Source organism: Marimonas arenosa, assembly GCF_030848945.1.
Lineage (GTDB): Bacteria > Pseudomonadota > Alphaproteobacteria > Rhodobacterales > Rhodobacteraceae > Marimonas > Marimonas arenosa.
In genome coordinates, this window is sequence record NZ_JANHAX010000002.1 from 622,242 (window position 1) to 731,997 (window position 109,756).

The 109,756-nt window shown below is 64.0% G+C and carries 111 protein-coding genes, 2 tRNA genes and 1 pseudogene (2 of these 114 only partly in view); 55 read left to right on the forward strand and 59 right to left on the reverse strand.

Annotation, left to right across the window (positions count from 1 at the left end):
• On the reverse strand, nt 1-498 hold the beginning of the coding sequence (locus tag NO357_RS09225; RefSeq protein ID WP_306735347.1) for an acetyl-CoA hydrolase/transferase C-terminal domain-containing protein. The gene continues 1,512 nt to the left of window position 1, outside the view; 498 of the gene's 2,010 nt are visible here — the first part of the coding sequence; its start codon is at nt 496-498; its stop codon lies beyond the left edge, outside the window.
• 134 nt (nt 499-632) lie between these two features.
• Here NO357_RS09225 and NO357_RS09230 point away from each other — a divergent pair, with 134 nt between their 5' ends.
• A complete protein-coding gene (locus NO357_RS09230) occupies nt 633-1,067 on the forward strand; it encodes a hypothetical protein (RefSeq protein WP_306735348.1) in 435 nt (144 codons plus the stop codon).
• 95 nt (nt 1,068-1,162) lie between these two features.
• Here NO357_RS09230 and NO357_RS09235 read toward each other — a convergent pair whose 3' ends face one another.
• From NO357_RS09235 to NO357_RS09275, 9 genes are all read right to left on the reverse strand, one after another.
• Nucleotides 1,163-2,077 (reverse strand): FAD:protein FMN transferase, encoded by a 915-nt coding sequence (locus tag NO357_RS09235; RefSeq protein ID WP_512699422.1) that lies wholly within the window; start codon nt 2,075-2,077, stop codon nt 1,163-1,165.
• Nucleotides 2,074-2,589: a nitrous oxide reductase accessory protein NosL gene (locus NO357_RS09240; protein WP_306735350.1), complete on the reverse strand. Its 516-nt coding sequence runs from the start codon at nt 2,587-2,589 to the stop codon at nt 2,074-2,076. Before NO357_RS09240 ends, NO357_RS09235 begins: the two co-directional genes overlap by 4 nt.
• Nucleotides 2,586-3,407 (reverse strand): ABC transporter permease, encoded by an 822-nt coding sequence (locus NO357_RS09245; RefSeq protein ID WP_306735351.1) that lies wholly within the window; start codon nt 3,405-3,407, stop codon nt 2,586-2,588. The genes NO357_RS09240 and NO357_RS09245 overlap by 4 nt, the downstream gene beginning before the upstream one ends.
• A complete protein-coding gene (locus NO357_RS09250; protein ID WP_306735352.1) occupies nt 3,404-4,297 on the reverse strand; it encodes an ABC transporter ATP-binding protein in 894 nt (297 codons plus the stop codon). The genes NO357_RS09245 and NO357_RS09250 overlap by 4 nt, the downstream gene beginning before the upstream one ends.
• Nucleotides 4,290-5,555 (reverse strand): nitrous oxide reductase family maturation protein NosD, encoded by a 1,266-nt coding sequence (locus tag NO357_RS09255; protein ID WP_306735353.1) that lies wholly within the window; start codon nt 5,553-5,555, stop codon nt 4,290-4,292. The genes NO357_RS09250 and NO357_RS09255 overlap by 8 nt, the downstream gene beginning before the upstream one ends.
• A gap of 3 nt (nt 5,556-5,558) precedes the next feature.
• A complete protein-coding gene (nosZ, locus tag NO357_RS09260) occupies nt 5,559-7,466 on the reverse strand; it encodes a TAT-dependent nitrous-oxide reductase (RefSeq protein ID WP_306735354.1) in 1,908 nt (635 codons plus the stop codon).
• An 11-nt stretch (nt 7,467-7,477) separates the two neighbouring features.
• On the reverse strand, nt 7,478-9,613 hold the full coding sequence (locus NO357_RS09265) for a 4Fe-4S binding protein (protein ID WP_376744367.1): 2,136 nt from the start codon (nt 9,611-9,613) through the stop codon (nt 7,478-7,480).
• Nucleotides 9,614-9,657: 44 nt separating this feature from the next.
• Complete coding sequence (locus tag NO357_RS09270) at nt 9,658-10,128, reverse strand: DUF2946 family protein (protein WP_376744363.1); 471 nt, start codon at nt 10,126-10,128, stop codon at nt 9,658-9,660.
• A 379-nt stretch (nt 10,129-10,507) separates the two neighbouring features.
• Nucleotides 10,508-10,597 (reverse strand) — tRNA-Ser (locus NO357_RS09275).
• 147 nt (nt 10,598-10,744) lie between these two features.
• Between NO357_RS09275 and NO357_RS09280 the strand changes: the two genes are divergently transcribed.
• From NO357_RS09280 to NO357_RS09335, 12 genes are all read left to right on the forward strand, one after another.
• Nucleotides 10,745-11,188 carry a DUF309 domain-containing protein gene (locus NO357_RS09280; protein WP_306735356.1) on the forward strand — a complete coding sequence of 148 codons (444 nt, stop codon included), beginning with the start codon at nt 10,745-10,747 and terminating at the stop codon, nt 11,186-11,188.
• 51 nt (nt 11,189-11,239) lie between these two features.
• On the forward strand, nt 11,240-11,686 hold the full coding sequence (locus NO357_RS09285; protein ID WP_306735357.1) for an acyl-CoA thioesterase: 447 nt from the start codon (nt 11,240-11,242) through the stop codon (nt 11,684-11,686).
• A gap of 200 nt (nt 11,687-11,886) precedes the next feature.
• A complete protein-coding gene (locus NO357_RS09290; protein ID WP_306735358.1) occupies nt 11,887-12,786 on the forward strand; it encodes an SPOR domain-containing protein in 900 nt (299 codons plus the stop codon).
• A 12-nt stretch (nt 12,787-12,798) separates the two neighbouring features.
• Nucleotides 12,799-13,968 carry a D-alanyl-D-alanine carboxypeptidase family protein gene (locus NO357_RS09295; RefSeq protein ID WP_306735359.1) on the forward strand — a complete coding sequence of 390 codons (1,170 nt, stop codon included), beginning with the start codon at nt 12,799-12,801 and terminating at the stop codon, nt 13,966-13,968.
• Nucleotides 13,965-14,591 carry a dTMP kinase gene (gene tmk / locus NO357_RS09300; protein WP_306735360.1) on the forward strand — a complete coding sequence of 209 codons (627 nt, stop codon included), beginning with the start codon at nt 13,965-13,967 and terminating at the stop codon, nt 14,589-14,591. The genes NO357_RS09295 and tmk overlap by 4 nt, the downstream gene beginning before the upstream one ends.
• Nucleotides 14,588-15,715: a DNA polymerase III subunit delta' gene (locus tag NO357_RS09305; RefSeq protein ID WP_306735361.1), complete on the forward strand. Its 1,128-nt coding sequence runs from the start codon at nt 14,588-14,590 to the stop codon at nt 15,713-15,715. Before tmk ends, NO357_RS09305 begins: the two co-directional genes overlap by 4 nt.
• Nucleotides 15,716-15,731: 16 nt before the next feature.
• Nucleotides 15,732-16,538 (forward strand): TatD family hydrolase, encoded by an 807-nt coding sequence (locus NO357_RS09310; RefSeq protein WP_306735362.1) that lies wholly within the window; start codon nt 15,732-15,734, stop codon nt 16,536-16,538.
• Complete coding sequence (locus NO357_RS09315) at nt 16,538-17,335, forward strand: MBL fold metallo-hydrolase (RefSeq protein WP_306735363.1); 798 nt, start codon at nt 16,538-16,540, stop codon at nt 17,333-17,335. The genes NO357_RS09310 and NO357_RS09315 overlap by 1 nt, the downstream gene beginning before the upstream one ends.
• A gap of 112 nt (nt 17,336-17,447) precedes the next feature.
• Nucleotides 17,448-18,377, forward strand: a complete 930-nt coding sequence (locus NO357_RS09320; protein WP_306735364.1) for an AEC family transporter — start codon at nt 17,448-17,450, stop codon at nt 18,375-18,377.
• Between the two features lie 85 nt (nt 18,378-18,462).
• On the forward strand, nt 18,463-19,188 hold the full coding sequence (locus NO357_RS09325) for an ABC transporter ATP-binding protein (protein WP_306735366.1): 726 nt from the start codon (nt 18,463-18,465) through the stop codon (nt 19,186-19,188).
• Nucleotides 19,185-21,548, forward strand: coding sequence for an ABC transporter permease (locus NO357_RS09330; RefSeq protein WP_306735368.1), 2,364 nt, complete (start codon nt 19,185-19,187; stop codon nt 21,546-21,548). The genes NO357_RS09325 and NO357_RS09330 overlap by 4 nt, the downstream gene beginning before the upstream one ends.
• Nucleotides 21,549-21,567: 19 nt before the next feature.
• A complete protein-coding gene (locus tag NO357_RS09335) occupies nt 21,568-22,806 on the forward strand; it encodes an efflux RND transporter periplasmic adaptor subunit (protein ID WP_306735370.1) in 1,239 nt (412 codons plus the stop codon).
• Nucleotides 22,807-22,809: 3 nt separating this feature from the next.
• Here NO357_RS09335 and NO357_RS09340 read toward each other — a convergent pair whose 3' ends face one another.
• The 5 genes from NO357_RS09340 to lgt all read right to left on the reverse strand — a co-directional run bounded on the left by NO357_RS09340 (nt 22,810) and on the right by lgt (nt 27,058).
• On the reverse strand, nt 22,810-23,616 hold the full coding sequence (locus NO357_RS09340) for a Hint domain-containing protein (RefSeq protein WP_306735371.1): 807 nt from the start codon (nt 23,614-23,616) through the stop codon (nt 22,810-22,812).
• Between the two features lie 307 nt (nt 23,617-23,923).
• Nucleotides 23,924-24,067, reverse strand: a complete 144-nt coding sequence (locus tag NO357_RS09345; protein ID WP_306735372.1) for a hypothetical protein — start codon at nt 24,065-24,067, stop codon at nt 23,924-23,926.
• Between the two features lie 290 nt (nt 24,068-24,357).
• A complete protein-coding gene (gene pgeF, locus NO357_RS09350; protein ID WP_306735374.1) occupies nt 24,358-25,113 on the reverse strand; it encodes a peptidoglycan editing factor PgeF in 756 nt (251 codons plus the stop codon).
• Nucleotides 25,110-26,171, reverse strand: a complete 1,062-nt coding sequence (locus tag NO357_RS09355) for a class I SAM-dependent methyltransferase (protein WP_306735375.1) — start codon at nt 26,169-26,171, stop codon at nt 25,110-25,112. Before NO357_RS09355 ends, pgeF begins: the two co-directional genes overlap by 4 nt.
• Nucleotides 26,168-27,058 carry a prolipoprotein diacylglyceryl transferase gene (lgt, locus tag NO357_RS09360; RefSeq protein WP_306735376.1) on the reverse strand — a complete coding sequence of 297 codons (891 nt, stop codon included), beginning with the start codon at nt 27,056-27,058 and terminating at the stop codon, nt 26,168-26,170. Before lgt ends, NO357_RS09355 begins: the two co-directional genes overlap by 4 nt.
• Before the next feature lie 106 nt (nt 27,059-27,164).
• Between lgt and NO357_RS09365 the strand changes: the two genes are divergently transcribed.
• Entirely contained in the window at nt 27,165-27,413 is a 249-nt protein-coding gene (locus NO357_RS09365) for an accessory factor UbiK family protein (RefSeq protein WP_306735377.1), read from the forward strand.
• A 314-nt stretch (nt 27,414-27,727) separates the two neighbouring features.
• Here the strand turns inward: NO357_RS09365 and carB are convergent, their stop codons facing one another.
• From carB to NO357_RS09385, 4 genes are all read right to left on the reverse strand, one after another.
• Nucleotides 27,728-31,057 carry a carbamoyl-phosphate synthase large subunit gene (carB, locus tag NO357_RS09370; RefSeq protein WP_306735378.1) on the reverse strand — a complete coding sequence of 1,110 codons (3,330 nt, stop codon included), beginning with the start codon at nt 31,055-31,057 and terminating at the stop codon, nt 27,728-27,730.
• 129 nt (nt 31,058-31,186) lie between these two features.
• Complete coding sequence (locus NO357_RS09375) at nt 31,187-31,807, reverse strand: hypothetical protein (protein ID WP_306735379.1); 621 nt, start codon at nt 31,805-31,807, stop codon at nt 31,187-31,189.
• A 116-nt stretch (nt 31,808-31,923) separates the two neighbouring features.
• Nucleotides 31,924-33,207, reverse strand: a complete 1,284-nt coding sequence (locus NO357_RS09380) for a glycosyltransferase family 87 protein (RefSeq protein WP_306735380.1) — start codon at nt 33,205-33,207, stop codon at nt 31,924-31,926.
• A gap of 132 nt (nt 33,208-33,339) precedes the next feature.
• Nucleotides 33,340-34,572 (reverse strand): SAM-dependent methyltransferase, encoded by a 1,233-nt coding sequence (locus NO357_RS09385; protein WP_306735381.1) that lies wholly within the window; start codon nt 34,570-34,572, stop codon nt 33,340-33,342.
• Between the two features lie 215 nt (nt 34,573-34,787).
• Here NO357_RS09385 and aspS point away from each other — a divergent pair, with 215 nt between their 5' ends.
• Nucleotides 34,788-36,638 carry an aspartate--tRNA ligase gene (gene aspS / locus NO357_RS09390; RefSeq protein ID WP_306735383.1) on the forward strand — a complete coding sequence of 617 codons (1,851 nt, stop codon included), beginning with the start codon at nt 34,788-34,790 and terminating at the stop codon, nt 36,636-36,638.
• A 146-nt stretch (nt 36,639-36,784) separates the two neighbouring features.
• On the opposite strand, the gene NO357_RS09395 is transcribed toward aspS, so the two are convergent.
• Both NO357_RS09395 and NO357_RS09400 read right to left on the reverse strand, forming a co-directional pair.
• Nucleotides 36,785-36,970 carry a Flp family type IVb pilin gene (locus NO357_RS09395; RefSeq protein WP_306735384.1) on the reverse strand — a complete coding sequence of 62 codons (186 nt, stop codon included), beginning with the start codon at nt 36,968-36,970 and terminating at the stop codon, nt 36,785-36,787.
• A gap of 112 nt (nt 36,971-37,082) precedes the next feature.
• The gene (locus NO357_RS09400; RefSeq protein WP_306735385.1) at nt 37,083-37,799 is read right to left on the reverse strand and encodes a response regulator; all 717 of its coding nucleotides are present in this window, start codon (nt 37,797-37,799) and stop codon (nt 37,083-37,085) included.
• Nucleotides 37,800-37,977: 178 nt separating this feature from the next.
• On the opposite strand from NO357_RS09400, the gene mce reads away from it, so the two are divergent.
• Together mce and NO357_RS09410 are read left to right on the forward strand one after the other, a co-directional pair.
• Nucleotides 37,978-38,382: a methylmalonyl-CoA epimerase gene (gene mce / locus NO357_RS09405; protein ID WP_306735386.1), complete on the forward strand. Its 405-nt coding sequence runs from the start codon at nt 37,978-37,980 to the stop codon at nt 38,380-38,382.
• Complete coding sequence (locus NO357_RS09410; protein ID WP_306735387.1) at nt 38,382-38,657, forward strand: DUF1467 family protein; 276 nt, start codon at nt 38,382-38,384, stop codon at nt 38,655-38,657. The genes mce and NO357_RS09410 overlap by 1 nt, the downstream gene beginning before the upstream one ends.
• 342 nt (nt 38,658-38,999) lie before the next feature.
• Here NO357_RS09410 and NO357_RS09415 read toward each other — a convergent pair whose 3' ends face one another.
• The 3 genes from NO357_RS09415 to NO357_RS09425 form a co-directional block, all read right to left on the reverse strand.
• Complete coding sequence (locus tag NO357_RS09415) at nt 39,000-39,701, reverse strand: EI24 domain-containing protein (protein ID WP_306735388.1); 702 nt, start codon at nt 39,699-39,701, stop codon at nt 39,000-39,002.
• Nucleotides 39,686-40,264, reverse strand: a complete 579-nt coding sequence (locus NO357_RS09420) for a nitroreductase family protein (protein ID WP_306735389.1) — start codon at nt 40,262-40,264, stop codon at nt 39,686-39,688. The genes NO357_RS09415 and NO357_RS09420 overlap by 16 nt, the downstream gene beginning before the upstream one ends.
• A 122-nt stretch (nt 40,265-40,386) precedes the next feature.
• A complete protein-coding gene (locus NO357_RS09425) occupies nt 40,387-41,493 on the reverse strand; it encodes a histone deacetylase-like amidohydrolase (RefSeq protein WP_306735390.1) in 1,107 nt (368 codons plus the stop codon).
• An 86-nt stretch (nt 41,494-41,579) separates the two neighbouring features.
• On the opposite strand from NO357_RS09425, the gene NO357_RS09430 reads away from it, so the two are divergent.
• Nucleotides 41,580-41,834 (forward strand): DUF167 domain-containing protein, encoded by a 255-nt coding sequence (locus NO357_RS09430; RefSeq protein WP_306735392.1) that lies wholly within the window; start codon nt 41,580-41,582, stop codon nt 41,832-41,834.
• 43 nt (nt 41,835-41,877) lie between these two features.
• Here NO357_RS09430 and NO357_RS09435 read toward each other — a convergent pair whose 3' ends face one another.
• Nucleotides 41,878-42,114, reverse strand: a complete 237-nt coding sequence (locus NO357_RS09435) for a DUF8831 family protein (protein ID WP_306735393.1) — start codon at nt 42,112-42,114, stop codon at nt 41,878-41,880.
• A 113-nt stretch (nt 42,115-42,227) separates the two neighbouring features.
• Between NO357_RS09435 and NO357_RS09440 the strand changes: the two genes are divergently transcribed.
• The gene (locus NO357_RS09440) at nt 42,228-42,938 is read left to right on the forward strand and encodes a M48 family metallopeptidase (RefSeq protein ID WP_306735551.1); all 711 of its coding nucleotides are present in this window, start codon (nt 42,228-42,230) and stop codon (nt 42,936-42,938) included.
• Nucleotides 42,939-42,949: 11 nt separating this feature from the next.
• Here the strand turns inward: NO357_RS09440 and NO357_RS09445 are convergent, their stop codons facing one another.
• Nucleotides 42,950-43,210: a CBU_0592 family membrane protein gene (locus tag NO357_RS09445; RefSeq protein WP_306735394.1), complete on the reverse strand. Its 261-nt coding sequence runs from the start codon at nt 43,208-43,210 to the stop codon at nt 42,950-42,952.
• Nucleotides 43,211-43,304: 94 nt separating this feature from the next.
• Here NO357_RS09445 and NO357_RS09450 point away from each other — a divergent pair, with 94 nt between their 5' ends.
• From NO357_RS09450 to NO357_RS09465, 4 genes are all read left to right on the forward strand, one after another.
• Nucleotides 43,305-43,670 carry a YigZ family protein gene (locus NO357_RS09450; protein ID WP_306735395.1) on the forward strand — a complete coding sequence of 122 codons (366 nt, stop codon included), beginning with the start codon at nt 43,305-43,307 and terminating at the stop codon, nt 43,668-43,670.
• Between the two features lie 63 nt (nt 43,671-43,733).
• Nucleotides 43,734-44,030: a DUF6455 family protein gene (locus NO357_RS09455; protein WP_306735396.1), complete on the forward strand. Its 297-nt coding sequence runs from the start codon at nt 43,734-43,736 to the stop codon at nt 44,028-44,030.
• On the forward strand, nt 44,017-44,280 hold the full coding sequence (locus tag NO357_RS09460; RefSeq protein WP_306735397.1) for a DUF6455 family protein: 264 nt from the start codon (nt 44,017-44,019) through the stop codon (nt 44,278-44,280). The genes NO357_RS09455 and NO357_RS09460 overlap by 14 nt, the downstream gene beginning before the upstream one ends.
• A gap of 66 nt (nt 44,281-44,346) precedes the next feature.
• Nucleotides 44,347-44,709, forward strand: coding sequence for a diacylglycerol kinase (locus NO357_RS09465; RefSeq protein WP_306735399.1), 363 nt, complete (start codon nt 44,347-44,349; stop codon nt 44,707-44,709).
• A gap of 183 nt (nt 44,710-44,892) precedes the next feature.
• On the opposite strand, the gene NO357_RS09470 is transcribed toward NO357_RS09465, so the two are convergent.
• Both NO357_RS09470 and NO357_RS09475 read right to left on the reverse strand, forming a co-directional pair.
• Nucleotides 44,893-45,135 (reverse strand): CDGSH iron-sulfur domain-containing protein, encoded by a 243-nt coding sequence (locus tag NO357_RS09470; protein WP_306735400.1) that lies wholly within the window; start codon nt 45,133-45,135, stop codon nt 44,893-44,895.
• Between the two features lie 101 nt (nt 45,136-45,236).
• A pseudogene (locus tag NO357_RS09475) lies at nt 45,237-45,557 on the reverse strand (DUF1330 domain-containing protein).
• A 57-nt stretch (nt 45,558-45,614) separates the two neighbouring features.
• On the opposite strand from NO357_RS09475, the gene lfb1 reads away from it, so the two are divergent.
• Nucleotides 45,615-45,959: an LIC10280 family protein gene (lfb1, locus tag NO357_RS09480; protein WP_306735401.1), complete on the forward strand. Its 345-nt coding sequence runs from the start codon at nt 45,615-45,617 to the stop codon at nt 45,957-45,959.
• 199 nt (nt 45,960-46,158) lie between these two features.
• On the opposite strand, the gene rimO is transcribed toward lfb1, so the two are convergent.
• Nucleotides 46,159-47,529, reverse strand: a complete 1,371-nt coding sequence (rimO, locus tag NO357_RS09485; protein WP_306735402.1) for a 30S ribosomal protein S12 methylthiotransferase RimO — start codon at nt 47,527-47,529, stop codon at nt 46,159-46,161.
• Nucleotides 47,530-47,855: 326 nt separating this feature from the next.
• Between rimO and NO357_RS09490 the strand changes: the two genes are divergently transcribed.
• A complete protein-coding gene (locus NO357_RS09490) occupies nt 47,856-49,790 on the forward strand; it encodes an AsmA family protein (RefSeq protein WP_306735403.1) in 1,935 nt (644 codons plus the stop codon).
• Here NO357_RS09490 and NO357_RS09495 read toward each other — a convergent pair.
• Together NO357_RS09495 and NO357_RS09500 are read right to left on the reverse strand one after the other, a co-directional pair.
• Entirely contained in the window at nt 49,772-50,119 is a 348-nt protein-coding gene (locus tag NO357_RS09495) for a ZIP family metal transporter (RefSeq protein ID WP_306735404.1), read from the reverse strand. The genes NO357_RS09490 and NO357_RS09495 overlap by 19 nt on opposite strands.
• Nucleotides 50,120-50,460: 341 nt before the next feature.
• A complete protein-coding gene (locus tag NO357_RS09500; RefSeq protein ID WP_306735405.1) occupies nt 50,461-50,682 on the reverse strand; it encodes a hypothetical protein in 222 nt (73 codons plus the stop codon).
• A 281-nt stretch (nt 50,683-50,963) separates the two neighbouring features.
• Here NO357_RS09500 and NO357_RS09505 point away from each other — a divergent pair, with 281 nt between their 5' ends.
• Entirely contained in the window at nt 50,964-51,542 is a 579-nt protein-coding gene (locus tag NO357_RS09505) for a hypothetical protein (protein ID WP_306735406.1), read from the forward strand.
• 217 nt (nt 51,543-51,759) lie between these two features.
• Here the strand turns inward: NO357_RS09505 and NO357_RS09510 are convergent, their stop codons facing one another.
• The 3 genes from NO357_RS09510 to NO357_RS09520 are packed head-to-tail and all read right to left on the reverse strand — an operon-like array spanning nt 51,760 to nt 53,643.
• On the reverse strand, nt 51,760-52,227 hold the full coding sequence (locus NO357_RS09510) for a DUF2948 family protein (RefSeq protein ID WP_306735407.1): 468 nt from the start codon (nt 52,225-52,227) through the stop codon (nt 51,760-51,762).
• Nucleotides 52,224-53,492, reverse strand: a complete 1,269-nt coding sequence (gene murA / locus NO357_RS09515) for a UDP-N-acetylglucosamine 1-carboxyvinyltransferase (protein ID WP_306735408.1) — start codon at nt 53,490-53,492, stop codon at nt 52,224-52,226. The genes NO357_RS09510 and murA overlap by 4 nt, the downstream gene beginning before the upstream one ends.
• 4 nt (nt 53,493-53,496) lie before the next feature.
• Entirely contained in the window at nt 53,497-53,643 is a 147-nt protein-coding gene (locus NO357_RS09520) for a hypothetical protein (protein ID WP_306735409.1), read from the reverse strand.
• Nucleotides 53,644-53,740: 97 nt separating this feature from the next.
• On the opposite strand from NO357_RS09520, the gene NO357_RS09525 reads away from it, so the two are divergent.
• Nucleotides 53,741-53,815: transfer RNA gene (locus NO357_RS09525), tRNA-Thr, on the forward strand.
• Nucleotides 53,816-53,862: 47 nt separating this feature from the next.
• Here the strand turns inward: NO357_RS09525 and NO357_RS09530 are convergent.
• The 5 genes from NO357_RS09530 to NO357_RS09550 form a co-directional block, all read right to left on the reverse strand.
• A complete protein-coding gene (locus NO357_RS09530) occupies nt 53,863-54,948 on the reverse strand; it encodes a hypothetical protein (protein ID WP_306735410.1) in 1,086 nt (361 codons plus the stop codon).
• A 113-nt stretch (nt 54,949-55,061) separates the two neighbouring features.
• Complete coding sequence (locus tag NO357_RS09535; RefSeq protein WP_306735411.1) at nt 55,062-56,216, reverse strand: NADH:flavin oxidoreductase/NADH oxidase; 1,155 nt, start codon at nt 56,214-56,216, stop codon at nt 55,062-55,064.
• 20 nt (nt 56,217-56,236) lie between these two features.
• Nucleotides 56,237-57,802: an AMP-binding protein gene (locus tag NO357_RS09540; protein ID WP_306735412.1), complete on the reverse strand. Its 1,566-nt coding sequence runs from the start codon at nt 57,800-57,802 to the stop codon at nt 56,237-56,239.
• A gap of 377 nt (nt 57,803-58,179) precedes the next feature.
• Nucleotides 58,180-61,413 (reverse strand): efflux RND transporter permease subunit, encoded by a 3,234-nt coding sequence (locus NO357_RS09545; protein WP_306735413.1) that lies wholly within the window; start codon nt 61,411-61,413, stop codon nt 58,180-58,182.
• A 1-nt stretch (nt 61,414) separates the two neighbouring features.
• The gene (locus tag NO357_RS09550; RefSeq protein ID WP_306735414.1) at nt 61,415-62,425 is read right to left on the reverse strand and encodes an efflux RND transporter periplasmic adaptor subunit; all 1,011 of its coding nucleotides are present in this window, start codon (nt 62,423-62,425) and stop codon (nt 61,415-61,417) included.
• Nucleotides 62,426-62,722: 297 nt separating this feature from the next.
• Between NO357_RS09550 and maiA the strand changes: the two genes are divergently transcribed.
• The 13 genes from maiA to NO357_RS09615 all read left to right on the forward strand — a co-directional run bounded on the left by maiA (nt 62,723) and on the right by NO357_RS09615 (nt 75,445).
• Nucleotides 62,723-63,370: a maleylacetoacetate isomerase gene (maiA, locus tag NO357_RS09555; RefSeq protein ID WP_306735415.1), complete on the forward strand. Its 648-nt coding sequence runs from the start codon at nt 62,723-62,725 to the stop codon at nt 63,368-63,370.
• A gap of 56 nt (nt 63,371-63,426) precedes the next feature.
• Nucleotides 63,427-64,461, forward strand: a complete 1,035-nt coding sequence (locus NO357_RS09560; protein WP_306735416.1) for a TRAP transporter substrate-binding protein — start codon at nt 63,427-63,429, stop codon at nt 64,459-64,461.
• Between the two features lie 110 nt (nt 64,462-64,571).
• Nucleotides 64,572-65,153 carry a TRAP transporter small permease gene (locus tag NO357_RS09565; RefSeq protein WP_306735552.1) on the forward strand — a complete coding sequence of 194 codons (582 nt, stop codon included), beginning with the start codon at nt 64,572-64,574 and terminating at the stop codon, nt 65,151-65,153.
• Entirely contained in the window at nt 65,150-66,472 is a 1,323-nt protein-coding gene (locus tag NO357_RS09570; protein WP_306735417.1) for a TRAP transporter large permease, read from the forward strand. The genes NO357_RS09565 and NO357_RS09570 overlap by 4 nt, the downstream gene beginning before the upstream one ends.
• Nucleotides 66,473-66,618: 146 nt before the next feature.
• Nucleotides 66,619-67,596 carry an SLAC1 anion channel family protein gene (locus tag NO357_RS09575; protein ID WP_306735418.1) on the forward strand — a complete coding sequence of 326 codons (978 nt, stop codon included), beginning with the start codon at nt 66,619-66,621 and terminating at the stop codon, nt 67,594-67,596.
• Between the two features lie 142 nt (nt 67,597-67,738).
• Nucleotides 67,739-68,800 (forward strand): dipeptidase, encoded by a 1,062-nt coding sequence (locus tag NO357_RS09580; RefSeq protein ID WP_306735419.1) that lies wholly within the window; start codon nt 67,739-67,741, stop codon nt 68,798-68,800.
• Between the two features lie 46 nt (nt 68,801-68,846).
• The gene (locus tag NO357_RS09585) at nt 68,847-70,445 is read left to right on the forward strand and encodes an ABC transporter substrate-binding protein (RefSeq protein WP_306735420.1); all 1,599 of its coding nucleotides are present in this window, start codon (nt 68,847-68,849) and stop codon (nt 70,443-70,445) included.
• Complete coding sequence (locus tag NO357_RS09590; protein ID WP_306735421.1) at nt 70,446-71,507, forward strand: ABC transporter permease; 1,062 nt, start codon at nt 70,446-70,448, stop codon at nt 71,505-71,507.
• On the forward strand, nt 71,504-72,433 hold the full coding sequence (gene nikC / locus NO357_RS09595; protein WP_306735422.1) for a nickel transporter permease: 930 nt from the start codon (nt 71,504-71,506) through the stop codon (nt 72,431-72,433). Before NO357_RS09590 ends, nikC begins: the two co-directional genes overlap by 4 nt.
• Complete coding sequence (locus tag NO357_RS09600; RefSeq protein ID WP_306735424.1) at nt 72,433-72,603, forward strand: hypothetical protein; 171 nt, start codon at nt 72,433-72,435, stop codon at nt 72,601-72,603. Before nikC ends, NO357_RS09600 begins: the two co-directional genes overlap by 1 nt.
• On the forward strand, nt 72,600-73,454 hold the full coding sequence (locus NO357_RS09605; protein WP_306735425.1) for an ABC transporter ATP-binding protein: 855 nt from the start codon (nt 72,600-72,602) through the stop codon (nt 73,452-73,454). Before NO357_RS09600 ends, NO357_RS09605 begins: the two co-directional genes overlap by 4 nt.
• Nucleotides 73,451-74,215 carry an ABC transporter ATP-binding protein gene (locus NO357_RS09610; RefSeq protein WP_306735426.1) on the forward strand — a complete coding sequence of 255 codons (765 nt, stop codon included), beginning with the start codon at nt 73,451-73,453 and terminating at the stop codon, nt 74,213-74,215. Before NO357_RS09605 ends, NO357_RS09610 begins: the two co-directional genes overlap by 4 nt.
• 51 nt (nt 74,216-74,266) lie before the next feature.
• Entirely contained in the window at nt 74,267-75,445 is a 1,179-nt protein-coding gene (locus NO357_RS09615) for an amidohydrolase family protein (RefSeq protein ID WP_306735427.1), read from the forward strand.
• Between the two features lie 130 nt (nt 75,446-75,575).
• Here NO357_RS09615 and NO357_RS09620 read toward each other — a convergent pair whose 3' ends face one another.
• The 5 genes from NO357_RS09620 to NO357_RS09640 form a co-directional block, all read right to left on the reverse strand.
• Nucleotides 75,576-76,874, reverse strand: coding sequence for a TRAP transporter large permease (locus NO357_RS09620; RefSeq protein ID WP_306735428.1), 1,299 nt, complete (start codon nt 76,872-76,874; stop codon nt 75,576-75,578).
• Nucleotides 76,875-76,878: 4 nt separating this feature from the next.
• Nucleotides 76,879-77,412, reverse strand: coding sequence for a TRAP transporter small permease (locus NO357_RS09625; RefSeq protein WP_306735429.1), 534 nt, complete (start codon nt 77,410-77,412; stop codon nt 76,879-76,881).
• Between the two features lie 75 nt (nt 77,413-77,487).
• Nucleotides 77,488-78,465, reverse strand: a complete 978-nt coding sequence (locus NO357_RS09630) for a TRAP transporter substrate-binding protein (protein WP_306735430.1) — start codon at nt 78,463-78,465, stop codon at nt 77,488-77,490.
• Nucleotides 78,466-78,519: 54 nt separating this feature from the next.
• Nucleotides 78,520-79,776, reverse strand: coding sequence for an NAD(P)/FAD-dependent oxidoreductase (locus NO357_RS09635; RefSeq protein WP_306735431.1), 1,257 nt, complete (start codon nt 79,774-79,776; stop codon nt 78,520-78,522).
• Nucleotides 79,773-80,903: an enolase C-terminal domain-like protein gene (locus NO357_RS09640; protein ID WP_306735432.1), complete on the reverse strand. Its 1,131-nt coding sequence runs from the start codon at nt 80,901-80,903 to the stop codon at nt 79,773-79,775. Before NO357_RS09640 ends, NO357_RS09635 begins: the two co-directional genes overlap by 4 nt.
• Nucleotides 80,904-81,000: 97 nt before the next feature.
• Here NO357_RS09640 and NO357_RS09645 point away from each other — a divergent pair, with 97 nt between their 5' ends.
• From NO357_RS09645 to NO357_RS09670, 6 genes are all read left to right on the forward strand, one after another.
• Nucleotides 81,001-81,894, forward strand: coding sequence for a LysR substrate-binding domain-containing protein (locus tag NO357_RS09645; RefSeq protein ID WP_306735433.1), 894 nt, complete (start codon nt 81,001-81,003; stop codon nt 81,892-81,894).
• Nucleotides 81,895-82,036: 142 nt separating this feature from the next.
• Nucleotides 82,037-82,549, forward strand: coding sequence for a peptidoglycan-associated lipoprotein Pal (gene pal / locus NO357_RS09650; protein ID WP_306735553.1), 513 nt, complete (start codon nt 82,037-82,039; stop codon nt 82,547-82,549).
• A gap of 22 nt (nt 82,550-82,571) precedes the next feature.
• Entirely contained in the window at nt 82,572-83,411 is an 840-nt protein-coding gene (ybgF, locus tag NO357_RS09655; RefSeq protein WP_306735434.1) for a tol-pal system protein YbgF, read from the forward strand.
• Nucleotides 83,408-84,667: a tRNA lysidine(34) synthetase TilS gene (gene tilS / locus NO357_RS09660; protein ID WP_306735435.1), complete on the forward strand. Its 1,260-nt coding sequence runs from the start codon at nt 83,408-83,410 to the stop codon at nt 84,665-84,667. The genes ybgF and tilS overlap by 4 nt, the downstream gene beginning before the upstream one ends.
• A gap of 89 nt (nt 84,668-84,756) precedes the next feature.
• Nucleotides 84,757-86,676, forward strand: a complete 1,920-nt coding sequence (gene ftsH / locus NO357_RS09665; protein WP_306735437.1) for an ATP-dependent zinc metalloprotease FtsH — start codon at nt 84,757-84,759, stop codon at nt 86,674-86,676.
• A complete protein-coding gene (locus NO357_RS09670; protein WP_306735438.1) occupies nt 86,673-87,452 on the forward strand; it encodes a methyltransferase domain-containing protein in 780 nt (259 codons plus the stop codon). Before ftsH ends, NO357_RS09670 begins: the two co-directional genes overlap by 4 nt.
• A 162-nt stretch (nt 87,453-87,614) precedes the next feature.
• Here the strand turns inward: NO357_RS09670 and NO357_RS09675 are convergent, their stop codons facing one another.
• The 6 genes from NO357_RS09675 to gloB form a co-directional block, all read right to left on the reverse strand.
• Complete coding sequence (locus NO357_RS09675; RefSeq protein WP_306735439.1) at nt 87,615-88,577, reverse strand: M23 family metallopeptidase; 963 nt, start codon at nt 88,575-88,577, stop codon at nt 87,615-87,617.
• Nucleotides 88,577-90,895 (reverse strand): ATP-dependent Clp protease ATP-binding subunit ClpA, encoded by a 2,319-nt coding sequence (gene clpA / locus NO357_RS09680; protein ID WP_306735440.1) that lies wholly within the window; start codon nt 90,893-90,895, stop codon nt 88,577-88,579. Before clpA ends, NO357_RS09675 begins: the two co-directional genes overlap by 1 nt.
• Nucleotides 90,896-91,152: 257 nt before the next feature.
• Nucleotides 91,153-91,758 (reverse strand): DNA-3-methyladenine glycosylase I, encoded by a 606-nt coding sequence (locus NO357_RS09685; RefSeq protein ID WP_306735441.1) that lies wholly within the window; start codon nt 91,756-91,758, stop codon nt 91,153-91,155.
• 15 nt (nt 91,759-91,773) lie between these two features.
• Entirely contained in the window at nt 91,774-92,058 is a 285-nt protein-coding gene (locus NO357_RS09690; protein WP_306735443.1) for a YciI family protein, read from the reverse strand.
• The gene (locus NO357_RS09695; protein ID WP_306735444.1) at nt 92,049-92,636 is read right to left on the reverse strand and encodes a TetR/AcrR family transcriptional regulator; all 588 of its coding nucleotides are present in this window, start codon (nt 92,634-92,636) and stop codon (nt 92,049-92,051) included. The genes NO357_RS09690 and NO357_RS09695 overlap by 10 nt, the downstream gene beginning before the upstream one ends.
• A gap of 112 nt (nt 92,637-92,748) precedes the next feature.
• Nucleotides 92,749-93,519, reverse strand: coding sequence for a hydroxyacylglutathione hydrolase (gloB, locus tag NO357_RS09700; protein WP_306735445.1), 771 nt, complete (start codon nt 93,517-93,519; stop codon nt 92,749-92,751).
• A 64-nt stretch (nt 93,520-93,583) separates the two neighbouring features.
• On the opposite strand from gloB, the gene NO357_RS09705 reads away from it, so the two are divergent.
• On the forward strand, nt 93,584-94,363 hold the full coding sequence (locus tag NO357_RS09705; protein ID WP_306735446.1) for a class I SAM-dependent methyltransferase: 780 nt from the start codon (nt 93,584-93,586) through the stop codon (nt 94,361-94,363).
• 43 nt (nt 94,364-94,406) lie between these two features.
• Here the strand turns inward: NO357_RS09705 and NO357_RS09710 are convergent, their stop codons facing one another.
• Nucleotides 94,407-95,204, reverse strand: a complete 798-nt coding sequence (locus tag NO357_RS09710) for a hypothetical protein (protein ID WP_306735448.1) — start codon at nt 95,202-95,204, stop codon at nt 94,407-94,409.
• A 494-nt stretch (nt 95,205-95,698) separates the two neighbouring features.
• On the opposite strand from NO357_RS09710, the gene NO357_RS09715 reads away from it, so the two are divergent.
• The 6 genes from NO357_RS09715 (at nt 95,699) to NO357_RS09740 (ending at nt 101,075) form a co-directional block, all read left to right on the forward strand.
• Nucleotides 95,699-96,259, forward strand: coding sequence for a F0F1 ATP synthase subunit delta (locus tag NO357_RS09715; RefSeq protein ID WP_306735449.1), 561 nt, complete (start codon nt 95,699-95,701; stop codon nt 96,257-96,259).
• Complete coding sequence (gene atpA / locus NO357_RS09720; protein ID WP_306735450.1) at nt 96,260-97,798, forward strand: F0F1 ATP synthase subunit alpha; 1,539 nt, start codon at nt 96,260-96,262, stop codon at nt 97,796-97,798. It abuts the gene before it with no gap.
• 29 nt (nt 97,799-97,827) lie between these two features.
• Nucleotides 97,828-98,697 (forward strand): F0F1 ATP synthase subunit gamma, encoded by an 870-nt coding sequence (locus NO357_RS09725; RefSeq protein ID WP_306735451.1) that lies wholly within the window; start codon nt 97,828-97,830, stop codon nt 98,695-98,697.
• A gap of 20 nt (nt 98,698-98,717) precedes the next feature.
• Nucleotides 98,718-100,142: a F0F1 ATP synthase subunit beta gene (gene atpD / locus NO357_RS09730; RefSeq protein ID WP_306735452.1), complete on the forward strand. Its 1,425-nt coding sequence runs from the start codon at nt 98,718-98,720 to the stop codon at nt 100,140-100,142.
• A gap of 65 nt (nt 100,143-100,207) precedes the next feature.
• Entirely contained in the window at nt 100,208-100,603 is a 396-nt protein-coding gene (locus NO357_RS09735) for a F0F1 ATP synthase subunit epsilon (RefSeq protein WP_306735454.1), read from the forward strand.
• Between the two features lie 121 nt (nt 100,604-100,724).
• Complete coding sequence (locus NO357_RS09740; protein ID WP_306735455.1) at nt 100,725-101,075, forward strand: H-type lectin domain-containing protein; 351 nt, start codon at nt 100,725-100,727, stop codon at nt 101,073-101,075.
• 31 nt (nt 101,076-101,106) lie between these two features.
• Here the strand turns inward: NO357_RS09740 and NO357_RS09745 are convergent, their stop codons facing one another.
• Complete coding sequence (locus tag NO357_RS09745; RefSeq protein ID WP_306735554.1) at nt 101,107-102,117, reverse strand: ribose-phosphate pyrophosphokinase; 1,011 nt, start codon at nt 102,115-102,117, stop codon at nt 101,107-101,109.
• Between the two features lie 131 nt (nt 102,118-102,248).
• Between NO357_RS09745 and NO357_RS09750 the strand changes: the two genes are divergently transcribed.
• Both NO357_RS09750 and NO357_RS09755 read left to right on the forward strand, forming a co-directional pair.
• Nucleotides 102,249-102,848, forward strand: coding sequence for a 2-hydroxychromene-2-carboxylate isomerase (locus NO357_RS09750; RefSeq protein ID WP_306735456.1), 600 nt, complete (start codon nt 102,249-102,251; stop codon nt 102,846-102,848).
• Between the two features lies 1 nt (nt 102,849).
• Nucleotides 102,850-103,671, forward strand: a complete 822-nt coding sequence (locus tag NO357_RS09755) for an alpha/beta fold hydrolase (RefSeq protein WP_306735457.1) — start codon at nt 102,850-102,852, stop codon at nt 103,669-103,671.
• 104 nt (nt 103,672-103,775) lie between these two features.
• Here NO357_RS09755 and NO357_RS09760 read toward each other — a convergent pair whose 3' ends face one another.
• The 7 genes from NO357_RS09760 to NO357_RS09790 form a co-directional block, all read right to left on the reverse strand.
• Entirely contained in the window at nt 103,776-104,822 is a 1,047-nt protein-coding gene (locus tag NO357_RS09760) for a threonine aldolase family protein (protein WP_306735458.1), read from the reverse strand.
• A gap of 55 nt (nt 104,823-104,877) precedes the next feature.
• Nucleotides 104,878-105,351, reverse strand: a complete 474-nt coding sequence (locus tag NO357_RS09765; RefSeq protein WP_306735459.1) for a YcgN family cysteine cluster protein — start codon at nt 105,349-105,351, stop codon at nt 104,878-104,880.
• A complete protein-coding gene (locus tag NO357_RS09770) occupies nt 105,348-106,286 on the reverse strand; it encodes a bifunctional riboflavin kinase/FAD synthetase (RefSeq protein WP_306735460.1) in 939 nt (312 codons plus the stop codon). Before NO357_RS09770 ends, NO357_RS09765 begins: the two co-directional genes overlap by 4 nt.
• A 107-nt stretch (nt 106,287-106,393) precedes the next feature.
• The gene (locus NO357_RS09775; protein ID WP_306735461.1) at nt 106,394-106,837 is read right to left on the reverse strand and encodes a MaoC family dehydratase; all 444 of its coding nucleotides are present in this window, start codon (nt 106,835-106,837) and stop codon (nt 106,394-106,396) included.
• A gap of 104 nt (nt 106,838-106,941) precedes the next feature.
• Nucleotides 106,942-107,817: a TIGR01459 family HAD-type hydrolase gene (locus NO357_RS09780; RefSeq protein ID WP_306735462.1), complete on the reverse strand. Its 876-nt coding sequence runs from the start codon at nt 107,815-107,817 to the stop codon at nt 106,942-106,944.
• A gap of 97 nt (nt 107,818-107,914) precedes the next feature.
• Entirely contained in the window at nt 107,915-108,607 is a 693-nt protein-coding gene (locus tag NO357_RS09785; RefSeq protein WP_306735463.1) for an SGNH/GDSL hydrolase family protein, read from the reverse strand.
• 283 nt (nt 108,608-108,890) lie between these two features.
• Nucleotides 108,891-109,756: the 3' portion of a manganese-dependent inorganic pyrophosphatase gene (locus tag NO357_RS09790; RefSeq protein ID WP_306735464.1), read on the reverse strand. 55 nt of this gene lie beyond the right edge of the window; only the last 866 of its 921 coding nucleotides appear in the window; the start codon falls outside the window, past its right edge; it ends in the stop codon at nt 108,891-108,893.

Below are 109,756 nucleotides of genomic sequence, written 5' to 3' on the forward strand. Positions count from 1 at the left end.
CGTGTAGTTGGTGCTGGTGTAATGCTGTTGCGCCTGCGGCGAGGCCAGCCGTGTTCCCGCCGAAAAATAGAACTCGTGAACGGTTATGTTCGACGGTAGGGTCCCTTCTTGCAGTGGCAGGTTGTAGGCCAGTTCCGGGTAATTTCCTGCAAGCCTTTCAAACAGCGGATCGACGAAGCGGCGCTCCAAATCCGCTTCGCGCCGCGGCCGTGCGAGTGTCAATGCGGTGCAGATTTCCAGTTTGATGGAAGGGTCCTGTTCAGCCCGCCGATAAAGGGCGTTCAGAAGCGTATTGGCCTTACCGAGGCCGAGCGGCAGGCCAAGGACAATCCGTTTCCCCACCTTCGACAGGATCTGCTCTACGCAAACCTCCGGATCGTTCAGCCATTCTGTCGTCATCGCTCGCTCCTCCAAATGCTTTGGTAACCCCAAACGCGGAGTCGTTGTCGAGTTTCTTTTCACCAGTCCAAACGAACCGTCGTTGATCTGATCGGACATGCCGTTTGGGGATCATAGCCGCTCGCATAGTGCACCGTAAGGTGACCCTTGGCGACCGCTCCGTGCCAATTGTGTTGAAGACAGCCTTGTGAAGTGGCCCGGTCGCTGATTCAAATCTGCCGAGGCTGGAGAGAATGGGCGATGATGCGGGCTTCGATGTGGCCGGCGAGATCAAGGCGACGTTCACACGTTTTTCCAACCAGGCCAGCCAATGGACCAGCGCAACCAACGAGTCCACGTTTTTTACCAACTCTGACAACGATCTGACCGACAACGAGAATACGGTGATCCTTGGCGTGGCGGCCACACGGGCGATCCGCCAGGCCAAGGTCGGTGCGACCCGGACGATGATCGACCGAACCCGTGACCAGGTCTGCCTCGTGCCTTCGCGGTTGGCCGTGGACAAGACATTTGGCTCGGGCAAGCTGAGCCGGCTCGTTGGCAAACGGATCGAGTCGCACATCCCGGTCATCGAAAAGTCGAAGCGCCCGGAAGGCACGTTCTCGAATGCCGGGCTGCGTTACGACCTGGAGACTGATGAATGCACATGCTCGGGTGCCAACCTGTGATAGCCCAAGGCGGTCTCATCGTTGACCAGGACGGCGCTGAATCTGAGGCTTAAGCTCAATCGTTGGCCCCAATCGCCGCCATGGTCCGCGCCCTGTCAGGCGTGCTGCAATTCCAGTCGCGTGCCGGGAAACTTCGACAGAAGTCCATCGACAGAGTGCTCGGGAGCAGCACACAAGGCGGTTGATAATCCGTCGGCCATGGCCGCATGCGGCGCCGAGACGGAAATCGTGAACTCGGCGGTTTCGCCTGGGATCTTGGGGTTGATGATATGGCTTTGCAAAGAGCCCAGCGTTTCGCTGCGGGTGGAGGACGTCGCGATGGCCCGGTCTGAAAGTGTCACTTTCTTCAGGACGGCGCCCCCGGGTTCGGCGATCCCCACGCGCCACGGCGCCCCGCCCGGACGGTGTCCCAGCGCCGCGATTTCGCCGATGTCGATCAAGGCGTTTTTCAAACCCCGCGCGCGCAGCAGACCGGCAATGCGATCAGTAATGGCCCCCTGGGCGATTCCGTTGAGCGTCAGTGCCGGTGGAACAGGCGCGTCGCGGGTTTCGAACGACACTCGCTCTGGCCCGAACCTGAGCCGGTCGAAGCCGACAGCGCCGCGTGCGCGGGCTGTTTCGGTTGCACCGGCGCCGTTGGCCAGCGCCAGCCACAGGGGTTGCACCGTCGGATCGAAAGCGCCTTCGGAGGCTTGGTAAATCGATTTGCACAAGCTGAGCACGTTCAGCAGGTCAGGGGACGGGTGATCCAGAAACCCGTCAAGGTTGAGACGCGCGATTTCGGAATTGGGGCGGTAAAGGCTGAAGATATTCTCGAGCCGAGACAACTCGGCTTCGATCTCCGCGAAAAGCCCGGAGGCTTCGGCGGCGCTCTGCCCGTGAATTTGCATCGACGCAGACGCGCCCAAGGCGACGCCGCGCCAAGTGGCGGAAGCGGCGGACGCCACCGACGGCACGGCGGAAGCTGCTGCTGTGATTGTCAGAAACCGGCGACGGGTTAGATGGCTCATAATGGCGTTTCCAGTGGCTGATCCAGATCGACGGCCCCGATCGCGGCCTCGTCGGGGATGTCTTCAAGGCGCACGGGGTGGCCGCCAAAACGTTCGGCGAAATCGGTTGCGTCCTGAAGCCGGGCGAAAGGAACGATCTCCGGTGCACCCATTCCCCCGGCCACCCCGGCGCCGACGACAAATGTCGCGGTGTCGGCCGCGATCCAGTTGGATATTCCGGGGCTGTCCCAACTGGGGGCCACCCCCATGTCGCTGACATAGATGGCGGTGATGTCGGCGTCGCGCTCGGGGCTTTTAAGATAGGCGACCATGTCGCGCACCTGGGCGAAAAACAGCGGTTGAGGATGCCCTTCAAGGTGTATCTGCCCCTTGGGTCCGCCGTGTTCGGCGACGTTCATCTGGCAGAAATAGCTCAGCGCCATGTCGGTCAGGTCCGCGGGCGGCGGGGCCTCGGCTTTCTCTTCCTGACAGGCGGCCAACAGCACCGCGGCGACAAGGATCAGACGTTTCATGGCTCGACCCTCCGGAACACAAACCGCGCCGCGGCAAAGCCGATCACGGGCCAGATCATCAGCGACAGCGGCGCGGCCCATGCCGGCAGGGCCTGCGCCGCGCCGGTCATCCCCGAAGTCAGCGCCACGCTTTCCGAGGCCGCGATATTCCACAGCCGGAACGCGTCGGCCGGATTGGCCACCATCACCCAGGGAAAGACCTTTTGCGTGAAGGTCCCGCCGGCATCGAACACCACCGCGCCCAGCAGTCCAAGATCATAAAGCACCACGAAGACCAGCCACAGCCCGGCCGCCATGCCGGCGGCGGCGGTGACGCTTTTGGCCAGCGCCGACAGCAGATAGCCCAGCACCAGGAACGCCGCGCCCAGCAGCATCGAAGTGCCGATCAGACGGCCCAGCGCGACCAGGCTCTCGGCTCCCGCGCCTCCGAACCAGGCCGCCACCGCGCCGGCCGAGCCAAAGCCGATGGCCATGGCAAAGCCCAGCGCCGACAGGTGTGCGGCGAACTTGCCCATCAGGATCTCGCCGCGCCCGGCGGGATAGGACAACAACAGCCCCAGGCTGCCGCGCTCGGCCTCGCCGGCGATGGCGTCGAACGAAATCATCAGCGCCAGCAGCGGCGCCAGATAAACACTCAGCGTGGTCATCGACGCCACCGACACGGTCAGCATGTCGACCCCCAGCGTGCCGGTGGGTGCGCTGCCGGCGAAGGTCAGCGCCAGCGCGAACAACACCATGATCAGGGTGACCATGACCAGCCAGCGGTTGCGCCGCAGGATCGCAAGTTCGGTGCTGGCAATGGCCAGGAAGCGGGTCATTGGACAGTCTCCTTCGCATAGTGGCGATACAGGTCTTCCAGCCGCGGCGGGGTCATGTCGACATCGGCGACGGCGTCGCCCATGGCGGCAATGCGGCGCAGCGCGTCCATCTTTTGCGCCGGGCTGCACAAGATTTCGACCGAGGCGCCGTTGATCCGGCGACCGCCGGTCTGCTGGGCCAGCGCGTCGGCATCGCCCGAGGCACGGACCCGCAGCCGGATCGGCAGCCCGGCGGCTTGCGACAGGTTGGCCAGGGTGTCATCGGCCACCTTGATCCCCTGGCGCAGAATCGCGATCCGGTCGGTGCGCGCCTCGACCTCGGTCAACGCGTGGCTGGCGATCAGCACGGCGGTGCCCTGTGCCGCCAGTTCGTCGATGATGGCGTAAAGGTCCTGCCGCGACACCGGATCGAGCCCCGAGGTCGGCTCGTCCAGAAGCGCCACGACGGGTCGGCCCAACAGCACCTGCGCCAGCCCCAGCCGCTGCCGCATGCCCTTGGAATAGGTGCCGATCCGGCGGTCCATCGCCTCGCTCAGCCCGACCCGGTCGAGCAACCCCGCGACATCCGCCGCCGCGCCGTCGAGACGGGCAAACAGCGTCAGCTGCTCGCGCCCGGTCAGGGCGGGGTGGAAACTCACCGATTCGGGCAGGAACGCGGTCGCCCTGCGCGCCGCCGCGCTGCCGGGCTGCGCCCCGCCTACCCGGATGGCGCCGCCGCTCAGCGGCGTCAGGCCCAGCACGGTCTTGATCAGCGTCGATTTGCCGGCGCCGTTGTGGCCCAGCAGGGCCACGCGTTCGCCGGCGGCGACCGTCAGGTCGACATCGCTCAGCACCCGCAGCTTGCCGCGGTCCTTGCTGGCCTTCTCGATGGTCAGGGTTGGCTCAGTCATGAGACACCTTTTGCATGGCTTCGGGGGGATCCGGCTGCATCAGCGCGTGGCTGTCGACCACCCCGCCCGGCAGCAGCGCCGGGAACGCCGATTGCGACCAGCGCACCAGCTGCACCGCCGGCGAACCCAGCAGCAGCTTGGCCGAGGGCTGGGTCCACAGCACGTGGTCGATGCTGTCATTGGGCCGGTAGGGCACGTCGGCCAAGCCGTTGCCGTCGACGTCATAGGCGGCGAAATCCGACCAGTAATTCCCGCGCCCGTCCTCGGACCATTCATCCCAGCGGGTCGAGACATATTTGACCTGCGTGCGGTTGCCGATGAAGCTGTTGTTGACGATCCTGTTGTCGGCCGATCCGGCCGTGAAATGGATGCCGATACCGCAGCCTTCGAACCAGTTGCCGGAAAACTCGTTCTTGTTGGCATTGTAAAGGAACGTGCATTTCTCCCGCGCGTTCTTGACGAAATTGCCGCGGATCACCGACTGGTTGGCATAATTCAGCATGACGCCATGTTCACGGTCGTCGATCGACACGTTGTCGATTACCCGCACCCGCTTTGAAAACATCACCGCATAGCCCAAGTGATTGCCGATCGAAACGTTGCCCGACACCTCGCTGTCATTGGCGTACATGTAGTGCACGGCAAAGCGCAGATCGCGGAAGGTATTGTCACGAAAAACGTTCTTTTTCGATGAATTGACGAAGATGCCGTCGCGACCAAAGCGGATATCGTTGCCTTCAACGACGGCCCCTGGTGCGTTCCAGACGTAAACGCCATTGCCGCGTGAGTTCATGTGACGGTCAAGGCGACCCTCGATCCGGTTGCCCTTCACCAGGCTGTCCTTCGCCCCGTGTATGTCGATGCCGTAGAGATTGCCCAGAAGTGTGTTGTTCAAGACCTGCGGCGCCTTTGCCTTCTTGGTCAGTTTGATGCCGCTGTCGATGGTCTCGTGGCTGGAGCCCGAACCCACCACGGTCAGCCCCTGCACGATCACGCCCGGCCCGGTGACGGTGATCACGCTGCCCTCGCTGCCGCCATCGAGGGTGGCATGGCCCTGCCCATCCAGGGTGACCGGCCGGTCCAGCACAACGGCTTCGCCGTATGTGCCGGGACGCAGGCGAAGGACGTCACCATCCGCCGCCTGCGCCAGTGTTTCAGCGATGGCCCCCGCCCGGACGGGCACGTCCCAATCCGCCGCCCGGCCCGGCAGGCCGAGGGTGACCAAAAGGCCAAGCGTTATGGGCAGGAGCCAGCGCATCGCTTACGACGCCCGCGGTTCGACGAACATCCGGCCGCGCATCTCCATGTGCAGCGCGTGGCAGAACCACTGGCAATAGAACCAGTGCACGCCCGGACGGTCGGCGATGAACGTGACCGAGGCGGTCGCCTGCGGCGCGATTTCCATCGCGATGCCGAAATTGGCCATGCACAGCCCGTGCGTCACGTCGTCGACATCGTCGAGGTTGGTGACATAGATCGTCACCTCGTCGCCCTGTTTGACCGTGAACTTCTCAAGGCTGAAGGTCGGCGCCACCGAGGTCATGTAGACCCGCACCTTGTTGCCGTCGCGGATCGGCTCGTCGGCGCCGTCTTCCAGCGCCACGCCGTCGGCGGCCGCCTGCTGGCGGGCGTCTTCCCACATCGGGTCGTCGCGGTTCCAGACGTTGACCGGGTTCACCTTGGACCGGTGCACGACGATCGAATCGTGCGGCTCGGCAAAGGTCGGCCCGTCATGCACCACCTTCATCTTGTCGCCCGAAATGTCGATCAGCTGCTCGTTTTCCGGCTTCAGCGGCCCCACGTTCAGGAACCGGTCTTTCGAGAACTTGTTCATCGAAATCAACCACTTGCCGTCGGCCTCGGCGGTTTCCCCCATCGAGGTCGAGTTGTGGCCCGGCTGATAGTGGACATCGACCTTGTCCTTGATCGGGTCGACATCGGCCCCGCCAAAGGCGGCGATGGCGTCCGCGATGTTCCACTTCACCACCTGGCTGTCCAGGAACAGCGTGGTAAAAGCGTTGCCCTTGCCGTCGAAGGCGGTGTGAAGCGGCCCAAGCCCCAGTTCCGGCTCGGCCACGATGCAGGACCGTTCGTCGGCGTTTTCGGCAAACAGCGCATCCAGCTTGGTCACGTCGATCACCGACACGGTCGGGCTGAGCTTGCCGTTGATCATGATGTGCTGCTTGTCCGGTGCCGCGTTGCAGCCGTGCGGGCTGTTCGGGATCGGGATGTAGCGGGTATAGTTCTTGTTCTGACCCTTGCGCCCGTCGACCACCTTGACGCCGTTCAGCTCCTGGAAATCGCCCGCCGCGATGCCGGCCTCGATTTCCTTGAGGTTGAAGACCACGACATGGTCCATCTCGGCCTCGGTCATCTCGGCCAGGTTCATACCCATTTCCGAGTTGTACGAGGTCGAGAAGGCGTATTTGCCCTGGTAGTCGCAGTCGGTGTTGTCGAGGTTGCCCGACACGATCACCTGCCAGGCGATTTCCATCGTGTCGCCGTCGATCGCTGTGAAGATATTCACGTATTTGTCGGGCTCATCCAGGATCTGGCCGTCATTGACCAGCGGCGCCTCGTGTTCGCCATTGGCGAAGACATAGCCGGTGCGCGGGAACTTTTGCGGCCGCAGCCCGTGGATGTCATGCGCATTGGGGATCTCGATGATCTTGTCGCATTTCATCACGTCGCAGCGCACCCGCGCCACCCTTGTGTTGGCCTTGTCGTTCATGAACAGGAAGCGCCCGTCATAGGTGCCGTCGGTGAACGACATGTGCGGGTGGTGCAAATCGCCGTTGTCATAGGTGACCTTGCCGTTGGCGGCGAGATAGGCCTTGGTTTCCGGCAACAGCCCCTCGGTCAGCACTTTCAGGGACTCGTTGGTCTGGCCCCATCCCGTTGCCGAGCAGCGGTTGAACACCGGCACCCGCATCAGTTCGCGCATCGACGGCACGCCCAGGATTCTCAATTCGCCCGTCTGGCCCGAGGACCAGAAGCCGTAATACTCGTCCAGCTCACCCGGCTCGAGATTGGCCTTGGCAGCGGCACTTGCCTCTTTCGCAGTCATCAGCGTGGCGCCAATGCCGGTTCCGGCCAGAACGGCACCGGTTGCCGTTGCGCCCAGCACGCCGCGGCGCGTGACCTTGGGGGTTTTGATTTCTTCCGTCATGGTTTCCTCCTTTAGGAAGCGGTTTTGCCGGTGGCGTTTGGATGATCCGCCGGCGGTGGTCCGAGTTTGGCTTGGAGATTTGCTTCGCCGACTTTGGCGCGCCGTTTCAGAACGCGCATGACGACGGGGCATTTTTCCTCGGATTGATAGAGAACCTGGCAATGCAGGCAGTTCACACATTCGTTCGGATTGATCTCGCCCGTGGGGTGGATCGCCTGAACCGGGCATTCGTTGCCGCAAGTCTGGCACGGGCTGCCGCATTCTTTGTAGCGGCGCAGCCAGTCGAACATGCGGATCCGTGCCGGGATCGCCAACGCCGCGCCCAGCGGGCAGAGATAGCGGCAATAGAACCGCTCGACGAACAGCCCGGCAACCAGAAGGGCCACCGCAAAGACCACGAACGGCCAGTCGCGGACGAATTTCAGGATGATCGCGGTCTTGAACGGCTCGATCTCGGCATAGGTTTCGGCCATCGGGACCGACACCATCGAAAGCCCGAAAAGGCCGAGGAAGATCATGTATTTCACCGGCCACAGCCGTTCGTGCAGCCCCCATGGCAGGGTCCATTGCGGGATTCTGAACAGCCGGCGCGAGATCCGGTTGGTCAGCTCCTGCAAGGCTCCGAACGGGCACAGCCAGCCGCAATAGGCGCCGCGCCCCCAGAACAGCAGCGCCGCGGCAATGGCAAACCACTGGATGAACACCAGCGGGTCCATCAGGAACGCGTCCCAGGTAAAGCCCGAGCGCAGGCTGCCCGCCAGCGCCATAAGGTTCACCACGCTCAGCTGCGCGTTGGTGTACCAGCCCAGAAACACCAGCGAAAACGCCAGAAAGATCATCCGGAAGCGCATGAAGGCCGCGGGCCGCACAGTGGCCTGGAACTGGAAGAAGAACACGCCGGTCAACAACAGCAGCATGCCAACCAGAATGCCGATCTCGACGGTCCGGTCCTTCCAGATACGTTGCCACAGCGCCGCCTTGGCGGCGGCTTCGTCGGCGGCGCTGTCGAGCACTGCCGGCGCCGAAACCGGCACCAGATAGTGTTCGGGCAGGCTGTAGCCCAGATCGAAGGTCAGAAAGGTCTTTTCCACCGCGCCCACGGCGCGCTGCGCCAGAAGCTGCAGTCGGAACGGAGCGGCCGGGTCGAATTCGGCATCCGCGGGGATCTTGAACAGATCGAGTTCCACGAAACTCGGGCTGTCCGGGGTCGCCAGCGCCCCCAACCGCCGCTGTTGCCGGTCGAAGAACCGCACCGAACGGTCGCCCTGGATCAGTTGGATGCGATCGAAGATGCCGCCGCGGACATAGCCCGACCCTTTGAACGAATAGGCTCCGCGCCCCAGCACCAGGATCGCCTGCTCGCCGGGCTCCAGCCAGTTGACGAGATTGGCGTATTCGGCCTCGCCCAGCAGCGACCTGCCGATGGACGGCACCGAAACCAACGCCAGGTGCATGTCGATGAACGTGTCCCCGGGATCGCCCGTCTCAGGTCGTTTGATCGCGCGCGCGTCGCCGGTTGCTTCGAACGCGGCATTGATCTGGCCGATATCCAGCGTCAGGCGCCGCACCGAACCGTCACCCGACAGTGTCGCCCAGTCCGCGACGCGGTCGCGGGTCATGTCGATTTCCCGCTTCGGTCCCGCCGCCTGTTGCGGCGCAAGCCCGCCCAGCCCCAGGGCCCGGGCCACCTTGATGCCGCCGCGAACCAGGCTGTCGTCGATCACCATGATGGTGACGGTGGCACCTGATATGATATCCAGGTCATGCGCATCGCCGCCAGCCGCCGCCTCGGCCTTGAGATCGAGCCCGGCATAGCCCTCTGTCAGCTTGACCATTTTCGAGTTCGGTATGCCGATCAGGACAATGGGCTCGGAATGCTTGACCAATTTCACGCCGGTCAGAACCGCGTCGTTGTCGATCGCGGCGACCACATGGATCGGCTTGCCGGAATACCCCGTCGTGCCGACGAAATCCGAGGTCAGGAAGGCCCAGGCGATGGTGTCGCCACCACGGCGCACCGCCGCCACCTTGATGTCGTCGCGCACCGGGCCAAACCCGTCTGCGCCGGGGGCAAGGTCGGAGGGCGAAAGGTCTTGGAGAAAACTGGCCAGGGTGTCGGCTCTGGCTGGCTGCATGGTCGATACCATCAGCACAAGCCCGGCCAGGATGAGCCATGCACGTATCAGACGCTTCATGTCCAAGGTCCCCCTGCGAAATAGAAAACAGGAGCCTTGGCAACGTCATGCATGCCGTGTCGTTGCATGGGTTGCGCGAAAGGCGGGCCGCGGTTGTCGGGCCAGAATTGCGCCGGGTTCGCAATCAGCGTCTGGGCACCGTGGACCGCGCGCTCTCGCGCGGCCTGAGCGCGCGTCGGTGACGCCTCAGCAGCCGTGAAGGCTTCAATTTCGGGAAGGGCACAGAACGGGCAAGTGGCGCAGGCCGGACACTCGCCCTCGTCGGCATCCTCGTCGCCCGACAGGTCGACCTTTTTCATGACCGGGCCGAATTCGGAACAGATTTCAATCCATACGCCGCTGTTCCGCTCTTGCGCCGCCAACGGCACGGACTGCGAGATAACAAGCGCCAGCATGGCAAGAACCGCAGCAAACCGGCATTGCCAATCTCTGGTTTTGAAAAACGTGTTCGTGCTGCGGGACCGCATTTCTTGTGCCTATGCCGACTGGAACAGCCTCTGCATAGTCTGCCGATTCCTGCGCCGCCTTGACTTTAAGCAAGGCACGCGGCGCTTCCGCGTTCTTTGCTTTCGGCCCGCCGTTTTCAGGTGGTCCGGGCTCTGGCGGTGACACAGTCGAATGTCAAGCTACGTGCGGCATGGACAGCGCGTTTGACGAAAGCAGGAAGCGTGGGCGCCGCGCTGCTGTCCTACCAGTGAGGCTGCTTTTTCGTAAGCTGCACCAGTGCCTCCGCGTCGCAGCATCTGGCCCAGCCCCGCCGAGACAGATGAACATCAGCGCCTTCGCCGCCACCGCGTTGCGGCTCCGCAGATTGGCATAGAAGACCGGCAAGTCACGCAAGTCCATTGGCGGAGGAGGTGGGATTCGAACCCACGGAAGGCGTGAACCTTCGCCGGTTTTCAAGACCGGTGCATTCGACCACTCTGCCACTCCTCCGGCCAGACCGTGGGTAAACAAGCCGGCGCGATTCTGAAAGATGCAGTTTCGAGCCATAGCGCGAATTGACATGCGGTGCGTACGCTGTAGGGACAAGGCCATGGAAATCGTGCGTAACGGCAACGTGGGTGGGGGGGCGGAAGGCTGATGCCACGGTCGGCCGTCCCCCTACCGGATCACGCCTACGTGCCGGGCCGGACCCCGCGCCACTCGTCGGGTCGCTTCGCGGCGATCTGTGCCACGGTGGACCGCGGCGGCGACCCGGCCCGGCTGGTAGATTGCGAGGCGTGGACGCTGGGCTGTGCCTGGCTCGATGCCGGCTATTTCTGGGAGGCACACGAACTGCTGGAAGCCGTCTGGGCGGTGCTGCCGCAGAATTCGCCCGAGCGGCGCCTTGTACAGGCGCTCATTCAGATCGCCAATGCCGGGCTCAAGGCGCGGATGGGGCGGCCCGGCGCGGTGGCGCGGCTGGCCGAGATCGTGCGTGATCTGCTTGCAGAGTGCGGCAGCGGCGGGCGGGAGGACATCATGGGACTGCGGCTCGAGGACTTGGCGCGCCGGATCGACGAGATCGAAGCCGGATGGACTTGACGGGGCGGGCGGCGGCCGCCATACGCGCCGGCGCAGCAGAAGGGTGGAGCGATGCAGACGAAATCCGGGCGGCCGGCCTTTGAGCATGAAGTCCGCGTGAGCTGGGGCGATTGCGATCCTGCCAAGATTGCCTATACAGCGCGAATCCCATGGTGGGCACTTGATGCCATCAATGCGTGGTGGGAGGCGCACCTGGGCGGCGACGGCTGGTACCAGATGGAGCTGGACCGCAACGTCGGCACGCCGTTCGTTCACATGAGCCTTGATTTCCGCGCCCCGATCACACCGCGCCACCGGCTGATCTGCAAGGTCGGTCCAACCCGGCTGGGCAACTCCTCCATCACCTTCCGGGTCGAGGGCTGGCAGGATGGCACGCAGTGCTTCGAGGGCAGTTTCGTCTGCGTCTTCATCGTCGCCGATGCGTTCCGCCCGCAGCCGGCCCCACCCGATATCCGTGCCGTGGTCGAGGCGCAGATCGTGGAAGTTCCTGCCGAATAAGCGAAAACCTGTCGTCCGGCGGGAAGATCGGCGCGGTATTTCGTCGAAAATTCGCCGACGGCGCGACGCGGACTTTCCATGAAAGGGAAGCGGCGCTAAACTGCGCCTGTGGTCGGGCCGATTTTGTCGGGTCGAAGGCATGAGGTCAGGCGCAATCAACATCCGGGAGAACCGGGGCGCAAAAGGGCAGAGGATCGGGCATGGGTTTCGTGGGCAGCAACAGGATAACCTTGGAAAGGGTCGGACGGGGTGTGCTCGCTTTCGGTCTGGTGGCATCGCTTGCCGCCTGCGAGGATGGCGTGAACTTCGATCTGTTCCAGACGAAGCCGGATGCTGAAAGCGAGCAGGGCGAGGCCAGCTCGGCGCGGTCGGGCAAGACGACCGAGCGCGATGTCGAGGCGCCGGAGGTCTTCCAGGTGACCGAAGCCGGCCTGTGGGACGGCCGGCCGTCGCTGGGCGGCGTCTGGGTCGCGCATCCCGACGTCAAGGACCCCGAGCGGGTGCTTATCCGGAACGAGGCCAACAACAAGTTCGTGGTCGGCGCACTGTTCCGGCGCGAACGGGAAAACCCGGGGCCGCGTCTGCAGGTATCGTCGGATGCCGCAGAGGCGCTCGGCATGCTGGCTGGCCAACCGATGAAGCTCAACGTCACCGCGCTGCGGCGCGAAGAAGTGGTCGAGGAACCGCCGCAAGACGAGGTCATGACTGAAACCGCGCTGGACGTGCCGTCCGAGGTTGCAGCGACGCCGTTGGATCCGATTGCCGGCGCGGCGGCGGCGATCGAAAGTGCCGAAGGCGCAGTCAAACCGGTTGAGGCGGCGGCAGCACCCGCGCCGAAACCCAAGCCGAAGCCGAAGAAATCGGGGCTGGAGAAGCCTTACATCCAGATCGGTATCTTCAGTGTCGAGAAGAATGCCAACAACACGGCCACGGCGATGCGTCAGGCCGGCATGATCCCAACGGTCAAGAAGCAGTCGATCAAGGACAAACCGTTCTGGCGTGTGCTGGTCGGTCCGGCGAATACCAGCGCGGAACGGGCCGAACTGTTGAAAAAGATCAAAGCATCGGGCTTTACTGACGCATATTTCGTAACAAACTGAACCTGAGTCGAGATGCCAAACCTGCTCGCCCGGATGATCACCGGCCTTGTTGCCGCAGTTTTTCTGTCACTGCCAGCCCATGCCTTCGAAACCCAGGCCCGCGCGGCTTATGTGGTGGATTACAACACCGGCACGGTGCTGCTGGCCAAGAATGCCGACACGCCGCTGCCGCCGGCTTCGATGTCAAAGCTCATGACGCTCTATGTCGCCTTCGAAGCGATCCGCGATGGGCGGCTGTCGGTGTCAGAGAAGCTGCCGGTGTCGCAGCACGCGATGAATTACGGCGGTTCGACCCTGTTTCTGAAGGCCGGAGAGCGGGTCAGCGTCGAGGACCTGTTGCGCGGCATCATCGTGCTTTCGGGCAATGATGCCTGCGCCGTGATCGCCGAAGCGCTCAGCCCGGACGGTACCGAGTTGGGGTTTGCCCGGTTCATGACCCAGCGGGCACGGCAACTGGGCATGACCAACTCGACCTTCGTCAATTCCAACGGCTGGCCCGCCGATGGCCACCGGATGAGCATGCGCGATCTGGCGCTTCTGGCCAACCGCATCATCACCGATTTCCCGGACTTCTATCCGATGTTCGCCGAGAAGGAGTTCCTGTTCGACGAAAACGAGTCGCAGAACCGCTATAACCGTAACCCGCTCCTGGGGCTGGCGATCGGCGCCGACGGGCTCAAGACCGGCCACACCCAAGAGGCCGGTTACGGCCTCGTCGGCTCGGCGGTCCAGAACGGGCGGCGGGTGATCTTCGTGGTCTCCGGCTTGTCGACAGCACAGGCGAGGGCTCGCGAGGCCGAGGCGATCGTCAACTGGGCCTTTCGCCAGTTCGCGCAGAAAACCGTGATCGAGAAAGGCAAGGTACTGGCCGAGGCCGATGTCTGGATGGGCGATGCCCCTACGGTTGGGCTGGTGACCGCCGAGGACGTCAGCACGCTGGTACCGCTGACCGCCGGCGGCAAGGTCGAGGCCGAGCTGATCTATGACAACCCGGTCAATGCCCCGATTCGCCAGGGGGCGCCGCTGGCCGAGTTGATCCTCAAACCCGACGGCCTGGAGGAGCTGCGCGTGCCGCTGGTGGCAGCATCCGATGTCGGTCGTGGCGGTTTCATGGTGAGAATGAAGACCGTGTCGGGCATCCTGCTGAAACGTCTGAACGAAGGCCCCGAGGGCGCGTCTTGAGCCACGGTGGGCGATTTATCACGCTGGAGGGTATCGACGGGTCCGGCAAATCCACACAGGCCCGGTTGTTGGCCGGGGCGCTTGAGGCGCACGGGCATGACGTGACGCTGACGCGCGAGCCCGGCGGCTCGCCCGGGGCCGAGGAAATCCGCGCGCTGGTGCTGGAGGGCGACCCCGACCGCTGGTCGGCCGAGACCGAGCTGCTGTTGTTCACTGCCGCGCGGCGCGATCACCTGGAACGCACGATCCGCCCGGCGCTTGACGCGGGCAAGGTGGTGATCTGCGACCGCTTCGTGGACAGCACCAGGATGTACCAAGGCCTGTCGCGCGGCGATCTGCGCGCAAAGGTCGATGCCTTGCACAGGCTGATGATCGGGATCGAGGCGGACTTGACGCTGCTCTTTGACATGGATCCGGATCTGGGTCATGCCCGGGCCAAGGGCCGCGGGACCGCCGAAGAACGGTTCGAGGATTTCGGCGCCGGGATGCAGGCGAAGATGCGGCAGGGTTTTCTTGATCTGGCCGCGGAGTTTTCCGACCGCTTCCGCGTCATAGATGCCGGCCGCGCGATCGAGGCGGTGGCCGAGGATGTCGCCGCGTTGGTACTGGAGCACCTGGCATGAACGGGGAGGCTCCTCCCGAGCCCGACAGGATCGAGGGGGCGCCGCATCCGCGCGAAACCCGGCGGCTGATCGGGCAGGGGGCCGCGCGGGCGGCGTTCCTCGAGGCTTACAAGTCCGGGAGATTGCACCATGCCTGGCTCCTGACCGGCCCGCGCGGTGTCGGCAAGGCGACGCTAGCCTGGGAAATCGCCCGTTTTCTGCTGGCCACGCCCGAGGGCGAAGAGGGCGGGCTGTTCGAAGACACGCCGCCGGTGCCGAGTTCGCTGGAAATTGATCCAGACCACCCGGTCGCGCGGCGGATCATGGCCGGCTCGGAGCCCGGGCTGAAACTGATCAGGCGCACGCCCAATCCCAATACGGGGCGACTGCGTGACGTTATTTCGGTCGATGATATCCGCCAGTTGACGCCGTTTCTCAGCCTCTCGGCGGCCGAGGGCGGGTGGAGGGTGGTGATCGTCGATGCCGCCGACGAGATGAACCCGCAGGCTTCCAACGCGCTGTTGAAGATGCTCGAGGAACCGCCCGCAAAGACCACGATGCTACTGGTTTCGCATCAGCCCTCCCGGTTGCTGCCAACGATCCGTTCGCGCTGCCGGGTGCTGCGGCTGACGCCTCTTGCACCAACCGACATGGCCGAAGCGCTGGCTCAGGTCGGGATCGTCCCCGAGCCGGGCCAGGAGGAGGCGCTGGCGGCGCTCTCGGGCGGGTCGGTTGGTGAGGCGGTGCGGCTGATCAATCTCGGTGGGCTGGAGATCTATGCCGAACTGGTGGGTCTGTTCGGCGACCTGCCCAGGATGGACCGGAGCCGCGCTTTGAAACTGGCCGAGGCGGCGGCGACGCGGGGGGCCGAAGCCAAGCTCGACTTGTTGATCGCACTTATCGAGCTGTTCCTGGCGCGGCTGGCGCGCAGCGGAGCGGCCGGCCACAACGACCCGCGCGAGGGGGCCCCGGGCGAGGCGGCACTGTTTGCCCGACTGGCGCCCGATGCGCGAGCGTCGCAGGTCTGGGCCGAGCTGGCCGAAGCGCTGGGTCAGCGGATGCGGCATGGACGGGCGGTCAACCTTGACCCTGCCGCGCTGATCCTTGATACGCTGTTGAAGATCCGAGACTGCGCCGCGGGCTGAGGCCCGAGAAGGACCAATGACCGAAACGCCGCACATCACTGACAGCCATTGCCATCTCGATTTCCCAGACTTCGGGGATGAGCTTGACGAGGTCGTGGCGCGGGCGCAGCGGGCCGGTGTTGGCCGGATGGTGACGATCTGCACGCGGCTGAAAAACGAACCCGATGTGCGGGCGATCGCCGAGTCGCATGAGGCGGTGTTCTATGCCGCCGGCACCCATCCGATGAGTGCCGCCGAGGAGCCGCTGGCAACAGTTGACGAACTGGTCGGCCTGGCTGCGCACCCGAAATTTGTCGGTATCGGCGAGACCGGGCTCGACTATCACTACACCGCCGACAGCGCCGAAGTGCAACAAGAGTCATTGCGTATCCATATCGCGGCAGCGCAGGACACCGGTCTGCCGCTGATCATCCATGCCCGCGCGGCGGACGAGGACATGGCGTGGATCCTCAGCGAAGAGCATCGCAACGGCGTTTTTTCCTGCGTGATGCATTGTTATTCTTCGGGGCCAGAGCTGGCGCGGGTTGCGCTCGATCTGGGGTTTTACCTGTCGATGTCTGGCATTGCGGCTTTCCCCAAGAGCCAGGAGGTGCGCGACATCTTTGCCTCGGCCCCGGTCGAACGCGTGCTTGTCGAAACCGACAGCCCCTACCTCGCCCCGCCGCCACATCGCGGCAAGCGCAACGAGCCGGCCTACACGGTGCATACCGCCCGGGTCGGGGCCGAGGTTTTCGGTATGGACTATGCAGCCTTCGCTGCGCAGACAGAGGCAAATTTCGAACGGCTTTTCTGGAAAGTGGCACGTTACGAGGCGGCGGCGTGATGGCGGAGTTGCGCTTTACCATCCTTGGCTGCGGCTCGTCCGGGGGGGTGCCGCGTCTCGGTGGGCATTGGGGGCAATGCGACCCGGAGAACCCGCGCAATCGTCGCCAGCGCTGTTCATTGCTGGTCGAACGGATTGACGGTGGCAACGTCACCCGGGTGCTGATCGACACGTCACCCGACCTGCGCCAGCAGCTGCTTGACGCCGGTGTGGGCGAACTGGACGGCGTGGTCTGGACCCATAGCCATGCCGATCACGTGCACGGACTCGACGATCTTCGGATGATCGTCTTCAACATGCGCCGGCGGCTTGATGTCTGGGCCGATGGTGACACCCAGAACGATCTCTATTCCCGCTTCGGTTATGCCTTCGTCCAGCCCGAGGACAGCCCCTATCCGCCGATCCTCGACATGCACACGATCCGCGACGACGTGGCTATCGCGGGCGCCGGCGGCACTGTTACGCTGTCGCCCTTCAAGGTCAACCATGGCTCGATCGACGCGCTGGGGTTCCGGATCGGCGGGCTCGCCTATCTGCCGGATGTCGCCAAGATGACCGACGAGGCCTGGGCTGCGGTGACGGGCTGCGACTGCTGGGTGCTGGATGCGCTGCGGCGCGATCCGCACCCGACGCATTCGCACCTGGCACAGTCGCTGGAGTGGATCGAACGGGCCGCGCCGAAACGCGCGGTGCTTACCAACATGCATATCGATCTCGATTACGAGACGGTCAACCGCGAAACCCCCGATCACGTCACCCCGGCCCATGACGGGATGGTGCTGAGTTTCCCGGCATGAACCTGTCCGGATCGTCTTCGTCCGGCTCTCTCCCGGCAGATTGCCCTTGGAAATCCCCTGCCGGTGCTGCGCCTGACATGCCGGACCCGGATAGCTGCGGGCGCGTGGCCTGATGCAGGCGCTTCTCGATGTCATCCTGCCGGTTTTTCTGGTGATTGGCTTCGGCTATGCCGCGGTCTGGAAAGGCTATCTCAGCCACGACAACATCGACGGGATGATGAGGTTCAGCCAGAATTTCGTGTTTCCCGCGCTGCTGTTCCGCGCCATCGCCCTTCTCGACGTGGGCGATGCGTTCAACGCGCCCTTGCTGATCAGCTTCTATACCGGTTCGACCGTCAGCTTCTTTTTCGGGCTGTTCGGGGCGCGGGTCCTGTTTCAACGGGATTGGGAAGACGCGGTGGCGATCGGCTTCGGCTGCCTGTTCGCCAACTCGCTGATGCTGGGTCTACCGCTGACCGAGCGGGCGTTCGGGGCCGACGCGCTGGAGCCCAACTATGCCATCGTCACGGTACATGCGCCATTCTGTTATGGCCTCGGGATCACGGCGATGGAGATCGTGCGGGCGCGGGGGCAGTCGCTTGGGCGGCTGCCGGGGACGGTGTTACGCGCAATGTTCCGCAACGCGCTGGTGATCGGGATCGGGCTCGGGTTTCTGGTCAATTTCCTGTCGGTGCCGGTGCCTTTGGCGGTCATGGATGCGGTCGAGCTGCTGACTCGGGCGGCGTTGCCGGTGGCGCTCTTTGGCATGGGCGGCGTTCTGGTACGGTATCGTCCGCGGGGTGACATGAAGGTGATCGCCTATGTCTGTTTCTCGGCGCTGGCCTTGCACCCGGCGGTGGTGTTCGTGATGGGCAAGTCCCTTGGCATCAGCCAGGGCGAGTTCCGCTCGGCGGTGTTGACCGCAGCGATGCCGCCAGGGATCAACATCTATGTCTTCGCGTCGCTGTATCAGCGGGCGCAGAAGGTTGCCGCCTCGGCGGTGCTGCTCGGAACGGCGCTGTCTGTCTTCTCCGTTTGGATGTGGTTGCACGTCATACCTTGATCCGGCGCAAGGACAGTGGCGCGCTTGCAGGGTAGGCACGGTGTGCCCATACTCGGGAAGAAGCGAGCGGGCCAGGATTGGAGTGATGGCAGAGAAAGACCCCACCGACCGCAATGCCTTTTCCGTGCGCGGTTTAACCAAGACCTATGGCGAGGGTCATTCGGCGGTGCATGCGCTGCGCGGGGTGGATCTAGACCTGCCCAAGGGCGAGATCGTGGTGCTGTTGGGGCCGTCCGGGTCGGGCAAGTCGACGCTTTTGAATATCCTTGGCGGGCTCGACCGCGCAACCAGCGGTACTGCGTCTTTCGAGGGGCGTGAGTTGACCACCATGAGTGATCCCGAGCTGACCCGCTATCGCCGCGACCATGTCGGCTTTGTCTTCCAATTCTACAACCTGATGCCCAGTCTGACGGCTTTCGAAAACGTCGAACTGGTGACCGAGATCTCGGAAAACCCGATGGAGCCGGGCGAAGCGTTGCGCCTTGTCGGGCTGGCAGAGCGGCAGCAGCATTTCCCGGCGCAGCTTTCGGGCGGCGAGCAGCAGCGGGTGGCAATTGCGCGGGCCGTGGCGAAACAGCCCAACGTGCTGTTCTGCGACGAACCCACAGGGGCGCTCGACAGCACCACGGGCCGCGCGGTGCTGAGAGTACTGCGCGACGTCAACCAGGAGCTGGGCACCACCGTTCTGATCGTGACTCATGCGGCGGCCACGGCGCAGATGGCCGACCGGGTTCTGCATTTTGCCGATGGCGCGATCCGCGACGTGGTGCTGAACGAGATCAAGCTCGATCCGTCGGAGATCGAGTGGTGAGCCCGCTCGACCGCAAACTCTTCCGCGACCTGGCCCGGATGAAAGGCCAGGCGGCGGCGATTGCCGCAGTGATCGGTCTCGGCGTCTTGATGCAGGTGATGATGGGCGGGCTGGTCAACACTTTGGATGAGACCCGCAAGGCCTATTACGACCGCTACCGTCTGGCCGAGGTCTTTGCCCCGGTGACCCGCGCGCCCAACCGGATGATCGAACGGATCGCACAGATCGAGGGCGTGGCGGCGGTCGAGGCACGGGTCACGGGTAGCGCGCTGATCGACCTGGAAAAGGACGAATTGCCGGTCCGCGCGATGGCGATCTCGCTGCCCGACAGCGGTTCGCCGCGGCTCAACGATTTCTACCTCAGCTCCGGGCGGGCGCCGAGCCCGGGCCATGGCGACGAGGTGATGATCCTTGAGGGCTTCGCCAAGGCACGGGGGCTCGGACCCGGCGATATGCTGGTGGCGACGATGAACGGCGCCAAGCGGCAGTTCCGCATCGTCGGTCTCGCCCAGAGCCCCGAATTCCTCTACACCACCGCGCCGGGTGAGATCGTGCCCGACGATGCACGTTTCGCCGTGATCTGGATGCGACGCGCGGCGCTTGCTGCCGCTTACGACATGAAAGGCGGGTTCAACGAGGCCCTTGTGGCCTTGAACCGCGGGGCCAATTCGGCTTCGGTCGAGGATGCTCTCGACCTGCTGCTCGACGAATACGGCGGGACCGGGGCCTACGGGGTTGCGCTGCATGGCTCCAACCGCTTTGTGTCCGAGGAAATCCGCGGCCTTCGGATCAGTGCGACGGTGGTGCCACCCATCTTTCTCGCGGTGGCGGCCTTCCTGCTTTACATCGTCATCTCGCGCATGGTGCAGGCCGAGCGGGAAGAGATTGGACTGCTTAAGGCGTTTGGCTATTCCAGCGTCGAGGTCAGCCTCCACTATCTGAAATTCGTGCTGCTGATCGCCGTTCTGGGGGCCGCGGCCGGGTCGGTCGGCGGGATCGCGGCGGGGCGCGGTATGGCGTTGTTCTATCAGCTCTATTTCAAGTTCCCCTTCCTGGTCTTCGATCTCGACAACCGCAGTTTCGTGACAGGGTTCCTGGTGTCGATCCTGGCCGCCTCGGCCGGAAGCCTGTTCGTGCTGAGCCGGGTCTTTGCGCTGACGCCGGCGGTGGCGATGCGGCCGCCGGCGCCGGCGGACTATTCGGCCTCGGGTGAGTTCTCGCCCTTCTGGAAGCGGGTACTCGACCAGCCAACACGCATGGTTCTGCGCCGGGTGTCGCGCCATCCCGGCCGTATCGGCGGGTCGGTGATCGGCGTCGGGACCGGTATGGCGCTGTCGGTGGCGACGCTGACGATGATGGAAGGGTTCGAAGTGACCATGGACCTGACCTTCTCGGTAATCGACCGGTCCGACATGGCGGTGAGCTTCGTCGTCCCGTTGTCGGAAAATGCTGCCCTTTCGCTCGCGCGGCAGCCGGGGGTCCGCCACGTCGAGCCGGTTCGCGTCGTGCCGGCGATCTTTCGCAACGGGCTTTACAGCTACAACGGTGCGCTCGAGGGGCGGGTGCAGAACCCGTTGTTGAACCGGGTGGTGGACCGCCAGCACCGGCCGATCGAAATGCGAGAGGACGGGTTAATCCTTGGGCGGGCTTTGGCCGATATCCTGCATATCCAGCCAGGCGACAGCGTGACGGTTGAGGTCCGCGAGGGCCGCCGGCCGGTGTTGCAGATCCCGGTGATCGGTATAGCGCAGACGCTGCTTGGCGCGCCGGTCTTCATGGAGATCGAGGCGCTGAACCGGGCGCTGAAGGAACCGGGGCGGATCTCGGGTGCCTATCTGACGCTCGAAGCCGGAGAGGCCGAGCATGTGATCGAGGCGGTCAAGGACATGCCGGCGGTGGCCGGTGTGTCGCAGAAGGACGATGCCTATCAAGCCTTGACAAAGTTGATGAACGAAGGCCCCGGCTTCACCCGCTACATCATGACCATCGTGGCCGCGATCATCACCTTCGGCATCATCTATAACGCCGCCCGAATCGCTCTGGCCGAACGCACCCGCGACCTTGCCAGCCTTCGTGTGATGGGTTTCACGCGCGGCGAGGCGGCCTTCGTGCTTTTGGGAGAACTGGCGATCGTCACCGTGTTGGCGCTGCCGCTGGGGGTGGGTCTGGGCTATTGGTTGACGTATCTCATTGTCGAGGGCTTCAGCACTGATATCTATCAGATCCCGGTGGTGTTTTCGCCTTCGAGCCAAGGCGTGGCGGTTTTGGCGGTGGTGCTGGCCTCGGTTCTGTCGGGCTGGCTGGTAAAGCGCGACATCGACCGAACCGATCTGATCGAGGCGCTGAAGACGAGGGATTGAGAAGAAGGGGACGGCAGGCATGGCAAGACGTAAACATTCGCGCAAGGTCTTTACCGGGTTGGTGCTTTTTATCCTCGCGGGGGTCTTTGCCTACGCTTTCTGGCCGCGGCCGCTGCTGGTCGATATCGGCGTCGTCAGCCGCCAGCCGATGGTGGTCACGATCAACGAGGAGGGGCGTACCCAAGTCCACAATGCCTATGTTGTCTCGACCCCGATCACGGGCCGCCTTCTCCGGGTGACGGTCGAACCAGGCGATGCGGTGACCCGCAATGAAACCGTGGTGGCGCGGATGCTGCCAACCAATCCGGTGGCGCTCGATATCCGCACCCGGGAACAGGCCGAGGCCAGCGTCAGCTCGGCCGAAGCCGCGCTGAGGGTGGCGCAAGCCGACATCAACAAGGCGCGCGCGGATGTCCAACTGGCCGAGGGCAATCTCGGCCGTACCCGTAAACTGCATGCCAGCGGCATCGCCAGCGACGCTGCGCTGGAGCGCGACGAAACCGCGGCGCGGCTGGCGCAGGCCAATCTCGACACCGCGCGGGCGGCTGTATCGATGCGGATTGCCGAGATGAACAACGCGCGCGCCATGCTGATCGGCTTCGACGATCAGGGTCTCGGCCGGGCTGCCACTGAGCAGGCGGAAGAGGCGATCCCGCTGTACGCGCCTGCCACCGGCATGATCCTCCAGGTCAACCAGCAAAGCGAGACCACCCTGCCGGCGGGCACCCCGATCATGGAAATCGGCAATGTCGAGGACGACCTTGAAATCGTTGCCGAGCTTTTGAGCACCGACGCGGTCCAGGTTCGCGAGGGCGCGCGTGTGATCATCGACAATTGGGGCGGCGCCGACAGCCTCGAAGGCGAAGTTGTCCGGATCGAGCCGTGGGGCTTCACCAAGTATTCGGCGCTCGGGGTTGAGGAGCAGCGGGTCAAGGTGACGATCCGGTTCACCGGTGCAGCCGAGGAAAGGCGCGGGTTGGGGCACGGGTTCCGCGTCGAGGTCCGCATCGTGGTGTGGGACGAACCGGACGCGCTGACTGTACCGTCCTCGAGCCTGTTCCGTGCCAGTGACGCCTGGGCGGTCTTCGCGGTGAATGGCGAAGACCGGGCGGAACAGAGGACGGTAACCGTGAAGGCAAATAACGGGATCACTGCAGCGATTGCCGACGGGTTTCAGGCCGGCGACCGGATCGTGCTCTATCCGTCGGCGACGCTGACCGACGGCGCCCGCGTCGCACAGCGCGCGACCGAAGGCTGAGGATCAGACCAGGTCGAGCTGTTCCAGGGTGTTCTGTGCGGCACGGGGATAGGATAGCGGGCCGAAGCCGTCTTCCCGCGTTACGTGCGGAAACAAGGACAGGAACAGCGCCCGCGTGCTGGGCCCCATGTCGCGCAGTAGCATGGTGCCGGGATGATAGCTTTCCACCTCAAGGCCCGCGGCGGAGATGATCGCATGATGTGGCAGGCAGAGGTGATAGAGCGCAACCGGCGCCGGCGGGGTGATGGCGATGGCGCTGGACCCGTCGACAAAGGCCCAGGCCGGGGTCAGCACATCCGTCTGCATAGCGTATTCACGCAGCGCGGCCGGGCTGCGCAGGAGCCGCGCGCCATGACCGAGCAGAAGGTCGGGCATTGGCCGCGCCAGCCCGAACGTGTCGGCCATGATCCGGGTCAGGCGCAGTTGTTCCGGTCGGTCGATCGGGGCCGAGGGCACCAGCGTCATCGAGCCGACCCAGAGCACCGGTAATGCCGGACCGCCAACGGTGTTGATCAACGTGCCGGGTTCAATATCCTCAATCGCACGTGGCCCGGACGGAGTCGCGATCATTGTACCGCGGGCAAAGGCCGAGAATGCCCCTTCGAAATCGGGGCTCGCTGGTGCGATGTGCTCGGAGTGATGCACCTTGTTGTCAACAGTCAGCGCGGCAACCTCGTATTTGCGCATGAGAGACTTGCGCTTGGGTTGCATCGCCTGAGCCGGAGTTCTGTAGCGATCGGAGTAGATACCGGATGGGATCGGTGGCTTGGACCATACCGGTGCGGCCGGGGCCTTGGGGGGAGGAGCCATGTGCGCAGCCTTTCAGCTTTGTCACATCCGCGCCGGCCCCCACCGACAACGACAGAAGGACTGGGGTTAGTCTTCCCTGTCATAATCGGGGAAATCGCGTCGAATTGTCAAAAAGCGATCAACATTCTTCACTGGCTCGGTGCCAATCCCGGGATGCCGTTGCGGATTGTTTCACGCATGTGGCCGCAATTGCCACAAATTGATTCGCTCCTCCGGGAAAAAAAAGGCCGGGCCGCCTGATGGCGACCCGGCTGACTCACACACTCGCGGGGTACTGACAAAAAGTCAAATCCGCGGTCTGGACGCCTCAGGCAGAACGCGTTTTCAGCTCCTGTGACCGGCGCCGGGCCATCGAGACAGAGCGCCGCTTGCCGCGTTGCCAAGGCATGGCCGTGGTGTCGCGGGTTGCGGTGTCGATAACGGTTTTGATCCAGCGCTTCTTGATTTGCATCACGGCTCTCCTGACTTGCCGGCGGTCCGGCCTGTTTCATGTTCGGTTAACAATCTGCACTGGCTTTGCGGCATTGTTTTGGCTTTTTGAAAAGTTTCTCAGATTTTCACGGCGACCTGAGCGGACGAATTTGGCGGCGTTGCCACAATTGCGCGGGACCGGTAAACAACGCGATTATGTCCGTGCTGTGAGCAATACCAGGGTTACAAGGGGGATTGTTTCACGAAAAATAAGGCAGGCGCGTGGCACGAGGGTGCCGTGATTGCGTCGTTCATCCCGCCTTGGCCGGGTCAGGCGCGGATCACCGAAATCAGCCGGCCGTAATCGGCTTCGCCGGCATGGGTGGCGCGGCGATAGCTGAAAAAGCGGTCGGCATCGGAATAAGTGCAGTGCCGGGTCCACTCCGCTGTACCGACGCCGGCGCTGCGCAGACGGTGGAGACCATAGCCGGGCAGGTCGAACAGGTAGCGGTCGCCCGCTCCATTTGCGAAAAACCGGCTGTTTTCGGGGTCTTCGTCCAGAAAGGCGTCGATAAATTCCGGCCCCACCTCATAGGCGCGCTGGCTGATGCAGGGACCGATCACCGCGACGATGTCGCTGCGGTGCGCGCCCAGGGCTTCCATCGCCGCGAGCGTGGCTTCCAGCACGCCCGTCAGTGCTCCTTTCCAGCCGGCATGGGCGGCGCCGACCACGCCGGCGCTGCGGTCGGCGAACAGAACCGGCTGGCAATCGGCGGTGAGAATTCCAAGCGCGATGCCCGGCGTCGCGGTGACCATGGCATCGGCTTTCTGCCGGGGCTGGTCGGGGTGCGTCAGCGTGAGGACATCCGCCGAATGCACCTGGTGCAGAGAGACCAGAGCTTCCGGCGCGACCTGCATCTCCCGCGCGACGCGGGCCCGGTTCATCACCACGGCGCCGGACTGGTCGGACGAACCCGGACCGCAGTTCAGCCCGGCGAAAATGCCCGACGAACTGCCGCCTCTGCGGGTGAAGAACCCGTGGCGGACAGGGGCAAGCAGATCGGAAGTCAGCGGCTCCAGCGTCATGGTTCCAGTCCGGGTGGCGGGGCGGCCCCTTCAGGGTAGAGGCCCATCACCTTGAACAGCGTCCCCATTTCCGCGCCATGGGTCAAGCGACGATGCGCAGCGATATGGGTTTCGAGCGCCTCTCCGGTCAGGTTGCGGGCCAGCGCCTGCGCGCGCTGGGTGATGCCGAGCCTTTCAAGGAACACGCCCTGCGGGGTCAGGCGACTGTGGGCGCAGGGGGCGGCTTGGGCCAGGGCCGCGAAATCGACATGCGCGGTGAGGTCGGATTTACCGGGAGTTTCCAGCGGGTTGGTGCGTTCATGCGCGCGCAGAGCCTGAAACGTGTCGCCCAGACTGCGCCAGTCGCCGTAGTCAATGATGAGCGCGCCGCCGCCATGTTCCGCGATTCTCCCGCCGATCGCCTGTAGAATTGGCGCGGCAGACGGGCAGTGTTCCACAAGGTCGCCGTCGCGGGTGTCCTCGAGCCTGTCGTCGAGGGCGGTCAGAGGTGCCGGCGGCGCGAGGCCGAAGGTCAGAGCGTCATCCTTGAGCCCGACGCGCCGCTCGCGCCAGCTGTCATCGCAGCGCACATATTGCCGGATCGGCAGAGCATCGAAAAACTCATTCGCGACAAGGAACAACGGCTGATCGGGCAGGGCATCGGCGCTTGCGACCCATGCCACACGGTGGTTTTTCAAAGCCTGTTGCTGGCATCCGCGCAGGGTGGAGGAGACCTCGACCATGTGGACCTGCGCCGCGTCATGGAAGCCCGGAACAGCGCGGGTCGCGCGCAGTGCGTCGGCCATCAGCGTGCCACGGCCGGGGCCGAGTTCGGCCAGCGTGAACGGTTTTGGGGCCCCTTGATCCAGCCAGGCCTGCGCCAGCGCCAGACCGATCAGTTCGCCGAACATCTGGCTGATTTCCGGCGCGGTGACGAAATCGCCCGCCGCGCCGAGCGGATCGTGGGTGGCATAGTAGCCGTGCTCGGGATGCAGCAGACAGAGCCGCATGTAGTCGGACAGGGGGATCGGCCCGTCGTTGGCGATAAGCTCGCGCAGAATGGTTTCCAAATCCTTCATGCTGCGCGCGACCGGCGGGACAGAGCGATCAGACCGAGCCCCAGAAGCAGCATCGGCAGCGACAACAACTGGCCCATGCTGAGCCCCCAGCCACCCCAGTGGATCACATGGCCCATCGGGTTGTCCGGGGTGATGAACTGGGTGTCGGCCTGGCGGAAGAATTCGACGAAGAATCGCGCCGCGCCGTAACCGGCAAAGAACACGCCCGAAACCAGCCCCGGGGTTTTCAAACCGCCACGGCGCCAGACCAACCAGACAAGCAGCAGACCAAGGATCAGCCCTTCCAGGGCGGCCTCGTAGAGCTGCGACGGGTGGCGGGCGCAGAGGCCGACTATGCCGGGGCAATCCTGCGCCGCCTGGCCCGGGAAGGCGACGCCCCAGGGCAGGTCGGTGGGTCGGCCCCAGAGTTCGGCGTTGATGAAATTGGCGATCCGTCCCAGCATCAAGCCCCAGGGCACGCCGATGGCGACGGCATCGGCCATCGAAAGCTTGGGAATGTTGTGTTTTCTGGCAAAGAGCCAGGCCGCGAGCACGACGCCGAGGAAGCCGCCATGGAAGGCCATGCCACCCTGCCAGACCATTGGAATCTCGGCCGGATTCTCAAGGAAATAGGCGGGGCGATAGAACAGCACGTAGCCGAGCCGGCCGCCGAGAATCACCCCGAGGATCGACCAGGTGAGCAGATCTTCGAGCTGGGCGGGGGCCATCGGCGGCTGGTTGCCGGGCCAGAGCGCGGCGCGTTTGAGCGCGGTGCGGGTGGCGAGCCAGGCCAGCAGGATCCCCACGATATAGGCGAGTGCATACCAGCGCAGCGCAACATGTAGCCCGAACAGTTCGAAGGAAAACAGCTCGGGCGAAATGTCGGGGAAGGGGATCAGGGCGGTCATAGGGTAGGTTTTGACGACGAGCGGGCCGGGAAGTCAAGCTTGCGCATCGAGCGCCGCATCCCCATATAGAGACGCAACGTAAGCAACGTTTTCCGGGGGATTTCCCATGCAGACCCGCAACAAGTTTCTCGACGACATGAGCCAGCTGATGACCAACGCCATGGGCGTGGCACAAGGCGCGAAGGACGAGGCGGAGAACGCGATGAAATCCTTTGTCGACAGGTGGTTGGCAGATCGCGATTTCGTCACCCGCGAAGAGTTCGACGCCGTCCGCGCCATGGCCCAGAAGGCCCGCGAGGAGAACGAGGCGCTGAAGGCGCGCATCGCGGCGCTGGAAGAAAAGCTCTCGAAGTAGTCGCGGGGCGCCCTCTCGTTAACTTTTTCCGTTTCGATGAAAACCGCCCTGTATGGCAGCCTGGCTGGCACGCTGGCTGGCAACCTGTCTGGCAGGAAAACCGGACACATCGCGGTTGCGCGATGTGTTAACGGTGTGTGCGGTGGGGCAGGGTCCGCGAAGATTTGGAGATGTTGAGCGTTCGGTAAGCTTGCGAACGCTGGCGGCGATCCCAAAGAGCGATTGCGGCGAAGAGCGGCCCTTAGCAAGGCCGCAGGCCCGGCTTGGCACATGACAGCGCCGGAGGGGGTGGGTCGAAAGTCCACCCTACATCTTCACCCCTGCAACGGCAGCACCGAAATCTCGCCCTCGGCGCGGGCCTTGATCGCCTGGGCGGCGGCATGGCTGGCGGCGGCGGTGGTGAAATAGGGGATCTTGTCATAGAGCGCGACCGAGCGGATCTCGCGGCTGTCGGCCACGGCGGCGGCGCCTTCGGTGGTGTTCATCACCAAGCTGATCTGGCCGTCTTTCAGTTGATCGACCACGTTGGGGCGGCCTTCGTAGACCTTTTTCACCACTTCGCAGGCGATGCCGTGGCCTTCCAGAAACGCCGCCGTGCCGCCGGTGGCGACGATGGCGAAGCCCTGGTCGACCAGGGTCTGGGCGGTTTCGACAAGCAGGGGCGTCTTGTCGGCGTCCTTGATCGAAAAGAATACCTTGCCGCCCTTCGGCAGGTCGGTGCCGGCACCCATCTGGGCCTTGAGGAAGGCCAGTGCAAAGGAGCGGTCCCAGCCCATGACCTCGCCGGTCGAACGCATTTCCGGGCCGAGGATGGTGTCGACGCCGGGGAAGCGGGCGAAGGGCAGCACCGCCTCTTTGACCGAGAACCACGGCATATTCGGGTCGGCCAGCGTCATCGGATCGGGGGTTTTCAGCGTGCCGGGCTTGGCGTCCGCCGCGACCGGGGCGCGCTGCGGGAAGTTCTCCATCGGCTCGCCGGCCATCAGCCGGGCGGCGATGGAGGCGATGGCCGAGTCGGTGGCCTTGGCAACGAAGGGCACGGTGCGCGAGGCGCGGGGGTTGACCTCGATCAGGTAGATCTCGCCGTCCTTGACGGCGAATTGCACGTTCATCAGGCCAATCACGTTGAGCGCCAGCGCCAGTGCATTGGTTTGGCGCTTGACCTCGTCGATGATGTCGGCGGGCAGTGAATAGGGCGGCAGCGAGCAAGCTGAATCGCCCGAATGCACGCCGGCCTCTTCGATATGCTGCATGATGCCGGCGACATGCACGGTCTTGCCGTCCGAGAGCGCGTCGACATCGAGTTCGACAGCGCCAGAGAGATAGCTGTCGAGCAGCACAGGGCTGTCGCCCGAGACCACCACGGCATCCGAGATATAGCGTTCGAGCTGGGCCGTGTCGCGGACGATTTCCATCGCCCGGCCGCCCAGCACGTAGGAGGGGCGGATCACCAGCGGGAAGCCGATTTCCTCGGCGATGTGCAGCGCCTCGGCGTCGGTGGAGGCAATACCGTTCTTGGGTTGTTTCAGCCCCAGCTGGTTGACCAGCGCCTGGAACCGCTCGCGGTCTTCGGCAAGGTCGATCGCGTCCGGTGAGGTGCCGAGGATCGGGATGCCCTCGGCATGCAGCGCATCGGCGAGTTTCAGCGGGGTCTGGCCGCCGAACTGGACGATGACACCGTGCAGCGTGCCGTTTTCCTGTTCGACCCGGAGGATTTCCATGACGTGCTCGAAGGTGAGCGGCTCGAAATAGAGCCGGTCGGAGGTGTCGTAGTCGGTCGAGACCGTCTCGGGGTTGCAGTTGATCATGATGGTCTCATACCCGGCGTCGGTCAGCGCGAAACAGGCGTGACAGCAGCAATAATCGAACTCGATCCCCTGGCCGATGCGGTTGGGGCCGCCGCCGAGGATGACCACCTTCTTGCGGTCGGAGGGGCGCGATTCGCATTCGACCTCGCCCATCGCGGGGGTTTCGTAGGTCGAGTACATGTAGGGCGTCTGAGCTTCGAACTCGGCGGCGCAGGTGTCGATGCGCTTGAATACGGCGGTGACACCGGCGGCGTGGCGGGCGCGGCGGACGTCCTGCTCTTTGAACCCGGTGAGATGCGCCAGCCGGGCATCGGTGAAACCCATCATCTTAAGGTGGCGTAGGCCGTTGGCATCGCGCGGCAGGCCGTTATGCTTGATCTCTTCCTCGGTCTCGACGATTTCGCGAATGCGGGCGAGAAACCACGGATCGAACATGGTGACGCCGTGAATCTCGTCATCCGTGAGCCCATGGCGCATGGCCTGGGCAATGGTGCGCATTCGGTCAGGGGTCTGTTGGCTGATCGCCTTGATGACGGCGGCCTTGTCGGGCGCACCTTCGATCACGACCTCGTCGAAGCCGGTGAGGCCGGATTCCATCGAGGCCAGTGCTTTTTGCAGCGATTCGTGGATGGTGCGGCCGATCGACATGGCTTCGCCCACGGATTTCATTGCGGTGGTCAGGTAAGGCTCAGCCCCGGGGAATTTCTCGAAGGCGAATTTCGGGATCTTGGTGACGACATAGTCAATGGTCGGCTCGAAGGAGGCCGGGGTCACCTTGGTGATGTCGTTGTCGAGCTCGTCGAGCGTGTAGCCGACGGCGAGTTTGGCGGCGATCTTGGCAATCGGGAAGCCGGTGGCCTTGGAGGCCAGCGCCGAGGAGCGGGAAACCCGCGGGTTCATCTCGATCACCACCATGCGGCCGTCGGCGGGGTTGATCGCCCATTGCACGTTCGAGCCGCCGGTTTCGACCCCGATCTCGCGCAGCACGGCGATCGAGCCGTTGCGCATGATCTGGTATTCCTTGTCGGTCAGCGTCAGCGCCGGGGCGACGGTGATCGAGTCGCCGGTGTGCACGCCCATCGGATCAACGTTTTCGATCGAGCAGACGATGATGGCATTGTCGGCCTTGTCGCGGACCACCTCCATCTCGTATTCCTTCCAGCCCAGCAGGCTTTCGTCGACCAGGATCTGGTTGACCGGCGAGGCGTCCATGCCGGAGCGGCAGTAATGGATATAGTCGTCGCGGTTATAGGCGACGCCGCCGCCGGTGCCACCGAGGGTGAAGGCGGGGCGGATGATGGCGGGCAGCCCGATGCCTTCCAGCGCGTCGAGGGCCTCGGCCACGCCGGCCTCGAGATCGGCAGAACCGTCATCCTTTTTCGGGGCGGTGATGATGGTAGCCTTGGGGTTTTCCAGCCCGATGCGGTCCATCGCCTCGCGGAACAGCTTGCGGTCTTCGGCCATTTCGATGGCGTCGCGCTTGGCGCCGATCAACTCGACGCCGAATTTGTCCAGCACGCCCATTTCCTCCAGGCTGAGCGAGGTGTTCAGCCCGGTCTGTCCGCCCATGGTGGGCAAAAGCGCGTCGGGGCGTTCCTTTTCGATGATCTTGGCGACGACCTCGGGCGTGATCGGCTCTATATAGGTGGCGTCGGCCAGGCCGGGGTCGGTCATGATCGTGGCGGGGTTGGAGTTGACCAGGATGACCCGGTAGCCTTCCTCGCGCAGCGCCTTGCAGGCCTGGGCGCCGGAATAGTCGAACTCGCAGGCCTGGCCGATGACGATGGGGCCGGCGCCGATGATCATGATGGATTTGATATCGGTTCTTTTCGGCATGAGCACATCCCCGGGCAGCGCGTCGCAAATTGTCCTGCGTTATAGAGATCGCGCCCGCCAGCGCAAGGGGGCATGCGCCCGCGCGGCCGGGCCATGCGCGGCAGGCGGGGCCGGGGTAGGGATCTGCCGTCAGGTCTGGGGAATATCGGCGGTGTCGCCATCCGCCGAGATGGGACGCGGCTCCGGCGTGATCGACAGGAAATCATTGTCGTCGGTGCCGGCCAGCAAGGTGCGCAGGCTGTCTTCGGCGATTTCGAAATCGACCACCTCGAAGCCGAGTTCCATCGTGCCCTGGCCGGAACTGGCGTCGACCCAGTAGCCCTGGCCGGTCAGGGCAAAGAATTCATCGAGCTTGTCGAGCAGCGCGTTGCGCTTGCCGAACTCGTCGCCTTCGGCAAAATCGCCGCGGACCTTGTAGGTGATCTGGAGGAATTGCATGTCCTCGGGGGCGATCTGCTCGAATCCCAGGTCGAGCATCCGCCGGATATGTTCTTCGATCGCGGGCCAATCCCCGATCGGGTAGTTGTCGCGGGTGGCCATTTGCCCGAGCATCCCGGCATCGCAGAAAAGCCGGTCGCCGATTTCGTAGACCCAGAAGAATTCGGTGCCTTCGGGTGTGCGGCGGTAAAGGCGGAGCGTGTCAGGAAGATATTTCGCGGTGGACCCGCGCGAGAATAGCCGCAGCACCAAGCCGAGCACACGGAAAACGGCAATCATGACGAAAAGAACAAGTCGGCGCAGAAACTTCACGGCGGTTCACTCCTTGGCAGCAGGCTGTTTCCTTTTTCTGCCGGTCGGATATGGAGAGATTGAGGCCGGGAGGAGGAAAATCCGTGCCGCCGAAGGTTGATGGCGCACCCAGAGCGTCAGTTGGTGGGGACGGCCGCCCGGGCGGTCTGCCGGGCGGCGCGCAGGGTGTCGATGGTCAGAGCGAGATACATCAGCATCGGCACCAGGGCGGAGAACATGAAGATGTGGTTGAAGCGGTGCAGCAGTGAAAAGGCCGCAAGGCTGGAAATGATGATCACCGTGGCGATCCATTTCCATGCGCGTGGGGCGGGCATGACCAGAAACAGGGCCGGAAGGAGTAGCGCCGGCATGAAGAAGTAGTGCGCCCAGGACAACGGGCCGAACAGCGCGGTGATCAGGCAGAGCAGGAAGAGCTGCACCGGCAGGCGATCTTCGCGCGGCAGGTCGCGCGTGCAGGCCCAGAAGGCGGCCAAACTGGCGAGGAACCCGGCCTTGGTGACAAGCGTGATCCAGACCGGTTCGTCCGCCGTGAAGGAGGCGCGTTCGCGCCCGTCGACCATCGGCACACCTTTGAGCCAGTCGGCGAACTGATAGATCAGCGCCTCGGGCGAGTAGTTGATCTTGTTCATCACGATCAGCCCGTTGATCTGCGACAGCCGGTCGAGAAACGCCGCGTGCAGCGGCCAGCCCATGATCGCGATGGAGAGCAGCGCGATGCTGCCCGAGACGGCAAGCGTGGCGAAAAGCGCCCGCCAGTTGCGGTTGATTACGAAAATCAGAGCGAAGAGGATCGGGGCCACTTTTATCGCGGCCGCCAGACCGAGCAGCGTGCCGCCGGCGATGTCCCGGTCGCGCGAAACCAGCCAGGCACTCGCAACGATCAGCAGTGTCACGGTGATCTGCGGCTGGTTGGTGAGGAAGGCATTGATCACCGGCCAGGTGGCAAACAGGATGGCGAAGAGCGTGATACCCCAGGCGGTGAGTTCGGGCCGGGCCGCGCGGCGGATCAGGGTAAAGGCCAATGGCACCGTGGCCAGCACCGCCAGCATGTGCCAGATGAAGACCGACTTGAAAAACACGATGGCCGGCATCGCGTGGGCGGGCCAGGCCAGCAGCTTGGCCCAGATCGGCGGGTAAATATAGGCGGTGACCACCTGTTCCGGCAGGCCTTGCGCGATCATGGTTTCGCGCCAAATCGGCATCTGGTCGACTTCGTAGACGTTGGGCGGCGCAAGATAGATCAGCTCTTCCTGGCCACTGCCCACAAGCCAGCCGGCCATGAACAGCGCCGAGATGTCGAGATGCGGGTCGTTGAAGGTCGACACCAGCGTCCAGATCGCCCAGGCGATGGTAAGGCCGAGGAAAAGCAGGATCTGCTGCCGTGACGAAAGGGTCGACATGGGTGACGCGCCTGTATCTGCGGCCGGTTGACCCGGCGGAATTAACGTGCCGGACGGTATCTGTGCCGCCCGACCTGCTCTTGCAGACAGGTTTTAAACCAAGCGACCTCGCGGGTCACCCGTTTTGAATGCTCATTCCGCGGCCTGGACGTGCCAGTCGGTTTGCGAGGCGGGATAGAGATAGTCGCGGGTCAGCGGCACAGTGTCCTGCCGTGGCGACAGCTGAAGCTGGAACACAACCTGGTAATTCAGGCGGAACATAAGCTCGCAGGCGACCAGATAGTAACGCCACATCCGCACGAAACGGTCGTCATAGAGCGCCGCGGCCTTGTCGGCATTGGCCATGAACCGGTCGTGCCAGTGTTTAAGCGTTTCGGCATAGTGCAGGCGCCAGACCTCGATATCGAGGGTCCAGAGCGCGTGCGGTTCGAGGGCGCGCATCACTTCGGACAGCGCCGGGACGTAGCCACCGGGGAAGATGTATTTCGCGATGAACGGAGAGGTGCTGCCCGGTGGTCGGGCGCGGCCGATGGTGTGGATGAGGGCGACGCCGTCATCGGTCAGCAGGTCGTGCACCTTGGAGAAATATGCGCCGTAGTGCGGTACGCCGACATGCTCGAACATGCCGACCGAGACGATGCGGTCGAACTTGCCGGTCACATGGCGGTAGTCCCTGAGCAGGAACCGTGCCCGGTCTGACAGTCCGGTCTTTTCGGCCCGGGCATTGGCCAGCGCGTGCTGCTCCTGGCTGAGGGTCACGCCGGTGACATCGGCGCCGTAGTCGCGTGCCAGCGTCAGCCCCATGCCGCCCCAGCCACAGCCGATATCGAGCACCCGCATGCCCGGTTCGATCCTGAGCTTGGCGGCGATGTGGTGCTTCTTGGCCGCCTGCGCCTGCTCCAGCGTCATGTCGGGGCGGGCGAAATAGGCGCAGGAATATTGCCGGTCGTCATCAAGGAAGAGGTCATAGAGTTCACCGGAGAGATCGTAGTGATGCGCCACGTTCTGTCGTGCCCGGCTGATCGGGTTGAATTGCTGCACGTAGCGACCGGCATGGCGCAACGCGTCGAGTGGGCGGCGGAACCACGGCTGGCCGTGGTCGCGGCTGTTGCCGATGGCGAGCGACAGGAAGCCGTAGAGGTCGTCGTCGTCGATGCTGAGCGTGCCGTCCATATAAGCCTCGCCGACGGCGAGTTCCGGATTGAGCACGATCTTCCGCGGCAGGGCCGGATCGGTCAGCCTGACCGCCACCGATGGGCCGCGGCCGTCGCCGCAGCGGCGCGTCGATCCGTCAGGATAGGTAAGTGAGAAATCGCCCGTCCGCATCAGATGCGTCAGCAGGCGGTCGAGAGCTGTCGTCCACATGGCATTCCCCATTTCTGGCGCACCCGTTACGGGCACGCGAAACGACGGTTTCTTGCCTCATGTTGTCTGCTCGAAACGCTAAGGATTTTAGGAAAACGGCCGGGTTTGTAAAGTCTGCGGGGGATCGTCGGCGGCCGGATGCCGCTCGGCCCTTGACTTCCGCATCGTGGCAAGGTGTATCGGCGCGACCGAACCATGAGCCAAGGGGCCCGAAGATGCACGCCTATCGCAGCCATACCTGTGCCGAGCTGAACAAATCCCATGTCGGCGACACCGTCCGCCTGTCGGGCTGGGTGCACCGGGTGCGCGACCATGGCGGCGTGCTGTTCATCGATCTGCGCGACCATTACGGCATGACCCAGGTGCTGTGCGACCCCGACAGCCCGGTCTTTGCCGAGGTCGAGAAGGTGCGTTCGGAATGGTGCATCCGGATCGACGGCAACGTCAAGGCGCGCGACGAAGACCTGGTGAACCCCAAGATCCCCACCGGCGAGATCGAAGTGTTCATCCGCGACATGGAGGTGCTGGGTGCCGCAGAGGAACTGCCGCTGATGGTGTTCGGCGACCAGGAATACCCCGAGGAAACCCGGCTGCGCTATCGCTACCTCGACCTGCGGCGCGAGAAGATGCAGAGCCACATGAAGCTGCGCTCGGACATGGTGGCCAGCATGCGCAAGCGCATGTGGGACATCGGGTTCCGTGAATACCAGACGCCGATCATCACCGCCTCGTCGCCCGAGGGCGCGCGCGACTTCCTGGTGCCCTCGCGACTGCATCCGGGGCGGTTCTATGCGCTGCCGCAGGCGCCACAGCAGTTCAAGCAGCTGATCATGGTCAGCGGGTTCGACAAGTATTTCCAGATCGCGCCGTGTTTCCGCGACGAAGACCCGCGTGCCGACCGGTCGCCCACCGATTTCTATCAACTCGACATGGAGATGAGCTTTGTCACCCAGCAGGACGTGTTCGACACCATCCAGCCGGTGATGCAGGGTGTGTTCGAGGAATTCGGCGGTGGCCGCAAGGTGGATGCCGACTGGCCGCAGATTTCCTATGCCGATGCTGCCAAATGGTACGGCACCGACAAGCCGGACCTCAGGAACCCGATCAAGATGCAGGATTGCTCGGAGCATTTCCGCGGCTCGGGGTTCGCGATCTTTGCCAAACTGCTAGAGCAGGAGGGCACCGAAGTGCGCGCGATTCCGGCGCCGACCGGCGGGTCGCGCAAGTTCTGCGACCGGATGAACGCCTTTGCCCAGAAGGAAGGGCTGCCGGGGATGGGCTATATCTTCTGGCGCGACAAAACGGCGGATGCCGTGGCGCAGGAACTGGGTATTCCGATCAAGGACGCCGCGGCCAAGTTGAAATCGGGCGAGGTCGAAGGTGGCATGGAAGCCGCTGGGCCGCTTGCCAAGAACATCGGCCCGGAGCGGACCGAGGCGATCCGCCAGCAGCTGGGACTGGGCGTCGGCGACGCCGCCTTCTTCCTGGGCGGCCGGCCCAAGGTGTTCGAAACCGTTGCCGGCAAGGCCCGCAACGTCATCGGCGAGGAATTGGGCCTGACCGAGCAGGACCGCTTCGCGTTTTGCTGGATTGTCGATTTCCCGATCTTCCAGAAGGACGAGGAGACCGGCGAGATCGATTTCGACCACAACCCGTTCTCGATGCCCAAAGGCGGCATGGAAGCGCTGGAGGCCGATCCGCTGAGCGTGACGGGCTATCAGTACGACCTGGCCTGCAACGGCTATGAGCTGGTCAGCGGCGCGATCCGCAACCACAAGCCCGAGATCATGTTCAAGACTTTCGCGGTGGCCGGTTACGGCGAGGACGAGGTGCGGCGCCGCTTTGGTGGCATGGTCAACGCCTTCAAATACGGCGCCCCGCCGCATGGCGGCTGTGCCGCGGGGATCGACCGGATGGTGATGCTGCTAGCCGACGAGACCTCGATCCGTGAAGTGATCATGTTCCCGATGAACCAGCAGGCGCAGGACCTGATGATGAACGCGCCGTCAGAGGCCAGCGCGGAACAGTTGATGGAGCTGAGCCTGCGGGTGGTGGAGCAGGAATAAGCTGATGTTTGTCGACGCCAAGTGCATCGGCATTGCTTATGCGTTGAGCAGTTAATTAGCTACGAGAACGGGTTGCGCAAGCGAAAGGCTCGGCGCATCAAGCAGAGATGCGCTGGCCCGTTCGGTAAAAGATTCTGTCAGAAAGATCAGAAATTGCCAGCTTCCATTTGGCCCAGGGCAGCACCGGCGCCGGAGGCCACGTTGCTGGTCCCGTCGTTCAATGTGCCGTAGACGGCCGCGGTGAGGCCAACCACACCGGCGCACAAGACAACCCAGTCCACCGTCACGGCGCCTTTGTCTTCACTGACGAAGCGTTTGAAAAAGCGTTCCACTGTTAAGTCCTTTGCGAGTCGTTTCCGAGCTGCCCTTGAAGAAAAAATTGCCCGTGGAATGTGGCAGGAATAAGCAGACGAGTAGGCGGATTTGGGCCCTTTCAACCGTGCGTCAGATGGCAATCCGTTCCGAAAGGCGCGCCTGGACCAGCCCGGCGAGACGGGCGACATCAGAGCGCGAGGTGCCGGCGGAGTCTTGAGTCCGGGCCAGCGCCCGGGCAGCCTGTTCCAGCGGCAGATCGGCCGCGCTGCGCGCCAACCCGCCGACAAACTGGGCGAGATAGGCCAGCACCGCGCCGTCATGGTCTTCGCCGAGGATTTCGGCAGCATGGGCGAGGTCGTCGCAATAGGCGACCGGATCGGGGGTGATCTCATCTTCGTTGAGGATGCGTGGGCCGCTGGGTTGGCGATCGGCCGGCAGGTGCTGAAGGATGCTTTCCTGAAACAGGGCGAGACTGCTGATCGGTTTGGCCAGGAACCCGTCGGCGCCGGCACTGCGTGCCAGCGCCTCGGCGCCATCATCGCCGCTCATCCCCAGGATCACGCCGACGCGCGGGGTCATGGCGTTCATCTCGGCGATCAGCTCGGTCCCGGAGCCGTCGGGCAGGCCGAGGTCGATGATCACCACAGAGGGGCGATAGACCTGGAGGTGGCGGCGCGCCGAGGCCAGGCAGTCGGCCCGGCGGATCCGCCCGCCCGAGCGCAGGCAGAGCAGGCGAATGGCCTCGCAGGCGAAGCGGCTGTCTTCGACCACCAGCACGGTCAGGCCCAGGAGCGGCCGGGTGGCGGTGGGTTGGCGAAGCGTGGCGAGGGGTTCGAAGTCGTCCATGGTCTGCGTCCTCTGGCTGTGGCGATCGTGGTTCAGGTCGAGGATTACGCAGACGTGGCTAACGCAAGGTTAATGGAACGCGATTGCCGGCGGAGCGCTTGCACCCCGGCGCCGGGGGACGCATATAGGCGCAAACGCGTGCTGCGGGCGCGCGCCAGGTTGCAAGGAGCCATGTGTCATGATCGGACGTCTCAACCATGTCGCCATCGCCGTGCCCGATCTCGAGGCGGCGGCCGAGCAATACCGCACCGCGCTGGGGGCCAAGGTCGGCGCGCCACAGGACGAACCGGATCACGGCGTCACCGTGGTCTTCATCGAGTTACCCAACACCAAGATCGAGTTGCTTTACCCGCTGGGGGAGAACTCGCCGATCCAGGGCTTCCTCGACAAGAACCCGGCGGGCGGCATTCACCATGTCTGCTACGAGGTCGAGGACATCCTCGCGGCGCGGGATCACCTCAAGGCACAGGGTGCGCGGGTTCTGGGAACGGGTGAGCCCAAGATCGGGGCGCATGGCAAGCCGGTGCTGTTCCTGCATCCCAAGGATTTCCAGGGCACACTGGTGGAACTGGAGCAGGTCTGATGAGCATCACCTCGGCACTGGTGCTCTATGTCGTGCTGTGGTTCCTGACCTTCCTGATCGTGATCCCGATCCGGCTGAAGACCCAGGGCGATGTCGGGGACATCGTGCCCGGCACGATGGCCGGGGCGCCGCATCAGCACAATCTCAAGAAGAAGGCGTTGATCACCACCCTGGTGGCGGCGGTGATCTGGTGCATCCTCGCCTATATCATCATCAACGGCGTCATTACCGTGCGCGATTTCGACTGGTTCAATACAATGGGGCCGGCGGAATAGGGTGCGTGCCGCAGCGGTCGCGACGGCGCTGACATGGCCTTGAGCGGGCACTTGTTGCCCCGCGCGAACAGCGGCGGAAGGCCGCCGCGCGAACGGCTGCAATGCCCCGGCAGGCGATTTTCCAGAAAAAATCTGCCGGGAGGGGGCCGTCCCGCAGGCCGGCGTTTTGGCTGGGGTTGTGCGGAACTCTCAGGTCGGATGTGTTTGGCTGGGATAAAGAGCGTTGCTGACATGTCGCGAACGGCCGACCCACGGACCGGCGTTCGCGCGGCTTTGCGCCTTAACTATTGGCGCCCTCAAGGCCAGTATCGGCACCCTTGGATTGGAGGCAACCAGGGGCTGTTACCGCTGGTTCAGCCCGTGGAAGATGTGGGTGAAGGTCGCGGCTCCCAGGATCGGGATCACCAGGTTCAGGACCGGCACCACCAGCGGCAGCGCCATCAAGATGCCGGCAGTCCAGATTGTGGCAGTGTGACGCTTGCGTAGGTCGCGCGCGCCGGCGCGGCCCAGGCGGCGCATGGCGGCGAGGGTGAAATACTCCCGCCCCAGCAGATAGCCGTTCATGCCGAAAAAGACGAATGGCGTGACCGGCGGCACCAATGCGTAGAGAACCAAGGCTAGTAGGTTGGCCGCGATGATAACCCCGAGGAAGTTGAGCGTGTCGCGCAACCCTTCGAACACCGACATCCGGGGGGTGGGCGGCAGATCGGGGTAATGCCGGTCCTCGACCGCCTGGGCGACATCGTCGAGGAACATCGAGGTGATGGCCGAGGCGACCGGGATCATCAGGAAGACGCTGAGCACCAGCATGAAGATGAATGAGGAGACCGACAACAGGTCGTCAAGCCACTCGACCTTGCCCAGCACGTCGAAATAGGCCTCGGGGCCGGCGAGGAACTCCACCACCCACAGAAGCCCGGCATAGGCGGCGACCAGAAGTGCCAGGGTAAGCGCGATGCCGAGCAGAAGCACCCGGCGGAAGCGGCGATCGCCGATCTGGCCGAGGGCGCGGAAGAAGCTGGAGATAATCAGGTCGAAAGCCATGTCGTGATCGTCTCGATGTCGGGACGGGGGCGCTCGGGCGGCTGGGCGGTTTCGGTGGCGATATGGATGAAACCCGCCACCCGCTCGTGATCCGCGAGCCCCAGCGCCTCGCGCTGGAACGGCCGGGAATGGGCGGCGAAGCCAGACAGCCAGTTGGCCCCCCAGCCGGCGGCCAGCGCGGCGTTGAGCAGCGCGAGGCAGACGGCCCCGGCGGAATAGGTCTGTTCCAGCGCCGGGATCTTGTCGGAGTCGCGCTGGACCTCGATCACCGCCACCGCGAGGTGACCCTGGTCGAATTGTTGCCGGGCCTTGGCGATTTGATCGGCGTCGCATCCGGCGGCCCGGGCGTGTGCCTCGGCCGCTTCCGCCAGCCGCGGCATGGCGCCGGAATCGATCACCATGAAGCGCCACGGCTCGAGCTTGCCGTGATCCGGCGTGCGGGCGGCGGCGGTGAGCAACGGCAGCAGCTCGTTGCGGGTGGGCGCCGGGGCTTGCAGCGTTTTCGCCGGGCGCGAGCGGCGCGAAAGCAGGAAATCAAGCGCGGAGAGGTTGGCGGTCGGCATGGCGTATCCTTGGTCCTTGTCTGCCTTATGTCTGCGGCCGCGGCGCCGAGGTCAAGGGCAGGACCGGGGCGCTGCCCCGGACCCCGGGATATTTCAGGTCAGATGAAGGAGCCGGATCGCGTTCAGCCGACGAGTTCGTCGGCCATGTCGGAGACCAGATCGGAGAAGAAGGCCTGTTGCCGGGCGTTGGGCTGACGTTGGGCGAGGGTGTCGGCCATCGGGTCGGGCGCGATGTGGGGCGAGCCCGAGAGCTGTTCCAGCACCGCGTGACCGCAAAACGGGACATAGGCCTCGGAATAACCGCCCTCGTGAACCAGCACGAGCTTGCCGTCGCAGACCCGGTCGGCCACCGCCATCATCCGCGCGGTCATCTGGCGGTAGGTGTCGGCGGTGCAGACCATATGCGCCAGCGGATCGAAGGCGCTGGCGTCGAAACCGCAGGCGACGACGATCACGTCGGGAGCATAGTCGGTGAGCGATGGGATGACGATGCGGTCAATCACCTCGAGATAGGTGTGGTGGCCGGCGCCGGGGGGCAGGGGGATGTTCATGTTGAAACCCGCGCCGGCGCCGGTGCCGCGATCGGTGAGATCACCGGTGTCGAGCGGGTAGTTGTGTTCTTCGTGGATCGAGATCGTCAGCACGTCATCACGGTCGTAGAAGATCGCCTCGGTGCCGTTGCCGTGGTGCACGTCCCAGTCGACGACGGCGAAGCGTGCGGCGGCGCCGGAGGCGATGGCGGCCTCGATGGCGATGGCGATGTTGTTCAGCAGGCAGAAGCCGTTGGGCCAGTCGGGCAGGCAATGATGGCCGGGCGGTCGTGACAGCGCATAAGCATTGTCGAGCGTGCCGTCGAGCACCTGGGCCAGCGCTTCCTTGGCCAGTCCTGCCGAGAGCGCGGCGATTTCGAACCCGCCCTTGAGAAACGGAGTCCGGAGGCCCAATTCGCCGCCGCCGGCATCGGAGGTTTCCTTGAATTTCGTCAGAAAGGATTCGGGATGGACGCGGGCCATGTCGCTCCAGGTCGCAGGCAGGGCGGACTGCATCGCCAAGTCTTTCTCGATGCTGCTCACCGCCATCAGGTTTTTCAGCCGCCGCTTGGTCTCGGGGTTTTCCGGTAACCCGCCGGCGGCCAGCGGTTGCACGAAGTCGCCCAGTGGCAGGGTTAGCGCGTAGGCGCCGCCGCCGTGCCAGAAGCATTTCTCGTCCCAGAAAAAGCCGGTTGCCATTGGTCTCTCCCCGATTCCCATTGACCCGATTAGCGCCCGGGCGGGGAGGGATTGCAACCGTCCGGTTGCAGCGGCTAGGCAGGGGCATGGCCGATCCAGACCTGTCAGAGCTGGCGCGCCCGGGCGCCGAGATTGCCGTGCGCGTGACGCCGAAGGCGGCGCGCAACAGCGTCGTCGTGGCGGACGGGGCGATTCGGGTCTACGTGACCGTGGTGCCGGAGGGTGGCAAGGCCAACGCCGCCGTGCAGAAGCTTCTGGCCAAAGCGTTGGGGGTGCCGAAATCGCGGCTGGAGCTGGTGCGGGGGCAGACCGGCCGGGACAAGGTGTTCCGTCTGGTTTAGTGGCCGCCAGCCGAGGCAAGGCGGCAGCGATGTCATGACGCCGTCAGGCTTTGGGCGACAGCGAGTAAACCCCTTCGGGCAGGTTGAGCGCGGCCGCGAGGTCGCGGACCTGGGCCAGCGACAAGGTGATCTTCTGAACCCCGTCGGTGCGAGGGTCGAATTGCTCGACCGTGATGCATTCGGCGAAGGCGTTGACGATCACGTCTTCCTGCAGCGGCGCGGCGCCTTCATCGACCAGGGTGATGACGGTGGCGTCAAATTCGTGTTCGATACTAAACATGGCCGTAGATTAACCGGCGAAATCCGGCGCGCAAGCATTCACCTTGGTGTGAGGGGGCTGGCGGCGGCCATGGTCGGTGCTATCTTGCCGGTCAAAATCAAGGAAAAGGAATGATGCGAGGTCTGGCCCTTGTTTCCATGCTGGCATTGGCCGGGTGCATGACGGTGACGCAGCCGCCGCCCGGCAAGACGCCGCACGAGGCGCAGAGTTCGCGGCTGACGGCGCGGATGCAGGCGCAGAAGGCCGCCCGGCAGTTCGTCAGCGTGGTCGAGACGGTGGAACCGGTCGCTGAACGGGAATGCCGGCGCCTGGCACCGCGGTCGAATTGCGATTTCCAGATCGTGGTGGATGATCGTCAGGGACAGCCGCCCAACGCACTGCAATTCGAGGACGATTCGGGGCGGCCGGTGATTGCCTTTACCCTGGCACTGATCGCCGAGGTGCAGAATGCCGACGAGCTGGCCTTCGTGATGGGCCACGAAACCGCGCATCACATTGCCGGGCACCTGCGCCGCCAGGAAGAGAATGCCGCGATCGGGGCCGAGGCTTTTGCCCGGCTGGCCGAGCTGACCGGCGCCAGCCCGAGCATGGTCGAAAACGCCCAGGAGCTGGGTGCGGCGGTCGGCGCGCGGACCTATTCCAAGGAATTCGAGCTCGAGGCCGACGCGCTGGGCACGGTGATCACCAAGCGGGCCGGGTACGACCCGGTGATCGGGGCGGCGTTTTTCACCCGCCTGCCCGACCCCGGCAATCGCTTTCTGGGCACCCATCCGCCCAATGACCGGCGGCTGGAGACCGTGCGCCGGGTGGCGGGGCAGACCTGAGCCGGGCCGCGTCAGCGGCGGATCAGACGCAGGCCGATCCCGGTCAGCGACATCACGATCCAAAAGCCCTGGATCAGCGCCGCGGCGAGATTGAAGCTGACCGCCAGGCCGAGCAGCACGAGGCTGGCCGCGGAGCAGTTCACCACGTAGTAGGTGATGCAGTCGCCCGACACGCGGCGAAGGGCCAGCAGCGTGTAATTCATGACGTAAAGCGCGAATCCGATCACGCCGAGGCATTCGAAAAGGGTGACATCGGGCAGGGAAAAGGTCATGGAGGAACTCACTTGGCTGAAATCGTCGGAGCGTCTGAATGCCGGGATCGTATAGCATGGTTTTGAACGTGGTTCAGGTCCGGGATTCCTGACCATGCGGCAGATCGAGAACGTGGTCAGCGACCGGGGGTCGAAATATGCCGTCTCCGGCGGGCCTGCGGCCAGCCGCGGTGACGTGGACGACTTTCTCAAAGCTTTGAAACGCAACCGGAAATACGCCAGGGCCACGCATAACAGCTGGGGCGTTCTGCTGTCGGATGGCACGCCGCTCAAGGGCGACGATGGCGAAAGCGGGGCGGGGATGGTGATCCTGCGGATGCTCGAGCGGGCGGGGCTGCGGGATCACGTGATCGTGGTGACCCGCTGGTATGGCGGCACCAAGCTGGGCGGTGATCGGTTCCGGCGGGTGCAGGATTGCGTGCGCGCCTATATCGACACGCAGCCGGGCGGGCCGGCTTGATCAGGGTCAAGGACGGTGCTGGATGGGACCCGTAAATTTCGCTTATCTGCGGAGGAGAAGCCGTTGAAACCATTGGGAGGCACGCGGCAGCATTTTTGGCTGGCGAAGCGAATGGCGGGCCAGCACGCGCTGGACCTGGCGCAGGCGATGGCTCGTGGCGACTTGGACCAATCCGACTGGGCCAAGGTGGTGCAGCGGTGCCGGGAGTGCGACTGGACGGGGGGCTGCCGGCGCTATCTCGCTCGCGGCGAGGGCGCGAAACAGGCGGCGGAGAAATGGCCGGGGGGGTGTCCCAACCGCGCCGTTTTTGCCACGCTCAAGGCCATGGAGGAACTGGAAAATACCTATGAAAGACAATGATATGCCGCTCGGCGATCCGGCTGTTCACTTCTGGCTGACACGTTCGGTCGCGCGCGCTATGGGTGTGAACCTGAGCCAGGCGATGGCAACGGGCAGGATCTCGGCGCAGGACTATGAGGAGATGGTGACGGCCTGCTGCGGCTGTATGCACGTGGCCGGTTGTCAGGCCTGGTTGGCGACCGAGGCGGTGGTGCGGTCGGCGCCGTTCGAGGCCTGCGCGCATCGCACGGTGCTGGAGCGGTTGCAGTAAGCAGGGCTTGCCCGAGTCCTTGATTTCGCACATCTTTTCGCCTGAGTCCCGGAGGAGGGGGCGGGCATGCTGTATTTCTTCAAGCGGCTCAAGTGGCGCTTCATCTGGAGCTGGCGCGGGGTGCGGCGCACCTGGGAGAGCGAATACTCGTTCCGCTCCTGGGTATGGGCCAACGTGGTGTCAGCCGCCTTGGCGCTGATCTTGCCGATTTCCCTAGCGGAGCAGGCGCTTATCCTGTCGCTGGGCGTACTGGTCCTGGCGTTCGAACTGCTTAACACGGCGGTCGAACACACCGTCGACTACATCTCGGAAGAGACCCATCCGTTGGCCGAGAAGGCCAAGGACGCGGCCAGTGCCGGGGTCTTCCTGTCCTCGCTCGCCGCCGGCACCGCCTGGCTGGTGGTATTGACCCAGTTCATTCCCTGGTAACCCGGGTTACCGCCACCGCACGGGGCAAAACGGCGGTCTGGCCACCCGGCTGGCAATCCGGCTGGCAGCCCGTCTGGCGCCCGGTGGCGCAAGGATTTGGCAAGGCGCGGGGTTAACACGGCGTCCGGTGCGGCGTGCAGGCCCCGGTGCCGGAAAGATCGACCGGGCCGGGGCGCGACGGGCTCAGAGCTTGGAATGGCTGCCGTCGCAAAGCGGTGCCTTCGACGAGTGCTTGCAGCCGCAGAAGAAAACCTTCTTCGAGGTCTCGGCGGTATACTTGATCGGCGAGAAGCCGGTGTCCTTGTGGCTGCCGTCGCAGAACGGCTGCTTCTTGGACTTGCCGCAGGCGCACCAGAAGTAGTTCTTGCCTTCTTCGACCTCGACGGCAAAGGGGGCTTTCTGGGCGATCTCGGGGGTGTCGGTCATTGGGTGCGTCTCCTAGGGTTCGGCGTGGTGGCGGCCAAGGTGGCGCGGAGCAGGAGGAAGGTCAATGCGGTGATCTGCGCGCGGTTGCAGGGGGGATGTGCTCAGATGCCGTCCACGATCACCACGTGGCCGGTGGAGCAGGACCGGCGCAGCTCCTTGAGCGGGGCGTAGGCGTCGGATTTGAACAGCGCACGGGCGCTGTCCATGTCGGGAAACTCGAACAGGACGATGCGGGTCGGCTGCCAGTCGCCTTCGAGGACTTCGTGCGCACCGCCGCGGGCGAGCTATCTGCCGCCCATCTGCTCGACCACGGGTTTCACCCGTTTCATGAATTCCGCATAGGGTTCGGGATCGTGAATTTCGACGTCGTAGATCAGGTAAGCGGGCATGGGGTTCTCCTTTGGCTTCGGGAAGCGTAGCATGAAAGCCGCAAGGGGATGCGTTTGTTGCGCAACAGGTTTCCGGAGGAGGGACAAGGGATGATTGCACGCAGGCTGGTTCTGGCATTGCCGTTACTGTTTGCCGCACCGGTGATGGCGCAGGAGATACCGTCGGACATTTCCGGCACCTACCGCGTCGAGGGGCGCAACCCGGACGGCTCGGCCTATACCGGCCAGCTGACCGTGGTGGAAAGCACCGGCGGGGCGGTGGCGTTTGCCTGGATCGTCGCCAAGCAGAGCTATGCCGGGGTCGGCACCCGCGACGGCCGGGTGGTGACCGTGGACTGGGGCGCCGACACGCCGGTGGTTTACGTGATCATGCCGGGGGGCAAGATGTACGGCACCTGGGCGGACGGCAAGGCGCTGGAGCGGGCGGTGAAGTGAGGCGTTTGGTGGGTTGAAAACGCGCCCGTCGGGGTAACTCTTGAACAGACCGGTCGCGCGGCGGCACGCCGGGCAGCGCCCGACCCGCCCCCCACGGGGCGGGCGCTTATTCGGCGTTGGGAATGTTTCGGCGGGTATCGCATCTGCGCCGAAGCGCGCGGTTCGGAACCGCCCCGCCGGGTCGGACGCTGCCCGGGGTTCAGGCGGGGAGCCGTCCCCACAAATCATATTCCCCCGCCTCGTCGACCTCGACGGTGACGATTTCCCCGACTGACAGCCCCTCGGTGCCCTCGTCGATGAACAGATTGCCGTCGATTTCGGGCGCATCCGCTTTTGTCCGGCAGGTGGCGATGCCGTCATCGTCGATGTCGTCGATGATGACGTCGAGAGTCTGGCCGACTTTCGCCGCCAGCTTGGCCTCGGAAATCGTCTGGGCCTTTTCCATGAACCGTTCCCAACGCTCCTGCTTGACCTCTTCGGGGACGTGGTCGGGTAAAGCGTTGGAGGCGGCGCCGGCGACGTTTTCGTACTGGAAGCAGCCGACCCGGTCGAGCTGGGCCTCGTCGAGCCAGTCGAGCAAAGTCTGGAATTCTTCCTCGGTTTCGCCGGGATAACCGACGATGAAGGTCGAGCGCAGGGTGATGTCGGGGCAGATGTCGCGCCATTCGGCGATCCGGTCGAGGGTCTTTTCCGCCGCCGCCGGGCGGGCCATGCGCCTCAGCGTGTCGGGATGGGCGTGCTGGAAGGGCACGTCGAGATAGGGCAGGATCAGCCCCTCGGCCATCAGCGGGATCAGCTCGCGCACATGCGGGTAGGGATAGACGTAGTGCAGCCGGACCCAGGCGCCCAAGCTGCCGAGGTCGCGGGCCAGCGCGGTGATCGGCTGTTCGCCCGCAGGCCGGTCGTCGCGCGGCCAGTCGATGCCATAGGCGGACGTGTCCTGCGAGATGACCAGAAGTTCCCGGACGCCGCTCTCCACCAATTTTTCGGCCTCGCGCAGCACAGCGCGGTGCGGGCGCGAGACCAGCCGCCCGCGCATCGCCGGGATGATGCAGAATTTGCAGTGGTGATTGCAGCCTTCCGAAATCTTGAGATAGCTGTAATGCCGCGGGGTGAGCTTGACGCCCGAGGCCGGCAGCAGGTCGATGAACGGGTCTGGGTCGGGCGGCACGGCGGCGTGCACCGCCTCGAGCACCTGTTCATACTGGTGCGGGCCGGTGACGGCGAGGACGCGGGGATGCGCCCCGGTGATGTAGTCGGGCTCGGCCCCGAGGCAGCCGGTGACGATGACCTTACCGTTTTCAGTGAGGGCCTCTCCGATGGCGTCGAGGCTTTCCGACTTGGCGCTATCGAGGAAACCGCAGGTGTTGACGATCACCGCGTCGGCGCCGGCATAATCGGGCGAGATGCCGTAGCCCTCGGCCCGGAGCCGGGTGAGGATGCGTTCGCTGTCGACCAGCGCCTTGGGGCAGCCGAGCGAGACCATGCCGATGGTGGGCTGGCCGGGGCGACGCGCATCGGAGAGCCGCGCGTGGGCGAGGTCGGGTCGGAGATCGGGCGGATTGGTCATGGCGCGGGTGATAACCGGGATTGGGGGCGCGGGAAAGAGGCGGCGTGCCGGCGTGCCGGCGTGTCCTGTCCGGGAACATGTGCATTGCGACGCGGGTCTGCAACGCGGGGCGATATCGGGGCGGGGGGACCGGCGGCGGTTCAAGTTTGACTGGAAACCCGATCCGCATTCCGGGTATGAGCGCGTCAGCAGGGATTGTTGCGGTTGTTCGCCTGTCCGTCTCGCGCGGTGCGGGGCGAAAGGCCCGCGTTTTCCGCGGCGCCTCGGCCCCCACCCCGGGGCCCGGGCGGACCAGACCGCCCGGGGGCGCAGGCAAGGGGGCACTCATGCGCTGGATCATCAGAATGGCAATGGCGTTGGTTGTAGCGGCGGTCCTGTTGTTGGGGCTTGTTCTGCTGCTGCCGGGCGAGAAGATCGCCGGCGTGGCGCTGGAACAGATCCGCCAGGCGCTGGGACGCGATGTGCGGCTGGACGGCAAGGCCGAGATCAGCCTGCTGCCGACGCTGCGGGTGCGTACCGGCGCGGTGACGGTGGCCAACGCCGAGTGGTCCGACAGCGGGCCGATGCTGACGGCCGAGGGACTTTTGATCGCGGTCGAAACCCTGCCGCTTTTGCGCGGCGAGATCCGGGTGAAGTCGGTGGAGCTCGATGCGCCGGTTCTGTTGCTGGAACGGTCCCGCGACGGGCGGGCCAACTGGGACACGAAACGCGGGGACGCATCGGCGGACGGCGGCGGCGCGTCCGAGAAAGCGGTGCAGGGAATCGACAAGCTGGAGTTGCGCAATGGCAAGGTGACCTATGCCGACGGCGTCACCGGCAAGTTGCGCGTCTACAGCGCGGTCAACGCCAGCCTCTCCGCCACCGACCTGCGGGGCCGTGCGACGCTGACGCTGGGGTTTGTCACCGGCGAGGGAAAAAGCGCTGGTGCGCCGGTCGTGGTCACGAGCCGGATCGATGGTCTGAGACCGTTCGTGGAGGGCGGGACCGTGCCGATCGAGGCGACGCTGTCGGCGGCGCAGGGCGAACTGCGGTTCGTCGGGCGGGCCAATATCGGCGGCGAACTGGCCGGCGAGATCAACGCCGAGCTGCCGCGGACCGCCGCCTTTGCCGCGGCGCTGGGAGTCCCCGGAGTCGCGCCGGGACGCGGTCTGGGTCAGCAGCTGACGGGCGGCGGCAAGATCGTCGTGACCGGGGGGCGCAAACTGGCGTTGCGGGACTTCCAGGCGAGGCTCGATCACAACCGGCTGACGACCGACATGGATGTCGATTTCGGCCGCGACACGCCCTATGTAACCGCCCGTATCAGCGCTGGGGAGCTGGACTTTACCCGGCCGCAGGGTGATGGCGGCGGGGCCGCTCAGGGTCAGGGGGGGTGGTCGCCCGATCCGATCGATGCCGGCATCCTGGGGCTGCTCGATGGTCAGGCGCGGCTCACGCTGGACTCGGCCACCTTCGACGGGTTCCGGGCGGGGCCGAGCGACATCGGCATCACACTCGAGCGCAGCCGGGCGGTGTTCGCGCTGACTCAGGTGGCGGCCTATGGCGGCACGCTGGGGGGCGAGTTCGTGATCAACAATCGCAGCGGGTTGTCGGTGGGCGGCAAGCTGACCATGCGTCAGGTCGATGCCGAGGCGATGCTGAGCGACACCGCCGGCATCACCCGCTTGTCCGGCAGGTTCGGGGGCGCGGTGAATTTCCTCGGGGTCGGCAAGTCGGTCCAGGCGATCATGGACAGTCTCAGAGGCGACGGCCGGATGCAGATGGAAACCGGTCGGATCAGCGGTATCGACCTCGACCGTCTGATGCGCTCGGGTGAAGTCACGAGCGGCACCACGATCTTTGACACGCTCACGGCGACGTTCACCCTGGACGGCGGCAACTTGCGCAATGACGACCTGAAGATGGTGCTGCCCAATATAGAGGCGACCGGCAAGGGTCGGGTGGGGCTGGGCGCGCGCGACATCGATTACCTGCTGATCCCGGTGGCGTTGAAGGCCCGTGGCGGCAAGGGGCTGGCCGTGCCGGTGCGGATCCGTGGACCGTGGAGTCATCCGCGCTACACACCGGACATGGGGGCGGCGGTCGACCTGAATCTCGCCGAAGAGAAGAAGGCGCTCGAGGACAAGGCCAAGGCGGCGGTGCAGGAGAAACTGGAGAAGGAGCTGGGCGTCGAAACCCAGGAAGGCCAGAGCCTGGAGGATGCCATCAAGCAGAAAGCCGAAGAAGAACTGTTGAAAGGGCTTCAGAAGCTTTTGGAATAGGGTGGAAGTCCAAGGAGCGGAAGCAGACCCATCGGAAAATCTGCCGTCCCGGGCTTGTCACATACGAAAGCGATGAGAATCCGGTTCAGAAGGTGCATTGCCACGTAGCCTGACAGCAGCCAAACCGGTGCCGCCTTCGCCATCTCGAAAGCCTCGGGGATGATATGAAGGAACGAGACCGAAATCAGGACACCTGCCGCAAAACAGGAAAAATACGTGGTGTTCGCGCGCGCCAATTCCTCAAACCGGCGCATGACGAGGAGGCCGACTGTTGTCACCCGGGCAGCGAGCAGGCTGGCTAGAAAGGATGTCCAGAAATGGGTGTCCACCAGCCCGCTCAAAACTGTGAACCAGAGAAATTGACAGTCATTTCTCGTCAGAGCCCGCAGACACCGCCTTGCGATCTAGGCCGCCTTGTTTCGTCGGCGGTGTCCCGTCGCTGTCCAACATTCCGACAAGCGACTTTAGAGCCAAGACGATTTCTCGAAGGATCTTCCCATTTTGGGCCACCGTCCACTCGTCGTCCGCTACACTGTTTTCGCAGGTATCGAAAACCCAGCGGCGCGGCATTCCGGACTTCTGCTCTTTCGTCGGAAGTTGGTCCGACAAGACCTACATCGGAGTTTCGCAAACAGAGGAAGGATCGAGAAGCGCGCGTTGCACGTGGCCATCAATCATCATCAGGCGCACCTCCTAGGATGGTCAATACCTGCTTCAAAGGACCGGACAGGGCCTGCTCGCCGGATCCCACAATGTCGCTGCGCCCATCAGCGATAGCCTTAGCTTCCTCGACATCCTTCATGCTGGCGCCAGTCGCCTGAACGGCCGCAATGATCTTTGCGTCGACCTCGCCAAGGATAGCTCTTAAACTTTCTTGCGTGATATGGGTCATCCACTTGCTCCCTAAAGACGTTGGTCAAAAGTGCTGAGGTGAAAACCTCGCCTCGTGCACCGCCGCTATGATGGATTAACAATCGCCTTTCCTCCAATAGAGAGAAGACCGCATTCTCGCATTGACGGAAATCAAAGCGGCAAGACTGAAACTTGGAATAAAAAATATTGCGGCGCTAGTCTGCACTCTCCTGTCAATGCGGTACAATCCATCTGCGTGTTTTTCAGCTGACGAAGGATAACGAGCGCTCTGTTGATCAAGCGAGAAAGGAGACCTGAATAATGGTACACAAAGAAACGGAAAGAGAAAAAACGACCATTATCAACGTACCGGAAGCCGTCGGCGTGTTCGATAGTTTCGAAGCCCAGCAGTCTGCCTTCTACGATCTCCGCGCGGTCGGTTTCCATCATTCGGACATCAGCCTCCTGGGCAGCAAGGAGGCCTTGGAAGAGAAACTCGGCAAAGCTTATTGGCGCGCGGAGGATCTTGAGGACGATCCGAGAGCACCCCGAGCCCATTTTGTGTCCGAAGAAGCGATTGGAGAACTCGAGGGGGCCATCGCAGGTGGCTTTTTCTTTGTGGGATCCTACATCGCAATGGCAGCGATGCTCACGCCTGTCAGCACTCTCGCCGCTTCAATCGCCGCAATAGCGATTGGTGGAGGCCCGGCGGCTGTCTTGGGGACGATTCTCGCCGGCCGCGTCGGAAAGCACCACAAGGATTACTACGCTGACCAGATCCAGCACGGCGGGATCCTGATGTGGGTGCGCTGTCGAGACAAGGAGCGTGAGGAACTCGCCGTCAAGATCATGACAGGTCACTCGGGACGAGATGTGCATGTTCATGGCTGGAGTGAATAAGTGACGCAAGCGCCGAAATAGAGTTAGCGTTCTTCTATGCGCCACACGTTTCGCTGTGAGCGCGGCGCACAACGTGCATTGGGCCAAGAACATCCGTTCTTGCGCCTGGATCGAACGACTGTTCCGGGCTCGAAACCGATATTCGGTTCGCGGGGCGTGAACGTCCGATCGCCGCGACGGGCCATCCTGCACAAACTCGGAGACCGGGGTGCGGAGGTTACTCGGGATGTTCGGGGGCCCGTTTCGAGGGCGCGACATAGGGGCGGGTTACGTCGCGCAACCGGGCCTCGAGCGCTTCGGCCCGCAGCCGCAACGCCCCGTCGCCGGCCAGCGTGAGCAGGATCTGGCCGGCGGCGTCCTCGCCCGGCTGCCACTCGACCGAGAGCAACGACAGGATCAGGTCGGTGTCGGCCCGGTCGATCCCCTGGCTGGCGACGCCAAGCACGTTGTCGAAGACCAGCAGCGACCGCACCCGCTCGGGCGCGTGGCGGCCGCGGCCCGGGTCCTCCCAGCGGAAGCGGTTGAGCAGCAGCGCGAAGCGGCGTTTGCGCGGCTGCCAGCGCATCTCGGTGATCGGGAAGACCGCGTCCTGTGTCAGTGTCGAGATCACCTTGAGATCCTCGGCGTCGAGCGCGCCGATGTTGAGTGGGCTCTCGTGGCCTTCTGTGAAGCTAGCGTCGGTCATTTTTCGCGCACCCGTTCGATTTTCGCGCCGACGCCCTCGAGCTTGCGCACCACGTGCTCGTAGCCGCGATCAAGATGATAGACGCGGGAGACCACGGTTTCGCCTTCGGCGGCGAGGCCGGCGAGGATGAGTGAAACGGAGGCGCGCAGATCGGTGGCCATCACCGGCGCGCCCTTGAGCCGTTCGACACCGTGCACGGTGGCGGTGCCGCCGTGGACCTCGATCCGGGCGCCCATGCGCACAAGCTCGGGCGCGTGCATGAAGCGGTTTTCAAAGATCTTCTCTTCCAGCACCGAGGTGCCTTGCGCGGTGCAGAGCAACGCCATCATCTGTGCTTGCAGGTCGGTCGGGAAGCCGGGGAAGGGCGCGGTGGTGACGTTGACGGCCTTGACCCGGCCATTCTTGCGACAGACCTTGAGGCCGCGGTCGGTCTCGGTCACCTCGATACCGGCTTCATCGAGTTTCTCGACGAAGCTACGCACCAGATCGAGCTTGCCGCCCAGGCATTCGACCTCGCCGCCGGCGATGGCGGGGGCGAGCATGTAGGTGCCCAGTTCGATCCGGTCGGTGACGACCGGGTGGGTGGCACCGGAGAGCCGGTCGACGCCCTGGATGGTGATGGTCGAGGTGCCGTCGCCGTCGATTTGCGCGCCCATCTCGCGCAGGCAGGCGGCGAGGTCGACGATTTCGGGCTCGCGCGCGGCATTTTTCAGGACGGTGGTCCCCTTGGCCAGCGTCGCCGCCATCAGCACGTTCTCGGTGGCGCCGACGGAGGCGAAGGAGAACTCGACCGTGGCGCCCTTGAGCCCGCCTGGCGCCTTGGCATGCAGGTAGCCGTCCTTGAGTTCGATCTCGGCGCCAAGCGCTTCGAGCCCGTGGATGTGCAGGTCCATCGGTCGCGCGCCGATGGCGCAGCCGCCGGGCAGAGACACCACCGCGTGACCGAGCCGGGCCAGCATCGGACCCAGAACGAGGTTCGAAGCCCGCATCTTGCGGACGATGTCGTAGTCGGCGACGTGGCTGGTGAGGTCGTGGCTGGACATTGCCAGCACCTGGCCGTCCTGCATGGTGGTGACCTCGGCGCCCAGCGATTGCAGCAGCTGGGTCATCGTCTTGATGTCCGACAGCCGCGGCGCGTTGGTCAGCGTCAGCGGCTCTTCGCTGAGCAGCGTGGCCGGCATCAGTGTGAGGCAGGCGTTCTTGGCGCCGGCGATGGGTATCTCGCCCCTGAGTTCACCGTTGCCGGTGACGATGATCTGGTCCATGGGCTCACGCGTCCTTTTGGTCTTTGTCACCCGGCTTGACCGCCTGGCGCGCCTTGGCCTGGGCCTTGCGCCGCGCCATGTTGGCCTTGAGCGCGGCCTTGAGGCGCGCGTCGCGGTCGTTTGGTGGTTTCGCGGGTGTCTTGCTGCTCATGCTCACCTCTTAAAGGAGCCGCAAAAAACAGTCCAGATTGCCCTTGCGCCGCGCGGCGTTTGCGTCTAATCAGCCGCCCACGCGATTAGCGCAGGCTGCTGCTGTAGCTCAGTGGTAGAGCACTCCCTTGGTAAGGGAGAGGTCGACAGTTCAATCCTGTCCAGCAGCACCATTTCTCCGCCTGATTTTGTCCTCCGTTACGAGCTTGACCGCTGTCGCCTATTCGACCCGCCGCACGCGATAGTCGTGGATGATCGTCTTGGAATGGATCTCCGTCCGGCTCGACTCGGAGAATGGCGGCGGCAGGTCCTGCAGCGGGATGTCGTGGCCGCGCGCCCGATTGAAGAAGTCGGTATCCTGGTCGAAATAGCTGCTGGTTTCGGTTCTGTTACGCTCGCACGTGGCCTGGCCCTCGCCTTCTGCGCACTGGTAGGCGAAGACGGCACTGACCGTGGCCGATGGGATCAGGGCAGAGGGCCACGACAGCTGGACGGACTGTCCTGTCGTGCTGCCGCCAAGCGAGGTGCCTGCGAGCGCCCGGACCTTGCCGCAATTGGTGCAGCGGCTTGAGACAACGCGGTAGATTTCCGGATCCTGCTCGTAGCTGGCGGTGGCGTCTGCGCGGGTGACAACGGCGTTGACAAAGACCCAGTCCTTCTTGCGGCGTTCGAGCGTCACCCGGACCGTGAAATCGTAGCGGAAGGCAAAGCCGAAACGGTGTGTGACATCGAGCCATGCTCCGGTCTTGGGATCGAAGGCGGGATATGTGCGCAGGTTTGCCAGCGCCCGCTTGCCTTTGAGGGCGATGTCGTAGACCCGTTTCTCGCGCTCGAACACCAGCCGCCAGGAGTGGGTGAAACTGCATGGCCCGCCCTCGGCCGGATTGGTGACGCTCCAGGATTTCGTCCGGGTTGCGCCGGGTTCCAGCGGGATGCTCAGTTGTTCTCCCGGCCCGCCGATCGGGTCATTCCAGATCGTGGTGAACACCACGTCTTCCTGATTGCGGACATGCCCGGAAATCGAAGCGCTGCCGGTCTTGGTGCCAAGGATATCGGGGTGGCCCTGGGTGAAAGTGATGGAAAATGACCCGGTACCGGAAAACGGTCCGTCCTCATCCGGAAGTACGAAGTCGGTGCGTGTCTTGCTGGTCCAGGCATACACCCCGGACGGCCAGGTACACAGCGAGTCGCCCCATTCTTCCAGCGCCGCCTTGCGGTCTTCTGTTTGTGCCGGTGCGGCGGCAAAGGCCAGCAATGCGAAGAAGGCCGTTGAGAGCAGAGGCGTATGGGGACGTCGTGATGGCATGTTCTGGTTCGAAGCTTGGCGCGGGTCCGCGCAACAGGCAAGTGCTTGGACCTGACCTATGGACTGGCCGGCCCGTTCATCTCCAGCTGCCTTAGGTCGAGGCGGTGGCCGGATCAGGCTGGCTCGCCCGGGCGAAAGAATTCGGACGTCGCCTGCCGCCGCTCCAGCCACCAGCCGTATTGCTCGGGGTAGGTTTCGAATTGCAGGTCATGCTCCAGGGCCCGGGCGGCATGCAGGGCCCAGGCAGGATCGACCAGCGCTTCGCGGCCCACGGCGATCAGGTCGGCTTCACCCGCCGCTAGGATCGCTTCGGCCTGCTCGGCATGGGTGATCAGGCCCACGGCCATGGTGGTCATGCCAAGATCGCGCCGCACCCGGGCGGCATAGGGCACCTGGAAACCGGGCTGGCGCTTGCCGCTGGCGGAGGAGGTGGCCGGGCCGGCGATACCGCCCGAGGAACAGTCGAGCACGTCGACGCCGCGGGCCGCCAACTCGCGCGCCAGCGCCACGGTGTCGTCGAGCGACCAGCCCTGCGGATCGCCGTCGACGGCGGAGGTGCGGAAGAACAGTGGCAGATCGTCGGGCCAGACACCGCGCACCGCTTCGGTGATTTCGAGCGCCAGCCGCATGCGGTTTTCCAGGCTGCCGCCATAAGCGTCGTTGCGCTTGTTCGAGAGCGGTGACAGGAAGGAATGCACCAGATAGCCATGGGCGCCGTGGATCTCGACGATCTTGTAGCCTGCAGCCAGCGCCCGTTTTGCTGCGGCGGCGTAGTCCTCGATCAGTCGCGCAATGTCGTCGGTGGTGAGCGCCTGCGGCACGGGCCAGCCGTCATCGACCGGGTCGGCCGAAGGGCCGACCGGGGGCCAGGGCATGTCGCCACGGGCGAAGTCGTCTTCGGTCAGCGGGCCGTTGCCGAACCAGGGCCGCTGCATCCCGGATTTGCGTCCGGCATGGCCGAGCTGCACCGCCGGGATGGCGCCGGCGCGCAGCGCGAACTGCGCCACCCGAGCGTGGCCCGGGATCTGGCTGTCGCACCAGAGCCCGGCGCAGCCATGGGTGATGCGGCCAGATTTCTGCACCGCGGTGGCCTCGGTGATGATCAGCCCGGCGCCGCCGGTGGCGAAGCGGCCGAGATGAACGAGGTGCCAGTCTTCGAGATGGCCGTCGTGGGCGGTGTACTGGCACATCGGCGGGATCACGACGCGGTTGCGCAAGGTGATGCCGCGCAGGCTGAGCGGGGAGAAAAGCAGTGGTATCTCGGACATCGGTTTTCCTTTGCGGAGGTTCAGCCGCTGGCGACTTGCTGGCGCAGCACGCGGCGCAGGATTTTGCCCGAGGCGGCCTTGGGGATCTCGGGGACGAGTCGCAGGTCGCGGACCTGCTTGTAATGCGACAACTCGCCGTCGAGATGATCCTGCAACTCGCCCAGCGTCGGCGGTTCTGCCGCGGACGCGGGGACGACGAAGGCGAGGGGGATTTCGCCGGCCTCGTCGTCGGGCACGCCGATTACCCCGACATCGGCGACCTTCGGATGGGTGATCAGCGCCGCTTCGAGTTCGGCCGGGGCGACCTGGAAGCCCTTGTACTTGATCAGCTCCTTGAGTCGGTCGGTGACGTACATGAAGCCGTCTTCGTCAAAGCGGACGATGTCGCCGGTATGCAGCCAGCCATCGGCATCGAGGGTTTCGGCGGTGGCCTCCGGGTTCTTCCAGTAGCCTTTCATCACCTGGGGGCCGCGCACCCAGAGTTCGCCCTCGGCGCCGGGCGCCACGTCCTGGCCGGTTTCGGGATCGATGACGCGGCATTCGGTGTTGGCCACCGTGAGGCCCGAGGCGCCCGGGCGGGCGCGATCCTTGGGCGAGGAATGCGACACCGGGGAGAGCTCGGTCATGCCATAGCCTTGTGTCGAAACGCAGGACAGGCGGGCCGCGACGGTGTCGGTGACGTCGCCGCCGAGCGGTGCCGCGCCGGAATTGACCTGTTCGATGGCCGAAAGATCAAACTGATCGACCATCGGGTGCTTGGCCAGCGCGATCATCACCGGAGGCACGACATACATGCGGCGGGTGCGGTGTTCGGCTGAGAGCCGCAGAAACAGCTCGAGATCGAAACGCGGCATGGTGACGAGGCCGCCGCCGGCGGCCAGCACCATGTTGAGCAGGCATTCCAGCCCGTAGATGTGGAAGAAGGGCAGGAAGGCCACCGTCATCTCGCCGGGCTCGGTATCGGTGGTGGCGAGCGTCTGGTCGATGTTGGAGGCGAGGTTGTAATGGGTGAGCATCACCCCCTTGGGCAGGCCGGTGGTACCCGAGGAGTAGGGCAGGGCGACGACATCATTGCGGAAATCGACCGGCGTCTGCTGGTCCTGCGGCGGGCCCATGAGGTCGGTGAGCGAAAGCAGGTCGTCGGGGGCCTCGCCGATGACGGCGATTTCCTTGACCGCCGTGTCCTGGGCCGCTGCACGGGCGGTGTCGAGAAAATGCGGGATGGTGATCAGCAGGGACGCGCCGGAGTCGCGCAGCTGATGCTGGACCTCGTGGGCGGTGTAGGTCGGGTTGATCAGCGTCACCGTGCCGCCGGCATAGGCGATGCCGTGGAACGCGATGGCGTATTCCGGCAGGTTGGGCGCCATCAGCGCGATCATCGTGCCCTGTCCGGTGCCGCGCGCGTTGAGACCGCCGGCCAGCGCTTTTACTGCATGGACGAACTGGGCCACCGTCACCGTGCGGCCGCTGGGGCCGTCGATCAGCAGGGCGCGGTCGGGGTCGTCGCCGAGGCCCTCGAACACGCGGTCGGTGATCGAGATCTCGCGCAGGTCGATCTCCGGATAGGGGCTGTTGATGATGGTCATGACGGCGGTCCTCCCTGAGCGCGGAGGCTAGGGCGGGAACGTGCGATTTGCCAAGCGGAACGCGCCGTCATTTACGGATGGCCGCACCCGGGCCACGCTCCCTGTCGACGTTGTGTCTACGGGACGCCATTGCACGAGCCCACCCGCCCGCGCGGCCCGGGTGTGCCCCGGTCGTCGGTCTGGCTGAAGAGACAAGGCCCGCGGGGGCGCTGCCCCCGGACCCCCGGGATATTTCAGGCAAGAGGAAGGGCGGGGTGATAATCCGGCGGCCCGACCGACGGATCGGGGCGGTCTGCGCCACCACGGTGCCGGAAGCAACACGCGCCCGGCTTGGCTGGGGCCGGGCGCGCGTCCGTGTTCCGGCTGTGCCGGCGGGATCAGGCCTTGAACACGCGGTAGATCGCCGGGATCACCAGCACGGTCAGCAGCGTCGAACTGAGCAGCCCGAACAGGAGCGAGATCGCGAGGCCCTGGAAGATCGGGTCGGCCAGGATAACCACGGCGCCGATCATCGCGGCGATGGCCGTCAGCAGGATCGGCTTGAAGCGGATCGCGCCGGCGGCCAGCAGGGTGTCGATCAGCGGCGTGTTCTCGTCGCCCTCGTGGCGGATGAAGTCGACCAGCAGGATCGAGTTGCGCACGATGATGCCGGCAAGCGCGATGAAGCCGATCATCGACGTTGCCGAAAACGGCGCCCCCAGCCACCAGTGGCCGCCGATGATGCCGAGGAAAGTGAGCGGGATCGGCGTCAGGATCACCAGCGGCAGGCGGAAGCTGCCGAACTGGGCCACCACCAGGATGTAGATGCCCAGCAGCGCCACGCCGAAGGCCGCGCCCATGTCGCGGAAGGTGATCCAGGTGACCTCCCATTCGCCGTCCCACAGGAGCGTGACGACGCTGTCGTCCTCGGGTTGCCCGTTGAGGCGGATGGTGGGCTTGGTGCCGTCTTCCCACTCCATCTTGTCGAGCTCCTCGGCCACGGCGAGCATGCCGTAGAGCGGCGCCTCGTATTGGCCTGCCAATTCGGCCATGACCATTTCGGCATAGCGGCCATTGTGGCGGAAAATCGGATAGGAGGCTTTCTCTTCCTCGATCTCGATCACGTCGCCGAGTTCCACCACGCCGCGGGCGCCGGGCAGAACGTTGGCGGGGATCGGGGTCGACAGGAAGCGTTCGTCGACCACGCGGTCGGAGCGGTCGCGTTCGACCCGGATCGGGATCGGGCGGCGGCCGTCTTCGCGATGGGAATAACCCACCGTCGTGCCGCCGTTAAGCACGGCGAGCGTGTCGAACACATCGGATTCCTGCACCTGGTGGAATTCCAGCTGGTCGGTCGAGATCCTGGCGCGCAGGCGGCGAGGCTGGATGCCGAAGCTGTCGTCGGTGTCGACGACGTAGGGCACCGCCTCGAACGCTTCGCGGATCTTGCTGGCCGCGGCGCGGCGGGTTTCGGCATCCGGCCCGTAGACCTCGGCCAGCAGCGTGGCGATGACCGGCGGGCCGGGCGGCGGTTCGACCGTTTTCAGCACCGTGCCGTCGGGCACCGGCAGCCCGGCGATGCGGTCGCGGATTTCGAGCGCGATCTCGTGGCTGGTGCGTTCGCGGTGATGCTTGGGTGCGAGGTTGATCTGCACGTCGCCCATCTGCGGCAGTTCGCGCAGGTAGTAGTGGCGCACCAGCCCGTTGAAGTTGAACGGTGCCGCGGCGCCGGCATGGGTCTGGGTCGAGATCACTTCGGGAAGCTCCAGCACCTCGGCCGCGACGGCCTGGGCCACCGCGTCGGTCTGCTCGACCGACGCACCTTCGGGCAGGTCGATGACCACGGAAAGCTCGGACTTGTTGTCGAAGGGCAGCAGCTTGACGGTGACGTCCTTGGTATAGAGCAGCCCGAGCGAGCCAAAGGAGGCGACGGCAGTGACCAGCAGGAAGATCAGCGCGCCGGACTTGGTGCGCAGAAGCGGTTTGGCGACGGCGGTATAGACCTTGCCGAGGACTCCTCCGGGGTGGCCGCCATACTCGTCGTCGTGGGCATGGGCCGACATGTCGGCGGAGCCCGCGAATTTCAGCATCAGCCACGGCGTGATCATCACCGCGACGAAGAAGGAAAAGATCATCGCCGCCGAGGCATTCGCGGGAATAGGCGACATGTAGGGGCCCATCAGGCCCGACACGAACAGCATCGGCAAGAGCGCGGCGACCACGGTGAGGGTGGCGACGATGGTCGGGTTGCCGACCTCGGCCACGGCGCGGATCGCCTTTTCGACGCGCGATGCCTTGTCTTTCATCGCCCAGTGGCGAGCTATGTTCTCGATCACCACGATGGCGTCGTCGACCAGGATCCCGATCGAGAAGATCAGCGCAAAGAGCGACACGCGGTTCAGCGTGTAGCCCATGAGGTTGGCGGCGAAGAGGGTCAGAAGGATGGTGACCGGGATCACCACGGCAACCACGATGGATTCGCGCCAGCCGATCGCAATCAGCACGAGGGCCACGATCGAGACGGTGGCGAGGCCGAGGTGGAACAGCAGTTCGTTGGCCTTTTCGTCGGCGGTTTCGCCGTAATCGCGGGTGACCTCGAGCTGGATCGTGTCGGGGATCAGCTCGGATTGGAGCTGAGCAACGCGGTGCAGGATCTGCTCGGCCACCAGCACGGCGTTGGCGCCGGCGCGCTTGGCGATGGCGAGCGTCACCGCCGGGGTGCGATGGATCTGGCCGTCGCCGTCGCGGATCACGTTGGCCACCAGCTTGTCCGAGGTGTCGGGAACGTAGGAGACATCGGCCACGTCGCGGACATAGACCGGGCGGCCGTCGCGCGAGGTCAGCAGCAGGTTGCCGATTTCGGTTGGTGCGCGCAAGGTTTCCCCGGCGACCAGCGCGATCTGGCCCCCCTGATCGCGCACGTTGCCGGTCGAGAAGGCCTTGTTGGCCATCTGGACCTTGCCGGCGAGCTGTTGAAGCGTGACGCCGTAGAGCGCCAGCCGCTCGGGGTCCGGCGCGATGCGGATCGCTTCGGGGCTGTCGCCGACCAGATAGGTGAGGCCGACATCGGTGATCTTGGCAACCTCGACCTGAAGCTCGCGGGCGACGCGGGTGATGTCGTTGGCGTTGACGGTGGTTTCGCCAGGCTTGGCCGAGAGCGTCAGTGCGACGATGGCAACGTCGTCGATGCCGCGGCCCACGATCAGCGGTTCGTCGATGCCGACCGGGATGCGGTCCATGTTGGCGCGGACCTTATCGTGGACGCGCAGAATGGCAGTGTCGGCCGAGGTACCCACGAGGAAGCGGGCGGTGACCATGGCATAGTCGTCCATCGTGGACGAATAGACGTGCTCGACCTCGTTGATGCCCTTGACGATGGTTTCCATCGGCTCGGTCACCAGCTTCACCGCGTCCTCGGCGCGCAGGCCGGGGGCCTGGATGTGGATGTCGACCAGCGGCACCGAGATCTGCGGCTCTTCTTCGCGCGGCAGCGCGACCAGCGCGACAAGGCCCATGGCGAGCGCCGCGAGGATCATCAGCGGGGTCAGTGGCGACTGGATGAAGGCGCGGGTCAGCCCGCCCGCGATGCCGAGCGATTTCTGCTCGGGCGCGTCGGAATTATGGCTGCTCATGTCAGTGCCCTTCGGTCTTGGCAGGGGTATAGGCAACGTCTTTGGTGGGCACGAGGCGTTCGCCCTCGGTCACGCCGGAGAGTATTTCAACCATCTCGCGGCCATCGATCAGATGGTGTTCTCCGGGCACGATGGCGCGCAGAGCGGTGTGGTCGTCTTCCTGCACGGTGACGAAATCAAGCCCCATCCGGGTGACGACCATATCAGCGGGCACGACGAGCGCCTGGGTTTCGCCCACCGGCAGGCGGACGAGGACGCGGGCGTTGACGAAGTCGGAGCCGAGCTCGTCAAGTTCCACGTCGGCGATGACGCGGCCGTTCTCGATCTGGGGATAGACCTTGGCGAGACGACCTTCCTGGGTGAGGTCTTCTTCGCCGAGCAGGATGCCGCTGCCTTCGCGCAGGAAGGTGGCGTGGCGTTCAGGCACAGCGAGGCGGAGGTAGAAGCCGCCGCCGCCGATGATCGCCACCGGCTCGCCCGGCATCAGCACCGAGCCCTGGGTAACCGGAACCGACAGGACGCGGCCCTCGATCGGTGCGAGAACGGCGCCTTCGGCGGCCTGTTGCTGAATCACGCGTTTCTGTGCTTCGGCCGCGGCGATCTGGGCCTTGAGCACGTCGACCTGGGTGCGCAGCGCGTCGAGCCGCTGCACGGTGGTAACGCCGCGCTGGAGCAGGTCTTCGCCGCGGGTCAGTTCGGTCTGGGCGTTTTCGAGCTGTGACGTGATCGCGGCGATGTCGGCGGTGACCGATTCGAGCTGCAGCGTCAGCTTGGCGTCGTAGATCATGCCGATCTGCTGGCCCTTCTCGATATCGGTGCCTTCGGTGACGCTGATTTCGGTCAGCAAACCGCCGATGCGCGACCGGGCAGGCACGTTGTTACGCGCCTCGATCTTGCCGAAAACGGCCTTCCATTCGGTGATAGTGGCCATCTCGACGCGGTCTTCGGCCGCGGCCCCCTGGGCAACGCCCAGCATTAGCCCGATGGCGGTGGCAATGATCGTCCTGCGCATGACAGATTCCCCGGAGTTCCTGAATTATGGCCCCACATATGCAGAATTTCGTATATGTTCAACCCCTTCGGTCGAGCCAGGATTAATTCTTGACCGGCCGGTCGGTTTAATGTTGAATTCAAACAACGTGTGCTGCATAGCTTTTCCCTATAGCATGCTTGAGCGGGAAAGACTTGTGTGATCTTTCCGGTTACAAGGGGCGCAGGGGACAGGATCCAAGCTGACCAGGCGGCGCGGATGGGGGAGGACTGGGCGGATGCCACGCATCGGACGCACCACGAGGAGGGTTGCCGAAACATGATGGTGTTTCACGGCTATTTCCGGTCGTCGTCTGCCTATCGTTGCCGGATCGCCTTCAACCTCAAGGGGCTCGACTATGAGTTTCGCCCGGTGCATCTGAAATCGGGGGCGCAGAAGGGCGAGGCCTACAGGGCGCTGAACCCTCAGATGCTGGTGCCGACCCTGGAAACCGAAGACGGCGCACGGCTGATTCAGTCACTGGCAATCATGGAATGGCTGGAGGAAACCCATCCCGAGCCGCCGCTTTTGTCCAAGGATCCGACCACGCGGGCGCAGGAGCGCGGCTTTGCCCAGGTGATCGCCTGCGAGATCCATCCACTGCAGAACCTGCGGGTGCTGAACTACCTGAGCGACGAGTTGGGTGCGGGCGAAGATCAGAAAAATGCATGGCTGACCCGCTGGCTGCGCGACGGGCTGGAGGCCTGCGAAGGGCTTCTGGAGAGGCGCGCGGCGCAGACGCCCTTCTGCTATGGTGAGCGGCCGGGAATGGCGGATATCTGCCTGGTGCCGCAGGTGTTTTCCGCCCAAAGGTTCAGTGTGGACATCAGCCATCTGACGCGTGTGAACGCGATTTACGAGACCTGTGCGGCGCTGCCCGAGTTCGAGCGCGCGCATCCGAAGAACCAGCCGGATTTCGAAGCATGACGCACCGGCGGGATGACCGACAACCAACCACCAACTGACAAAAGGGAGATGTCAGAATGATCACCAAACGCAAACTGATGGGCCTTGCGGCCAGCTCGGCGATGGCCGTGGCGTTGGGCACCGCCGCGATGGCGCAGGAAGTGACCCTGAAGATTCACCAGTTCCTGCCGATCCAGGCCAACGTTCCGAAACTGATCATCGAACCTTGGCGCAAGCAGGTCGAAGAAGCCTCGGGCGGCAAGATCAAGATCGACCACTATCCGTCGATGCAGCTGGGCGGCAAGCCGCCGCACCTGGCCGACCAGGTCAAGGATGGCGTCGCCGATATCGTCTGGACCGTGCTGGGCTATACCCCGGGTCGGTTCCCTCAGTCGGAAGTGTTCGAACTGCCCTTCGCCATGTCGAACGCCGAGGACACGTCCCGCGCCTTCTGGCAATATGCCGAAGCCAACATGCTGGACAAGGATTTCGCCGATTACAAGATCATCGCGGTCCATGTTCACGGCCCCGGCCTGATCCACTCGAAAGAGCCGGTCAAGTCGATCAAGGATCTGAACGGTGTCAAGCTGCGCGCGCCGACCCGGATGACCAACAAGCTGTTCACCCAACTGGGCGCCACGCCCGTGGGCATGCCCGTGCCGGCGGTGCCCGAAGCGCTGTCGAAAGGCGTGATCGATGCGACCGTCATCCCGTGGGAAGTGACCGGCGCGCTGAAAGTTCCGGAACTGGTGAAGAACCACACCGAGTTCGGCAACAACTCGCTCTATACGACGACCTTCATGTTCGCGATGAACAAGGATGTTTACGAGGGGCTGTCGGATGAACTCAAAGCTGTGATCGACGCCCATTCGGGCGAAGAGACCTCGGCCTGGTTCGGCAAGTTGATGGAAGGTGCCGATGCGCCGTCACGTGAAGCGGCTGCTGCTGCGGGCAACAACATCATGACGCTGTCGGAAGCCGAAGTGCAGGAGTGGAGAGACGCGTCCGCCGGGATCGAGGCCGAATGGATCGAAGAGATGAACGGCCTGGGCTTCGACGGTCAGGCGCTGGTCGATCAAGCCAAAGAGCTGATCACAAAAGCCGGCATGTAAGATGCTGACAGGAGTGGCCGCAGGTGATACTACCTGCGGCCAGTTCACATGTTAACGATGCCAGTGTCTGTCGGCTCACGGCAGCAGAACGGGGAGGACGCAACGTGGATATTCACCGGATCATGATGTTCCTGTCGCGGCTGATGGCCATCCTGGGGGGCCTGGTGCTGTCGGCGCTGGTTATTCTGACCTGCGTGTCGGTTCTGGGGCGAGGGATCAACACCTTCCTGCATTCGGACATGATCCAGAACTCGATGCCGGATCTGGCCCAAACCCTGCTGAACACCGGCGTGGGGCCTGTTCTGGGCGATTTCGAACTGGTCGAGGCGGGTATCGCCTTTGCCATCTTCGCCTTCCTGCCGCTGTGCCAGATCACGGCGGGGCATGCTTCGGTCGACATTTTCACCTCGCGTTTTCCACCGCGCATCAACCGGCTGATCCAGATGATTGTCGAGATCGTCTTTGCGATGGTGCTGATCCTGATCGCCTGGCGTCTGTACGAGGGCATGGTGTCGAAGATGAAATACAACGAGACAACTTTCCTGCTGCAATTCCCATTGTGGTGGGCCTATGCCGTCAGCCTGGTGTCCGCAGTCCTGGCCTCTTGCGTCGGCATCTACATGGCCGTCGTGCGGGTCTATGAATTCCTGACCATGCGCACCATCGTGCAGTCGGCGGAGGTGGAACATTGACCAATTTCGAGATCGGGCTGACCTCGTTCCCCGTATTGATGCTGATGATCTTCCTGCGGGTGCCTATTGGGCTGTCGATGTTCCTGGTCGGTCTTTTCGGGCTGTACCTGGTCACCGGCGGCTGGAACGTGGCGCTTTCGCGGCTGAAGACCGAGACCTATGGCACCTTTTCCAGCTATTCGCTGTCGATCGTGCCAATGTTCCTGCTGATGGGGCATTTCGCGACGTTGGGCGGCATGTCGACGGCGTTGTTCAAGGCCGCCGAGAGCTGGCTGGGGCACCGGCGCGGCGGCGTCGCCATGTCGGCGGTGGGCGCCTGCGCCGGCTTCGGGGCGATCTGCGGCTCGTCGCTGGCCACGGCGGCCACCATGAGCCAGGTGGCGCTGCCCGAGCTGCGGCGTTACGGCTATTCCGGCGGGTTCTCGACGGCAACACTGGCCGCGGGCGGCACGCTGGGCATCCTGATCCCGCCCTCGGTGATCCTGGTGATCTATGCCATCCTGACCGAGCAGAACATCGCCAAGCTGTTCCTGGCGGCCTTCATTCCAGGCATCCTGGCGGCGATCGGCTATATCATCACTATCTCGATCTATGTCCGGATCCACCCCGACGCCGCCGGCACCCGCGAGCCGGTGCCTTATGGTGACCGTATCCGCGCGCTGCTGGACGTCTGGCCGGTGCTGCTGGTGTTCCTGCTGGTGGTCGGCGGCATCTATCTGGGTTGGTTCACGCCGACGGAAGGCGCCGCCGTGGGGGCCTTCGGCACCGGGCTGATCGCCTTTCTGAACGGTGGGCTGAAACGCGCCACGCTGGTCGACAGTTTCCTGGCGACGGGGCGGTCGACCGCGATGATCTTCTTTATCGTGCTGGGGGCGGCCTTCTATAACGGCTTCCTGGCACTGACCCAGGTGCCGCAGGAACTGGCGGGCTGGGTGGCCGAATTGGGGTACAGCCCCTGGGTAATCTTGGCGATGATCCTGCTGCTCTATCTCGTGTTCGGTTGCCTGATGGACAGTCTCAGCATGATCCTGCTGACGATCCCGATCTTCTTCCCGATCATCAGCCAGCTGGATTTCGGGCTGACCGCCGAGGAAACCGCGATCTGGTTCGGGATCATCGTGCTGATCGTGGTCGAGGTCGGGCTGATCACGCCGCCGGTGGGGATGAACCTGTTCGTCATCAACTCGATGGACCGGACCACGCCGATGGTCGCCACCTATCGGGCGGTGATGTATTTCGTCGCGTCCGATATCGTGCGGGTGATCATCCTGGTGGCGTTCCCGTCGATCACGCTGTTCCTGCTGCGGGTATTGCATTGATCGCGGTGCGCTGAAACGCGGCGTGTGAGCGTCGGGGACACCTGGTCGGAAAGCGCAGGCGCCGCGACAATGCGGCGCTTGCAATCACATTCCATTACTGAGATATATTTGCGACTCCGCTTTGTTTCCATCGAAAGGACTGACCGATGACGGACGCGGCAACCGAACCTCCCGAGCGCAGCCTGCGGCACTATCCGGTGCCGCTTTTCGGCATGGTGATGGGCATGGCGGGGCTGACACTGGCGATGCATGCCGGCGAGGCCGCCTATGGCATGGGCAGCCAGATCTCGAGCCTGCTCTATTTCGCCACGCTGCTACTTTTCGTAATGATTGCTGCGGGCTATGTTGCCAAGGCGTTGAAATATCCGGGCGCCGTCGTGGCCGAGTGGAGCCACCCGGTACGGCTGAGCTTTTTCCCGGCCATTTCGATTTCGCTTCTGTTGCTGGGCACGGCGACGCTGAGCCGCAACGAGGCGTTGGCCGAAGGGCTTTGGCTGGTTGGCATGGTGCTGCAATTCATGCTGACCATCGCGGTGGTGTCGAACTGGATCGGCACCCGCAGCTTCCAGCACGGCATGCTGAACCCGGCGTGGTTCATCCCGGCGGTGGGCAACGTCATCGTGCCGATTGCCGGCGTGCCCTTGGGCTATGTCGAGATCAGCTGGTATTTCATGTCCGTTGGCCTGATCTTCTGGATCGTGCTGCTGACGCTGGTAATCAACCGGTTGGTGTTTCACGATCCGTTGCCGGGCCGGTTGCAGCCGACGCTGGTGATCCTGATCGCCCCGCCGGCAGTGGCCTTCGTCGCCTGGTTGCGGCTCAACGGTGGTGAGATCGACGCCTTTGGGCGCATCCTGATCAACGGCGCGTATCTGTTCACCGCCATCGTGCTGGTGCAACTGCCGAAGATCCTGAAGCTCGAGTTCGCGCTGAGTTTCTGGGCGCTGAGCTTCCCTTTCGCGGCCGCGACGATTGCCAGCTTCCGGTTTGCAGCCGTCACCGGATCCGAGACGCACAAACTTTTCGGCGGGATCCTTCTGGTCGCGCTCTGCCTGATCATCGCGGCGCTTCTGGTTCGCACCGCAAAGGCGGCGCTGGCGGGGCAAATCTGCATCCCGGAATGATCGCCGGCCAGTGCTGAAGAATGCGCCGCGGCGCGGGGGGATCCGCGCCGCAGCTCACTTTTTGCGTTTGACCCTCTGGTCAAATTCCATCCCCGCGGTCTAGGCTGTCTGTCAGGAAGTCTCCATCCGAGAGAGTCATTTCATGACAGGGACCACCGGGCCGCTGATTTTCGACGGCCACAACGATGTTCTGCTCAAGCTGCGCGGATCCGGCGGACGGGCTGCGCTGAAACTGTTCCATGAGGGCCGCGACGGACATATCGACCTGCCGCGGGCGAAAACGGGCGGGTTTGGTGGTGGGTTCTTTGCGATCTTCGTGCCGAGTCCTGCCGATTTGGCCTCGATGAAAGCCGAGATGGAGCAGCCCGAATATGATCTGCCGCTGCCGGACCCGATTCCGCAAGCCGAGGCGCTGCCGGTGGTGATGGAGATGGCCGCGCTTCTGATGCAGCTCGAGGCCGAGGGGGCGCTGCGCATCTGTTGTTCGGTCAGCGATATCCGCAAGGCGATGGCCCAGGGCGTGCTGGCGGCAGTGATGCACATCGAGGGGGCCGAAGCGATCGACCCGGAATTCCACGCTTTGGACGTGCTTTATGCCGCCGGGCTGCGGTCACTCGGGCCGGTCTGGAGCCGCCCGACGATCTGGGGCGAGGGGGTGCCGTTCCGCTTCCCGTCGACCGGGGATATCGGCGGTGGGCTGACCAAGGATGGCAAGCGGCTGGTGAAACGCTGCGACGAAATGGGGATCATGATCGACCTCTCGCATCTCAACGAGAAGGGGTTCTGGGACGTTGCGGAGGTTTCGACCAAGCCGCTTGTTGCGACCCATTCAAACGCCCATGCGTTGAGCTCGCATGCCCGTAACCTGACCGATGCGCAGCTTGATGCCATCGGACAGTCGGGCGGCATGGTGGGGCTTAATTTTGCCGCCGGCTTCCTTCGGTCCGATGGGCAAATGCGCCCCGATGTGCCGATTTCGGTTATGCTGGACCACATCGATTATATGATTGGCCGGGTGGGCGAGGACCACGTCGGCCTGGGCAGCGACTTCGACGGAGCGGTGATCCCGGAAGGGATCAAGGATCTCACGGGACTGCCGAACCTGATCGCGGCGATGCGCGAACGAGGTTACTCAGAACAACTGATTGCGAAGCTGGCGCATCAGAACTGGATGCGTGTGCTGGAGACGACATGGGGCGGGTGAAAGGCCGGAAAGAGCTTTTTTAAATGTCTGACAGAGGAGCGAAACGATGAAGAGAAGAATTTTCCTGGCTGCGACCGCCATGGCGCTGAGCCTGGCGGTGACGGGCCCGCAACCCGCGGTGGCGGAAACCCCGCCCAACATGCTGGTGATTGCCAACCGGATCGACGATATCACCACGCTCGACCCGGCCGAGAGCTTTGAATTCGCCGGGTCCGACGTCAGCCGCAACGTCTATGGCAAGCTGGTCAATTTCGACCCGATGAACCTGGATGGCGGCTATATCCCCGATCTGGCCGAAAGCTGGACGGTCAGTGAGGACGGTCGCACCATCACCTTCAAGATGCGCCCGGATGTGAAATTCCATTCCGGCAATCCGGTGACGGCGATGGATGCTGAATACTCCCTGCGCCGGGCGGTGATTCTGAACAAGACGCCGAGCTTCATCCTGACCCAGTTCGGCTTCACCGCCGACAACGTCGGCGAAACCATCGTCGCGCCCGACGACATGACGCTCTCGATCACCACCGACAAGCGTTATGCGACGTCCTTCGTGCTGAACTGTCTGACCGCCACCATCGGCGGGATCGTCGACTCCAAGCTGGTAATGGAAAACGAGCAGGATGGCGACATGGGCAATACCTGGCTCAAGACCAACACCGCCGGATCGGGCGCTTACAAGGTGGCCAGCTGGAAGCCCAATGAAAGCGTGACGCTGGTGTCGAACCCCGATTTCTATCTCGGCGCGCCGGCGATGGAGCGGGTGATTGTGCGCCACGTGCAGGAAAGCGCATCGCAGCGGCTGCTTCTGGAGCGCGGTGACGTGGACCTTGCGCGCAACCTCAACCCCGAAGATGTGAAAGGCATCACCGGCAAGGAGGGCATCGAGGTCGACAGCGAGCTGCGCGGCCGGTTGATGTATGTCTCGGTCAACCAGAAACACCCGGAGTTGTCGAAACCCGAGGTGAAGACGGCGATCAAGTACCTGATCGACTACAAGGGGATGCAGGACAGCTTCCTGAACGGGCAATACACGATCCACCAGAACTTCCTGCCGCGCACCTTCCTCGGTGCAATCGACGATGCGCCCTATTCGCTGAACGTCGAAAAGGCCAAGGAACTGCTGGCCGCCGCGGGCGTCAGCGATCTGAAGATCACCGCCGGCGTGCGCGAGGCGCAGGAGCGGCTGGAGATCGCGCAGTCGCTGCAGAACACCTTGGCCCAGGCCGGGATCACGCTGGAGCTGACCGTGGGCACGGGCAAGCAGATCCTCAGCAAATACCGTGCCAGGGAACTGGACATGTATATCGGTGCCTGGGGGCCGGATTACCCTGACCCGCACACCAACGCCGGCACCTTCGCCTATAACCCGGACAATTCCGACGAGGCCGGCGCCACCGGCCTGCTGGCCTGGCGCAATGCCTGGGACACCGGCGGTCTGACCGAGAAAGTGGCGGCGGCCGTGGTCGAGAATGATCGCGACGCCCGCAAGGCGATGTACGAGGAGATCCAGCGCGAATTCCTTGAGACCTCGCCCTTCGCCGTGATGTTCCAGAAGATCGAACAGACCGGACGCAACGCCAAGGTGCAGAACCTCAACCTCGGCGGTGCGACCACCGCTGTAAGCTATTGGCCGGTCACCAAGTAAATGGCGCTGGCCGAACAGAACCGGGGAGGGCGGCGCGGGTCGCCCTTCCTCAAGCACTGGGTGATCCCGGCGGGCAAGACATTGGTATCGATCGCCGCGACGATGCTGGGTCTGCTGTTTGTCACCTTCGTGATCGGACGGGTGATGCCGATCGACCCGGTGCTGTCGATCGTCGGCGAGAGCGCCTCGAAGGCCACCTATGATGCGGCGCGCGAGGCGCTGGGGCTCGACAAGCCGCTGGTGGTGCAGTTCTTCATCTATATCGGCGACGTGGTGCGCGGCGATTTCGGCATGTCGCTGTTGACCGCGCATCCGGTCAGCGAGGACATCAAGCGCGTTTTCCCGGCGACGCTGGAGCTGGCCACGTTGGGCACGCTGTTCGGTGTCGTGCTCGGGGTGCCGCTGGGGGTGATTGCGGCGGTCAAGCGCGGGTCTTGGATCGACCAGGTGGCCCGGGTGGTGGCGCTCGTTGGCTATTCGATGCCGATCTTCTGGCTGGGGCTGATGGGGCTCTTGATCTTCTATGGGATTCTCGGCTGGGTCGGCGGGCCCGGGCGGCTGGACATTTTCTATGAGGATATCGTGCCAGCCCGGACCGGCATGATTCTGATCGACTCGGCGCTCGACGGGAACTGGAGCGTTTTTCGCAACGCGTTTTCGCATATCGTGCTGCCGGCGACTTTGCTGGGGTATTATTCGCTGGCCTATATCAGCCGGATGACACGCAGCTTCATGCTGGAGCAGCTGAGCGCGGAATACATCACCACGGCACGGGTCAAGGGATTGCCGGAGCGGACCGTGATCTGGCGCCATGCGCTGGGCAATATACGGGTGCAGCTCATTACGGTGATTGCACTCAGTTACGCCAACCTGCTGGAAGGCTCGGTTCTGACCGAGATCATCTTCAGCTGGCCGGGGATCGGGCAATACATCACCAACGCGCTGTTGTCGGCGGATATGAACGCGGTGCTGGGCGGAACGGTGGTGGTCGGATTGATCTTCATCCTGCTCAACATCTTTTCCGACCTTCTGTACAAATTCTTCGATCCGAGGGCGAAATGAGCGTGAGCGAGCCGCACAAGGAAAGCTGGCGCGAGTGGCTGATGACCGACGCACCACATTCGCGCGGGCAGGCGCGGGCGGCGGCTTGGTATCACGGCTGGTTGACCTTTCGCGGCAATGCCATGGCAATGGCGGGACTGATCATCCTGGTCGGGCTTTTGCTGGTGGCGGCGTTTGCGCCCTGGCTGGCGCCGCAGGATCCGTTCACGCAGGACCTCGCCGGGCGCTTGCAGCCGCCGGGGAGCGAGGGGCATCTGCTGGGCACCGACAGCCTGGGCCGCGATATCCTGAGCCGGTTGATCTATGGCAGCCGCATCACGCTTTATATCGTGCTTCTGGTGGCGCTGATCGCGCCGGGGGCGGGGCTGCTGGTGGGTACCATCGCGGGCTACGCCGGCGGCTGGATCGACGTGGTTCTGATGCGGATCACCGATATCTTCCTGGCCTTCCCGCGGCTGGTGCTGGCGCTGGCTTTCGTCGCCGCGCTGGGAGCGGGGATCGAGAACGCGGTGCTGGCGATATCGTTGACGGCATGGCCGCCTTACGCGCGGATCGCCCGGGCCGAGACGCTGACGATCCGCAGTTCGGACTATATCAGCGCGGTGAAGCTGCAGGGGGCGGGGCCCTTGCGGATCATCATCAAGCATATCTGGCCCTTGTGCATTTCCTCGCTGATCGTGCGGGTGACGCTGGACATGGCCGGCGTGATCCTGGCCGCGGCGGGCCTGGGCTTTTTGGGTCTTGGCGCGCAGCCACCCTCGCCCGAATGGGGGGCGATGATTTCCGAGGGGCGCAAATTCATTCTCGACCATTGGTGGGTGGCGACGATGCCGGGGCTGGCGATCTTCACGGTGTCGTTGGCGTTCAACCTGCTGGGCGACGGGCTGCGCGACGTGCTCGATCCGAAAAGCGGGGACCAGGGATGATGCGCGTTTCATTTGGTATCCGACGCGAGCCGTTTTCCGACGCGGAAAACGGTTGGGATTTCGGCGCGAAATCCGGGGCGCGCACGGGCTGCAGCGAAAACAATACGATTTCCGCGCCGGAAATCGGAACGGAATTCGTGTCGAATTCCGGTGCGGGTGGTTTGAAATGAGCCTGCTTGATGTGGAAAACCTTTGTGTCACCTTCCCGACCCGGCGCGGTGAATTCCAGGCCGTGCGCGGGGTCAGTTTCACGCTTGGGCAGGAACGGCTGGGGATCGTCGGCGAGAGCGGGTCGGGCAAGTCGATGACCGGACGGGCCATCCTGCGGCTGATCCGTCCGCCGGGGCGGGTCGAGGCGGATCACATGCGGCTCGAGGGGCGCGAGCTGTTGCAGATGTCCGAGAAGGAAATGCAGGGCGTGCGCGGCCAGAAGATTTCGATGGTGATGCAGGACCCGAAATTTTCGCTCAACCCGGTGATGAAGATCGGCGAACAGATCATCGAGATCTATCGCTTTCATACCGGCGCGGGACGCAAGGCGGCCTGGGCCAAGGCGGTGGAGATGCTGGAGGCGGTGTCGATCCGCGACCAGGAACGGGTGATGCGGGCCTATCCGCACGAGATGTCGGGCGGCATGGGCCAGCGGATCATGATCGCAATGATGCTGGTGACCGAGCCCAAGATCCTGATCGCGGATGAACCGACGTCGGCCCTCGACGTCTCGGTGCAGACCCAGGTGCTGCAGATCATGGACCGGCTGGTGCGAGAACGCGGCATGGGGCTGATCTTCATCAGCCACGACCTGAACTTGGTGGCGAGTTTCTGCGACCGGGTGCTGATCATGTATGCCGGCCGCATCGTCGAAACCTGCGAGGCCGACAAGCTGCACGAGGCGCAACATCCTTACACACGGGGTCTGCTGAATTCTCTGCCGCGGTTGGATGAGCCAAGTGAGAGGCTCGACGTGCTGACCCGCGATCCGGCCTGGATGGAAGAGACAAGTGTGAGCGGGCGGGTATGAGCAGCCTCGAGTTCGAGAACCTGAACGTCTGGTTCGGGGACGGACCTGACCGGGTGGACGCGGTGACAGGCGCCACCTTCGATGTCGAGTCGGGAACGAGTTTCGGGCTGGTGGGCGAGTCGGGATCGGGCAAGTCCACCATCCTGCGGGCGCTGGTCGGGCTGGCGCGCAACTGGTCGGGGCGGATGACCGTCGGTGGCTTGGAGCTTCGCGGCTACAAGCGACCGAGGGCGTTCTACCGGGACGTGCAGATGGTGTTCCAGGACCCCTATGCGTCGCTGCACCCGCGGCAGACGGTGGACGCGGTTCTGGGCGAGACGCTGAAACTGCACGGGTTTTCCGACATCGATCGGCGGATCAAGACGCTGCTGGACGATGTCGGACTGGGGCCGGAATTCCGCTTCCGTTATCCGCACCAGATTTCGGGTGGGCAGCGGCAGCGGGTGGCGATTGCCCGGGCGTTGGCGCCGGAGCCGTCGGTGCTTCTGCTGGACGAGCCGACCTCGGCGCTGGATGTATCGGTTCAGGCCGAGGTGCTGAACCTTCTGGTCGATCTGCGCAAGGAACGGTCGCTGACCTATCTGATGGTCAGCCATGACCTCGCTGTGGTCGGCCATATGTGCGAGCGCGTGGCGGTGATGCAGGACGGCGAGATCGTCGAGCTGCTGGGCGTGGCGGAGATGCGGGCGATGGAGGTGAAACACCCCTATACGCGGCATCTTCTGGAGGCCTCGGTCGGATACAACCCGCGCGAGGCTTGACCGACTCAGGGGTTCGTTCGCACACTAACAACAGCAGCGGAGGGTGTGCAGATGAGCAAACTTGTCATTCGGAATGTCGGGATGATTCTGTCGGGGAAGATGGAGGAGCCGATCCTCGACGGTGACTGCGTGGTCGCTGTTGATGGCAAGATCACGCAAATCGGCGACGAGACGGACATCGATTGCGACGGCGCCGAAACGGAGGTCGACGCCCACGGCGTGACCCTCGCGCCGGGGCTGATCGACAGCCACGTCCACCCGGTGGTGGGCGACTATACCCCGCGCCAGCAACAGCTGCACTGGATCGACTCGACCCTGCATGGTGGGGTGACGACGCTGGTGTCCGCGGGTGAGGTCCACATGCCGGGGCGGCCCAAGGACGTGGTCGGCCTCAAGGCGATGGCGATTGCGGCGCAGCGCTGGTACGAGAATTTCCGGCCCTCGGGGATGAAGGTCATGGCCGGCGCGCCGGTGATCGAGCATGGCATGGTCGAGCAGGATTTCAAGGACATGGCCGAGGCCGGTGTGACCCTGCTGGGCGAGGTCGGGCTGGGCACGGTCAAGGACGGCAAGACCGCGAAACAGATGGTTGACTGGGCGCGGAAATACGGCATTCAAAGCACGATCCATACCGGCGGGCCGTCGATCCCGGGTTCTGGGCTGATCGATGCCGACATGGTGCTGGAAACCGGGACCGACGTGATCGGACATATCAACGGCGGCCATTCGGCGCTGCCCGACGATCAGATCATGTGCCTGTGCGAAAGCTGCACCGCGGGCCTGGAGATCGTGCACAATGGCAACGAACGCGCGGCGCTGCTGACGCTGAACACCGCGCGGGAACTCAAACAGATGGACCGGATCATCCTGGGCACCGACGGGCCGGCGGGTTCTGGGGTGCAGCCGCTGGGGATATTGCGGATGGTGGCGATGCTGGCCTCGCTGGGCCACGTCAAGGCCGAGGTGGCGTTCTGCTTTGCCAATGGCAATACAGCGCGGCAACGGGGTCTCGATCAGGGGATCATGGAAGTCGGCCGCCCGGCCGACTTCGTGCTGATGGACCAGGCCCAGCATGCGCCGGGCAAGGACATGCTGGAATCGGTTGAGCTGGGCAACCTGCCGGGTGTGGGCATGACGGTGATCGATGGCGTCGTGCGGTCGATGCGGTCGCGCAATACGCCGCCGGCGCAACGGCTGCCCGAGGTGACGAAGGGCCAGGCGCCGGCCTGAACCAGGCTTCGGGCCGCGGGTCGGGAGGGGAGGGCCGGCGTGGGGGTTTCACACCCCCACACCCCCGTGGAGTATTTCCGGCAAGATGAAATCAGGCCCGGCGCGGTGCTTCATCTTGCTGCAAAACCTCCTATCGCAAGTTCTCCGGCAGCCATGTCGCGAGACCGGGGAAGGCGATGAGGACGAAGACCATCACCACCATGATCAGGAACATCGGGATCGCGGCGCGGGCGATGTAATTCATCTCGTGGTTGGTCATGCCCTGCATGACGAAGAGGTTGAAGCCGATCGGCGGCGTGATCTGGGCCATTTCGACCACGACGACGATGAAGATGCCGAACCAGATCAGGTCGATTCCCGCCTGACGGATCATCGGTTCGACCACCGCCATGGTCAGAACGACCGAGGAGATGCCGTCGAGGAAGCAGCCGAGGATGATGTAGAAGACCAGCAGCACCATCAAAAGCTCGAAGCGGCTCAGGTCCCACTGGGCGATCAGGTCGGCCAGGGCGCGGGGCAGGCCGGTGAAGCCCATCGACAGCGACAGGAACGACGCACCCGCAAGGATGAGGGCGATCATCGCCGATGTGCGGGTGGCGCCCATCAGGCTTTCAGTGAAGGTTTTCCAGTTCAGCGAGCCCTGGGTGGCGGCCAGAAGCAGCCCGCCGATGACGCCGAAGGCCGCTGCCTCGGTCGCGGTGGCATAGCCGAGATACATCGAGCCGATCACCACAAGGATCAGCGAAAGCACCGGGATCAGGAAGCGGGAGTTCTGCACTTTCTCGGCAAAGCTCAGCTTGCCCTCCTGGTCGGGGTTCCAGTCCTTGCCGATCTTGGAATAGATCGCGACATAGCCCATGAACATCGCCGCCAGCACGATGCCGGGCAGGATGCCGGCGAAGAAGAGCTTGGTGATGCTTTCGTTGATCGTCACGCCATAGACGATGAGCGTGAGCGAGGGCGGGATCATAAGGCCGAGGGTGGCCGCGCCAGTAAGCGTGCCGATGATCATCTTTTCGGGGTAGTTGCGTTTGCGAAGTTCGGGGATCGACATCTTGCCAACCGTGGTGAGGGTGGCGGCGGACGAGCCCGAGACGGCGGCGAAGACGGTGCAGCCGGCGATGTTGGTGTGCACCAGCCCGCCGGGCAGCGGCGCCATCCACGGCGCGAGGCCCTTGAACATGTCCTCGGAGAGCCGCGTTCGATAGAGGATTTCGCCCATCCAGATGAACATCGGCAGGGCGGTCAGGGTCCACGACGAGGAGGCCGACCAGATGGTGGTGAGCATCACGTCGCCGACGGGCCGGGTGGTGAACAGCTCCATGCCGACCCAGGCCACGCCCATCAGCGCAAGGCCGACCCAGACGCCGGTGCCCAGCAGGGTGAAGAGGACGAAGAGGAAAAGAATGATGATCGAGACGTTTTCCATGCGCTTACTCTCCCTGTGCCTGGTCTTCGAGATCGCGGAAGATGCGGTGGTCGCCCTTGAAGATCACGTGGATCAGGTGGTCGGTCAGCGCGATGGCGAGCATCACCGCCCCGATCAGCATGAGGGATTGCGGGATCCACAGTGGGGTTCGGTCCTGGCCTTGGGAGATGTCGTTGAATTTCCACGACCAATAGACGAATTTTCGGGCATGCCAGACGAAATACCACATCGTCACTGCACCGATGCCGAAGCACCAGACCTCGAGCCAGCGGCCGACACGTTTCGGCACCGCGTTGAGAAGAATCGAGACGCGAATGTGCGAGCCGCGGTTGAGCGCATTGGCAAAAGCCAGGAACGAAGCGGCGGCCATGGCATAGCCGGCATAGTCCGGGGCGCCGGGGAAGACCTCGCCGGTCCAGCGGGCGAGCATCTGTAGAACGATCAGGGTGAGGATCGAGATCAGGCAGAGCGCGGCCAGCACGCCTGCGGCAAGGTACATGAAGTCGAGTCCGGAGCGGAGTACGCGCAAGGCGGCCATGTCTGTCCCTCCCGTATTATCTTGTTGGCCGCGCCCCAGCTCGGGGGCCGGGGCACGGCTGTCAGGCAAACCGCGTTATTGCATCGAATTGAAGGCGTCGACGATGGCCTTGCCATCGTCGCCGGCGGCTTCGAGCCATTCGTTGGTCATGGTGACGCCGATTTCCTTCAATTCGTTCACCATCTTGATTGATGCGGGGCCGACCTTCATGCCGCCGGCACGCAGGCCTTCGAGCGTGAATTGTGTGTATTCCTTGGCACGGTACCAGCCGGCATATTCTGCCAGACCGGCACATCCTTCGATCACCGCTTTGTTCTCGTCCGAGACCCCCGACCAGACATCGGAATTCACGAACACATAGTTGCGCGGCAGCCAGGCATCCACCTCGTAGAAGTAATTCAGCGATTCCCAGACCTTGCGGTCATAGCCGGTCGAGCCGGAAGAGATCATCGCGTCGGCCACGCCCGTGGCGAAGGCTTGGCTGATTTCGGCGGCCTCGATGGTCACCGGCAGCATGCCGGTGAGTTCCGCCAGACGCGAGGTTGCGTTGTTGTAGGAGCGGAACTTGATGCCTTTCATTTCGGCGACCGAGTTGACCGCGTTCTTGAAATACATCCCCTGCGGCGGCCACGGCACCGAATAGAGAAGCGTCAGGTTCTGGTCGGCCAGGGTTTTCTCGAGCGTTGGTTTCGCCGCCTTCCAGAGCTTGGCCGCGTCGTCGAAGGAGGTGGCGAGGAAAGGCACCGAGTCGAAGCCAAAGATCGCGTTTTCGTTCTGGTGACCGGACAGCAGACGTTCGCCGATCGGCGCCTGGCCGGTCTGCACGGCGCGCTTGATGTCGGCGCCCTTGAACAGCGAGCCCGAGGGGTGGGTGACGATCTCGATCCCGCCCTGCGTGCCGGTGGTGACGCATTGGGCGAACTCGGCGCCGGTGGCCGAGTGGAAGTTCGACGCCGAGTAGGCCATCGGCATGTCCCATTTCTCGGCCAGGGCCGGGGCGGCGGCCGTCAGCGCGATGGCCGAGGCGGCGGCAATTGTGGTGAGGTGTTTCATAGTTTTGCTCCCTAGGTTGGTTTGATTGTCCGGGTACGCCCGGAACGGTTGCGGTTATGTTGTGAAGCGTGACGGAGAATAGGCCTCCACGTCAACATTGGGGGTTTTCCCGGCGATCATCTGGGCGAGCAGCTTGCCAGTTTTCGGCCCGCCGGTCAGGCCGATATGGTGATGGCCAAAGCCGAGCCAGGCGCCCTTGATCCCGGGTACTTCGCCGATGGCGGGGATCGAATCGGCGGGGGCGGGGCGGTGGCCCATCCATTCGGTCTCCTCTTTCCAGGTGAGCTGCGGCAAGACCTCTTTCAGTTGGCGTTTCAGTAGCGCGAAAGGGGCTTTCGAGGCCGGCGCGTCGAGCCCGCCGAACTCGACAATGCCGGCCAGCCGCAACCGGCCGTCCATCGGGGTCATGACGAATTTGCCCGACGCAACCATGACAGGGGCGCGCGGCATCACGTTGGGCTCCCACAGTTCGAGGTGATAGCCGCGTTCGGATTCGAGCGGGACTTTCAGGCCCAGTTTTTCGCCCAGAACCTTGGACCAGGCGCCGGTGGCGAGCACGGCGCCGTCACAGGGGATGGTCTCGGTTTCGGTGCGCACACCGGTGATCTGGCCGTTGTCGCGGGCGAAATCGGTGACGGTGGCCCGGACCATCCGCGCGCCCTGAGAGACGGCGTGTTTGGCGAGGTCTTTGACATACTGGCCCGGGTCAGTGATGCGGCCATGATCGCCGAAGCGGGCGGCAAAGCCCACGGCGTCGGAATAGGTTGGGTCGTAATCGCGGAGAGCCTGGCCTTCGAGCTCGTCCCACGAAAAGCCCAGGTCGCGGCGGATGCGGAAGCCGAAAGCATCGCCATCGTAGTGAGCCCGGTCGCGGTAGAGGAAGAGGTAGTCCGAGGGCACGATCCATTTCTCAGCGCCAGTGCCTTCGGCGAGGGCCAAATGATCGTTGAGGCTGTCGCCGACCACGCCTTTCACGGCTGCGGCGATGCGGCGGACGTCCGTTTCGTTACCGTGGCGCAGGTATTTCAGCAGCCAGGGCGCGAGCCGCGGCAGGTATCCCCACTTCAAGAACAGCGGCTGGTTGGGGCTGAACAGCATTTTCGGCGCTTTCCGAATCAGCCCCGGAACGGTGACAGGGACCACCGAGCAGGAGGCGAGCACGCCACCGTTTCCAAAGGATGTGCCCTCGCCGGCCTGGGCCTCGCGTTCGATCAGAATGACGTCGTGGCCCTCGCGCTGGAGCCAGATCGCGGTCGAGACGCCGACGATGCCGGCGCCGATGATGGCGATGGTTTTGCGGTTTTCGCTCATGCGGCGCGTCCGATACTGGAATATTTCGCGATTCTGTCCATGTCGGGCCGGCCCCCGAGGCCGGGTGTGTCGGGCACGACGACATGGCCGTTTTCGACCTTGAAGGGGGTCTCCAGCAGGTCCTCGGCTAGGAAGTAGGTGGTTTGGTAGAACTCGCAGCCCAGCGTGATGGCCGGTGTGGCCGCGATCATGTGGGTGCCGGCGAGGTGGGCGAGACCGGTTTCGAACATGTCGCCGCCGTAAGCGGTGAGACCGTGAGCTGCGGCCATGTTGGCGACGTCTTGGGCGCGTGACAGCGAGCCGGATTTCATGATCTTGACCGAGACCCCGTCGCAGATACCCTCGGCGGCGGCGCGGGCCATGTCCTCGGGGCCGTAAACCGATTCGTCGGCTAAAAGCGGCACGTCGGTGGCCTCGCGGAGCTGGCGCATCAGGCCGTAGTGATGGGCGCGCACGGGCTGTTCGATGAAATCGGGTCTGAATTGCGCTACGTCGCGGACCCGGGTCATGGCCTCGTCCGGCGAAAGCCCCTGGTTGTAGTCGATCCGGACCGAAAACTCGGGGAAATCGGCGCGGATGCGTTCCAGCCGCAGGATATCGAAAGCGTGGTCGCGGAAGCCGGTTTTAAGCTTGATGATCCGCACGCCGTCGTCGCGGATGCGCTGCAGAAGCCGGATGTCGGCGTCGAAATCCGGATTGGCGATCGAGACCGACAACGGGATCGTGTCGCGGTACTTGCCGCCAAGAAAGCCGTACGCCGGCTGGCCGGTGATCTGGCCCATCAGGTCGAGGAGCGCGGCGTCCAGCGCGGCTTTCGCCTCACTGGCGTGCGCCACGGCGTAGAGCGCATCGGACAGGATCGCGGCGCGGTCCGAAACACGGCGGCCAAGGGTGAGTGGGCGCAGGTATCGGTCAAGCGCCGCGAAGCTGGCTTCGGGCGAGCCGGTGAAGACCACCCAGGGCGAGGCCTCGCCCCAGCCCTGCGCACCGCCCTCGGCGGTAAGGCGCAGGAGAATGACCTCGCAGGTCGCCTCGACCGTGCCGATGCCGTGGTCGCGGCGCGAAGTGACCGGCACGGCCAAGTGCCAGACATCGAAGCCGGTGATTTTCTGGTCCAGATCCGACACGCGATTCCCCCTGTAGGCAAAGGTTGCCGGGCCTTGATCATCATTTCAAATACGATGTTCTGGGCAACCTATCATTTTTCGTGATATATGAGATGACATGTCCTTGAGATTCAGGCAGTTGCAGGCGTTTCACGCGGTGATCGAGACCGGTACGGTCACCGGGGCGGCCGCGCTGCTGGGGATTTCGCAGCCGGGGATCTCGAATCTTCTGGCCCAACTTGAGCGGCAGACGCAGCTCAGGTTGTTCGAGCGGGTGAAAGGCCGTCTGCATCCGACGCCCGAGGCGGGGGTGCTGTTCCAGGAGATCGACACAGTGGTGCGCGGGCTCGATCACGTGGCGCAGGCGGTGACCGACCTGCAGAACCAGAAGGCCGGGCAATTGCAGGTGGTCAGTCCCCACGCGCTATCGATCGGGTTCATTCCGCGTGAGATCGCGCGCTTCGCGGAGAGCCGGCCCAACCTGTCAATCTCCTTTCAGGCACAGTATTCGGCGCGGATCCAGGAATGGGTGCAGGCCGGGCTGTTCGAGATCGGTATCTGCGAAGTGCCGGTGCTGAGCGATGCGCTGGAGGCGGAATATTTTAGCTTCGAATGCGAATGCGCCTTTCCCCAAGGTGCCGGGCTGGCGCGGCACGGGGTGCTGACGCCGGAACGGCTGGACGGGTTTCCCTTTGTCGTGATGGGTCCCGAGCACATGACCTATCGCCGGACGCGCGAGGCGTTCGACCGGACTGGCGCGGTGTGGAATACGCGGGTGCATACGCATCTGCACCAGAACACGCTGAGCTTCGTCAAGCAGGGTTTCGGTGCGGCGCTGGTCGATCCCTTCACCATCGCCTTCGACTACGAGGGCGGGTTCGAGACACGACCCTTCGAGCCGCAGGTGACGCTCGACCTGGCGGTGATCACGGCGCGGCACCGCCCGCTGTCGGCGGTGGGGCAAAAGTTTCTGACACAGCTCACAGAAAGCCTGGCCGGGTATGCGGTCTAGGGCATAGGCTGACACGCTCGCACGGTTGTGTCTGGCGGTCGGCGTGGATTTGCGCAATTCACGGAGCTGCACAGAGGCGATTCCCAAGCGCAAAGCCCTGTGTTAGAAGGCGGATAAGAAAACACGAATGAGGCATGAGACAATGACCTATCTGGCAAAACCGCTGCTGATTGTGGCGGCACTGGCTTTGGGCGCCTGCACCGACGCGGGACGGTTCGGCAAGGACGATCCGGCAGCGGCCGGGGGCGCGGGCAGCGGCATGGTTCCCGGCAGTGCCAGTGACCCGGCATCGCCGGTCTATTTCCAGCAAACCATCGGCGACCGGGTGCTGTTCGAGGTCGACCAGCACACCCTGAGCGCCGAGGCCAAGCAGACGCTCGACGGGCAGGCAAGCTGGCTGAACACCAACAATGACTACAGCGCGGTGATTGAAGGCCATGCCGACGAACAGGGCACCCGGGAATACAACCTTTCGCTGGGGGCGCGACGCGCCAATGCGGTGCGCGAATACCTGATGAGCCGCGGTCTGCCGTCGAGCCGGCTGAAGACCGTCAGCTATGGCAAGGAACGCCCGATCGAGGTCTGTTCGGAGGAGAGCTGCTATCGTCAGAACCGTCGCGCGGTGACCGTGCTGCGGGCCGGGCTGAGCAGTTAAGCACGTGAAACCGGAGGGTGTGATGCGCTGGATTTTGGGGGCGATTGCCGCGGCTGTTCTCGTGGGGAATGCGGTGGCGCAGGACAGGGCCGAGACACTGGCCGACATCCGCCAGGAGCTGAGTGTTCTCTATGTCGAAATCCAGAAGCTGAACCGCGAACTCAGTACTACCGGCGGTGCGCCGACGGTGTCGGGCGGGTCGGTACTGGACCGGGTGAGCGCGATCGAAAGTGAGCTCAACCGGCTGACCGCCAAGACCGAGGAACTGGAGTTCCGCGTCAACGCCATCGTGCGCGATGGCACGAACCGGATTGCCGGGCTCGAATTCCGCCTGGTCGAACTGGAAGGCGGCGATGTCAGCAAGCTGGGTGAGACCACGACGCTCGGCGGCAGCGCCGGGCTGAGCACGACGACAGAGACGCCGAATTCGGTCGTCCCCGCCACGCCGGAAGTGCCACAGACCGACGCACCGCAACTGGCGCTGAGTGAACAGGCTGACTTCGACGCCGCCCAAGCAGCGCTCGAGGCCGGCGAGCACGGGGCGGCAGCGGAAAAATTCGCCATGTTCAATGAGACCTATCCGGGCAGCCCGATGGCGGCAGCGGCGCATTTGGGTCGCGGCAAGGCGCTGGAGGCGGCGGACGATCTGACAGGGGCGGCCCGGGCCTATCTCGAAGCGTTCAGCATCGAACCCAACGGGCCGACCGCACCCGAGGCGCTGTATCACCTCGGACATGGGCTGGGCCGGCTGGGCCAGACCAGTGAGGCTTGCGTCACGCTCAAGGAAGTCGGCGTGCGCTTTCCCGGGGGCGAGGCCGAGGCGAAGGCTCGCGAGGAACTGGCGAGGCTGGGCTGTTCGTGACCGCAGACGCGGAGACAGCATTCGAAAAACTCACGGGCTTTCTGGCCACCTCTCCGCCCGGGCGGCTGGGTGTGGCGGTGTCGGGCGGCGGCGACTCGGTGGCGCTTCTGCTGCTTCTGTCGGACTGGGCCCGGGCGGACGGGACGGAGTTGGCCATTGCCACGGTCGATCACGGGCTGCGCCCCGAAGCGGCGCAGGAAGCGGACTTCGTGGCCGGACTGGCGGCGCGCCTGGGACATGACCATGTCACGCTGCGCTGGGAAGGCTGGGACGGCACCGGCAATCTTCAGGACAGTGCCCGACGGGCGCGGTACGGCCTCTTGGCAAGCTGGGCGCGCGAGGCGCAGCTAGATGCCGTTGCGCTGGCCCATACGCGGGATGACCAGGCCGAAACCGTCGTGATGCAACTGCGCCGGGCGGCGGGCGTGGACGGGCTTGCGGCGATGCCGGCGCGCTGGTGGCAGGAAGGATGCGGTTTCATCCGGCCGTTGCTGGGCGTGGGCCGGGACGAATTGCGTAACTATCTCCGCGACCGCGGGCAGGCGTGGATCGAGGACCCGTCGAACGCGGATCGCGGTTTCGAGCGGGTGCGTACCCGGGATGCGCTGGCAGTCCTGGATGGCTTGGGAATCACCGCCAAGGTGCTGGCGCAGGTTGCGGCCCACATGGCAAAAGCGCGCGAGGCGCTGGACTGGCATGCCTATCTCGAAGCGCGCGTGGTCACCCGGGTGGACCGCGGCGATGTGGTGATCGACCGCAAGGGATGGCGGGCACTGAATGACGAGATTGCGCGGCGTATTATACGGGCGGCGCTTCTGTGGGTCGGGCGGGCGCCCTATCCGCCGCGGCGGGCCAAGCAGGAGCAGCTGATCGAGGCGGTCAAGCAGGGCACCACGGTGACGTTGGCCGGCTGCCTTGTCCGGATCGAGCCGGAGGCGATCCGGATCTGCCGCGAGGCCGCGGCCGTGACCGAGCTGCGTGCGCCGCTGGGCGAGCTCTGGGACGGACGCTGGCGGGTGATCGGGCCGGTGGAAGAAGGGGCCGAACTGCGGGCTCTCGGCGAAGACGGTCTGCGGCAGTGCCTGGACTGGCGTGAAAGCGGTCTTCCCTCTTCATCTCTGGTGGCGACGCCGGCGGTGTGGCGTGGCGGCATCCTGCTGGCAGCACCGCTTGCCGGATTCGGGCCGGGCTGGAAAGCCGAGCTGGAAGGCGGAGCGGAAGGATTCTTCGCAACAATCCTGCCACGCGGGAATTAGCGCATTGAAGATAGCCCAATCATCTCTATTTTAATCGGGTGGCCGGCCGTGATAGGACGGCGCAAACCTGAATCTCGAGGAGCAAACCTTTGGGTAACGCGAGAAACGTCGCTTTCTGGGTCGTACTGTTTTTGCTGATCCTGGCGCTGTTCAACCTGTTCTCGGGCGGCGGCAACACGCTGCAGAGCCGCGAAATCAGTTATTCGGAATTCGTCACCGCGGTCGATGAAGGCCGGGTGTCAAACGTCACGCTCGATGGTGAACGGGTGCGCTTCCGCGGCAAGGACGGCAAGGACTATGTCGCGATCAAGCCGCAGGATGCCGAAGTCACCGACCTGCTGATCGACCAGGACATCCCGGTGAAGGCCGAAAGCCAGGAACAGTCGGGTTTCCAGACCTTCATCCTGAGCCTTTTGCCGTTCCTGCTGTTGATCGGCGTCTGGGTCTATTTCATGAACCGGATGCAGGGCGGTCGCGGTGGCGGGGCGATGGGTTTCGGCAAGAGCCGGGCCAAGCTGCTGACCGAAAAGCACGGCCGGGTGACGTTTGACGACGTGGCAGGGATCGACGAGGCCAAGGAAGAGCTGGAAGAGATCGTCGAGTTCCTGCGCAACCCGCAGAAGTTTTCGCGCCTTGGTGGCAAGATCCCGAAAGGCGCGTTGCTGGTGGGCCCGCCGGGCACCGGTAAGACGCTGCTGGCTCGGGCCATCGCGGGCGAGGCTGGTGTGCCGTTCTTCACCATTTCCGGATCGGATTTCGTGGAAATGTTCGTGGGCGTTGGCGCGAGCCGCGTGCGCGACATGTTCGAACAGGCCAAGAAAAATGCGCCCTGCATCGTCTTCATCGACGAGATCGACGCCGTCGGCCGTCACCGAGGCGCCGGTTACGGTGGCGGCAATGACGAGCGCGAACAGACGCTGAACCAGTTGCTGGTTGAAATGGACGGGTTCGAGGCCAATGAGGGCGTGATCATCATCGCTGCCACAAACCGTAAGGACGTGCTGGATCCAGCGCTGTTGCGGCCAGGCCGGTTCGACCGCGAAGTGACCGTGCCCAACCCCGACATCAAGGGTCGCGAGAAGATCCTGAACGTGCATGCCCGCAAGACACCGCTGGGTCCGGATGTGGACCTGCGCATTATCGCGCGCGGCACGCCCGGTTTTTCCGGCGCCGACCTGGCCAACCTTGTGAACGAGGCGGCGCTGATGGCGGCGCGGATCGGGCGGCGGTTCGTGTCGATGGAAGATTTCGAGATGGCCAAGGACAAGATCATGATGGGCGCCGAGCGCCGCAGCATGGTCATGACCCAGGCGCAGAAAGAAATGACCGCCTATCACGAGGCGGGGCACGCCATCGTCGGGCTGACGCTGCCGAAATGCGACCCGGTCTACAAGGCCACGATCATCCCGCGCGGCCAGGCGCTGGGCATGGTGATGAGCCTGCCGGAAATGGACCAGCTCAACTATTTCAAGGACGAGCTGCAGCAAAAGATCGCCATGACCATGGCCGGCAAGGCCGCGGAAATCCTGAAATGGGGCGATGACTCGGTGTCGAACGGGCCGGCAGGAGATATCATGCAAGCCAGTGGCCTGGCCCGTGCCATGGTGATGCGCTGGGGCATGTCCGACAAGGTCGGCAATATTGACTACCAGGAGGCCGCGGAGGCCTTCCGCGGTAATGGCGCTGGTGGTTTCTCGATCTCGGCCCACACCAAGGAACTGATCGAGGAAGAGGTCAAGCGGATCATCGACGAAGGCTATCAGCGGGCCCGCGGTATCCTGGAAGAGCGTCAGGAGGACTGGGAACGGCTGGCACTGGGCCTGCTGGAATACGAGACGCTGACCGGCGAGGAGATTGAACGTGTCATCCGTGGCGAGCCGCCGCATAAGGAAGATGACGAGGACGACACGCCCGATACCGGTAGTGCGCCGTCTGTGACGGCGATCCCGAAAACCAAGCCGCGCAAACCCAAGGGCGAGGGTGGCATGGAGCCAGAGCCGACCGCATGACGGACCGCGCGCTAAGCGATTGGAATCCCGGGGCCTACGCCAGGTTCCGGGATTTGCGTTTGCGCCCGGCGCTCGATCTGATGGGGGCGATCCGCTCGGTTGGCGGCGGCGATGTGATCGACCTTGGCTGTGGCGGCGGCGTGATGGGCGAAAGCCTGAAGGCACGTTTCCCCGGGCACTGGCTGGTGGGGGTAGACAGCTCGCCGGCGATGCTGGAGAGCGCGCGGGAAACCGGGGCCTATGACAAGCTTGACGAGGCCGATATCGCAGTATGGCGAACCGGGCGGGCCGGGCTGATCTTTTCCAACGCGACACTGCACTGGCTGAAGGATCACGAGACGCTGTTTCCGCGGCTTGCCGGCATGCTCGCGACCGGCGGCACGCTGGCCGTACAGATGCCGCACCAGAACAACGCCCCGTCGCACCGGGTCTGGCTGTCGCTGGTCGACGAGCTGTTTCCGGGCCGGGTGGATCTCGACGCCGGGCCGGGGGTGATGAAGCCGCCGCGCTATTTCCACCTGTTGAACGATCTCGGTGCATTTACCTTGTGGGAAACCGATTACTTCCAGGTGTTGCCGGCAGACCCGGAGGCGCATCCGGTGCGCCGTTTTACCGAGAGCACATTCGCCCGGCCGATCCTGGAGTCGTTGAACGAGGACGAGCAGGGTCGGCTGATACGGGCCTACGAAGAGGTGATGGAGAAGGCCTATCCGCGCGGTGCGGATGGCACGGTCCTGTTTCCGTTCCGGCGACTGTTCTTCACGTTGACGGTGTAGCAAGAGCCGCGCTCGGGCGGCGCCCACCCCGGCTGCCGTGGCCCCGCTGTCGATGGTGCACCTGCCCGCCCCGCCGCCCTCGCGCGTCTCTGGGGTCCGCAGTGCGGAGGCCGGTTTCGGCGGCACCGTCCGTCACATGAGTATTTTCGCCAAGAAAGAGCGTCAGGGTCCGGCCACTTTGACATGGGCGAAGCGGTGGGCGATGACCAGACCGGCGCGGGTCAGCAGGATCTCGCCTAGGTAGGCACCTTCGGGCCAACCGCCGGGCGGGGCCTTGCGACCGAAGGCGGGGAGTTGGCTGGGTTTCGGATCCGACAGGATACGGGTATCGCGGAAGATCTCACCCTCGGGGCCGGTCGCGGTGATGGTGATCTGGTCACCCGGCCGGGCATGGCCGGCCTCGGCATAGACCACCAGCGGCGCATCCGGCGCGATCCGGTCGCGCCGGGCGCTGCCGTCACGCAGGTCATCATGATCGGGCACGTGGTCGGAAAAGCCGGCCCGGCGCAGCAGCGTGGCGTGATAGGCTGGGGGATCGGCCCACAGGCTGGCGCCGGCGGGGCCGCAGCCGTCACCACCGTCGGGCCTGAACGGATCGACCAGCGCACCGTTGCGATAGAGGCTGAGATGCAGGTGGGGATGCGTGGTCCGGCCGGAGAGGCCGACCAGCCCCAGGGCGGCGCCGGCATAGACCCGGTCGCCATCAGCGACGCGGATCGAGCCTTGGCGCAGGTGGCAATATACGCTTTGCCAACCGTCGCCATGGTCGAGGATCACGGCGTTGCCGCAGGCGTTTTCCGCGGTCACGCCGGGTTTCTCGCGCCAGTCGTCGCGCATGCCGTCGCGCGTGCGCCACACCCGACCGGGTGCGGCGGCGCGGACGGTCACGCCGGCTTCGATGTCGTCGAAGCGCAGCAGTGCAATGTCCGTGCCCTTGTGGCTGTCGCGGGTGTTGAGGCCGCAGGCAAAGTCGCTGATCTTGCCGGGATCGGGGTCGTGATCGACGTAGTCCTCGATGAAGCAGGTTTCACCGAGAGTGCAATCGAGCGGAAACTGCAGCACCGGCGGGTCGGCGGCCAGCGCCGAGCCCGCCGCCAGACACCCGCCGATCAGCACTGCGCGCATCAATCGGCGGTGAGCAGCGGTGGCTTGTCGCCTTTGATGCGCGGTTTCTGCGGACCTTCGACCTGGAGGTCGACCTTGCCCTTCTTGACGCCGACCTTGACGACACCGCCCTTGGCGAGTTTGCCGAAGAGCAGCTCTTCCGCCAGCGGCTTCTTGATATGTTCCTGGATCACCCGGCCGAGGGGGCGGGCACCCATCTTGTCGTCATAGCCCTTGTCAGCCAGCCACTCGGCAGCCTTGGGTGTCAACTCGATGGTAACGTTGCGGTCCATCAACTGGGCCTCAAGCTGAAGCACGAATTTTTCGACCACGCGCAGGATGACCTCTTTCGACAAGGGTGCGAAGCTGACCACCGCATCGAGCCGGTTGCGGAATTCTGGCGTGAAAGTGCGTTCGATCGCGGCGGTATCTTCACCTTCGCGGCGGTCACGGCCGAAGCCGATGGCGGCCTTTGCCTGTTCCGCGGCCCCGGCGTTGGAGGTCATGATCAGGATCACGTTGCGGAAATCGGTGGTCCGGCCGTTGTGATCGGTCAGTTTCCCATGATCCATGACCTGCAACAGGATGTTGTAGACGTCCGGGTGAGCCTTTTCGATCTCGTCGAGCAGCAGCACGCAATGGGGGTTCTGGTCGACCCCATCGGTCAGCATGCCGCCCTGATCGAAGCCGACATATCCCGGCGGCGCGCCGATCAGCCGCGACACCGCATGTTTCTCCATGTATTCCGACATGTCGAACCGCAGCAGTTCCACGCCCAGCGTGTCTGCCAGTTGTTTCGCAACCTCGGTCTTGCCCACGCCGGTGGGACCGGTGAAGAGATAGTTGCCGATGGGTTTTTCCGGCTCGCGCAGGCCGGCGCGGGCCAGCTTGATCGCCGAGGACAGGGCTTCGATGGCGCTGTCCTGGCCGAAGACCACACGCTTGAGGGATTTTTCGAGATCTTTCAGTATAGCGCTGTCGTCCTTGGAGACATTTTTCGGCGGAATACGGGCGATCTTTGCCACGATGGCCTCGATCTCTTTGACACCGATCGATTTGCGGCGCTTGGATGCCGCCAGCAGATGCTGGGCCGCGCCAGCCTCGTCGATCACGTCGATGGCCTTGTCGGGCAGCTTGCGGTCGTTGATGTAGCGCGCCGACAGCTCGACGGCCGTCTTGATCGCATCAGCGGTGTATTTGACGCTGTGATGTTCCTCGAAATAGGGTTTCAGCCCCTTGAGGATCTTCACCGTGTCCTCGACCGAGGGTTCGCTGACGTCGATCTTCTGGAACCGGCGGGAGAGCGCGCGGTCCTTTTCGAAATGCTGGCGGAACTCCTTGTAGGTCGTGCTACCCATGCAGCGGAGCTTGCCGCCCTGCAAGGCGGGCTTGAGCAGGTTCGACGCGTCCATCGCGCCGCCGGAAGTGGCGCCGGCCCCGATCACGGTGTGAATCTCGTCGATGAAGAGCACCGCGTCAGGGTGCTCTTCCAATTCGCTGACCACGGCCTTGAGGCGTTCTTCGAAATCACCTCGATAGCGGGTGCCGGCCAGAAGTGCGCCCATGTCGAGCGAGTAGATTGTGGTATTGGCCAGCACCTCGGGCGTCTCGCCCTCGACAATCTTGTGGGCGAGTCCTTCGGCGATGGCGGTCTTGCCGACGCCGGGGTCGCCGACCAGGAGCGGGTTGTTTTTGCGCCGGCGGCACAGCACCTGGATGCAGCGTTCAACCTCGTTCGCGCGGCCAATCAGCGGGTCGACATCGCCGCGGCGGGACTTGGCGTTGAGATCGACACAGTATTTCGCCAGCGCCGATTCCTTGCCTTCGCCTTCCTCGGCATGGTGCGCTTCTTCCTCGATATCGGCGCCCTGCACCGGGCGGGCTTCGCCGAAAGCAGGATCCTTGGCCACGCCATGGGCGATGAAATTCACCGCGTCATAGCGGGTCATGTCCTGTTCCTGGAGGAAATAGGCGGCGTTCGATTCGCGTTCGGCGAAGATCGCGACCAGCACGTTGGCACCGGTCACCTCGGTGCGGCCGGAGCTTTGCACATGGATCGCGGCGCGCTGGATGACGCGCTGGAAGGCGGCGGTCGGGACAGCCTCGGAGCCTTCGATTTCGGTGACGAGGTTCGACAGGTCTTCGTCGATGAATTCCACGAGAGTCTGGCGCAGCTCTTCGAGATCGACCGCGCAGGCCTGCATCACGCGGGCGGCGTCGGGTTCGTCGATCAGGGCCAAGAGCAGATGCTCCAGCGTTGCGAATTCGTGGCGACGGGCATTGGCGAGCGCGAGCGCGCTGTGAATGGCCTGTTCCAGGGTGGTCGAGAATGAAGGCATGTGACCCATGCTCCTTTCTGCTGCGCCGCCGGAAGGTTGGGGCCGCCCGGCGATCATGGCCTCATAGTCTTAAAGTTTGGTCGATTGTGGCCCGGCTTCAAGGCTTTTCTTGGGAAAGCCGTTCACATTTCCCGTGTGTGGCGCAGGAAAACGTGAAAAGCAGGCAGTTGGAGGGACAATTCGTGACACGCAAGGTTGCGCGTCGGTGGTTGCGGCGATGGTCTGAAGATAGGGTGCAGGCGCATGGTTTCAAGCGGTCATGGACGCTTGAAAGCCGCCCGCGCCGCGTCGACCTCGGCCCGTGTCGCGCATCCCTCGGCGTGGTCATTGACCAATCCCATCGATTGCATGAAGGCGAAGACGGTGGTGGGGCCGACGAATTTCCAGCCGCGTTTCTTGAGATCCTTCGACAGTGCGTGGCTGGATGGCGAGGTGGTCAAGGACTGCGGCACCGGGATTTCCTCCTCCGGCGGCTCATAGGACCAGAGGAACCGGGCCAGCGATCCGAAATCCCGCACGATTTCCTGCGCCCGGGCGGCGTTGTTAATCACGGCCTCGATCTTGCCACGGTGGCGGATGATGCCGGCATTTTGCAACAGGCGGTCGACATCCGCCTCGGAGAAAGTGGCCATGCGGTTGAAATCGAACCCGTCGAAGGCGGCGCGGAAGTTTTCTCGTTTGTCCAGGATGGTGCGCCAGCTGAGGCCGGACTGGAAGGATTCAAGACAGAGCTTTTCGAACAGACGGATATCGTCATCCACCGGGAAGCCCCATTCGTGATCGTGATAGGGGAAGAAAGGCGCGTAATCGCCGCACCAGCCGCAGCGCGGGCGGCCATCGGGGCCGGGGGTGAGACTGGGCATGGGCGGCTCCTTGGATCAGGCGAGCAGGAAGTCGAGGCGCGGGTTGGCCTTGGACGCGGTGATTTCGTGGATTTCTGGCGTAACCACGCCCTGGGCGACGAAAGGGTCGGCGGCAATGCGGGCCTCGACGGTGGCACGGCTCTTCTCTGTCGCGAGGATGGCGCCGCCGAGGCCGGGCTGCAACGTGCCCGAGACGAGGAAGGCACCGTCGTCGAAGCCTTGGCTCAGCCAGGCGTTATGGGCGGCCATCAGATCGGGCGCGCGGGACTTGTCGGCGAATTTCAGAAAGATCAGGAACATGGGACCTCACTTTTCTCAATCAGTTCAGAGAGCCAGCGCCGCATCTCGGCGACTTCGCTGCGCAGAAAGGTTTCGTCGTGGAAGGCCTGCGCCAGTGTGGCCGCGCCCTGGCTGCGCGATAGCAGTTGCATGGCGAGCGTGTGTGACCGATCCCCGAGACCGAGCGCGGCAAACTGGCGGGCGAGCCAATCGCGGAAGAGCGTGAAGAGCTTGCCCGCTTCGGCCTGAAGCGCATGGTCGAGCTTGGCAAGTTCCGAACACAGCGTGCCGACCGGGCAGCCATAGGCCGCGATCCTGCTGCGGTTCATGATCAGGATGTCGATGAAGCTGAGGATGCGCGTGACAGGGGCGTCGGCAGAGCGTTCCCAGTCGGCCAGCAGGGCGCGGGTCTTGTCGAGGCGGTGGGCGATGACGCCGGCGAGGATCTCGTCCTTGGTCTTGAAGTGATAATAGAAATTGCCGCGCGACAGGCCGACCGACGCGGCGATGTCAGCAAACGAGGTGTGATCGTAGCCTTGCCGGTAAAACAGGTCGTCGGCGGCTTCGATGATGCGGGATTTGGTATCGACGTGTGGCATGGTGGCGAATTAGGGCATTTGTCCTAATTCTTAGGTCAACCGTCCTACGGCGTCAAGGTTTCAGAACTGCCTTGCCGGAGGACGCCTTGGATTCGGCCCGGGGTCAGGGGGATCAGAAGTTGTCTTTGGCTTGGCGCACGGCGGCGAAAACCGCGACTGGATCACCGCCGGGCAGGTTCACGCTGGCCTGCACTTCCGGGCTGTCCCAGCGCAGGAAAGGATTGGTGTCGAGCTCGAGCTGGAGCTTTGAGGGCACGGTGAAGTCGCCCTTGGCGCGGGCGGCTTCGATGTCCTTGGCGCGCTGTTGCAGGGCGGCGTTGCCGGATTCGATGGTCAAAGCGAATTTCGCGTTGGATGCGGTGTATTCGTGGCCCGAGCAGACCAGCGTGCCCGGGTCGAGCGCGGCGAGTTTCGCGAGGCTGGCCTGCATCTGCTCGGCCGTGCCCTCGAACAACCGGCCGCAGCCCAGCGCCATCAGGCTGTCGCCGGTGAAGACGACCTCGCTTTCGGGGAAATGATAGGCGATATGGCCGACGGTGTGGCCCGGCACCTCGAGCACGCGGACCCATTCGATGCCGACGGTGATGGTGTCGCCCGCCTTGACTTTCAGGTCGAGCGGCGGCAGCCGGTGGGCGTCGGCCTCGGCCCCGATCACCACGGCTTCGGGATAGTCGGCCTTCAACTCTTCCAGCCCGTCGATATGGTCGTAGTGGTGATGAGTCAGCAGCACATGGGTGAGCGTCCAGCCACGTTTCTCCAGCTCGGCCGCGACCGGAGCGGACTCCGGCACGTCGATCACCGCGGTGTCGCCGGTTTCATCGCAATGCATCAGGAAACAATAATTGTCGGAGAGGCACGGAATGGTGACGAGATCGAGGGCCATGGCTTTTTCCCGGAGGCTGTTGTTAAGGTGGTCCCAAGAGTGACGCATCGGGAGCCGGTCTGCAATGCATCTCGACGTGCAGGATCTGCGCAACTTCTACTACCGCAGCACGCTGGGGCGGGCGGCGCAGAAGGTGATCCGCGACCAGATGCTGGATATCTGGCCCGAGGCCCATGGCCAGACGGTGCTGGGCTTCGGGTTCGCCGTTCCGCTGCTGCGCCCGTATCTCGGCGACGCCCGGCGGGTGATTGCGCTGATGCCGGGTCCGCAGGGGGTGATGCAGTGGCCGTCCGGCGAACCGAATGTGAGCGTGCTGGCCGACGAGACCGCCTGGCCGATTGAGACTGGTCGCGTCGATAAGCTGATCGTGCTGCACGGGCTGGAGACGAGCGAGATGCCGAGTGCGGTGCTGGAGGAATGCCTGCGGGTGCTGGGGCCGGGAGGCAAGGCGCTTTTCATTGTGCCGAACCGTGCCGGGTTGTGGAGCCGGAACGACCGCACGCCGTTTGGATACGGGCGACCCTATTCGCTTGGACAGCTCGACACCCAGTTGAAGACGCATGGTTTCCTGACTGAGGAGCAGCGCACAACGCTATACCAGCCGCCGAGCGAAAAGCGGTTCTGGCGCAAGACAGCAGCCTTCTGGGAACGCTCTGGGCGCGCAATTCCGATGGTCGCAGCAGGTGGTGTGCTGATGGTCGAGGCCTCAAAGCGGGTGCCTGCACCGAGTGGTGGGTTGGGCGAACGGGTGAAGAAACCGATCTCGATCCTCAACCCCAGCCCGAAACCGACGGCGGCACGTCTGCCGCAAACTCGTGTCGGAACGCGGCACGACATGTCTTAAGAACCGTGTGCACGGCTTGCGCGGAGAAGGGTTGACGCCGGGGTTAACGCTCGATTGCCACGGAGCCGGCGAGGGGGCCGCGGATGGCCAGAGCCGGGCTGTCGTTGATCCGACCGACCCGGCGGCGTGTTCCGGTATCGGCGTCGACATACTGCCTTTCATTGCCAAGCCAGATCCGGGCGATCACCCTGAACCGGTCACTGCCGAGCCGTGTGGTGAACCACTGGGCCAGGACCGACGATGACAGCAGAGGTGTTCCAGGAGAGGCCTGCACCAGCACGATCGACCGTTGGGTGTCGGCGACCAGGTTCTTTTGCCCGCCGGGGTGGCGCGGCTGCATCTTCTCGGTCAGCCGGATGGCATAGACCGAGCCGCCGTTTTCGGTGTCGAGGTGGATGTCCAGTTCGGATTCTGGGTTGGAAAGATCGAAATACCTTTCGGCGGGCGGGCCGTCGCGGTACCAGTCGTGGCGGTGGTGAAAGGCCATCTTGCGCGGTCCTCTGCCGGGGCCTCCGCGTTCAGCTTCGTCGACGGACGACCTCGTTTCACCGGCCGTGCGCGCCTTCGGCGCCAGCAATTCGGCATCATCGAGCGAGATCACGGCAACGCAGGAGGGATCGAGCCGGTCCAGCCCAGGCATGCGGACAAGAAACCGCGCGCCCGAGGCAGTGTGGGTCAGGGCGACCTCGAGAAAGCCGCGGCGCTTGTTCCGCCGGATCGCCAGATGGTGATCGAGACCGCCATCCCGGTCGGCCGGCAGGGCGATGGCCAGGATGTCCTCTGCCGGATCGAAACCGGGAACGAGGCATGGGGTGTCCGGAGGAACGAGAACATGTGACATCGGAAAACCAGTGAAACCTATCACTTCGGAAAGGGCGAGGCAGCGGCGTTGGCGCGTGTTGCCAACTGCGACGCACTAATGCACAAACCCGGGCCTTCGCCAAGCCTCCTGTTCCGGTTCCGGACCGGTGCCGGAAGTGTTGTAGTGTCGCGCTACGGGCGAAAAAATGTTGATAGCGATAACGCAGGCAGCCGGCATTCGGCAAAGGATTCGGCAAATCCCGGGCCTGGGCGCTCTTTTTTCGGCCCCGGACCGAGCGCAATCGGTCGCACTTTTTTCAAGTCTTTGAAAAGTAATGAAATTCACCAGAGTCCTTTTCGTCATAGCAGGTTGCTAGGCTGGTTGCGCTCTGCTACACCCGCCCCGAATTTCGACGCTTTGTTGACGCAAGGCTCGCAAACGCCCCCGGGACGCCCCTTCCGGCTCGAGCAACTCACGCTCAGCGCCGCGAGGGGTTTGCGAACACCCGGGGCCAGAAAATCGAAAGGGTGGACGTGTCCGAACCAGCTTCGATCTCAACCGGCATCGCTGCACGCTATGCCACGGCCGTTTTCGGACTGGCCAAAGAAACCAAAGCCATCAAAGCCATCGAGGCGGATATCGAGGCGCTTGACGCGGTACTTGGCGACAGCGCCGATTTTCGCGCGCTGATACATTCGCCGGTCTACTCGCGGAGCGAGCAGGCCGCCGCGATCGGTTCCATCGCGCAGAAGATGGGGCTTTCGGAAACCATGACCAACACGCTGGGTCTGATGGCCAGCAAGCGCCGGCTGTTCGTCCTGCCGCAACTGGTCAAGGCGCTGCGCGACGCAATCGCCGAGGACAAGGGCGAGGTGACGGCCGAGGTTGTAAGCGCCAAGGCGCTGACCAAGGCGCAGTCGGACAAGCTTGCCAAGTCGCTGAAGGCCAGCGTCGGCAAGACCGTGAAAATCAAAGCGACCGTCGATGAAAGCCTCATCGGCGGTCTCGTCGTCAAAGTGGGCTCGAAGATGATCGACACATCGATACGCTCGCGCCTCAACTCTCTCCAGAACGCAATGAAAGAGGTCGGATAAATGGGTATCCAAGCTGCAGAGATTTCTGCGATCCTGAAGGACCAGATCAAGAACTTCGGCAAGGAAGCCGAGGTCGCCGAAGTGGGCCGTGTGCTAAGCGTCGGTGACGGGATTGCGCGCGTCTATGGCCTCGACAACATCCAGGCCGGCGAGATGGTCGAATTCCCCGGTGGCATCCGGGGCATGGCGCTGAACCTGGAAAGCGACAACGTCGGTGTCGTGATCTTCGGTTCGGACCGTGACATCAAGGAAGGCGACACCGTCAAGCGCACCAACGCCATCGTCGACGTGCCTGCGGGCGACGAACTGTTGGGCCGCGTCGTCGATGCGCTGGGCAACCCGCTGGACGGCAAGGGCCCGATCAAGACCAAGAAGCGCGCCCTGGCCGAAGTCAAGGCGCCGGGCATCATCCCGCGCAAATCGGTGCACGAGCCGATGGCGACCGGCCTCAAAGCCGTCGACTCGATGATCCCGATCGGCCGTGGTCAGCGCGAGCTGATCATCGGCGACCGCCAGACCGGCAAGACCGCCGTGGCACTGGACGCGATCCTGAACCAGAAGAGCTATAACGAAGCCGCCGGCGACGACGAGAGCAAGAAGCTCTACTGCGTCTACGTGGCCGTTGGCCAGAAGCGGTCGACCGTGGCCCAGCTGGTGAAGAAACTCGAAGAGAGCGGCGCCATCGAATATTCGATCGTCGTGGCCGCGACCGCCTCGGACCCGGCGCCGATGCAGTTTCTGGCGCCCTATTCGGCCACCGCCATGGCCGAGCATTTCCGCGACAACGGCCGCCACGCGCTGATCATTTACGATGACCTCAGCAAACAGGCTGTGTCCTATCGTCAGATGTCGCTGCTGCTGCGCCGCCCGCCGGGGCGCGAAGCCTATCCGGGTGACGTTTTCTATCTTCACTCGCGCTTGCTGGAACGTTCGGCCAAGCTGAACGAAGACAACGGTGGCGGCTCGCTGACCGCGCTGCCGATCATCGAAACCCAGGGCGGCGACGTGTCGGCCTTTATTCCGACCAACGTGATCTCGATCACCGACGGCCAGATCTTCCTGGAAACCGAGCTGTTCTATCAGGGTATCCGCCCGGCCGTGAACACCGGTCTGTCAGTGTCGCGCGTTGGCTCCTCGGCCCAGACCAAGGCGATGTCCTCGGTTGCCGGTCCGGTGAAGCTGAGCCTGGCGCAGTATCGCGAAATGGCGGCCTTTGCCCAGTTCGGCTCGGACCTCGACGCCGCCACCCAGCAGTTGTTGGGCCGGGGCGCGCGCCTGACCGAGTTGATGAAGCAGCCGCAGTATTCGCCGCTGACCAACGCCGAGATCGTCTGTGTCATCTATGCTGGCACCAAGGGCTATCTCGACAAGATCGGCGTCCGCGAAGTTGGCCGTTTCGAGGCCGGTCTGCTGGCGCATCTGCGCTCCAAGCACACCGACCTGCTCGAAGACATCACCAACAACGACCGCAAGGTGAAGGACGAGCTGGAAGACAAGATCAAGGCAGCAATCGACGAATTTGCCGCTGACTTCGCTTAAGGGGGCCAGGGGAAAAAGGAGATTGGGCAATGCCGAGTCTTAAGGACCTTAAAACAAGGATCGAGTCGGTCAAATCGACCCGCAAGATCACCAAGGCCATGCAGATGGTGGCCGCCGCGAAACTGCGGCGGGCACAGGATGCGGCCGAGGAAGCGCGCCCTTACACCGAGCGTTTCGCCGCTGTTCTGACGGCAGTGGCGCAATCGGCCAAGGGATCGGACGATGCACCGCTGCTGCTCAAGGGCACCGGCAGCGATCAGACCCACCTGCTGGTGGTGATGACCGCTGAACGCGGTCTTTGCGGCGGCTTCAACAGCTCGATCGTGAAAATGGCCAAGGCCAAAATCGAAGAGCTGCAGGGCAAGGGCAAGACGGTCAAGATCCTGACCGTCGGCAAGAAGGGCCGCGAACAGCTCAAGCGTGACTATGCCAGCCTGTTCGTGGCGCATGTCGACCTGAGCGAAGTCAAGAAGCTTGGCTATGCCAACGCCAAGGACATCGCCACCGACCTGCTGGCGCGGTTCGAGGGCGGCGAATTCGATGTCGCGACGATCTTCTTCTCGCGCTTCGAGTCGGTGATCAGCCAGGTGCCGACGGCGCAGCAGATCATCCCGACCCCGGTCGACGCGGAAGCCGGCGATGGCACGGTCTATGACTACGAGCCCGATCAGGAGGAAATCCTGGCCGAGTTGCTGCCGTCGGGTGTAGCCACCGCGGTCTTCAGTGCGCTGCTGGAAAACGGCGCGTCCGAACAGGGCGCCCGGATGAGCGCGATGGACAACGCCACCCGCAACGCCGGCGAGATGATCGACAAGCTGACCATCCAGTTCAACCGCTCGCGCCAGGCCGTGATCACCAACGAGCTGATTGAAATCATTTCGGGCGCCGAGGCGCTTTAAGAGACAACCGGAGACGAAACATGGCAAATGCAAAAGGCAAAATCACCCAGGTGATCGGCGCCGTTGTGGACGTGCAGTTCGGCGATCACCTGCCGGCGATCCTGAACGCCCTGACCACCGACAACAATGGTAACAAACTGGTGCTGGAAGTCGCCCAGCACCTTGGTGAAAACACCGTGCGGACGATCGCGATGGACGCCACCGAAGGTCTGGTGCGCGGTCAGGAAGTCGTCGACACCGATGGCCCGATCACCATGCCGGTGGGTAACGCCACCCTGGGTCGTATCCTCAACGTCGTCGGCGAGCCGGTGGACGAAAAGGGACCGGTGAAAGCCAAAGAATACCGCGCCATCCACCAGGAAGCACCGGCTTTCGAAGAGCAGTCGACCGAGTCGGAAGTTCTGGTCACCGGCATCAAGGTGGTTGACCTGCTGGCGCCCTATGCCAAGGGCGGCAAGATCGGCCTGTTCGGCGGCGCCGGCGTGGGCAAGACGGTTCTGATCATGGAACTGATCAACAACATCGCCAAGGTGCACTCGGGCTTCTCGGTGTTCGCTGGTGTCGGCGAGCGGACCCGTGAAGGCAACGACCTTTACCACGAGATGATCGAATCCAACGTTATCAACCTCGATAACCTGGAAGAAAGCCAAGTGGCCCTGGTTTACGGTCAGATGAACGAACCTCCGGGGGCCCGGATGCGGGTTGCCCTGTCGGGTCTGACCCTGGCTGAGCAGTTCCGTGACCAGTCGGGGACCGACGTTCTGTTCTTCGTCGACAACATCTTCCGCTTCACCCAGGCAGGCTCCGAGGTGTCGGCGCTTCTTGGCCGTATTCCTTCGGCTGTGGGTTACCAGCCGACGCTGGCCACCGACATGGGCGCGATGCAGGAACGGATTACCTCGACGAAAGCCGGCTCGATTACTTCGGTGCAGGCCATCTACGTTCCCGCGGATGACCTTACCGACCCGGCGCCGGCAACCTCGTTTGCCCACCTCGACGCAACCACGGTTCTGTCACGTGCGATCTCGGAACTGGGTATCTACCCGGCCGTGGACCCGCTCGACTCGACCTCGCGCCTGCTTGACCCGGCCATCGTCGGTGAAGAGCACTACAAGGTGGCCTCTGACGTGCAGGAGATCCTCCAGCGCTACAAGTCGCTGCAGGACATCATCGCGATCCTCGGCATGGACGAACTGAGCGAAGAGGACAAGCTGACCGTGGCCCGCGCCCGGAAAATCCAGCGTTTCCTGTCGCAGCCCTTCGACGTGGCAAAAGTCTTCACCGGCTCGGATGGCGTGCAGGTCGCGCTGGAAGACACCATCGCCTCGTTCAAGGCGGTTGTGGCCGGCGAATACGACCACCTGCCCGAAGCGGCCTTCTACATGGTCGGCGGCATCGACGAGGTGATCGCCAAAGCCGAGAAACTGGCTGCGGAAGCTGCTTAATCTCAGCCTCTTCCCACCGCCGGTAATCGGGGGTGGGCGGACAGGCTCTCACGAAGGAGAGGAACATGGCTGATACGATGCAATTCGATCTGGTAAGCCCCGAACGGAGGCTGGCCTCGTACCAGGCGGCCGAGGTCCAGATCCCCGGTGCTGACGGCGACCTGACGGCGATGCCCGGGCATATGCCGATGGTCACCACACTGCGACCCGGCGTGCTCAAAGTAAACGGCCCGGAAGGAGCGAAAGATTTCCTGGTGACCGGTGGCTTTGCAGAGGTCAACGCCGAGGGCGCGTCGATCCTGGCCGAGAAGGCCGTACCGCTGGGCGAGGCCAAGGCGGCGGATCTCGATCCTCTGATCGAGGCGGCACAAGCGGCCGCCAGCGAGGCGACAGGCGCATTGCGCGACATGGCCGACAAGCAGCTGGCCGATCTTCAGGCCCTGCGCGACGCCGTGGCCTGACAGCACGGATGACATTTCTAAAAGGCCCGGGCGTCTCACCGTCCCGGGCCTTTTTCTTTTACATTTCGTCCAGAATACCTGAAATCTGGAGAAAACGGGCAAGTCGGCCAACCTCAACAGCATGAAGAAATTCGCATCGCAAAGCATTGGTATCGCCCAGGGCAATGACGTTCTGTTCGAGGACTTCGAGGATGGCGGCGAGATGTGGACCGGCATGGGCCACCGTGAGCGGGTCAAGGGGATCACCTTCGCCGAGCCGTTCAAAGAGGTGCCGGCCGTGCATTGTTCTCTGACGCTGTGGGACGTGGACAGCGCCACCAATGTGCGCGCCGATGTCGAAGCCATAAACGTCACCGGAAACGGCTTCGACCTGGTGTTTCGGACTTGGGGCGACACTAAGGTTGCGCGCGTCCGCATCAGCTGGATGGCGATTGGCCCGGTCACGAACGAGGACGACTGGGAACTCTATTGACCCGGAGGCGGCAGGGTGAGGACCGGCGGGTTCAGAAGAAGCCTTCGTAGATCGGCTCGAGCATCTCGGTGTCGAACAGTGAACTGACCGAGGTGCCGGTCCAGATGTTCAAGATCGCCTGGGCAAACATCGGTGCCGTGGGAACGATGCGGATGTTGGGGGCGGCCTTAACCGCTTCGGTCGGCTGGATCGAGTCGGTGATCACCAGCGACTTCATCACCGACTTGGTGATCCTATCGACCGCGGGCCCAGACAACACGCCGTGGGTTATATAGGAATGCACCTCCTTGGCGCCGTTCTCCATGATCACCTCGGCCGCTTTGCACAGCGTGCCGGCGGTGTCGCAGATGTCGTCTACGATGATGCAGTGCTTGCCCTCGACATTGCCGATCACGGTCATCTCGGCGACCTCGCCTGGTTTTTCGCGGCGCTTGTCGACGATGGCGAGAGGCGCATTGATCCGCTTGGCCAGTTCCCGGGCGCGGGCCACGCCGCCGACGTCGGGTGACACGATCATCACGTCGGATATTTTCTTCTTGAAGTGATGCCGGATGTCGAGCGCAAAGATCGGCGAAGCATAGAGGTTGTCGACCGGAATGTCGAAGAAACCCTGAATCTGGGCGGCGTGCAAGTCCATGGTCAGCACCCGCTCGATGCCGGCGCCGGCGATCATGTTAGCCACCAGCTTGGCGCTGATCGGCGTGCGCGCCTTGGTCCGGCGGTCCTGGCGGGCATAGCCGAAATAGGGGATCACTGCGGTGATCTGGGCCGCCGACGAGCGGCGCAGCGCGTCGGCCATGATCAAGAGTTCCATCAGGTTGTCGTTCGCCGGGTTCGAGGTCGACTGGATGATGAACATGTCCTCGCCGCGGACGTTCTCGAAAACCTCGACGAAGATCTCGCCATCATTGAACCGTTCGACCCGGGTATCGACAAGTTTGATCGACTTGCCGCGATGCATCGACATGCGCCGGGCAATCGCTTGGGCCAGCGGCAGGTTGGCATTGCCCGAAATCAGCTTCGGTTCATCGGTATTCGGCATGACTGGCGTGATCCCCGGGGTGTTGGCGCGGCGCGGGCGCATGACAGAATCGTGACGTTGACACCGCTTAGCATCTCTCTAGTTTCGGGCAAAGCCATGCGACCCCCGATTGGCATCTGTGGAGAGATATTTTGGCCAGCATCGATTATTATTTTTCCACCCTGAGCCCGTTTGCTTACCTGGCCGGGCTGAGGCTGGAGGAGATTGCGGCGCGCCATGCGGCGCAGGTGAACTACAAGCCGATGGACATCCTTGGCCTGTTTGCCCGAACTGGCGGCACGCCACCGGCCGAACGCCACCCTTCGCGGCAGGCCTACCGGTTGCAGGAACTGCGCCGCCAGGCCGGCAAGTCGGGGTTGCCGATCGTGCTGAAGCCACCATTCTTCCCGACCAACCCGGCGCCGTCCTCCTATGCCATCATCGCGGCGCAGAACGCCGGCGGAGGCGATCTGGCCGGGCTGGTGCACGGTATCCTGCGGGCCTGCTGGGCCGAGGAAAAGGACATCGCCGACGAGGCGGTGGTGCAGGACTGCCTGGAGGCTGCCGGGTTCGACCGCGGCCTGACCATGAGCGGGCTGCTGACCGGGGCCGAGACCTATGCCCGCAACACCGAAGAGGCGATCGAGGCGGGGGTATTCGGCTCCCCTTTCTATGTCTGCGATGATGGCGAGCTGTTCTGGGGTCAGGACCGGCTGGGCGATCTCGACGCGCATCTGGCGGGCGATCTCTGACATGCCGCGGGATATCCGGGGCGGCCATCCGACCTATTGGACGACCTTCGGAACCGGTCCGCGCCAGGCGCTGCTGATCCACTGTTCGCTGGCGCATTCGGGCGCGTGGAAGGGGGTTGCCGCGGCCCTGGGAGAACGGCTGACGATGCGGGCCTATGACCTGCCTGGACACGGGCGCAGCGGCGACTGGACGCCGGCGCGCGATATGCAGGATCTGTCGGTGGCGATGGCGGCCGACTTGATCGGCGCGGAGGGGCCGGTGGACGTCATCGGCCATTCCTTCGGGGCCACGGTTGGGCTTCGGCTGGCGATCGAACGGCCGGACTTGGTGCGCAGCCTGGTAATGATCGAAAGTGTCTTCGTCGCGGCGGCGCTGGCCGACGATCCGGTGCTCGCCGAGCAGCATCACGATACCAACGCCGGGTATATCGAGGCGCTTAAGCGGGGCGACCGGATGGAAGCGGCGCGCGCCTTCATGACCGAATGGGGGGACGGCCGGCCGTGGCAGGCCCTGCCACGCGAGCACCAGAAGTTTCTGGCCAGCAAGATCCATCTGATCCAGGCAAACCAACCGACGGTTCTGGAAGACCGGCCGGGTTTGCTGCGCGACCGGCGGATCGAAGCGTTGGACGTGCCGGCCCTGCTCATTCGCGGAGCCGACAGTTCGGGTTTCGTCGAGCCGATCCACAAGGCGATTGTCCGGCGTCTGAAGGGCGCGCGCGATATCGCGATCCCGGGCGCCGGACATATGGCGCCGATCACCCATCCTGACGAGACGGCGGCGCTGATTGCCGAGTTCCTCGACACGGTGCCGGAAATCTGACCGCCGGCGTTCGTCTTCGACCGTTCCGGAAAAACAATGGGGTGTGCGGGGCGACCCCCCAATCATACGAAACCTGTGCGCCGCAGGCGCACAACCGGATCAGGTCAGCCGCGGGCAAGTTCGACAAAGCGGTCTATCTGTGCGTCTCTGATCGACCAGTCGCAAACCAGACGCGCCGGCAGCGCTTCGTCGTCCGGGCCATGGTCAGGATCGCCGGCCAGAACGTAGTACATCGCCCCCGCTGCCCGCAGCCGCTGATGCATCGCGCGGGGCATGTGAAGGAAGATCATGTTGGCCTGCGGCTCATAATCGAACGTCACCCCCGGCACTCCCCGCAGCCCCTCGGTCAGACGCTTGCAAGCGGTATTGGCCCGGGTCGCGGAGTCGAGCCAGAGCCCGTCCTCGAGATAGGCTGCCATCTGAGCCGAGAGGTAGCGGTGTTTGGAAAACAGGTGCCCGCCGCGCTTGCGCCGGAGTTCGAATTCCCAGGCGTGGCCCGGGTCGAAGAACACCACCGCCTCGACGCCGAGGCAACCATTCTTGGTGCCGCCAAAGGAGACTGCGTCGATGCCCAGTTTCCATGTCATCTCGGCCGGGGTGCAGCCGAGCGCCACCAGCGCGTTGGTAAAACGTGCGCCGTCCAGATGGCTTTTCAGGCCGAACTCGTGCGCCGTGGCCGTGAGCGCCGAGAGCTCGTCGAGCGTGTAGACCTGCCCGCGTTCGGTGACCTGCGTGATCGAGACCGGCCCGCGCTGCGGCCCGTGCACGCCGCGATTTTCCTCGGCGAGGATCGCGGCGTGCAACGTCGCCGCGGTCATCTTGTCCTCGCGCCCCACCAGGGTGAGTTTCGCTCCGCCGGTGTAGAATTCCGGTGCATTGCACTCGTCTTCGTGGATATGCGCGGTTGGGGTGCAGAAAATCGTCTCCCAGGGCTTGGTCAGTGTCGCCAGCGCCAGCGAATTCGCGGTGGTCCCGGTGGCGACGAGATAAACCTCGGCCTCGGGTGCCTCGAAGACGTCGCGCAGCCCGGTCCTGGCACGGTCCATGATCGCGTCGGCGCCATAACCCATGGCATAGCCTTCATTGGCGCGTGCCAGCGCATCGATAATCTGCGGATGGGCCGGGCCGGTATTGTCGGAGGCGAAAAACATATCCTTTGCCTTTCAGATATTTCGAGAGTCGGTTTCTAGCCTGCAATGGGGCACCTCAAACCGGCTCCTCGATGATGTGGTCTTCCCAGTCGTCTTCCTCGACCTCGAATTCTGGCACGGTGCGGTGCTGCATGGAAACCCCCGCGTCATGCACCGATTGTGCCGTGCCGCTGAGCAGCGGGTGCCAATCGGGCAGGGACTCACCGGCCCACAGCAGGCGGTAGGCACAGGTCTTCGGCAGCCAATAAGCGTGTTTCGGGATGGTCGCAGGCGTCAGCGAGATGCAGTCGGGCACGAACTGACGGCGGATATCATACTGTGCACAGCGGCAGGTATCGTCATCGAACAGACGGCAGGCGACCCGCGTCAGGGCGACCTCGCCGGTTTCCTCGTCCTCGAGCTTGTTGAGGCAGCACTTGCCGCAGCCATCGCAGAGCGCCTCCCATTCCTTTTGAGACATGTGCGTGAGCGGAGTGGACTCCCAGAAACGGCGCCTGAGGCCGCTGCGGTCGATCGGGTCAGTGGTCATATTGCGGCAAGAATCTCGCGGGCCCGGGCGCAGTCGGCATCCATCTGGGCGATAAGCGCCTCGAGGCTGTCGAATTTCGCCTCGGGGCGCAGGTATTTGACCAGAGCGATCGACAGTTCGGTGCCGTAGAGATCACCGGAGAAGTCGAAAAGGAAGGTTTCCAGGTTGGGCTTGTTTTCCCCGAACATCGGCCGCACGCCCATCGAGGCCGCGCCACGGTAGCTGCCCTGGTGTGGACCGTCGAGCACGTCGACCAGCACGGCGTAGACCCCGAAGCGCGGCGGGTGCAGGCCGTCAATCGACATGTTGGTGGTGGGATAGCCCAGTTCTCGGCCGCGCTGGTCGCCGCCGATCACGGTGCCCTCGATCCGGTGCCAGTGACCGAGCATCGCCGCGGCGTCGCGCGGGCGGCCCTCGGAGAGCGCGTTACGGATGGCGGTCGAGCTGACCTCGCCCTTGTCACCCTCGAGAAGTTCGGCGACGGTGACGCCGAAGCCGAACTCCTGCCCGAAATCCTGGAGATCGCGCGCCGTGCCGGCGCGGCCCTTGCCGAAGCAGAAATCCGCGCCGATGACGACGTGGCGCAGGCCCAGACCCTCGTGGATCACATCGCTGGCAAAGGTCTCGGGCGTCAGCGAGGAGAGCGCGGCGTTGAAGTTGAGCTCATATAGCCGCTCAACCCCGAGTTTCTGCAGCCGGTGGGCGCGGGCTTCGGCGCTCATCAGCCGGAAAGGCGGGGCGTCGGGTGCGAAATACTGCCGCGGGTGCGGTTCGAAGGTCACGATACCGAGAGGCACACGCAGGCGGTCGGCCTCGGACCGGGCGATGTCGATCACCGACTGGTGACCGAGATGTACGCCATCGAAATTTCCGATCGCGGCCGAGGCGCCCTTGTCAGCCTTAGAGACATAGGTGTAATCGCGGATGATACGCATGAAGGCTGGTTAGCCGTCGGGCGCCGAAGGTGCAAGCGGCGATGCTCGCCGAACCTTTTGGCCGGCCTCGCAAGGCGCGCGCGTCGGGGCGCGATGCGCGGTGTGGCTCAGTCGAACTTGGCCGAGGGCGCTAGAACGGTGGCTTCGCCGACCAGGACCTTTTTGCCGTCCACCAGACAGCGGCAATCGAGCCGTACGCGGCGCTTGGCGTGGTCGATGTCGATCACCTCGACCTCGGCCACGACGGTGTCGCCGGGGCGGACGGGGGCCAGGAACTTGAGCGATTGGCCCATGTAGATCGTGCCGTGGCCGGGGAGCTGTTCGCCGATAACCGCCGAGATCAGACCGGCGGTGAGCATGCCATGGGCGATGCGGCCTTCGAAGATGGTATCCTGGGCGTAGTCGTCATCGAGATGCACCGGGTTGCGGTCGGTCGAGACCTGCGCGAACATCTCGATATCCTCGTCGGTCACCACTTTCCGCAGGTGGCGCGTCATCCCCATTTCGATTTCCTCGATGGTGATGGTTCCGCGTGGCAGGTTGTCCAACATTCCGCCCTCCAGAGGCTCGAGACTGCGCAATATTTGGGCGCTGGCGCGCCCGTTCGTGGAACTTTATTACTTTGCAGGCGCAGAAAATCAAGCCCGAAAATGGTCTATCGCAGCTGCCCGATCGCATAGGTGGGCGTGATCATTTCCTTTTGAAGATAATCCCTTAGCGCGGTTTCGTCTGGCTGGTGCGACGTTTTGGTGATGCCGCGGGCCAGCCCGCCGGTGATGTAGAGAGAATCGATGTCCTCGCCCATGGCACCCTGAATGTCGGTATGAAGCCCGTCGCCGATGGCGAGAATGCGGGATTCCGGCGGCAGATCGCCCAACTCGGCCAGCCGACGGCGTGCGAGGTCATAGATCGGCGGGTGCGGTTTGCCGAAGTAGAGGCTTTCGCCGCCCATTTCGGTGTAGAGCCGGGCCAGCGCGCCGGCGCACCATTCACGGGTTTCACCGCGGTCGACAACGATATCGGGGTTGGCGCATAACAGCTTCAGTCCCTTTTGCTTGGCATAGAGTAGCCGGCCGCGCTCGGTATCCGGATCGGCGAAGGGATCGTCGGGACCGCAGCAGACGATGCCTTCGGCCTGGTCCAGCGGAACCAGTTCGATATCGACCGGGTCGTGGATCACGTGGATCGGTTCGAAAAACTCCTCGTCGCGGCCCCATTCGCCCATGAACAGCACCTTTTCGCCCACAATGCCGCGAAACATCGCCGACCGGGCGCTGTCGCCCGAGCTGGCGATCGTGTCCCAGCAGTCGCGCGGCACGCCGAAGCCGTCGAGCTGGACCGCCACGCCGGCGCGGGGTTTCGGGGAGTTGGTGACGAGCACGACTTTGCCGCCCTGCGCGCGGTAGTCCTGAAGCGCCTTGACCGCCGGAGGCAGCGCCTTGACGCCGTCATGCACGCAACCCCAGAGATCGACGAACAACGCGTCGTACTTTGTCGATATCTCGGACAGGCTGTCGATGATGCGGGTCATGGCGGCTCCTGCGGGGTTTTATTTAGGGTATGGCAGCGGGCGTTAAGAAACGCCAGAGGCTGCGTACGATGGGGACCGCGCCGCGTTGCGGCGTGGATCAAAGGCGGGCCGCCAGCATTTCGGCCCAGCGGGCATAGGCATCTTCGCTCGGGTGGAAACCGTCACGGGCGACGAACCGGGGCTCGAAAGGCAGGTCGAGAGGCAGGTGGGTGCAGCCGGGTTCTTCGGCGCAGAGGCCGGCGAGCGCGGTGTCGAGGCGGGCGGCGGTGCGGCCCAGGGTCCAGCGCAGCGGCTGTGGCAGAAGCGGGAAGTGGTCCATTGGCGGCAGGCCGGAGGCGATGATCCTGTCCACGCCGAAGCGGCTGCGGAGCAGATCGTGGATGGCGCGGCGGCGGGCGAGGAAACGGCCGAGCGGCACGGCGCGGGTGACATCGTTGACCCCGAGCGCGACGATGGCGGCGTCGAAGGGTTGCGCCGGCAGATTTGCGAGCCGGGCGAGGGCGGAGGCGGACGTGGCACCGGTTTCGGCTTCGAGCTGCCAGTGCAGCGCACGGTCCCGGGCCAGGGTTTGCGAAAGCTGGCCGGCGAGGGCAACGGATTGGTGCCGGGCGCCGACCCCCGCCGCCGAGCTGTCACCGAGGATGAGGAGGCGGAGCGACGGACCAGTTCCCGTGCTGCCGCTGCGCGGGCCGGGTGGCTCGGGAAGATACAGCGCTCTGCGGCGGAGATGCAGAGCCTGGGCCAGCAGCAGCGGCGCAAGGGCTATCTTGAGGACGGTATCAGGGGCCATGCCCCCCGTGGTAATCTGTTTCCTGCAGGAGTAAAGGCCGGGTTGTCAGGGAGATTTTCGAGATAACGTCTGACAGATTGGCGAGGCTCTGTCCCGAGCTGAAATACGACGGTGCGGGAGGGTTCTGGCCGCGCGACCGGCGGAGATTTGGACCACGGCGGGCTGCGGTTAGTTCTGCGCCGGGTGTCTGGCCAAAGGCGTGCATCTGAGCCACCCAGCATGCGGGTTGCGCAAATGAAAAAGGGCGCCGGAGTCGGCGCCCTTGGGGCCTTTTCCCAGTGGCTTAGACAGCCAGGTTGGGGATGATCTGTTTCTTGCGGCTCATAATGCCGGGCAGCACGACGGTGTCGCCCTGAACATCGGCGTCAAACGACTTTTCGGCAACGGTTTTCACCAGGTCGTTGGGCACCAGCAGGGTGGCTTCCTCGTTGAGGATATCGACCACGAAGAGCAACACCTGATCGACGCCATCCTCGGCGGCGACGGTTTGCATCGAAGCGATCAAGCTGTCCTTGCGATCGAGGATCATCCCGGGTGCGGTGGTTTCCAGCACCGAGACGCGGAACTTGGTGCCGGACACCTCGTATTCCTTGCTGTCCATGCGCAGGAGTTCGGCATCGGAGAAGGCCGAGACATCGGACTTGGCGGCGAACATTTCGGCGGCGTAATCGGGGATCGAGACCTCGAGATCGGCGGCCAGTTTCTCGGCCACGGCGCGGTCGTGATCGGTGGTGGTGGGCGAGCGGAATTCGAGCGTGTCGGACAGGATGCAGGTCAGCGCGGCGCCCTTGATGTCGTCTGGCATCTTGCTGTAATCGCTGCCGATTTTGTCGACCATGATGGTTGCCGTGCAGGCTAGGGGACGGATGGTGATGTCGATCGGGCCAGCCGTTTCGAGCCCGCCCACCAGCTTGTGGTGATCGATGATCTCGCGCACATCGGCGTTGTTGATATTGGCGGGCAGTTCGGCGGGGTTGTTGGTGTCGACCACGACGCAGGGCTGGCCGTCGGCCACGTCCGCGATGATTTCGGGCTTGTCGAGCGCCCAGCGGGTCAACATGAAATCGGCCTCGGTATTGGGTTCGCCCAGCAGCACGGGCTTTGCATCCACCCCCTTGATATCGTTGAGATACCAGGCCCAAAGGATGG

What these genes read in the sequence shown, in the direction of transcription:
- NO357_RS09780 (WP_306735462.1), bottom strand. Translation starts at nt 107,817, where the DNA reads ATGACCCGCATCATCGACAGCCTGTCCGAGATATCGACAAAGTACGAC.
- carB (WP_306735378.1), bottom strand. Translation starts at nt 31,057, where the DNA reads ATGCCGAAAAGAACCGATATCAAATCCATCATGATCATCGGCGCCGGC.
- nikC (WP_306735422.1), top strand. Translation starts at nt 71,504, where the DNA reads ATGAGCGTGAGCGAGCCGCACAAGGAAAGCTGGCGCGAGTGGCTGATG.
- NO357_RS09385 (WP_306735381.1), bottom strand. Translation starts at nt 34,572, where the DNA reads ATGTGGACGACAGCTCTCGACCGCCTGCTGACGCATCTGATGCGGACG.
- NO357_RS09285 (WP_306735357.1), top strand. Translation starts at nt 11,240, where the DNA reads ATGCAGACGAAATCCGGGCGGCCGGCCTTTGAGCATGAAGTCCGCGTG.
- NO357_RS09620 (WP_306735428.1), bottom strand. Translation starts at nt 76,874, where the DNA reads ATGGAAAACGTCTCGATCATCATTCTTTTCCTCTTCGTCCTCTTCACC.
- lfb1 (WP_306735401.1), top strand. Translation starts at nt 45,615, where the DNA reads ATGATTGCACGCAGGCTGGTTCTGGCATTGCCGTTACTGTTTGCCGCA.
- NO357_RS09335 (WP_306735370.1), top strand. Translation starts at nt 21,568, where the DNA reads ATGGCAAGACGTAAACATTCGCGCAAGGTCTTTACCGGGTTGGTGCTT.
- NO357_RS09735 (WP_306735454.1), top strand. Translation starts at nt 100,208, where the DNA reads ATGGCTGATACGATGCAATTCGATCTGGTAAGCCCCGAACGGAGGCTG.
- NO357_RS09490 (WP_306735403.1), top strand. Translation starts at nt 47,856, where the DNA reads ATGCGCTGGATCATCAGAATGGCAATGGCGTTGGTTGTAGCGGCGGTC.
- NO357_RS09340 (WP_306735371.1), bottom strand. Translation starts at nt 23,616, where the DNA reads ATGGCTCCTCCCCCCAAGGCCCCGGCCGCACCGGTATGGTCCAAGCCA.
- NO357_RS09600 (WP_306735424.1), top strand. Translation starts at nt 72,433, where the DNA reads ATGCGCGTTTCATTTGGTATCCGACGCGAGCCGTTTTCCGACGCGGAA.
- NO357_RS09545 (WP_306735413.1), bottom strand. Translation starts at nt 61,413, where the DNA reads ATGAGCAGCCATAATTCCGACGCGCCCGAGCAGAAATCGCTCGGCATC.
- NO357_RS09710 (WP_306735448.1), bottom strand. Translation starts at nt 95,204, where the DNA reads ATGTCACATGTTCTCGTTCCTCCGGACACCCCATGCCTCGTTCCCGGT.
- NO357_RS09705 (WP_306735446.1), top strand. Translation starts at nt 93,584, where the DNA reads ATGCATCTCGACGTGCAGGATCTGCGCAACTTCTACTACCGCAGCACG.
- NO357_RS09695 (WP_306735444.1), bottom strand. Translation starts at nt 92,636, where the DNA reads ATGCCACACGTCGATACCAAATCCCGCATCATCGAAGCCGCCGACGAC.
- NO357_RS09415 (WP_306735388.1), bottom strand. Translation starts at nt 39,701, where the DNA reads ATGGCTTTCGACCTGATTATCTCCAGCTTCTTCCGCGCCCTCGGCCAG.
- pgeF (WP_306735374.1), bottom strand. Translation starts at nt 25,113, where the DNA reads ATGACGCTGGAGCCGCTGACTTCCGATCTGCTTGCCCCTGTCCGCCAC.
- NO357_RS09585 (WP_306735420.1), top strand. Translation starts at nt 68,847, where the DNA reads ATGAAGAGAAGAATTTTCCTGGCTGCGACCGCCATGGCGCTGAGCCTG.
- NO357_RS09675 (WP_306735439.1), bottom strand. Translation starts at nt 88,577, where the DNA reads ATGCGCGCAGTGCTGATCGGCGGGTGTCTGGCGGCGGGCTCGGCGCTG.
- pal (WP_306735553.1), top strand. Translation starts at nt 82,037, where the DNA reads ATGACCTATCTGGCAAAACCGCTGCTGATTGTGGCGGCACTGGCTTTG.
- NO357_RS09270 (WP_376744363.1), bottom strand. Translation starts at nt 10,128, where the DNA reads ATGCGGTCCCGCAGCACGAACACGTTTTTCAAAACCAGAGATTGGCAA.
- NO357_RS09685 (WP_306735441.1), bottom strand. Translation starts at nt 91,758, where the DNA reads ATGCCCAGTCTCACCCCCGGCCCCGATGGCCGCCCGCGCTGCGGCTGG.
- NO357_RS09670 (WP_306735438.1), top strand. Translation starts at nt 86,673, where the DNA reads ATGACGGACCGCGCGCTAAGCGATTGGAATCCCGGGGCCTACGCCAGG.
- maiA (WP_306735415.1), top strand. Translation starts at nt 62,723, where the DNA reads ATGATGGTGTTTCACGGCTATTTCCGGTCGTCGTCTGCCTATCGTTGC.
- NO357_RS09505 (WP_306735406.1), top strand. Translation starts at nt 50,964, where the DNA reads ATGGTACACAAAGAAACGGAAAGAGAAAAAACGACCATTATCAACGTA.
- NO357_RS09410 (WP_306735387.1), top strand. Translation starts at nt 38,382, where the DNA reads ATGAGCATCACCTCGGCACTGGTGCTCTATGTCGTGCTGTGGTTCCTG.
- NO357_RS09425 (WP_306735390.1), bottom strand. Translation starts at nt 41,493, where the DNA reads ATGGCAACCGGCTTTTTCTGGGACGAGAAATGCTTCTGGCACGGCGGC.
- NO357_RS09320 (WP_306735364.1), top strand. Translation starts at nt 17,448, where the DNA reads ATGCAGGCGCTTCTCGATGTCATCCTGCCGGTTTTTCTGGTGATTGGC.
- NO357_RS09465 (WP_306735399.1), top strand. Translation starts at nt 44,347, where the DNA reads ATGCTGTATTTCTTCAAGCGGCTCAAGTGGCGCTTCATCTGGAGCTGG.
- gloB (WP_306735445.1), bottom strand. Translation starts at nt 93,519, where the DNA reads ATGGCCCTCGATCTCGTCACCATTCCGTGCCTCTCCGACAATTATTGT.
- NO357_RS09245 (WP_306735351.1), bottom strand. Translation starts at nt 3,407, where the DNA reads ATGACCCGCTTCCTGGCCATTGCCAGCACCGAACTTGCGATCCTGCGG.
- NO357_RS09255 (WP_306735353.1), bottom strand. Translation starts at nt 5,555, where the DNA reads ATGCGCTGGCTCCTGCCCATAACGCTTGGCCTTTTGGTCACCCTCGGC.
- aspS (WP_306735383.1), top strand. Translation starts at nt 34,788, where the DNA reads ATGCACGCCTATCGCAGCCATACCTGTGCCGAGCTGAACAAATCCCAT.
- NO357_RS09460 (WP_306735397.1), top strand. Translation starts at nt 44,017, where the DNA reads ATGAAAGACAATGATATGCCGCTCGGCGATCCGGCTGTTCACTTCTGG.
- NO357_RS09325 (WP_306735366.1), top strand. Translation starts at nt 18,463, where the DNA reads ATGGCAGAGAAAGACCCCACCGACCGCAATGCCTTTTCCGTGCGCGGT.
- NO357_RS09775 (WP_306735461.1), bottom strand. Translation starts at nt 106,837, where the DNA reads ATGTTGGACAACCTGCCACGCGGAACCATCACCATCGAGGAAATCGAA.
- NO357_RS09690 (WP_306735443.1), bottom strand. Translation starts at nt 92,058, where the DNA reads ATGTTCCTGATCTTTCTGAAATTCGCCGACAAGTCCCGCGCGCCCGAT.
- NO357_RS09760 (WP_306735458.1), bottom strand. Translation starts at nt 104,822, where the DNA reads ATGTTTTTCGCCTCCGACAATACCGGCCCGGCCCATCCGCAGATTATC.
- NO357_RS09315 (WP_306735363.1), top strand. Translation starts at nt 16,538, where the DNA reads ATGGCGGAGTTGCGCTTTACCATCCTTGGCTGCGGCTCGTCCGGGGGG.
- NO357_RS09265 (WP_376744367.1), bottom strand. Translation starts at nt 9,613, where the DNA reads ATGGTATCGACCATGCAGCCAGCCAGAGCCGACACCCTGGCCAGTTTT.
- NO357_RS09610 (WP_306735426.1), top strand. Translation starts at nt 73,451, where the DNA reads ATGAGCAGCCTCGAGTTCGAGAACCTGAACGTCTGGTTCGGGGACGGA.
- NO357_RS09630 (WP_306735430.1), bottom strand. Translation starts at nt 78,465, where the DNA reads ATGAAACACCTCACCACAATTGCCGCCGCCTCGGCCATCGCGCTGACG.
- NO357_RS09725 (WP_306735451.1), top strand. Translation starts at nt 97,828, where the DNA reads ATGCCGAGTCTTAAGGACCTTAAAACAAGGATCGAGTCGGTCAAATCG.
- mce (WP_306735386.1), top strand. Translation starts at nt 37,978, where the DNA reads ATGATCGGACGTCTCAACCATGTCGCCATCGCCGTGCCCGATCTCGAG.
- NO357_RS09400 (WP_306735385.1), bottom strand. Translation starts at nt 37,799, where the DNA reads ATGGACGACTTCGAACCCCTCGCCACGCTTCGCCAACCCACCGCCACC.
- NO357_RS09745 (WP_306735554.1), bottom strand. Translation starts at nt 102,117, where the DNA reads ATGCCGAATACCGATGAACCGAAGCTGATTTCGGGCAATGCCAACCTG.
- NO357_RS09785 (WP_306735463.1), bottom strand. Translation starts at nt 108,607, where the DNA reads ATGGCCCCTGATACCGTCCTCAAGATAGCCCTTGCGCCGCTGCTGCTG.
- NO357_RS09450 (WP_306735395.1), top strand. Translation starts at nt 43,305, where the DNA reads ATGCGGCAGATCGAGAACGTGGTCAGCGACCGGGGGTCGAAATATGCC.
- NO357_RS09345 (WP_306735372.1), bottom strand. Translation starts at nt 24,067, where the DNA reads ATGCAAATCAAGAAGCGCTGGATCAAAACCGTTATCGACACCGCAACC.
- NO357_RS09765 (WP_306735459.1), bottom strand. Translation starts at nt 105,351, where the DNA reads ATGACCACTGACCCGATCGACCGCAGCGGCCTCAGGCGCCGTTTCTGG.
- NO357_RS09590 (WP_306735421.1), top strand. Translation starts at nt 70,446, where the DNA reads ATGGCGCTGGCCGAACAGAACCGGGGAGGGCGGCGCGGGTCGCCCTTC.
- NO357_RS09310 (WP_306735362.1), top strand. Translation starts at nt 15,732, where the DNA reads ATGACCGAAACGCCGCACATCACTGACAGCCATTGCCATCTCGATTTC.
- NO357_RS09535 (WP_306735411.1), bottom strand. Translation starts at nt 56,216, where the DNA reads ATGTCCGAGATACCACTGCTTTTCTCCCCGCTCAGCCTGCGCGGCATC.
- NO357_RS09580 (WP_306735419.1), top strand. Translation starts at nt 67,739, where the DNA reads ATGACAGGGACCACCGGGCCGCTGATTTTCGACGGCCACAACGATGTT.
- NO357_RS09420 (WP_306735389.1), bottom strand. Translation starts at nt 40,264, where the DNA reads ATGCCGACCGCCAACCTCTCCGCGCTTGATTTCCTGCTTTCGCGCCGC.
- NO357_RS09470 (WP_306735400.1), bottom strand. Translation starts at nt 45,135, where the DNA reads ATGACCGACACCCCCGAGATCGCCCAGAAAGCCCCCTTTGCCGTCGAG.
- NO357_RS09430 (WP_306735392.1), top strand. Translation starts at nt 41,580, where the DNA reads ATGGCCGATCCAGACCTGTCAGAGCTGGCGCGCCCGGGCGCCGAGATT.
- NO357_RS09235 (WP_512699422.1), bottom strand. Translation starts at nt 2,077, where the DNA reads ATGAGCCATCTAACCCGTCGCCGGTTTCTGACAATCACAGCAGCAGCT.
- NO357_RS09625 (WP_306735429.1), bottom strand. Translation starts at nt 77,412, where the DNA reads ATGGCCGCCTTGCGCGTACTCCGCTCCGGACTCGACTTCATGTACCTT.
- NO357_RS09435 (WP_306735393.1), bottom strand. Translation starts at nt 42,114, where the DNA reads ATGTTTAGTATCGAACACGAATTTGACGCCACCGTCATCACCCTGGTC.
- NO357_RS09440 (WP_306735551.1), top strand. Translation starts at nt 42,228, where the DNA reads ATGCGAGGTCTGGCCCTTGTTTCCATGCTGGCATTGGCCGGGTGCATG.
- NO357_RS09445 (WP_306735394.1), bottom strand. Translation starts at nt 43,210, where the DNA reads ATGACCTTTTCCCTGCCCGATGTCACCCTTTTCGAATGCCTCGGCGTG.
- ybgF (WP_306735434.1), top strand. Translation starts at nt 82,572, where the DNA reads ATGCGCTGGATTTTGGGGGCGATTGCCGCGGCTGTTCTCGTGGGGAAT.
- NO357_RS09530 (WP_306735410.1), bottom strand. Translation starts at nt 54,948, where the DNA reads ATGCCATCACGACGTCCCCATACGCCTCTGCTCTCAACGGCCTTCTTC.
- nosZ (WP_306735354.1), bottom strand. Translation starts at nt 7,466, where the DNA reads ATGACGGAAGAAATCAAAACCCCCAAGGTCACGCGCCGCGGCGTGCTG.
- NO357_RS09575 (WP_306735418.1), top strand. Translation starts at nt 66,619, where the DNA reads ATGACGGACGCGGCAACCGAACCTCCCGAGCGCAGCCTGCGGCACTAT.
- NO357_RS09295 (WP_306735359.1), top strand. Translation starts at nt 12,799, where the DNA reads ATGCCAAACCTGCTCGCCCGGATGATCACCGGCCTTGTTGCCGCAGTT.
- NO357_RS09305 (WP_306735361.1), top strand. Translation starts at nt 14,588, where the DNA reads ATGAACGGGGAGGCTCCTCCCGAGCCCGACAGGATCGAGGGGGCGCCG.
- NO357_RS09635 (WP_306735431.1), bottom strand. Translation starts at nt 79,776, where the DNA reads ATGAGCGAAAACCGCAAAACCATCGCCATCATCGGCGCCGGCATCGTC.
- NO357_RS09755 (WP_306735457.1), top strand. Translation starts at nt 102,850, where the DNA reads ATGCCGCGGGATATCCGGGGCGGCCATCCGACCTATTGGACGACCTTC.
- rimO (WP_306735402.1), bottom strand. Translation starts at nt 47,529, where the DNA reads ATGACCAATCCGCCCGATCTCCGACCCGACCTCGCCCACGCGCGGCTC.
- NO357_RS09380 (WP_306735380.1), bottom strand. Translation starts at nt 33,207, where the DNA reads ATGTCGACCCTTTCGTCACGGCAGCAGATCCTGCTTTTCCTCGGCCTT.
- NO357_RS09550 (WP_306735414.1), bottom strand. Translation starts at nt 62,425, where the DNA reads ATGCGCAGGACGATCATTGCCACCGCCATCGGGCTAATGCTGGGCGTT.
- atpA (WP_306735450.1), top strand. Translation starts at nt 96,260, where the DNA reads ATGGGTATCCAAGCTGCAGAGATTTCTGCGATCCTGAAGGACCAGATC.
- NO357_RS09520 (WP_306735409.1), bottom strand. Translation starts at nt 53,643, where the DNA reads ATGAGCAGCAAGACACCCGCGAAACCACCAAACGACCGCGACGCGCGC.
- clpA (WP_306735440.1), bottom strand. Translation starts at nt 90,895, where the DNA reads ATGCCTTCATTCTCGACCACCCTGGAACAGGCCATTCACAGCGCGCTC.
- NO357_RS09510 (WP_306735407.1), bottom strand. Translation starts at nt 52,227, where the DNA reads ATGACCGACGCTAGCTTCACAGAAGGCCACGAGAGCCCACTCAACATC.
- NO357_RS09770 (WP_306735460.1), bottom strand. Translation starts at nt 106,286, where the DNA reads ATGCGTATCATCCGCGATTACACCTATGTCTCTAAGGCTGACAAGGGC.
- NO357_RS09615 (WP_306735427.1), top strand. Translation starts at nt 74,267, where the DNA reads ATGAGCAAACTTGTCATTCGGAATGTCGGGATGATTCTGTCGGGGAAG.
- NO357_RS09250 (WP_306735352.1), bottom strand. Translation starts at nt 4,297, where the DNA reads ATGACTGAGCCAACCCTGACCATCGAGAAGGCCAGCAAGGACCGCGGC.
- NO357_RS09240 (WP_306735350.1), bottom strand. Translation starts at nt 2,589, where the DNA reads ATGAAACGTCTGATCCTTGTCGCCGCGGTGCTGTTGGCCGCCTGTCAG.
- NO357_RS09280 (WP_306735356.1), top strand. Translation starts at nt 10,745, where the DNA reads ATGCCACGGTCGGCCGTCCCCCTACCGGATCACGCCTACGTGCCGGGC.
- NO357_RS09355 (WP_306735375.1), bottom strand. Translation starts at nt 26,171, where the DNA reads ATGAAGGATTTGGAAACCATTCTGCGCGAGCTTATCGCCAACGACGGG.
- NO357_RS09290 (WP_306735358.1), top strand. Translation starts at nt 11,887, where the DNA reads ATGGGTTTCGTGGGCAGCAACAGGATAACCTTGGAAAGGGTCGGACGG.
- murA (WP_306735408.1), bottom strand. Translation starts at nt 53,492, where the DNA reads ATGGACCAGATCATCGTCACCGGCAACGGTGAACTCAGGGGCGAGATA.
- NO357_RS09645 (WP_306735433.1), top strand. Translation starts at nt 81,001, where the DNA reads ATGTCCTTGAGATTCAGGCAGTTGCAGGCGTTTCACGCGGTGATCGAG.
- NO357_RS09230 (WP_306735348.1), top strand. Translation starts at nt 633, where the DNA reads ATGGGCGATGATGCGGGCTTCGATGTGGCCGGCGAGATCAAGGCGACG.
- atpD (WP_306735452.1), top strand. Translation starts at nt 98,718, where the DNA reads ATGGCAAATGCAAAAGGCAAAATCACCCAGGTGATCGGCGCCGTTGTG.
- NO357_RS09740 (WP_306735455.1), top strand. Translation starts at nt 100,725, where the DNA reads ATGAAGAAATTCGCATCGCAAAGCATTGGTATCGCCCAGGGCAATGAC.
- NO357_RS09605 (WP_306735425.1), top strand. Translation starts at nt 72,600, where the DNA reads ATGAGCCTGCTTGATGTGGAAAACCTTTGTGTCACCTTCCCGACCCGG.
- NO357_RS09540 (WP_306735412.1), bottom strand. Translation starts at nt 57,802, where the DNA reads ATGACCATCATCAACAGCCCCTATCCGGAGATCGACCTGCGCGAGATC.
- NO357_RS09365 (WP_306735377.1), top strand. Translation starts at nt 27,165, where the DNA reads ATGCAGACCCGCAACAAGTTTCTCGACGACATGAGCCAGCTGATGACC.
- NO357_RS09500 (WP_306735405.1), bottom strand. Translation starts at nt 50,682, where the DNA reads ATGACCCATATCACGCAAGAAAGTTTAAGAGCTATCCTTGGCGAGGTC.
- lgt (WP_306735376.1), bottom strand. Translation starts at nt 27,058, where the DNA reads ATGACCGCCCTGATCCCCTTCCCCGACATTTCGCCCGAGCTGTTTTCC.
- NO357_RS09560 (WP_306735416.1), top strand. Translation starts at nt 63,427, where the DNA reads ATGATCACCAAACGCAAACTGATGGGCCTTGCGGCCAGCTCGGCGATG.